Origin of the sequence: Vibrio sp., from assembly GCF_048266485.1 — a bacterium.
Lineage (GTDB): Bacteria > Pseudomonadota > Gammaproteobacteria > Enterobacterales > Vibrionaceae > Vibrio.
Genome location: NZ_JBLWZK010000010.1, coordinates 1 through 115,343, shown reverse-complemented (window position 1 = coordinate 115,343; position 115,343 = coordinate 1). Strand labels below are relative to the sequence as shown.

89 protein-coding genes and 1 pseudogene (1 of these 90 running past the window's edge) are annotated in these 115,343 nt (G+C 40.4%); 55 read left to right on the top strand and 35 right to left on the bottom strand.

Going from position 1 to position 115,343, the window contains the following annotated elements; all coding sequences use genetic code 11:
• From ACN0T8_RS12230 to ACN0T8_RS12220, 3 genes are all read left to right on the top strand, one after another.
• Positions 1–219: the end of a heparinase II/III domain-containing protein gene (locus ACN0T8_RS12230; RefSeq protein ID WP_417880900.1), read on the top strand. 1,980 nt of this gene lie to the left of the window's left edge; the window shows 219 of its 2,199 coding nt (coding positions 1,981–2,199); its start codon lies beyond the left edge, outside the window; the stop codon is at positions 217–219.
• Positions 220–265: 46 nt separating this feature from the next.
• Positions 266–2,410, top strand: a complete 2,145-nt coding sequence (locus ACN0T8_RS12225; protein WP_417880899.1) for a heparinase II/III domain-containing protein — start codon at positions 266–268, stop codon at positions 2,408–2,410.
• Between the two features lie 139 nt (positions 2,411–2,549).
• Positions 2,550–4,319 (top strand): sodium:solute symporter family transporter, encoded by a 1,770-nt coding sequence (locus ACN0T8_RS12220; protein WP_417880898.1) that lies wholly within the window; start codon positions 2,550–2,552, stop codon positions 4,317–4,319.
• A gap of 248 nt (positions 4,320–4,567) precedes the next feature.
• Here ACN0T8_RS12220 and ACN0T8_RS12215 read toward each other — a convergent pair whose 3' ends face one another.
• The gene (locus ACN0T8_RS12215) at positions 4,568–5,284 is read right to left on the bottom strand and encodes a FadR/GntR family transcriptional regulator (protein WP_417880897.1); all 717 of its coding nucleotides are present in this window, start codon (positions 5,282–5,284) and stop codon (positions 4,568–4,570) included.
• Positions 5,285–5,709: 425 nt separating this feature from the next.
• Between ACN0T8_RS12215 and ACN0T8_RS12210 the strand changes: the two genes are divergently transcribed.
• Positions 5,710–6,438, top strand: coding sequence for a FadR/GntR family transcriptional regulator (locus ACN0T8_RS12210; RefSeq protein WP_417880896.1), 729 nt, complete (start codon positions 5,710–5,712; stop codon positions 6,436–6,438).
• A gap of 150 nt (positions 6,439–6,588) precedes the next feature.
• A complete protein-coding gene (locus ACN0T8_RS12205) occupies positions 6,589–8,460 on the top strand; it encodes a DUF294 nucleotidyltransferase-like domain-containing protein (RefSeq protein WP_417880895.1) in 1,872 nt (623 codons plus the stop codon).
• A 392-nt stretch (positions 8,461–8,852) separates the two neighbouring features.
• Here ACN0T8_RS12205 and ACN0T8_RS12200 read toward each other — a convergent pair whose 3' ends face one another.
• Positions 8,853–9,572, bottom strand: a complete 720-nt coding sequence (locus tag ACN0T8_RS12200) for an oligogalacturonate-specific porin KdgM family protein (protein ID WP_417880894.1) — start codon at positions 9,570–9,572, stop codon at positions 8,853–8,855.
• 327 nt (positions 9,573–9,899) lie between these two features.
• Entirely contained in the window at positions 9,900–10,565 is a 666-nt protein-coding gene (locus tag ACN0T8_RS12195) for a hypothetical protein (RefSeq protein WP_417880893.1), read from the bottom strand.
• 457 nt (positions 10,566–11,022) lie between these two features.
• On the opposite strand from ACN0T8_RS12195, the gene ACN0T8_RS12190 reads away from it, so the two are divergent.
• From ACN0T8_RS12190 to ACN0T8_RS12175, 4 genes and pseudogenes are all read left to right on the top strand, one after another.
• A complete protein-coding gene (locus tag ACN0T8_RS12190) occupies positions 11,023–12,801 on the top strand; it encodes a sodium:solute symporter family transporter (protein WP_417880892.1) in 1,779 nt (592 codons plus the stop codon).
• Positions 12,802–13,089: 288 nt separating this feature from the next.
• Positions 13,090–13,845 (top strand): exonuclease domain-containing protein, encoded by a 756-nt coding sequence (locus ACN0T8_RS12185; protein ID WP_417880891.1) that lies wholly within the window; start codon positions 13,090–13,092, stop codon positions 13,843–13,845.
• A gap of 346 nt (positions 13,846–14,191) precedes the next feature.
• Positions 14,192–15,772, top strand: coding sequence for a polysaccharide lyase family 7 protein (locus tag ACN0T8_RS12180; RefSeq protein WP_417880890.1), 1,581 nt, complete (start codon positions 14,192–14,194; stop codon positions 15,770–15,772).
• Positions 15,773–16,079: 307 nt separating this feature from the next.
• Positions 16,080–16,483 (top strand): annotated as a pseudogene (locus ACN0T8_RS12175) (DUF1801 domain-containing protein).
• A 68-nt stretch (positions 16,484–16,551) separates the two neighbouring features.
• On the opposite strand, the gene ACN0T8_RS12170 reads toward ACN0T8_RS12175, so the two are convergent.
• Complete coding sequence (locus ACN0T8_RS12170) at positions 16,552–17,433, bottom strand: NAD(P)-dependent oxidoreductase (protein WP_417880889.1); 882 nt, start codon at positions 17,431–17,433, stop codon at positions 16,552–16,554.
• A 429-nt stretch (positions 17,434–17,862) separates the two neighbouring features.
• Between ACN0T8_RS12170 and ACN0T8_RS12165 the strand changes: the two genes are divergently transcribed.
• Positions 17,863–18,618, top strand: coding sequence for an SDR family NAD(P)-dependent oxidoreductase (locus tag ACN0T8_RS12165; protein WP_417880888.1), 756 nt, complete (start codon positions 17,863–17,865; stop codon positions 18,616–18,618).
• 229 nt (positions 18,619–18,847) lie between these two features.
• Here the strand turns inward: ACN0T8_RS12165 and kduD are convergent, their stop codons facing one another.
• A complete protein-coding gene (gene kduD / locus ACN0T8_RS12160) occupies positions 18,848–19,609 on the bottom strand; it encodes a 2-dehydro-3-deoxy-D-gluconate 5-dehydrogenase KduD (RefSeq protein ID WP_417880887.1) in 762 nt (253 codons plus the stop codon).
• A gap of 261 nt (positions 19,610–19,870) precedes the next feature.
• Here kduD and ACN0T8_RS12155 point away from each other — a divergent pair, with 261 nt between their 5' ends.
• Positions 19,871–20,536 (top strand): hypothetical protein, encoded by a 666-nt coding sequence (locus ACN0T8_RS12155; protein WP_417880886.1) that lies wholly within the window; start codon positions 19,871–19,873, stop codon positions 20,534–20,536.
• Between the two features lie 85 nt (positions 20,537–20,621).
• Here ACN0T8_RS12155 and ACN0T8_RS12150 read toward each other — a convergent pair whose 3' ends face one another.
• The 7 genes from ACN0T8_RS12150 to ACN0T8_RS12120 form a co-directional block, all read right to left on the bottom strand.
• A complete protein-coding gene (locus ACN0T8_RS12150; protein ID WP_417880885.1) occupies positions 20,622–22,556 on the bottom strand; it encodes an EAL domain-containing protein in 1,935 nt (644 codons plus the stop codon).
• A gap of 4 nt (positions 22,557–22,560) precedes the next feature.
• On the bottom strand, positions 22,561–23,271 hold the full coding sequence (locus ACN0T8_RS12145; protein ID WP_417880884.1) for a transglutaminase-like cysteine peptidase: 711 nt from the start codon (positions 23,269–23,271) through the stop codon (positions 22,561–22,563).
• A complete protein-coding gene (locus tag ACN0T8_RS12140) occupies positions 23,252–23,845 on the bottom strand; it encodes an OmpA family protein (protein WP_417880883.1) in 594 nt (197 codons plus the stop codon). The genes ACN0T8_RS12145 and ACN0T8_RS12140 overlap by 20 nt, the downstream gene beginning before the upstream one ends.
• Positions 23,846–23,854: 9 nt before the next feature.
• Positions 23,855–25,168, bottom strand: a complete 1,314-nt coding sequence (locus tag ACN0T8_RS12135) for a TolC family outer membrane protein (protein ID WP_417880882.1) — start codon at positions 25,166–25,168, stop codon at positions 23,855–23,857.
• A 222-nt stretch (positions 25,169–25,390) separates the two neighbouring features.
• Positions 25,391–27,703 carry a type I secretion system permease/ATPase gene (locus ACN0T8_RS12130; protein WP_417880909.1) on the bottom strand — a complete coding sequence of 771 codons (2,313 nt, stop codon included), beginning with the start codon at positions 27,701–27,703 and terminating at the stop codon, positions 25,391–25,393.
• An 8-nt stretch (positions 27,704–27,711) separates the two neighbouring features.
• Positions 27,712–29,652 (bottom strand): EAL domain-containing protein, encoded by a 1,941-nt coding sequence (locus ACN0T8_RS12125; RefSeq protein ID WP_417880881.1) that lies wholly within the window; start codon positions 29,650–29,652, stop codon positions 27,712–27,714.
• 103 nt (positions 29,653–29,755) lie between these two features.
• Positions 29,756–31,153 (bottom strand): HlyD family type I secretion periplasmic adaptor subunit, encoded by a 1,398-nt coding sequence (locus ACN0T8_RS12120; protein WP_417880880.1) that lies wholly within the window; start codon positions 31,151–31,153, stop codon positions 29,756–29,758.
• A gap of 467 nt (positions 31,154–31,620) precedes the next feature.
• On the opposite strand from ACN0T8_RS12120, the gene ACN0T8_RS12115 reads away from it, so the two are divergent.
• From ACN0T8_RS12115 to ACN0T8_RS12090, 6 genes are all read left to right on the top strand, one after another.
• Complete coding sequence (locus ACN0T8_RS12115) at positions 31,621–33,633, top strand: retention module-containing protein (RefSeq protein ID WP_417880879.1); 2,013 nt, start codon at positions 31,621–31,623, stop codon at positions 33,631–33,633.
• 60 nt (positions 33,634–33,693) lie between these two features.
• On the top strand, positions 33,694–33,993 hold the full coding sequence (locus tag ACN0T8_RS12110; protein WP_417880878.1) for a hypothetical protein: 300 nt from the start codon (positions 33,694–33,696) through the stop codon (positions 33,991–33,993).
• Between the two features lie 111 nt (positions 33,994–34,104).
• Positions 34,105–34,287, top strand: a complete 183-nt coding sequence (locus ACN0T8_RS12105; RefSeq protein WP_417880877.1) for a hypothetical protein — start codon at positions 34,105–34,107, stop codon at positions 34,285–34,287.
• 258 nt (positions 34,288–34,545) lie between these two features.
• Positions 34,546–34,722, top strand: coding sequence for a hypothetical protein (locus ACN0T8_RS12100; protein ID WP_417880876.1), 177 nt, complete (start codon positions 34,546–34,548; stop codon positions 34,720–34,722).
• Positions 34,723–35,364: 642 nt separating this feature from the next.
• Positions 35,365–45,069 (top strand): hypothetical protein, encoded by a 9,705-nt coding sequence (locus ACN0T8_RS12095; RefSeq protein WP_417880875.1) that lies wholly within the window; start codon positions 35,365–35,367, stop codon positions 45,067–45,069.
• A 287-nt stretch (positions 45,070–45,356) separates the two neighbouring features.
• A complete protein-coding gene (locus ACN0T8_RS12090) occupies positions 45,357–46,271 on the top strand; it encodes an aldo/keto reductase (RefSeq protein WP_417880874.1) in 915 nt (304 codons plus the stop codon).
• Positions 46,272–46,381: 110 nt separating this feature from the next.
• Here the strand turns inward: ACN0T8_RS12090 and ACN0T8_RS12085 are convergent, their stop codons facing one another.
• Entirely contained in the window at positions 46,382–47,362 is a 981-nt protein-coding gene (locus ACN0T8_RS12085) for a LysR family transcriptional regulator (RefSeq protein ID WP_417880873.1), read from the bottom strand.
• A 109-nt stretch (positions 47,363–47,471) separates the two neighbouring features.
• On the opposite strand from ACN0T8_RS12085, the gene ACN0T8_RS12080 reads away from it, so the two are divergent.
• The 6 genes from ACN0T8_RS12080 to ACN0T8_RS12055 all read left to right on the top strand — a co-directional run bounded on the left by ACN0T8_RS12080 (position 47,472) and on the right by ACN0T8_RS12055 (position 52,376).
• Positions 47,472–48,677, top strand: a complete 1,206-nt coding sequence (locus ACN0T8_RS12080) for a multidrug effflux MFS transporter (RefSeq protein WP_417880872.1) — start codon at positions 47,472–47,474, stop codon at positions 48,675–48,677.
• Positions 48,678–48,839: 162 nt separating this feature from the next.
• A complete protein-coding gene (locus ACN0T8_RS12075) occupies positions 48,840–49,829 on the top strand; it encodes a 2-hydroxyacid dehydrogenase (RefSeq protein ID WP_417880871.1) in 990 nt (329 codons plus the stop codon).
• A gap of 81 nt (positions 49,830–49,910) precedes the next feature.
• Positions 49,911–50,195 carry a DUF1294 domain-containing protein gene (locus ACN0T8_RS12070; protein WP_417880870.1) on the top strand — a complete coding sequence of 95 codons (285 nt, stop codon included), beginning with the start codon at positions 49,911–49,913 and terminating at the stop codon, positions 50,193–50,195.
• A gap of 24 nt (positions 50,196–50,219) precedes the next feature.
• Positions 50,220–50,396: a hypothetical protein gene (locus ACN0T8_RS12065; protein ID WP_417880869.1), complete on the top strand. Its 177-nt coding sequence runs from the start codon at positions 50,220–50,222 to the stop codon at positions 50,394–50,396.
• 34 nt (positions 50,397–50,430) lie between these two features.
• Complete coding sequence (locus ACN0T8_RS12060) at positions 50,431–50,850, top strand: GFA family protein (protein WP_417880868.1); 420 nt, start codon at positions 50,431–50,433, stop codon at positions 50,848–50,850.
• 110 nt (positions 50,851–50,960) lie between these two features.
• Positions 50,961–52,376: a class II fumarate hydratase gene (locus ACN0T8_RS12055; RefSeq protein WP_417880867.1), complete on the top strand. Its 1,416-nt coding sequence runs from the start codon at positions 50,961–50,963 to the stop codon at positions 52,374–52,376.
• Positions 52,377–52,488: 112 nt separating this feature from the next.
• On the opposite strand, the gene ACN0T8_RS12050 is transcribed toward ACN0T8_RS12055, so the two are convergent.
• Positions 52,489–53,520: an OmpA family protein gene (locus ACN0T8_RS12050; RefSeq protein WP_417880866.1), complete on the bottom strand. Its 1,032-nt coding sequence runs from the start codon at positions 53,518–53,520 to the stop codon at positions 52,489–52,491.
• 538 nt (positions 53,521–54,058) lie between these two features.
• Here ACN0T8_RS12050 and ACN0T8_RS12045 point away from each other — a divergent pair.
• Positions 54,059–54,979, top strand: a complete 921-nt coding sequence (locus ACN0T8_RS12045; RefSeq protein ID WP_417880865.1) for an ROK family protein — start codon at positions 54,059–54,061, stop codon at positions 54,977–54,979.
• Between the two features lie 252 nt (positions 54,980–55,231).
• Here the strand turns inward: ACN0T8_RS12045 and ACN0T8_RS12040 are convergent, their stop codons facing one another.
• Both ACN0T8_RS12040 and clcA read right to left on the bottom strand, forming a co-directional pair.
• The gene (locus ACN0T8_RS12040; RefSeq protein WP_417880864.1) at positions 55,232–56,452 is read right to left on the bottom strand and encodes an ammonium transporter; all 1,221 of its coding nucleotides are present in this window, start codon (positions 56,450–56,452) and stop codon (positions 55,232–55,234) included.
• A 280-nt stretch (positions 56,453–56,732) separates the two neighbouring features.
• Positions 56,733–58,160 carry a H(+)/Cl(-) exchange transporter ClcA gene (gene clcA, locus ACN0T8_RS12035; protein ID WP_417880863.1) on the bottom strand — a complete coding sequence of 476 codons (1,428 nt, stop codon included), beginning with the start codon at positions 58,158–58,160 and terminating at the stop codon, positions 56,733–56,735.
• A gap of 602 nt (positions 58,161–58,762) precedes the next feature.
• Here clcA and ACN0T8_RS12030 point away from each other — a divergent pair.
• On the top strand, positions 58,763–59,764 hold the full coding sequence (locus tag ACN0T8_RS12030; RefSeq protein ID WP_417880862.1) for a CobW family GTP-binding protein: 1,002 nt from the start codon (positions 58,763–58,765) through the stop codon (positions 59,762–59,764).
• 24 nt (positions 59,765–59,788) lie between these two features.
• Positions 59,789–60,172 (top strand): nitrous oxide-stimulated promoter family protein, encoded by a 384-nt coding sequence (locus ACN0T8_RS12025; protein ID WP_417880861.1) that lies wholly within the window; start codon positions 59,789–59,791, stop codon positions 60,170–60,172.
• Here ACN0T8_RS12025 and ylqF read toward each other — a convergent pair.
• A complete protein-coding gene (gene ylqF / locus ACN0T8_RS12020) occupies positions 60,169–61,113 on the bottom strand; it encodes a ribosome biogenesis GTPase YlqF (RefSeq protein ID WP_417880860.1) in 945 nt (314 codons plus the stop codon). The genes ACN0T8_RS12025 and ylqF overlap by 4 nt on opposite strands.
• A 196-nt stretch (positions 61,114–61,309) precedes the next feature.
• Positions 61,310–62,029, bottom strand: a complete 720-nt coding sequence (locus tag ACN0T8_RS12015) for a UTRA domain-containing protein (protein ID WP_417880908.1) — start codon at positions 62,027–62,029, stop codon at positions 61,310–61,312.
• A 201-nt stretch (positions 62,030–62,230) separates the two neighbouring features.
• Between ACN0T8_RS12015 and ACN0T8_RS12010 the strand changes: the two genes are divergently transcribed.
• Genes ACN0T8_RS12010 through ACN0T8_RS11985 form a run of 6 tightly spaced genes read left to right on the top strand, consistent with a single transcriptional unit; the run spans position 62,231 to position 67,524 of the window.
• A complete protein-coding gene (locus tag ACN0T8_RS12010) occupies positions 62,231–63,313 on the top strand; it encodes an ABC transporter substrate-binding protein (protein WP_417880859.1) in 1,083 nt (360 codons plus the stop codon).
• Positions 63,314–63,323: 10 nt separating this feature from the next.
• On the top strand, positions 63,324–64,130 hold the full coding sequence (locus tag ACN0T8_RS12005) for an alkaline phosphatase family protein (protein ID WP_417880907.1): 807 nt from the start codon (positions 63,324–63,326) through the stop codon (positions 64,128–64,130).
• Positions 64,127–65,035, top strand: a complete 909-nt coding sequence (locus tag ACN0T8_RS12000) for an ABC transporter permease (RefSeq protein ID WP_417880858.1) — start codon at positions 64,127–64,129, stop codon at positions 65,033–65,035. Before ACN0T8_RS12005 ends, ACN0T8_RS12000 begins: the two co-directional genes overlap by 4 nt.
• 2 nt (positions 65,036–65,037) lie before the next feature.
• On the top strand, positions 65,038–65,844 hold the full coding sequence (locus tag ACN0T8_RS11995; RefSeq protein WP_417880857.1) for an ABC transporter permease: 807 nt from the start codon (positions 65,038–65,040) through the stop codon (positions 65,842–65,844).
• The gene (locus ACN0T8_RS11990) at positions 65,841–66,860 is read left to right on the top strand and encodes an ABC transporter ATP-binding protein (RefSeq protein WP_417880856.1); all 1,020 of its coding nucleotides are present in this window, start codon (positions 65,841–65,843) and stop codon (positions 66,858–66,860) included. Before ACN0T8_RS11995 ends, ACN0T8_RS11990 begins: the two co-directional genes overlap by 4 nt.
• A gap of 1 nt (position 66,861) precedes the next feature.
• Complete coding sequence (locus ACN0T8_RS11985; RefSeq protein ID WP_417880855.1) at positions 66,862–67,524, top strand: HAD family hydrolase; 663 nt, start codon at positions 66,862–66,864, stop codon at positions 67,522–67,524.
• Positions 67,525–67,729: 205 nt separating this feature from the next.
• Here the strand turns inward: ACN0T8_RS11985 and ACN0T8_RS11980 are convergent, their stop codons facing one another.
• A complete protein-coding gene (locus ACN0T8_RS11980; RefSeq protein WP_417880854.1) occupies positions 67,730–68,161 on the bottom strand; it encodes a universal stress protein in 432 nt (143 codons plus the stop codon).
• Between the two features lie 96 nt (positions 68,162–68,257).
• A complete protein-coding gene (gene tal, locus ACN0T8_RS11975; protein WP_417880853.1) occupies positions 68,258–69,208 on the bottom strand; it encodes a transaldolase in 951 nt (316 codons plus the stop codon).
• A gap of 486 nt (positions 69,209–69,694) precedes the next feature.
• Here tal and ACN0T8_RS11970 point away from each other — a divergent pair, with 486 nt between their 5' ends.
• Positions 69,695–71,026: a glycoside hydrolase family 18 protein gene (locus ACN0T8_RS11970; protein WP_417880852.1), complete on the top strand. Its 1,332-nt coding sequence runs from the start codon at positions 69,695–69,697 to the stop codon at positions 71,024–71,026.
• Between the two features lie 287 nt (positions 71,027–71,313).
• Here ACN0T8_RS11970 and ACN0T8_RS11965 read toward each other — a convergent pair whose 3' ends face one another.
• Positions 71,314–72,630, bottom strand: a complete 1,317-nt coding sequence (locus ACN0T8_RS11965) for an alpha/beta fold hydrolase (RefSeq protein ID WP_417880906.1) — start codon at positions 72,628–72,630, stop codon at positions 71,314–71,316.
• Between the two features lie 180 nt (positions 72,631–72,810).
• Between ACN0T8_RS11965 and ACN0T8_RS11960 the strand changes: the two genes are divergently transcribed.
• The 4 genes from ACN0T8_RS11960 (at position 72,811) to aroG (ending at position 78,755) form a co-directional block, all read left to right on the top strand.
• Positions 72,811–73,827 (top strand): lipoate--protein ligase, encoded by a 1,017-nt coding sequence (locus ACN0T8_RS11960; RefSeq protein WP_417880851.1) that lies wholly within the window; start codon positions 72,811–72,813, stop codon positions 73,825–73,827.
• 344 nt (positions 73,828–74,171) lie between these two features.
• Positions 74,172–74,381, top strand: a complete 210-nt coding sequence (locus ACN0T8_RS11955) for a cold-shock protein (RefSeq protein ID WP_017025742.1) — start codon at positions 74,172–74,174, stop codon at positions 74,379–74,381.
• A gap of 963 nt (positions 74,382–75,344) precedes the next feature.
• A complete protein-coding gene (locus ACN0T8_RS11950; RefSeq protein ID WP_417880850.1) occupies positions 75,345–77,429 on the top strand; it encodes a DUF4962 domain-containing protein in 2,085 nt (694 codons plus the stop codon).
• 270 nt (positions 77,430–77,699) lie between these two features.
• Positions 77,700–78,755, top strand: a complete 1,056-nt coding sequence (gene aroG / locus ACN0T8_RS11945; RefSeq protein WP_417880849.1) for a 3-deoxy-7-phosphoheptulonate synthase AroG — start codon at positions 77,700–77,702, stop codon at positions 78,753–78,755.
• 138 nt (positions 78,756–78,893) lie between these two features.
• Here the strand turns inward: aroG and rlmF are convergent, their stop codons facing one another.
• From rlmF to rbsD, 7 genes are all read right to left on the bottom strand, one after another.
• Entirely contained in the window at positions 78,894–80,024 is a 1,131-nt protein-coding gene (rlmF, locus tag ACN0T8_RS11940) for a 23S rRNA (adenine(1618)-N(6))-methyltransferase RlmF (RefSeq protein WP_417880848.1), read from the bottom strand.
• Positions 80,025–80,138: 114 nt separating this feature from the next.
• Entirely contained in the window at positions 80,139–81,149 is a 1,011-nt protein-coding gene (locus tag ACN0T8_RS11935) for a substrate-binding domain-containing protein (RefSeq protein ID WP_417880847.1), read from the bottom strand.
• 46 nt (positions 81,150–81,195) lie between these two features.
• Positions 81,196–82,128: a ribokinase gene (rbsK, locus tag ACN0T8_RS11930; RefSeq protein WP_417880846.1), complete on the bottom strand. Its 933-nt coding sequence runs from the start codon at positions 82,126–82,128 to the stop codon at positions 81,196–81,198.
• A gap of 115 nt (positions 82,129–82,243) precedes the next feature.
• Entirely contained in the window at positions 82,244–83,128 is an 885-nt protein-coding gene (gene rbsB / locus ACN0T8_RS11925) for a ribose ABC transporter substrate-binding protein RbsB (protein WP_417880845.1), read from the bottom strand.
• Between the two features lie 73 nt (positions 83,129–83,201).
• Entirely contained in the window at positions 83,202–84,191 is a 990-nt protein-coding gene (gene rbsC / locus ACN0T8_RS11920; RefSeq protein WP_027695841.1) for a ribose ABC transporter permease, read from the bottom strand.
• On the bottom strand, positions 84,188–85,693 hold the full coding sequence (rbsA, locus tag ACN0T8_RS11915) for a ribose ABC transporter ATP-binding protein RbsA (protein ID WP_417880844.1): 1,506 nt from the start codon (positions 85,691–85,693) through the stop codon (positions 84,188–84,190). Before rbsA ends, rbsC begins: the two co-directional genes overlap by 4 nt.
• A 13-nt stretch (positions 85,694–85,706) precedes the next feature.
• Entirely contained in the window at positions 85,707–86,126 is a 420-nt protein-coding gene (gene rbsD, locus ACN0T8_RS11910) for a D-ribose pyranase (RefSeq protein WP_417880843.1), read from the bottom strand.
• 248 nt (positions 86,127–86,374) lie between these two features.
• Between rbsD and ACN0T8_RS11905 the strand changes: the two genes are divergently transcribed.
• Positions 86,375–86,878: an NUDIX domain-containing protein gene (locus ACN0T8_RS11905; RefSeq protein ID WP_417880842.1), complete on the top strand. Its 504-nt coding sequence runs from the start codon at positions 86,375–86,377 to the stop codon at positions 86,876–86,878.
• A gap of 133 nt (positions 86,879–87,011) precedes the next feature.
• On the opposite strand, the gene ACN0T8_RS11900 is transcribed toward ACN0T8_RS11905, so the two are convergent.
• The 4 genes from ACN0T8_RS11900 to tesA all read right to left on the bottom strand — a co-directional run bounded on the left by ACN0T8_RS11900 (position 87,012) and on the right by tesA (position 91,623).
• Entirely contained in the window at positions 87,012–87,518 is a 507-nt protein-coding gene (locus ACN0T8_RS11900) for a M48 family metallopeptidase (RefSeq protein ID WP_417880840.1), read from the bottom strand.
• An 82-nt stretch (positions 87,519–87,600) separates the two neighbouring features.
• A complete protein-coding gene (locus tag ACN0T8_RS11895) occupies positions 87,601–89,250 on the bottom strand; it encodes a P-loop domain-containing protein (RefSeq protein ID WP_417880839.1) in 1,650 nt (549 codons plus the stop codon).
• Between the two features lie 340 nt (positions 89,251–89,590).
• The gene (fabV, locus tag ACN0T8_RS11890) at positions 89,591–90,790 is read right to left on the bottom strand and encodes an enoyl-ACP reductase FabV (RefSeq protein WP_417880838.1); all 1,200 of its coding nucleotides are present in this window, start codon (positions 90,788–90,790) and stop codon (positions 89,591–89,593) included.
• Positions 90,791–91,014: 224 nt separating this feature from the next.
• Entirely contained in the window at positions 91,015–91,623 is a 609-nt protein-coding gene (gene tesA / locus ACN0T8_RS11885) for a multifunctional acyl-CoA thioesterase I/protease I/lysophospholipase L1 (RefSeq protein ID WP_417880837.1), read from the bottom strand.
• A 106-nt stretch (positions 91,624–91,729) separates the two neighbouring features.
• Between tesA and ACN0T8_RS11880 the strand changes: the two genes are divergently transcribed.
• From ACN0T8_RS11880 to ACN0T8_RS11870, 3 genes are all read left to right on the top strand, one after another.
• The gene (locus ACN0T8_RS11880) at positions 91,730–92,443 is read left to right on the top strand and encodes an ABC transporter ATP-binding protein (RefSeq protein WP_417880836.1); all 714 of its coding nucleotides are present in this window, start codon (positions 91,730–91,732) and stop codon (positions 92,441–92,443) included.
• Entirely contained in the window at positions 92,440–94,917 is a 2,478-nt protein-coding gene (locus tag ACN0T8_RS11875; RefSeq protein ID WP_417880835.1) for an ABC transporter permease, read from the top strand. Before ACN0T8_RS11880 ends, ACN0T8_RS11875 begins: the two co-directional genes overlap by 4 nt.
• Positions 94,918–95,389: 472 nt before the next feature.
• Positions 95,390–96,835: an FAD-dependent oxidoreductase gene (locus ACN0T8_RS11870; protein ID WP_417880834.1), complete on the top strand. Its 1,446-nt coding sequence runs from the start codon at positions 95,390–95,392 to the stop codon at positions 96,833–96,835.
• Between the two features lie 343 nt (positions 96,836–97,178).
• Here ACN0T8_RS11870 and ACN0T8_RS11865 read toward each other — a convergent pair whose 3' ends face one another.
• Positions 97,179–98,105, bottom strand: a complete 927-nt coding sequence (locus ACN0T8_RS11865) for an endonuclease/exonuclease/phosphatase family protein (RefSeq protein ID WP_417880833.1) — start codon at positions 98,103–98,105, stop codon at positions 97,179–97,181.
• Positions 98,106–98,374: 269 nt separating this feature from the next.
• Between ACN0T8_RS11865 and nrdD the strand changes: the two genes are divergently transcribed.
• From nrdD to mog, 14 genes are all read left to right on the top strand, one after another.
• Positions 98,375–100,513, top strand: a complete 2,139-nt coding sequence (nrdD, locus tag ACN0T8_RS11860) for an anaerobic ribonucleoside-triphosphate reductase (RefSeq protein ID WP_417880832.1) — start codon at positions 98,375–98,377, stop codon at positions 100,511–100,513.
• 23 nt (positions 100,514–100,536) lie between these two features.
• A complete protein-coding gene (nrdG, locus tag ACN0T8_RS11855) occupies positions 100,537–101,007 on the top strand; it encodes an anaerobic ribonucleoside-triphosphate reductase-activating protein (protein WP_417880831.1) in 471 nt (156 codons plus the stop codon).
• A 129-nt stretch (positions 101,008–101,136) separates the two neighbouring features.
• A complete protein-coding gene (locus tag ACN0T8_RS11850; protein WP_417880830.1) occupies positions 101,137–102,321 on the top strand; it encodes an aromatic amino acid transaminase in 1,185 nt (394 codons plus the stop codon).
• Between the two features lie 53 nt (positions 102,322–102,374).
• Positions 102,375–103,085 (top strand): ATP-dependent zinc protease, encoded by a 711-nt coding sequence (locus tag ACN0T8_RS11845; protein WP_417880829.1) that lies wholly within the window; start codon positions 102,375–102,377, stop codon positions 103,083–103,085.
• 133 nt (positions 103,086–103,218) lie between these two features.
• Positions 103,219–103,602: a VOC family protein gene (locus ACN0T8_RS11840; RefSeq protein WP_417880827.1), complete on the top strand. Its 384-nt coding sequence runs from the start codon at positions 103,219–103,221 to the stop codon at positions 103,600–103,602.
• 17 nt (positions 103,603–103,619) lie between these two features.
• The gene (locus ACN0T8_RS11835; RefSeq protein ID WP_417880826.1) at positions 103,620–105,104 is read left to right on the top strand and encodes a cobyric acid synthase; all 1,485 of its coding nucleotides are present in this window, start codon (positions 103,620–103,622) and stop codon (positions 105,102–105,104) included.
• 46 nt (positions 105,105–105,150) lie between these two features.
• The gene (gene modA, locus ACN0T8_RS11830) at positions 105,151–105,945 is read left to right on the top strand and encodes a molybdate ABC transporter substrate-binding protein (protein WP_417880825.1); all 795 of its coding nucleotides are present in this window, start codon (positions 105,151–105,153) and stop codon (positions 105,943–105,945) included.
• A 67-nt stretch (positions 105,946–106,012) separates the two neighbouring features.
• Complete coding sequence (modB, locus tag ACN0T8_RS11825) at positions 106,013–106,759, top strand: molybdate ABC transporter permease subunit (RefSeq protein ID WP_417880905.1); 747 nt, start codon at positions 106,013–106,015, stop codon at positions 106,757–106,759.
• Positions 106,756–107,898 (top strand): molybdenum ABC transporter ATP-binding protein ModC, encoded by a 1,143-nt coding sequence (gene modC, locus ACN0T8_RS11820; RefSeq protein WP_417880824.1) that lies wholly within the window; start codon positions 106,756–106,758, stop codon positions 107,896–107,898. Before modB ends, modC begins: the two co-directional genes overlap by 4 nt.
• A 130-nt stretch (positions 107,899–108,028) precedes the next feature.
• Positions 108,029–108,199 carry a hypothetical protein gene (locus ACN0T8_RS11815; RefSeq protein ID WP_417880823.1) on the top strand — a complete coding sequence of 57 codons (171 nt, stop codon included), beginning with the start codon at positions 108,029–108,031 and terminating at the stop codon, positions 108,197–108,199.
• Positions 108,192–109,094: an HAD-IIB family hydrolase gene (locus ACN0T8_RS11810; RefSeq protein ID WP_417880822.1), complete on the top strand. Its 903-nt coding sequence runs from the start codon at positions 108,192–108,194 to the stop codon at positions 109,092–109,094. Before ACN0T8_RS11815 ends, ACN0T8_RS11810 begins: the two co-directional genes overlap by 8 nt.
• 50 nt (positions 109,095–109,144) lie before the next feature.
• On the top strand, positions 109,145–110,368 hold the full coding sequence (locus ACN0T8_RS11805; RefSeq protein WP_417880821.1) for a glycosyl transferase: 1,224 nt from the start codon (positions 109,145–109,147) through the stop codon (positions 110,366–110,368).
• 2 nt (positions 110,369–110,370) lie between these two features.
• On the top strand, positions 110,371–112,128 hold the full coding sequence (locus ACN0T8_RS11800) for an alpha-amylase family glycosyl hydrolase (protein ID WP_417880820.1): 1,758 nt from the start codon (positions 110,371–110,373) through the stop codon (positions 112,126–112,128).
• A 140-nt stretch (positions 112,129–112,268) separates the two neighbouring features.
• On the top strand, positions 112,269–112,802 hold the full coding sequence (gene mog / locus ACN0T8_RS11795) for a molybdopterin adenylyltransferase (protein WP_237294244.1): 534 nt from the start codon (positions 112,269–112,271) through the stop codon (positions 112,800–112,802).
• A gap of 45 nt (positions 112,803–112,847) precedes the next feature.
• On the opposite strand, the gene ACN0T8_RS11790 is transcribed toward mog, so the two are convergent.
• Positions 112,848–113,801 carry an integron integrase gene (locus tag ACN0T8_RS11790; RefSeq protein ID WP_417880819.1) on the bottom strand — a complete coding sequence of 318 codons (954 nt, stop codon included), beginning with the start codon at positions 113,799–113,801 and terminating at the stop codon, positions 112,848–112,850.
• Between the two features lie 527 nt (positions 113,802–114,328).
• Positions 114,329–115,343, bottom strand: a 1,015-nt coding sequence (locus ACN0T8_RS11785; RefSeq protein WP_417880818.1) for an IS110 family transposase, incomplete at its 5' end; no start/stop codon positions are given.

Here is a 115,343-nt window from a genome sequence, read left to right as displayed (position 1 = left end):
GAACAATCGGTGAATGCGCGTGGTCAAGTTCAAGACGTACGTGTGATTGCCCACAACCAAGTTGGCTCTGTGGTTGAAATTCAAACGCAACAATCGGTGGTGACTTTTATGGTCAGCAATCAATTGGCTGCGACAGATACCACAGCGCACCAAGTTTCAGTCGATGACAAAACTTATCAATGGAATGGTTTCTATTCATTAGAAGTACAAGCGAAATAAGTACAAGCTAAGTCATCTATCTAGATTTAAGAAGTAGGAAAGAAGAATGAATTACCAACCACTATTAATGAATTTTGAAGAAGCGGCTGAACTAGCAAAAGAGTTAGGTAAAGATACTCTGCTAGGTAATGCACTGGCTCGCGATATTGCTCAAACCGATGCGTATATGGCAGATGTGGGTATTGAAGTTCCAGGGCACGGTGAAGGTGGTGGTTACGAGCATAACCGCCATAAGCAAAACTACATTCACATGGATCTTGCGGGTCGTTTATTCCTGATCACCGGTGAGAAAAAATACCGTGACTATATTGTTGAACTACTCACCGCGTACGCAACGGTATATCCAACACTAGAAAGCAATGTTAGCCGTGACAGTAATCCTCCGGGCAAATTGTTCCACCAAACATTGAATGAAAACATGTGGATGCTGTACTCATCATGTGCCTATAGCTGTGTTTACCACACACTTGAAGAGTCGCAAAAACGTCAGATTGAAGACGACTTGTTCAAACACATGATCCACATGTTTGTCGTGACTTACGGTCATGACTTCGACATCGTACACAACCACGGTCTATGGGCGGTTGCGGCAGTGGGTATCTGTGGTTACGCCATCAATGACCAAGAGTCTGTAGATAAAGCGTTATACGGTCTAAAAATGGACAAAGTAAGCGGTGGTTTCTTAGCTCAGCTTGATCAATTGTTCTCGCCAGATGGCTATTACATGGAAGGTCCTTATTACCACCGTTTCTCATTGCGTCCAATTTACTTGTTTGCCGAAGCGATTGAACGTCGTCAGCCAGAGTTGGGCATTTATGAATTTAACGATTCAGTGATCAAAACCACGTCATACGCCGTATTCAAAACCGCTTTCCCAGACGGAACGTTACCAGCGCTTAACGATTCCTCGAAAACCATCAGCATTAACGATGAAGGTGTGATCATGGCAACGTCTGTGTGTTATCACCGTTATGAGCAAACAGAAGTATTGCTAGGCATGGCCAACCACCAACAAAATGTGTGGGTACACAAAGCTGGTCTAACTTTATCTCAAGCTGTTGAAACAGCCGATGAAATTAAACCTTTCAGTTGGGGTAGCTTGTTTATGACAGATGGCCCACAAGGTGAAAAAGGCGGTGTGAGCATTCTTCGTCATCGTGATGCAAAAGATGATGACACCATGGCGCTGATTTGGTTTGGCCAACATGGCTCTGATCACCAATATCATTCCGCGTTAGATCATGGTCACTACGATGGTTTACACCTAAGTGTATTTAACCGTGGTAATGAAGTACTGCATGACTATGGTTTTGGTCGTTGGGTAAACGTGGAGCCTAAATTTGGCGGTCGTTATATCCCAGAAAATAAATCTTACTGTAAGCAAACGGTAGCCCATAACACAGTTGTCGTTGACCAAAAAACACAAAATAACTTCAATACGGCTTTAGCGGAATCTAAATTCGGTCAGAAGCACTTTTTCGTAACCGAAGATGAAAAATTCCAAGCTATGAGCGGCACCATTTCTGAGTACTACGACGGTGTGGATATGCAACGTAGCATATTACTGCCTGAGCTAGAAGAATTTGAAAAACCACTTGTGATTGATGTGTACCGTATTATTGCGGATGCAGAGCATGAATATGATCTGCCTTATCACCATAAAGGCCAAATTATTCGTACCGATTTTGATTACCAAACGGAAAGCAAGTTGCGCCCATTAGGTGGTTCAGATGGTTACCAGCATTTGTGGAATGTGGCTTCAGGTAAGGTAGAAGGCAGCTCATTAGTTAGTTGGTTACATGATTCTAGCTACTACAGCCTAGTCTCTAGCGCACCAGCAGGCAGCCAAGTGATCTTTGCTCGCACGGGTGCCAATGATCCTGATTTCAACTTACGTTCAGAGCCGACTTTGATTTTGCGTCAAAAAGCCAAAGATCATGTGTTTGCTTCAGTACTTGAAACCCACGGTTACTTTAATGAGTCAATTGAAGCCTCTGTAGGGGCTCGTGGATTAGTTGAAGCGGTGCAAGTCATTGGTCATAACGCGACAGGCACTATCGTGGAAATCAGTTTAACCACAGGTAAGAAGTACGTATTTGCGATTTCTAATAAACCGGATCCAGAAGGTGAGCACAAAGTCGAATTCAACGGCGTGCAATACCAATGGACGGGAGCAACGGCTCAGCTATAAGTTATATGACAAAGTATAAGTTGTTCTTAAGGGCTGCTGATCTCTAACCAACCTACTTAAGCCGGAATGTTTATATGCCTTGTTCTCTGGGTATAGGGTATTCCGGTTTTTTCTGTTTACTGTGAGGTATTTTTCGACAATGGATAGCTTAGATATTTCCATCATTGCTGGCTATTTTGTTTTTATTATCGTTGCGGCTTTTATATTTAAACGCTTTGCTAAAACCTCTTCAGGCTTTATTCGCGGTGGCGGTGCCATGATGTGGTGGATGGCAGGCGCGACCGCTTTTATGACGCAATTCTCTGCTTGGACATTCACTGGTGCGGCAGCCAAAGCGTATGAAGATGGCTTAGCCGTTTTGTTTTTATTTTGGGGTAATGCTTTAGGCTTTTTTGTGGCCGCCATGTACTTTGCTTCTCGCTATCGCAAACTACGTGTTGATACCGCAATGGAAGTGATACGTAAGCGTTTTGGTAAAACCTCGGAACAAGTTTTTACTTGGTTGCAATTTCCTTTAACCACTATTTCAGCTGCTATTTGGCTTAATGGCTTGGCAATCTTTGTTGCGGCGGTTTTTCACATTGATTTATATATCACCATTATTGGCGTAGGTATATTAGTGACTTTTATTGCCGTAAGTGGAGGCTCTTGGACGGTTTCTGCAACCAATGTTATTCAATTGGTTTTGTTAATGGCGATTACCTTAACCGTAGGTGCTTACGCATTAATTTATATTGGTGGTCCGGTTGAGTTAATTGAAAAATCAGAAATTCCATCTTTCATGGGAACCGATATCAACTACTGGCAGATCTTTGTGGTGTGGGTGGTGTTTATCATGGCCAAGCAAACTATGAGCACCAATAATGCGATGTCTTGTTATCGTTTTCTCGTTACCGTGAATGAAAAAGAAGCCAGAAAAGCAGCGTGGGTAGCAGGTTTAATGTTTGTTATTGGCCCAATCATGTGGTTTATCCCACCTTGGGTAACGGCAACTATGCATGTCGATCTGCAAACCTTTTATCCAAATCTAGGCACAAGTGCGAATAATGCCGCTTATTTATTCTTTATTCAAAACTACATGCCGCAAGGGGTACTTGGCTTAGTGCTCGCCGCGATGATTGCCGCAACAATTGCGCCAATGACAACAGCACTGAACCGGAATGCGGGGATTTTCGTGCGTAATGTGTATCAGTCGGTGATTAACCCAGAAGCGACTGAAACTCAGCAAATGCGTATGAGTAAGATCTCGACCTTATTTAATGGGGGAATTTCGATTGGTGCAGCTTTATTGTTTGCGTCGATAAAAGAATACAGTTTCTTTGATTTGATGATGCTATTTGGCGCGTTATTGCAAATGCCTTTGGTGATCCCATCCTTGTTGGCGTTAGTGTTTGTTAAAACGCCAGATTGGTCAGCGTGGGCAACCTTGATTGTTGGGCTGTTAGTGTCTTGCTTTATGCAGTTTGTGTTTGATGTGAATTGGCTATTACCGTTATTTGGTGCTGATGCCTTTACTCATCGTGAAAGTGTGGATTTAACGGTAGTGGCGATGCTGGTGGCACAAATAGTGATATCCGGTGGTTTCTTTGCTTTATCTTCAGTGTTCTATAAAGAACCTCAAGGTGTGCGTAAGCAAGAGTTAGAAATCTTTTATCATAACCTTGCCACACCAATTAGTGCGCAAGAAGAAGCCTTAGTTGATGGCAAGCAAGGCGCTTACTTAGGGCGTTTATCGCAAGTGTTAGGTGCGTTAATTATCTTAGTTGGTGCCATATTTGAAACTGGTTACGATATGCTGACTTTCATCGTGATAGGGGGCTTGATCTTGTGGGCAGGTAATCACTTGTATAAAAGCCGTTTGGCGATAAGACAAGTGACCGAAGAAATCATTATATCTAATGGACAATAAGCTTATACCATTTGAACTTGAAGCTGCAGCTTTGTTGGTGGTGTTCATTTACCTCAATCATTTAGGTAAATTAAGCTCATAGGACCTTATTAACTTGTCGCCTCACTGCAATTCCAATGACTTTGGGTATAGCTTTAACGTTCAGAAAAACTAGAGGATATAAAAACTAAAAGCTCATTTCATGTCAGTGTGAAATGAGCTTTTTTAATGGGGGCTTCAAATGGATGGTTACAACAGTAAAGAGTCGTCTACGCAGGGTTTAGCGACAGCAACTCATGGTTGTTTTTCAATAAGATATTAGAAGCCATTCTGGCGGCTGCTGGGTCTTTATCTATAATCGCTTGATAAACTGCACGATGCTCTTTAATACAAAAATGTCCTCGCACCGAAGTATGGTTAAAGAAACATTGATAAACCGTCGTTAACACATTACCAAAAGGAGTAAAGAAGTCGTTTGAAGTTGATTGGAAAATCAAAGAATGAAAATTCAGATCTGCCAACGTCCAAGCATCGGCATCTTGATTTTTACTCGCTTTTTCCATTGCATTGAAGTGAGTAGTTAAGCGCTGGCGTTGTTCTGTAGTAGCAAACTCAGCACTAAATGCACAAGCTGCTGGTTCAATCGACTTACGTAACCCTAAGAATTGTTTTAAAAAATGCTGAGGATCTTCACTGTCTTTGAGCCATTCCAGTAATTGACGGTCTAAAAATTGCCAGTACTTACGTGGTTGGATAAAGGTACCTACTTTAGGTTTAGAGCTAATTAAACCTTTAGACGCTAATAACTTGATGGATTCTCTTAAAGCGGTGCGACTGACACCAAATCGTTGGCATAAATCTAATTCATTAGGCAGCTTTGACCCGACAGGTAGTTGGCCACAGATTATTTGGCTAGCAATTTGTTGAGCGATATAGACATTAAGCCGATAGGTCATAGGGGTGAAACTGAAACTTTCTTCGGTCATTAGGTCTCTCTCAAAATGGAAAAAAGCCAGTAAAGCACTGGCTATAAAGCGAATTCCAACGTGTCAAATTACTCGAGTGATAAAAACTATCACCACTTTAAAAGTAATAGACAAATAAAGTAGGCATCTTGAGAACAACGCTAAGAACGTATAACTAAATGAAAGCGAGTATTTAGTAACTCAAGAATATTAATAATACAATATTACCAATTTTCGTCAAATTATGAGGTGTAGATTGGCTTATTATTGACGAATAATGTGAACTCGATCTAAACTGACGGAAGGACAATATTTTGAAAGTAGGGGGGCTATCTATAAATAAGTGACGCATATCACCTAAACCTTGTTTTTAAATACTGGAGCAAGGGCGTTATAGTGATACAATGTCCATAAATAAGACAAGAATCTATATAAGAAGAATGATGATGACAAATGAATTTAATTCAATTTCAGGCTCCAAGCGTAGCTTGCATGTGCAAGTTGCACGTGAAATCGCACGCGGCATTTTATCTGGTAAATTACCGCAAGGCTCAATTATTCCTGGTGAAATGGCTTTGTGTGAGCAGTTTGGCGTAAGCCGCACCGCACTTCGTGAAGCGGTAAAGCTACTTACTTCAAAATGTTTATTAGAGTCTCGCCCGAAGATTGGCACTCGTGTCGTTGCACGTGCGAATTGGAATTTTCTTGATCCTCAATTAATTGAGTGGATGGATGGTCTTATCGATAATGATACTTTCTTTCATCAATTCTTAGGTTTGCGTCGTGCGATTGAGCCAGAAGCTTGTGCACTTGCTGCGCAAAATGCCACTGTGGAACAACGCATTGAGTTATCAGAAACCTTCCAAAGAATGTGCGATGTTGCAGCTAAAGCAGAAGAAGAGTTTTTTGATCAAGCTGAATGGACAGCAGTCGATATGCATTTCCATAACTTGATTTTTAATTCAACTGGTAATGATTTCTACTTACCATTTGGTAATATTTTGATGACAATGTACAAAAACTTCATTGTACACTCATCACAAAAAGGTGGGTTATGTTTGCAAGAACACCGTGATATTTACGAAGCCATTATGGCGGGTAATGCAGATAAAGCCAGAGCATCTTCTGCAAACCACTTGCAAGAATCTAAGCATCGTTTACCAGAGTTAAACTAAGTAATTCGTGTTTTATTGATACTCAAAGTTATATCATTTAAGCAGTGGAAGTTGATTCCACTGCTTTTTTTATAGGTTTATATCTAAGTTACTTGAGTATATAATCTAATAGCAATTAAATATTATAATAATATTAAATAGAGGGTATCTATGAATGACTCACTTCTTGCCAATATAGAGCAATATATATCGACTATAGAACCTTTTAATAATTTATTGAAAGAGGATATTCAAGAGCTTGCGAGCATTGTTCAAATTACTTATATCAGTTGTGGTGAAGTCATTGATCCATGTGGCGATCTATCGGAAAAATACCTCTATATTGTGCGAACTGGCGCAATGGAACAAAGAAAACTCGATGGTCAATTACGCTCCCGTTTAGGGCGAGACGATATCTTTGGTTTTACCTTCCTTGGCGAGACTACCAGTGAAGATAATCGCTATACCGCAGCCGCAATAGAAAACTCATTACTTTATTTAATTCCTCATTCAGCACTATTGCGTTTATTTGAACGCAAGCCTGAATACGCAGAATACTTTGCTTCTCAAGCTGATGTTCGTTTGACTACAGCTCATGATGTAGTGTGGTCGAACAAAGATAAAGGCTTGTTTATTAAACGCGTAAGAGATGTGGCAAGCGGCGTGATTGCTGTAGTTAACGCCAACATGTCGATAAAAGATGTGGCCCATGAAATGCGAATCGTAAAGCGTTGTTCGTGTGCGGTTGTGTATGAAAATGCCAGCATTGTTGGTTTGATCACCGACCGTGATATGACTAAGCGTGTAATCGCATTAGAAGCACCATTGCAAGATCCAATTAAAACCGTGATGACACCAGACCCTTATGTGATAAGCCCTGATGCGCTTATCCTTGAAGCCGCTTCTATGATGATGGAATACAATATACGTAATATTCCAGTAGTGAAAGATGGTCAGGCGGTAGGTTTATTGACCACGACCCATTTGGTACAAAATCACCGAATGCAAGCTATCTTCTTGATTGAAAAAATTAAGTACACCAATAGTGTATCTGAGTTGTCCCAATTAACTTCAGAACGTCAAGCCATATTTGAAGCTTTGGTTGAAGGGAAGGTATCGTCTGAGATCATCGGTAAAGTGATGTCGATGATTATGGATGCTTATACCCGTCGCTTAATTCAGATTGCGTTAGATAAACTGGGCGAACCGCCTTGTGATTTTAACTGGATTAGCGCTGGCTCACATGCCCGTAATGAATTGAATATTACTTCTGATCAAGATACAGCGTTAATTTTGTCTGATGATGCGACCGACAGTGATAAAATCTACTTTAGACATTTAGGTGCTTATGTATCAAATGGCTTAGATCGCTGTGGTTATCCACTATGTACTGGTAAATATATGGCAGCCACGCCGAAGTGGTGCCAACCATTATCAGTATGGAAAGAATATTACAAAAAGTGGGTAAATAATCCTGAATATGAATGTTTACTCAATATCAGTGTGTTTTTAGAAATTCGTTCTATTTATGGTAATGGCGAATTAACTAAAACGCTCCGCGATGAAATGCATAAGAATATTAAACAAAACAATAGCTTCTTGCCGGCATTGGTTCGTGATGCCGTTAATACCAATCCACCTCTAGGGATTTTTAATAGTTTTGTGTTAGAAAAAAATGGTGAACAAACTAAAGTATTGAATATTAAAAAGTATGCAATTAATTTAATTATCGATTTGGCGCGTATTTATGGGTTAGCAGTTGAGTGTGATTCATCTAATACTGAGCGTCGTTTTTCTGCCGCCAAAGAAGCAGGAATTTTAAGTGAAGATGCTTATAAGAACATTATCGGCTCATACCACTTTATTGCTCAATTTCGATATAATCATCAATTACAACAACTAAAAAATGGCGTGACACCAGATAGTTACATTGACCCGAATAACTTTGGTAGCTTTGAACGCCAGCACTTAAAAGATGCTTTTAGAATTATTGCTGACTTGCAAGATGCCGCAAAATTGCGCTTTGGATCGGTAGGGTATTAAATAAGAATAGTGAACCTCAGTTGCAGAAAAGAATGCTTTCTAACTATCGGTAGTGAAGTTATTAAATTGAGAATTAATATGAGGCATTAAAAAGGACGCTGAGGAGCGTCCTTTTTGGTGTAAATAATTTATATTATTAGAATAAATCAGAACTGATGTTATCAAAGTAACCTGGGATGGTGTATGTAATGTATTTTTGTGGTGTTCTAGATTAAATATTTATTGGTGAATTTATAAGCGAGGTTAAGATTGAGCTTTATATTATTAATAATCTAATTATTTAAGTTTTGTATGATTAATTTTGACTTTAAACGATAAACTTACCATATCATTAGATAATAAAAAGTCAGACTATATGCCTGACTTTAATTATTGTATAACTTCTTAAATGATTAGAAGCTATAAGTAAGACCTACACGACTACGTAATTGACGACCACCTTCTTTACTGCCTTCACTTACGTTACCGAACTCAACATAAGGGCGCCAGTTGCTTTCGTTTTTGTAACCGATTTTTAGGTTGTAATCGTAGTTCCAAGTTTTGTTATTGTATAAAATCCAGTTATCACCTTCATGTGCTTTCTCATAGTTCGCTTCAAAGCCAAGCTGGATCATGTTGTTCCACGTATAATCTAGGTTTGCAGTTACTTTACTTTTTTGCCATGTCTCACCATTTTCCTTAGATGAAGTATAATCGCGGAACTCATGACGGTAACGCAGTTTAGTGGTAATCCCTGAATCAAACTCATAACCAATACGTAGTTGTGGTTTATAGGTTACACGCTCATCACCCATGGTAATTGGCATACCAGGTTGTACATAGAATTTGTCTGTTACATAGTGTTTGAATTCGTAAACAACTTCTGAATCACCGCGCTCTAAATCATCAAAGCCATAGGTCCCATCTCTACCTGCAAACTTCATTTCAACGCTGTAGTAATGTTTACCTAAGTCTGTTGAAGTGCTGCCGCCGATTTTAATACGGTTATTGTTTGATTCAGTCTCATGCTTGTACTCATGACGAATATCAACAGAAGCAGCATTTACATTCACTGCTGTTGTAGCAAGTAGAGCGGCAGTAGTAGCAAGTAAAACTTTATTTAATTTGAACATATCCAACGTCCTGTGTAGTTATGGTTTCTAATGGGTAACTGTGAAATGAGTCAGCAAAGTGATCGTAAAATGAACCACATTCTCATTTTCTTACTTGTATTATTAGAATTAAATAATACAAATAAAATATAAATAAGTTATGGGCTGGTGTATGTGAAATAGATCGACTTATTTTATATCGTTCATATTTTTAAGGTGATTAGATCGAAAAGTGTGATCTAAATAAATTAATTAATGGTTTTCTTTTGATGAAAATAAGGCTCTACAATTCAACTTCTAGTTCTAGCACCTTTATTTTATAAGCTTTTAGAGAAAATTGTTCGATAGTCATTTTATGAAATGATTATTTTTTGTGATTTTGAATTCATCTACACGAACTTCTGTTTGTTTACCAATATCACCATTTTTATCAATTTGGCTTGGATCCGTGATTGACATATATAAGAAGACTTGTGCATTTGTATTACTACCGGAATTGAAATCTAGAGTCGTTAACTTAAATCCACTTTTAACTGCGCCCGATGGGTTTTGTGAGACATCACGAGCGTGAAGGGTTTTGGATGCAATGACTTTTCCGGAGATATCTTTTAAGCCAACATCTAATTCGCTAAGAGAGTTGTTGCCTTTTTTATCGTAGTAGTAGAAAGATAAAGTGTAATCTGTATTAGGTTGCAACCCTGAAATATCTTGGGTTAAACCAGGCTTAGCAGAGAAATCATCATTTGCACTCATAAACCGTATACGAGCTGAGCCTTCATCATCAAAGGCGGTATCTTTTGAGCTACCGACATCACCAAGGCCTGCATTTTTGTCTGCGTGTTTTATCCAAATATCACTACTACCACTATTCGCTCTAAAGTCTGTTAGTTGGCCATCTTGAATGAGGTCGCCTGTTTGAGCGGCGGTTGTTGTACTTGGTGTCGCGTCACCAGAAGTGATTGTACAACCCATTAATAATGAGCTAACTACTAAACTTAATACTATCCTTTTCATATTAATACTCCGCCATTAAGTTGGTAATAATGTAACTTATTATTGTATGACTTAATGTGAGGACGTAGAAATTTTTATTATTCAATAATGTCCTTGGTTATCCAATTTTAAAAAGTGTGCTCTCGATCATTTTAAAGTATTTGCATAAAATTTAATCGTTAATTTTATGAGTTGATATTTTTCTTGTTTCACAAATTTTTTGTTTAATGACTAAGCTTTCATAAGGTTATAAGTAATGCGGGTAAGGACTAACTTTTATATTGAAGGTATTTTTAATTATGCTGGTGAGATATCTGTCTGTTTGTAGGTAATGATTTTATTGACTTAGATCACTTGTCATACAAAATCGTAGGGTTGAAAGTCGATGAAGGTCACGCAATGGCAATATTGTACTACAAATGAGTTTTTTGTTCGTTATATTGTTTTCGAAATCAAAATTACAAAAAAGGATATCACGATGGAACTTGATTTAAATACTGCCATTGTCGGAATCTACTTCCTCTTCTTAATCGCAATTGGATGGATGTTCCGCACATTTACTAGTAACACCAGTGACTACTTCCGTGGGGGTGGTAACATGCTCTGGTGGATGGTTGGTGCTACTGCATTTATGACACAATTTAGTGCATGGACTTTTACAGGGGCCGCAGGTAAAGCTTATAACGATGGTTTTGCAGTCGCAATTATCTTTATTGCTAACGCATTTGGCTATTTAATGAACTACGTATATTTCGCTCCGAAATTCCGTCAATTACGTGTTATTACCGTAATTGAGGCCATTCGTATGCGTTTTGGTCGTGGCAATGAGCAAGTGTTTACTTGGTCAAGCATGCCTAACAGTGTTATCTCGGCAGGTATTTGGTTGAATGGTCTAGCGATTATTGCTTCTGGTATCTTTGGTTTTGATATGAATACTACAATCATCCTAACGGGTCTGGTAGTACTTATCATGTCAGTAACGGGTGGTTCATGGGCGGTTATCGCATCTGACTTCATGCAAATGGTTATTATCATGGCAGTAACGGTTACTGCTGCGGTTGTAGCAATGATTCAAGGTGGCGGTATAACTAACATAGTAAACAATTTCCCAACAGAATCATTTATGACTGGTGGTGATCTTAATTATGTAAGTATCTTCGGTATCTGGGCATTCTTCATCTTCGTGAAGCAGTTCAGCATTACCAACAACATGCTTAATTCTTATCGTTACTTAGCAGCAAAAGATTCTAAAAACGCACGTAAAGCAGCACTTCTAGCTTGTATCTTGATGACCATTGGCCCAATCATTTGGTTCATGCCGAGCTGGTTCATTGCAGGTCAGGGTGTGGATTTATCAGCACATTATCCAGAAGCGGGTAGTAAAGCAGCTGACTTTGCTTACCTATACTTCGTGCAAGAATACATGCCTATCGGTATGGTTGGCCTACTGATTGCTGCCATGTTTGCTGCAACTATGTCTTCTATGGACTCAGGCTTAAACCGTAACTCCGGTATCTTTGTTAAGAACTTCTACCAAGCGGTACTCCGCCAAAATGCAACTGAAAAAGAATTGGTATTTGTTTCTAAACTAACGTCTACTTTCTTCGGCCTAGCGATTATCATGGTTGCCTTGTTCATCAACTCACTGAAAGGTCTGAGCTTGTTTGATACAATGATGTACGTTGGTGCGTTAATTGGCTTCCCAATGACTATTCCTGCATTCCTTGGTTTCTTCATCCGTAAGACTCCAGATTGGGCTGGTTGGGGTACGCTAGTTGTCGGTGGCTTTGTGTCTTACTACGTAGGTTTCGTTATCACTGCAGAGCACGTTTCAGCATGGTTTGGCTTAGAAGAACTGACTAAGCGTGAATGGTCTGACTTGAAAGTTGCGATTGGTCTAGTTGCTCACATTGTCTTCACTGGTGGTTTCTTCATGTTATCAACACTGTTCTATAAGAAGCTTGCTCCACACCGTGAAAAAGATGTTGACTTATTCTTTACTAACCTTGCTACACCGCTAGTAAACGAAAGTACAGAACAACAAAATTTAGATAACAAACAACGTCGCATGCTTGGTACACTAATTAGTGTTGCAGGTATCGGTGTAATGGCAATGTTTGTTATTCCAAACCCACTATGGGGACGCTTCGTATTTGTTTTGTGTGGTGCGATTGTATTAGCAGTTGGTCTATTACTTGTGAAAGCAGTAGATAACAAAGTAGAAGATGCTCAAATTGAAGCAAAATCTAAATCGTAAGTTGCTGCTCTAAGCGATAAAGAAAGTTATATGAGTATATAACAATTAAAAGCCAGCGAATTGACTCGCTGGTTTTTGTTCGTTTAATGAAGATGAATACTTTTATACCAATTACACTAATTAGATGATCAGAAATTTCGTAGGAAAAAGGCTTGAGAACAAGGCAGAAATTTTCGATAAGTAGTGATTCTACAATCAAATTTTTTAACCAAGTTATCGAGCTTTTTAACAAGCAAGGATGAGCAGATAAATAGTACGATTGGTATTATAATTCGATAAGGTAAATAGATGTTTGAGCATATTAAGTCGCAGTTATTTGGTCATCCTCTGACTAAAATTGAAGATGCCCGCAAACGTATTTCTATTAATGACCAATGGCCAGATGGCTTACGACAATTACTTTCTTATCCTGTTCCCAAATTGGGTACACCTGTAGATTCTTTACACTTTTTAGCTTTAGATTTTGAAACCACAGGGCTTAACCCACTGAAGTGTTCGATTCTTAGTATTGGTACAGTTCCAATGGTTAAGTCGAAAATTGATGTGGAAATGGCAAAGCATGTTTACCTTACCGGTTCGGAGGGGATTAATTCAGAAAGTGCTATTATTAATCATATCGTGCCTGAAATGCTTGAAAATGGACATGAACTTGACCAAACCATGGACAAGCTGTTCGAAATGATGCGTGGTAAAGTAGTGTTGGTGCATGGCGCAGTGGTAGAAAAGCAATTTATTGATCACTATGTACAACAAAAATTTGGTATTGACCAATTACCTATCGTGTGGGTAGATACTTTAAAAATCGAGAAATGTTTAACTTACATTCAGCACCCTGAAACTTGTAGTTATCAGTTAACCGATGTTCGATTAAAACACAACCTACCAGCATATCCTGCTCATAATGCTTTAATTGATTCGATATCTTGTGCTGAGCTTTTTTTGGCTCAAATGGTGAATATTTTTGGTAATCAAGAGTACGAAATTAAAATTGAAGATATTTTCAATAAGCAAACTGCACCAGTATCCAAAAATGTCTTTGGTTAATCTTATGACCACTGTTATACATCAATATCACGAATAAATAGTGAGGAAATCATTTTCTTTATCATAATCTTAATAGTCGGTTTATTGGCTGAATTTGTGCTTTGTCACATCCTTTTTCTTCTCTAAAAAGTCATCTATTTTCTTTGATTTTCAATTTTAAGATCTAATCCAACATTTTGAGTTTAAATCTATTGCAATAGCTGATCTTGCTCTCGTTTTTATATTTACGATCTTATTTGTATTATAAGAATATGAAATAATTAATTTGTTTATTTGATTAATATAATAAATAAAATTATTAACTAATAAATCTTTGATTTTTATCTCATTTTATAAGGACGTAGAAATGAAAAATTTGTTTATAAAAAGCTTGCTGGCTTCATCTGTGGTATTAGCGATGGGCTGTTCATCGAATGGTTCCGATGCTCAAAAAACCGCGGAAATGGCAGCAAAACAAGAGGGACCTCGTGTTGCTATTTTGACTCCAACCGCTATTGATGCAAGCAGCCATGATGGTAATAGTCCAGACCGTCTATTTGACCAAGATATTACAACTCGTTGGTCTGCAAATGGGGATGGTGAATGGGCGATGTTTGATTATGGCTCTATTCATGAATTTGATGCCGTGCGTGTGGCTTTCAGTAAGGGTAATAAACGAGTAAGTAAATTTGATGTTCTTGTGAGTGTTGATGGTAAAACTTGGACACCCGTTCTGAAAGATCAAGAGAGCTCAGGTCGTGTAATTGGTTTAGAGCGTTTTGATTTTGAACCAGTAAAGGCACGCTATGTGAAATATGTTGGCCATGGAAACAGCAGTAATGACTGGAACAGTGTGACTGAATTTGCAGCACTTAATTGTTCAATAAACTCTTGCCCAACTTCAGAAGTAATTACTGATGATGTGGTAAAAGCTGAACAAGCAATGATCGCTCAAATGGCGGCAAAAGCAGCGGCACAGAAAGAAGCGCGTAAAGACTTACGTAAAGGTAATTTCGGTGCACCAGCGATTTACCCATGTGATACTAGTGTTAAATGTGACACAAGAAGAGCACTATCTCCGGTAACGGGTTTGCCAGCAACGCCAAAAGCGGGTAATAAGCCAAGCGAAAACTTTGATCTAACCGAATGGTACTTATCTCAACCATTTGACCACGATGGTAACGGCCGTCCTGATGATGTTTCTGAATGGAACTTGGCAAATGGTTATGAACACCCAGATGTATTCTATACAGCTGCTGACGGTGGTTTAGTATTTAAATCATTCATTAAAGGTGTTCGTACTTCGAAAAACACTAAGTACGCTCGTACTGAAATGCGTGAAATGCTACGTAAAGGTGACGAATCGATTTCAAGTAAAGGTGTAAATAAAAACAACTGGGTATTTAGTTCTGCACCAGTTGAAGATCAAAAAGCAGCTGGCGGTGTTGATGGTGTTCTTGAAGCAACATTAAAAATTGACCACACGACCACGACAGGTGAAGCAGGCCAAGTAGGTCGTTTCATTATTGGTCAGATCCATGACCAAGATGATGAACCAATCCGCTTGTACTACCGTAAACTGCCAAACCAAAATACAGGTACAGTTTATTTTGCTCACGAAAATACTCTAAAAGGCACAGATGCGTTTTATGACCTTGTTGGTGGTATGACGGGCGAAATCGGCGATGATGGTATTGCTTTAGGTGAGAAATTTACTTATCGCATTGAAGTTAAAGGTAATACTCTAACAGTTACAGTTAAGCGTGATGGTAAAGAAGACGTGCAACAAGTCGTTGATATGAGTGAAAGCGGTTATGATGTGGGTGGCAAGTATATGTACTTTAAAGCTGGCGTATATAACCAAAATATCACGGGTGACTTAAATGATTATGTTCAAGCGACATTCTATAAACTAGAAAAATCACATGGTAAATACACAGGTAAGTAATTTTGTTACTAGCTGATTAATACCTCTTAAAATTCAATGGCACTGTTCAATTATGTTCAGTGCCTTTTTTACGTCTATATCCTTCGTACTTGAAGCTGCAGCTTTGTTGACGGCGCTCATTCACCCCAATCATTTAGACAAGCTAAACTCATGGGGCTTCATTCACTTGTCGCCTCACTGCAACTCCAATTACTTTGGGTATATACTATTCGCGATAATAAGGCTTAATAAAAAGTGTGAATGAAAATAGTGATTTAAACTCAAGGGAACCTGCATCTTGAGCAACTAGGTTATATAGGGAGATCAAATGAACAAATTAAACAAAGAACGTTTTGATGAATATCCTGAAAGTGCTCGAATTCGATTAGAAGCGTTGGAAGCCTGATCTTTAAAGTGGCTTATGATCTAGAGTTAGGCGAAGTGGAGGAGTCGCTGAAATGGGGCGAACCAAGCTATTGTAGCAAGATGGGAACACCGATAAGAATGGACTGGAAACTGAAATCACCCAATCATTATTATCTTTTCTTTCATTGCCAAACTAAGTTAATAGATACCTTCCGAGAGTTGTATGGTGAAGAATTAGAGTTTCAGGGGAACCGAGCTATCGTGTTGTCGTTATCAAAACCATTGCCTGAAGCCGCTATTCAACATTGCTTAGCGCTGGCATTGACTTATCAACAACGTAAGCATCGACCTTTGCTTGGTGCATAAAAAAGCTGCAATATAATCGCTTATATTGCAGCTTAAATGTGTTATCAAGTTATTGCGTTATGAATTGATTACTTTTTCAAACCCATGAAATAATCAAAGATAACGGGTACATCGTTTTGACCAAGCCCAGCATCAACTGCTGCTTGTAGACTTGTAGAAGTACCTTGAGCGATTAGAGACTCTGTACCTAACTCTTCACATAGTGCAAGGAAGTAACCAAGGTCTTTGTTTGCGTTTGCAACAGAGAAACCTAGTTTTTCTTCACCGTCTACTGCGTAGAACTTACAAAATTGCATGAACGGAGAGTTAGAAGGACCAGCAGACATGATGTCGAATAATTGCTGGCCGTCAACGCCTGCTCGTTTTGCAACTGCGAATGCTTGAGACATGGTTGCAACGGTAGTCATACCCATGAAATTGTTTACAAGCTTAGTTACGTGACCAGAACCTAGCGCACCTAGGTGGAATACGTTTTCGCCTTGGTCATCAAGAACGGGTTTAACTTTGTTGAACGTTTCCATGTCGCCAGCTGCCATGATGTTTAGTAGACCATCTTTAGCGTGAGCTGGAGTACGACCAAGAGGAGCATCGATCATACCTGCGCCTTTGGCCGCAAGATCAGCACCAATCTTCTTAGTAGACGCGGGGATAGAAGTACCGAAGTCGATTAGTGTTTTGCCTTCAGACATACCCGCTAGGATACCTGCTTCACCGTATACTACTTTCTCTACAACTTCAGACGTTGTTAGGCAAAGCATTACGATGTCACTTTTTTCAGCAAGTTCTTTACCAGATGATGCTTCTGCTGCGTTACCACGAGCTAAAACAGATGCAACAGCGTCTTTATTAAGATCCATTACATTTACTTGGTAGCCACGAGTTTGTAGGTTTTCTACCATGTTGCCGCCCATAAGGCCTAGGCCGATAAAACCAATAACAGGTTTAGTCATCATATCTCTCCAATTGTATTATTATATAGCTAAGTAGGATGATTCTATAGGTATGGATTTGGTTTAGCAATCAAATGAAGAAGGATAAAGTTGCTTTCTGTGACTTAAGCAACATAGATCACGAAATTGACACTAATAATAGAGTGGATTCGCTCAGCATTTCTTTTTTACCATGAGGAAAAATTATGCACTGTGACCAAAGCTTACCAGTGTTAGATTTCAATATAATGATGCCTAAATAACATTTTAAAGCAGGAGATGTGTCTTTTTAGTCAACCGGATACTTGGCTGAGATCTCATTTTTGAGCTTTCCATGATAAATAAAATTGAAAACCTCAGTATTTGTCATACAATAAGATTAGATGTTTTGGTGATGAATCTTGTTCATCAAGCAAAATTTATAAATGGATGATTAAAGAGAGAATGACTATGTCTAAAAAAATTGCTTTTATTTCTGGCGCAACTGGCGGTATTGGTTTTCAAGTTGCAAAACGTCTTGGTACTGATGGCTACACGGTTGTCCTTAACGGTATCGAAGATGACAAAGGCGCTGAGCGAGTAGCAGAATTAAAAGAACTAGGCATTGAAGCTGAATATTATGGTTTTGATGTAACTGATGATAAAGCGGTTACTGAAAACATCACTGCAATTGGTGAAAAATACGGTAAGCTTGATGTTGTCGTTAACAATGCGGGAGGCCTAGGTGGTCGTAGCCCAATGGAAGACATGACAACGGACTTCTACCGTTTTGTTATGGCGCTTAACCTTGATAGTGCATTCTTTGTTTCTCGTGCTGCGATCCCATATCTGAAGAAAGCGGAAGGCGGTTCAATCATTAATTTCGCTTCAAATGCAGGTTGGAATGCCGGTGGCCCTGGTGCTGGTATTTATGGTGTATCTAAAGGAGCAGTGCATACCTTAACTCGAGCATTGGCTAAAGAGCTTGCTCCTGCTGGCATCCGTGTAAATGCTGTTTCTCCAGGTACAATTGATACACCATTCCACGCTCAAATTAAAGCAACTAAGCCAGAAGTTTTCGCTTCTTGGAAAGACAGCATTATGCTTGGTCGATTAGGTCAACCAGAAGAAGTGGCATCAGTGATTGCATTCTTAGTAAGCGAAGATGCATCATTCATCACTGCTGAAACGATTCAAATCGGTGGCGGACAAGCGTTAGGTATTTAATCCGATTTTAGAAACCAGATAAACAAAACACTGCCAAAATAATGAAATACCCCCCAATAGATATACAATTATGGGGGTATTTATGCCTAAACACAACAGAAAATTAAAGCATTGTAAATAACGATGTGTTGAGGGTGAATCCTCAAGAGATTTTAGAAAGAGGCCTTCCGAACTTGTGGTTACTTACACTCAACTGGGTAACCTTCACCACGTGATACCGTGAATGCTATTAACGTGCTAACCAGCCGCCATCAACAGCAACCGTATGGCCATTGATGTAATTTGCAGCATCAGATGCTAAGAATATACAAGGGCCAACTACATCTTCTGGCTTGCCCCAACGGTTCGCGGGAATACGTTCAAGAATCGCAGTATTGCGCTCTTCATCGTCACGTAGCGCAGCAGTATTGTTAGTGGCCATGTAACCTGGGGCAATCGCGTTTACATTGATGTTGTATTTTGCCCATTCATTTGCCATTGCACGCGTAACTCCCATAAGTGCACTTTTGGAAGCAGTATAAGAAGGCACCCGAATTCCACCTTGGAAAGATAGCATAGAAGCGATGTTGATGATCTTGCCACCATTACCTTGAGTGATAAATTGCTTAGCCACCGCTTGAGAGATAAAGAAGACCGTTTTAGAGTTGATGTTCATCACGTCATCCCAGTTTTGTTCTGAGAACTCGATAGCATCTTCACGGCGAATGATTCCCGCGTTGTTAACTAAAATGTCAATTTTACCGAATTTAGCCAATGCCTTCTCGATGATAGTAGGAATATCATCGAGAGATAATAAGTTTGCTCGGACATCAAGAAAGTGACAACCTTTTGCTTTCATTAGCTCTATGGTTTCTTCTGGTGCAGTTCGATTAACACCCACTACGTTACAACCTGCTTGTGCTAGGCCTAATGCCATACTTTGACCAAGACCTGTGTTGCAGCCAGTCACAATGGCTACTTTACCTTCTAAATTAAATGCATTAAGAATCATAGCTATTTCCTTTGGTGCTTATTGTGGGTAGTTATTTAATACAGTGTAGTGGTGCTATTGAGCTTTACTGTAAATATAACGAATAAAAACTGACTTGTTTATGATTTATTTAAATGATAACAAATCTCTAATAATAGGAGATATTTCTTATAAATTTCGTTAAAATGGTAAGAATTATGACTAATGAATTTTAGTTAACTATAATTTGGCTTAAATGACTGGTTTGTTAACAATTTCATCGCGTGTGAAAGGGAATATAATATGAGAAAAATTTACTTAGCTTTAGCTATTGCAGGGGCGCTTGCTGGATGCTCTTCTAACTCGGATAAAGCACCTGTAAATACTACGCCGGTACCCGCTATGGGAAAAGTTGCTGATGGTGCATTTACTCGTTTTGCTTTAAATAACAACAGCAGCGGTGCTTGGTTGGTACATGCTACACCAGAGTTAGGTTTAGGTGCGGTTGAGGCAACGAATATTACTGCTTCTGGTGATCCGGGTTCTCTTCGTTTGTTTTACCCTTCAATCAATGAAAGCTCAATACTACAAGCGGGACCTGGTGTAAGCCAAATTATTCCAAATATTGAACCAGATACTGATTACCTTTTGACGGTTTATTATCGTGATGAAAAAGGCAATGAGTCACCAAACTTGCTTGAGTTGGGTGTGAAAGATATGGGTGTGGGTTCTCTAGCTGGCAACATCATAAGAACAAAGACATTTACCAATGATGATATTGGTTCTGATGGCGATGATACAAATGGTTTCCGTAAAGTGGAATTAGCCTTTAATTCAGGCAGTAACACAACATTGGAAGTTTATGCAATAACCCATCTTAACAGTATTGAAAATATCGACATGAATGGTGATATAGCCCTTCAAACAGAGGTCTTTATTGATGATGTTGTGTTAAAGGCTGATGATTAGTCGAGCTTAATATCTAAAGCCCTAATCAATATAATCTAGCACTAGAAACCCCCTGATATTTTCTGTCAGGGGGTTTTCTGTTTATTTATGGTCCGCTTAATTCTAGCTTATCGGTTATGAACCCTTGGAAATAGTTAATATCAAGCTCAACTAATTGTTCAATTTGCTTTAAATCCTCTACATGAGTTGCAATCATACCAATCCCTAAGTTACTGGCGATACGAGTCATGGAAGCTAGAACATCATATTTAGCTGGATCTTCCAACTGGTTAGTATATGCAAAATCCAATTTGACATAAGTTGGTTGAACTTGATGTAGGTAATCGATAGAGTTGAAACTATGACCAAAGTTATCAATACCAAACCTAAACGAATGTTGGAGCAGTAATTGAGTAATGACTTTAGTTTCTTCAAGATGTTTAGTGAAGCATACTTCATGAAGCTCAAATATTAGCATCTCACTGAGTTGGGGGTTGGCTTTTAACATTTGAGTTAAGAAGACAACAAATTGACTATTATGAAGGCTATCTTTACTTATATTAACTGCAATCGGTGACTTGCTTGGGTTAGAAGCCAATTGATTACTTACAAGCGTTAATACATGATTATCGAATTGGTAGGCTATATCAGTACCTTCTAGCGTAGTAATAAAATGATTGGCTGTGTAGATAATATTATCCACTTCAATATAAGCAAAGGCCTCATAGTGTAGAATTTGTTGTTCTTTATTAATCGCCGGTTGAAGTCGAATTTTGACTTGTTGATTTTCAATACTTTGTTTAACAAAGTTCTGCCATTCAATTTTACCCTTAGTGAATTCTGGCAAAATTGCATTCTTATTAAATAAAAATGCTTTTATGCCGCTTTGTTGACGCGCTTGAGTTAGGGCATTATCAAGTTGAGTGAAAACCGTTCTCATATCTGTTTGCTCATGTAAGATCATCATCCCAATATATGCTGAGTTATCTTCAATTAACTTGTGAGCTTGCCATTCATTCACGAGATTGAGTGCTGTCTCTGAAACTTGGTTTAAATAATCATAATGGCAATGAGGAACCAGCAAAATAAACTCAGAGCGACTAAAACGAGAAAAAGTACTTCTTCCATCAACTAAAGAACTTAATTTTTGAGCAAGTTCTTTAACCATGCTATCGGCTTTATCAAATTCTTTATTTTCATACGCATCTTCAATTATATCAACTTTCATTAACCATAGACCACAATGATCATGGGTGTTAGAAGTTAACCATGGTTCAAGCTGAGTGATGAAATATTCACGATTACTTAGCTCAGAAACAGGATCCTGGTAAGCGCGCATACGTAAGCGCCTTACTTCATCTGCAGACTGTAAGTAATGAGATTCAATCTGTTTGCTCATGTAATTAATTGCTTGTATTACATCAGAGAGTTCACGAGTATTGACTTGAGGAATAGGGTCACCAAACTTATTTAAACTAATTTCATTCGCACGCTTTTGTATGTTTTTTAATGGCTTGAACATGACTCGAAGTATGATGATCATCGAGATTGCAGCAAATATTGAATTAATAATAAATGCAGTGAGTAAGCGTAGAGTCAGCGACCACAGTTGGTCATAACTTGTTGCCGTATTATTGGTGACGGTTAAGGTGGCTGCTTGCATCCAGCCATCCATTAATACGCGAGATTCGGTTAGTTCTTCAAAAGGCGCGATTTTTTGAAACCATTCTGGTGAGTCAGATTGTTGATTAAGAGCCTTGCGTTGAATTTGAGTATTGTTGTTATTTATTTTGAGAGTAATAGAGCCGTAGAAGCCGCTATCAAAAGAGGCATTTATGACAGATTCTAAACCCACTTTATCTTTTTGATGAATGAATGGTGTTAGCGCAATATTCAATGCGCTGATCATGTTTGTCATCTCAATTTTTTGCTGAATTTTCAGGTAAGTATGGCTAGAGTGGAGTAGTAGGCCAAAAACTGATGTCGTTAATATCAAGAAGATTATCGATAACCAAATTTGGAATTTATTATATAGACTCATAGCATCATTGATCCAAGTTTATAATAGGGTGATGAGTGTCATGTTGACTTCGCTTACGCAATTTTTGCCACATACTTAAATTGGAAATATTACCAGCCGGTATTGATTGGCTTCCGGCAGCGCCTCCCTTTGTGATCCATAAGTTAGTGGCGTTAAAACTATAGACAGGAACGAGATCGCTTCTTTGACTGGCCGGTTTTATCTCGCTATCAATATTATCTAAAATTAAAGGCATTGAACTTGGCGTTTCATAATAGGCCAAGACCATATGAAATTGATTTAATGTCAGTGATTTTACATAGATTAATCGTAATTTTTCGTCATCTACCCCTAGTTCTCGCAGGGTATAATATTTGGCAATACTAAAATCTTCACAGTCTCCACCGCCAGCATTAAGAAACTGTATTGGTGTTGCCCAATAATCATCTTCACCCCATAATTTTATATCATCAATAAACACTAATTGATTAAAAAAGTTATTCACTTCAGATAATTGTAGAGAGGGGGAGTGACTCTGTAAGTGATGAGTGAGCTCTAGCCATGCTTTTATTCGTAAGCCAGCACGTTGTCCAAAGTGTTCATGACTGAAGGTGATGATTTGTTGTTCAATAGCAGTGAGAGCCGAAGCTCTCACTGACATGATTAACAAAATTAAGAAAAGACAGGCGGTAAGCGAAAAAGAGAGAAAAGGTTTCTTAATCTTTACGTTGATCATAGATAGTCCAGCTTTCTACTACGCTGCTATCCATCCCTACCACTGAAGCAGTAACACGACGACTTAATGTCATAGTTTCTTCTCTTGATGTTGCTTGAATTGGATCACTGTCACCGTAACCTATAGTTTGTATGCGTTTAGGGCTGACACCTGCTGCAACCAAGGCTTTATAGACATTCGCTGCACGCTGTATAGATAGGTATTTATTGTGTTCTGCTGGGCCTACTGGGCTAGCATAACCATTAAGAACAATATGAGTTTTTGGATATTTATCTAAGAAGTTACTTATATTCTTAATCTGATTATCATAAGCTGCGGGAATCACGGTTGAATCATTAGCAAATAAAATATGTAGTTTATTTTCTTCTTCTGAATGTACAACAGTAGGACATCCATTGTTATCAATCATAGCGTTTTTACGAGTATTAACACATAAATCACGTGCGTTAATCACACCGTCATTATCCGAATCGCTCAAATCTTTTGAATGAAAGGCGATTGGCGGTGGATCGGATTCTAGGTTTGAACATGCACCCAATAGTAAAACCAATAAAGAAAGAGTTAATGCTTTCATAATATTTCCTTATTTAGACGAACGAGCCCATTCATCAGGGATGGCAACACGTAACTCATTCAGAAGCAGACCTGTTGAATTCAATAGGCGATAATCAGCAATAATACCAGAATAGTGTGCGCTTAAATAAGCTTTACGAGATTCAAATAACTCATTTTCGGTGTTTAATAGGTCCAATAAGGTTCGTTTACCGATTTTGTATTGCTTCTCATAAGCGATGATGGTTTTTGCCGCAGAATCTACGTGTTGTTGAAGAAACTTTTCTTGTGATTCCGCCAGTTCTTTAGCACTCCATGATAAACGGGTGCTTTCTTCTAATAAGCGGTAGGCGTTATCTCGAATATTTTTCGCTTTGCTGATTTGGCTGGCAGCTGAACGACTGTCTGCTGCGTCACTACCACCGTTGTACAGGTTGTAGTTCATTTTAAGCATTACTTTAAGCTCATCAGTATCCCCATCAGATGCGTCAATTTCATCACCATATTTCTGTGAGCCTTCGACAGTAAATGTCGGTAACATAGTGCCTTTGGTTTGTTCGTATTGATATTGAGCGGCTTGCACATCATGGTAAGCCAAATACATAGTTGGGTTATTGGCTTTGGCTTTCTCAAGCGCATCATTTAGCGACTTAGCGATGTAAGTATCATCAACTTTAGGTTTTCTTAAATCTTGAGGGTAAGAGCCAACTATTCTTACAAATGCTGTAATTTTGTCGTTAAGGTTACTTTGAGCTGAAAGTAAGTTGGTATTGGCTTGTGCAACACGTCCCTCAACCTGAACGAGATCTGCCGTTGAGCTTAAACCTGAATCTGTACGTTTTTTGATATCACGATAGATACGCATGTGAACATCATGGTTTGCTTGAGATAGGGTAACCACCTCTTGGGCTTGAATGACATCAATATAAGCTTCAGTAGTGGATAATGCCATATCTTGGGCATCAGCGAGTAATTGATAGCGTTGAGATTCAGCTTCTGCTTTTGTTCTTTTTATATCGTTATAAGTGCTTGAGCCATCCCAGATTAACTGACGAATACTGATTTGAGCGTAGCGAGGGTTGTATTCGCCTTGAGAGCCTGCACTGTTGTCATAATCTTCATAGCCGACACCAGCTTCAAGATCGACCGATGGTAAATATTTACCAGTTGAGGCTCGGCTGGTTTCTTTTTGGCTGATAAATTCATTGTAGGTTGATTGAATATTTGGGTTTGTTGCTAATGCATTGGCAATCGCTTGTTCAAGAGATTGCGCGTATGTTGGCAGAGCGATTAATTGGCAACCAAGGAAAATGGCTAATTTATTTATCTTTGGAGTTTTTATCATCATCATCCTCTTAACATGCTAGATAGTTAAGCGTTAAGGAAAGGGTATATAAAGCCGAAAACGGACAAAAATTTAGATTTGCACGATATTACAGGGTATTTAGAAAAAATAATATACCCTTTAACTGATAAACGCTGTTAAATATACAAATTTAAACGCATGATTTTGTTTAAATCATATCAGTCTAGACAAAATCATGCGAATAAATTAGTTGTATGTTTGTTAAATCGGCCTTGTTTGAATGGTAGATTTCTTCTTATTGGTTGTCGTTGTTTGTTTGGTCGCCGTAGTTGATGTTGGTCTAGAAACAGTACTAGTTGCTGCTTGCGCCTGATCTTCGCTTGGTTTTGGCTCGGAAGCAGAAGGTGCAGCATCACTTGTTTTGGCCTCTAGTGTTGGTGATTTTTTAGCAACAGTCGGTGCTGATTTCTGTGACTTTCCAGAGCGAAGTGCTTGTAATACTTTATCTCTAGGGCCGTCGGCAATGATTTGGCCTTGTTCCATGACTATTAAACGATCGACTAAGTCTAACATGCCAGTTTTATGCGTAATTAAGATTAGAGTTTCACTTTTATTAAAGTTACGCAATTGGCGCTTGATGAACATCTCCGTACGGTTATCCATACTACTGGTTGGTTCATCCATGATCATTACTGGTGGTTTACCTAATAGTGCACGTGCAATGGCAATCGCTTGACGTTGACCACCAGATAAAGCGGCACCACCTTCGCCAATTTGTTTTTCTAAACCAGCGCTGTCCTTTTGTGTAAAGCTTGTTACGCCAGCGCGTTCAGCGGCAAGAATGATATCTTTATCACTGGCAAGAGGGCGTCCAAGTGCAATGTTGTCACGAATGCTACCGTAAAACAGAGTAATATCTTGCGGTACACAACCTAAATTACGGCGTATATCGATCTGATGTAACTGCTTAATATCTGTATCATCAATTAAAACGGTACCTGAGGTTGGTTGGTATAATCCCATCAAGATACGCTCTAACGTCGTTTTACCTGAACCAATACGACCGATAATACCAATGCGCTCACCTGGATTAATTGTCAGGTTAATATTTCTTAACGAAGGCGAGGTTGCATTCGGGTAGGTGAAGTTCACATTATCAAATTGGATCTTACCTTTGATAATAGGACGGTGGATATAACGCTTGCCCGGTTCTTGCTCAGTTGGCATTTGCATTAAGTTGTCGATAATACCCATCGCAGATTTGGCTTGGTTATAGCGAGTTGATAGCATCGCTACTTGTATCATCGGGCTAACTGCACGTCCACTTAGCATGGTAGCTGCAATTAAACCACCCATGGTTAGGTCGCCATTTCCTATTAAGTAAACACCGACAACGATCATTGCTACGTTCAAAAATTGTTGAACAAACCCCGCTGTATTTTGCAGTGAATCTGTAAGACGACGAGACTTTAAGCTCCAGTTTGCCATGTGGGCAACGGCTTCTTCCCAACGATATTGATACTGACTTTCAGCACCAAACATTTTTAATGTTTCAAGACCAGATAAGCTCTCAATAAGATTTGAGTTTTTTTGTGAAGCTAAGCGAGAACCTTCTTCAATAGTGCGTCTTAATGGCTTTTGTACAATAAAACTGTAACTGATCAGAATGATCACACCAATTAAAGGAACTATAGCTAATGGGCCTGCAATGAATGCAATTACGAGCATAAATAACAGAGCAAATGGCAAATCAATTAGAGTGGTAATACTAGCAGAGGTAAAGAAATCTCTGATTGATTCAAATTCTTGCATGTGTCTTGCAAAAGCACCAACGGAAGGGGGCTTAGATTCTAGACGAGTTCCCATTACATGACTAAAGATTTTTGAAGAAATCAAAATATCCGATTTCTTTCCCGCCACATCTAAGAAATAGCTACGCATCATTTTTAAAATAAAATCAAAAATGAAGATGATAAAAACACCAACAGCTAGTACCCAAAGTGAGTCATAGGCCAGGTTAGGAACAATTTTGTCATATACTAAGCGTGAAAATAATGGGGCACTTATGGCAAAGATATTAATTAAGATCGAGGCAATGAATACGTCGCGGTAAATTTTACGTGATTGCCACAGCGTGCTCCAGAACCAATGACCATCGTTGTTTTTCAGAACTTCAGGGGACCTTTCATCGTAACGGAAGCTCTTTTTAACCAAAAATAGTTGGCCTGTGTATTGTTTATTAAGTTCTTCTAAACGAACCCATTCTTGAGTGTTGTCATCATTTTGCGACAAGATTACTTCAGCTTCGTTCTTCTCGTAATCGACAGACAAGATAACGCATGCGTCACCATTTTTAAGCAATGCAACTACCGGTAAAAGTAGTGGTGGTAAATCATTAAGTGGCAACTCTTCAAGCTTAGCATTTAAGCCCGCGGTTGCTGCAGCGCGGGGGAATAAATGTACAGTTAGTAAACCATCTTTGAGTGGTAAGCCTGCAACGAGCGCGTCAGGTGAATTGGCTTGGCCGTAATAACGACTGATATAATCGAGCGAATTTAATAGCGGATCTTTTATGGTATTCATTATGCCTGACCTTCAGTAACATTATTAATTTGCTCAGTAACAAAACCTTGGAAACCACCAAGTTCGAGTTCGATCAGTTTGTTTTTCTGTTCTATTGTTTCTACACGAGAAGCAATAGTGGTGATTGATAAGTTGGCGGCAGTACGTGCAATGGAGAAAACAACATCTGCTTTTTCGTTATCATCTATTTGAGTAGTGTAGGCAAAATCCAATTTGACATAAGCAGGGCGGTAGGCATTGAGATAGTCAATCGAACCAAAGTTATGACCAAAGTTATCGATACCAAAACTGTATTTATGTGAAGTAATGATGTTACACAGTAGTTTGGTGTTATCTGGCTGCTTAATAAAGCAAATTTCAGGAATCTCAAACAATATGCGGTTGGCATATTCAGGATTGCTTTCCATTTTTTGGCTTAACCAGCGCATAAAGCCAGTATCATTAACACTGCTTTGAGTTAAGTTAACTGCAATTGGATATTTCGGATCGTACATATCGACTTGTTCAAATACTGCGTCGATGATGTACATATCAAAGTCTTGGCCTTTATCTAGGCTTTCAAGGGCATTCAAAAAGCTACCTGCTGAATAGCGAGTGTCGTCTTTTTGTATAGCAGCAAATACTTCTTGGTGGAGCATTTGATTATTGCTGTCGATAGCTTTCTGGTAGTTGAAAATAAATTCTTTATTAGCAATGGCTTCATCTACGATGGCTTTCCATTGTTGTTTACCAAAGTTTGGTTGGCTTTCATCACTGTCTGCAAGAACCAAGATCATTGGTTCTTCGCGATTAGCACGAGCTTGTACTAAGCCGTTATCAGCGCGAGCAAGGAGATCTGAAATACTGTCGTCAGTTTGCTTCATAATTAAAGCAACAGCAGCTTGAAGTGGGGCAATATCAAGTGGATCGTTTTGTAATTCGGCGACACGGTTAAGCATAGCGCGACCCAACTCAAGCATATCTTCATCTGATATGTTTGGAGCTAATAGCATAAACTCAGAATTGTTTAAACGAGCAATATTGAACTCATCTGAAGAAATTTCCATTAATGATGCAGCAAAGCTACGAGTCAGTTCATCACCTTGGATATATCCTTCTTTTTCATACACGTCATCAAGTTGATCGACCTTGAGAAGGGCAATACCACCTGTTGACCCGCTTTCAATCCAAGATTTAAGTTGAGTCATCATGTATTTGCGATTAGCCAATCCTGATACTGGATCTTGGTACGCACGAACACGTAGTTTGTTTGCTTCTTCTGATTGTTGTTCAAAGTGTGTACGCAGTTGCTTGGTTATTTGATTAAATGCTGAAACGACATCATTTAATTCTCGGTATTTAGAGGTTTCCAATACTTCATCAAATTTATTGTTAGCAAGATTTTGAGCGCTAACTTGGATAATCTGTAACGGTACTAAAATTCGACGGAATACTATCGATAATCCTACAATCAGAATCACGCCACAAAATGTTAGAGCAAAAAGAATAGATTTAGTGTTATTCCACAGCTTTTCATAAACAAAGGTAGGGCGATTGATTACTTTTAGATTGGCTAATGGTTGCCAGTTAGAGCTGATTTGTACCGTTTTCTGGATAGGTTTAATATTCGATAATGTCATAAACCAACTAGGTATAGAATCTTTGGGTTCTTTGAAATTGAGCTTAATGGCTTCACTCGATGTAATTGATATCAGAGTTGCCGATTGATAGTTATGATTATCAAATATTTTCTTGATAATAGTTTGAGCTTCTTCTAAGTCGTCACCTTGTAGATAAGGTGAAAGAGCAAAAGTGGCAGCATTTAATGTGTCATCGAAGCGAACCGTTTGTTGTTCGATTAAGTCGTTACGCGTGTGATGGAATTCAAGGGCAAATAAAACTACGGATATAGTGATAAAAATCCCCATACTCCAAGTTAATAGCTGTTTGTACAATGTCATATCATTTCTCATTAAATAATTATGGTAATAGACCAAGAGAGATAAACTGATTTTTTCGACTGAAAACCAACTTGCAGAAATCGTTATAATGACTTAATGATGCTTATTGTTCTCTTAGTGCAGAATTGGTGGCTTTGAGAACCGGTTTTAATAGGTAGCCCATTACGGTGCGTTTGCCGGTAATAATATCGGCCGAGGCTGTCATACCAGGAATAATTGGTAAGGATGCTCCGTCTTTATTGGTTAAAGCACTTTCATTGGTTCGAATTTTAACCTGGTAGAAGCTATTACCTTCGTCATCTTGAATCGTGTCTGCACTGATTGTTTCAACCGTACCTTCAAGGCCACCGTAGGTAGAGAAGTTGTAGGCGGTAAATTTAATTAATGCTGGTAATCCAGGGTGTAAGAAACCGATATCTTGAGGGGCAATTTTCGCTTCAATGAGTAAGGTATCTTCTGTTGGTACAATCTCGATTAAATCCATACCAGGCTGGATAACTCCACCGATAGTATTGATATAAATTTTTTGAATAGTGCCGGTAACAGGTGAGGTAACGACGGTGCGGTTTACTTTATCTTGTAATCCAACTTGAGATTCACTTTGGCTAGATAATTGTGCACTGACCTTATTTAATTCGTTTTGATTATCACTACGATACTTTAGAGCAATGTCTAAGTATTTTAATATCGCTTCATGGACTGCAGATTCAGCAACCGGGATCTGCATTTTGGTTGAAGTCAAATCACGACGAGTATCAATCAACTGACGACGTAATTTTAACAATTCAATTTCGGGGACCACGCCATCTTTTGCTAATGGCTCTGTTATATTAAATTCGTGACTTGCCACATTATAACTACTTTGTAGGCTTCTATAACGTGAGCGGTTTTCATCTAGTTCACGTTGTTTTTGTGTGACCTGTTGTCTTGCAACTGACAATTGATTCTCAAGGTTAGACACGTTACCTTGATATTCACTTAACTGACGAGTAACCAATATTGGGTGCTTTTTTGCAAAATCTTCATCGAACATAGGAAGAATTGACTCATCTACAATAACGCTATCTTCCCAATTACTGGTTTGCTTCGCTTTTTTCGTATCAATTTTTACGGCAGAAATTTGTGCTTTTAGACGAAATTGGTCGGCTTGCATATTGGCAATATCAGAAGCTTTGCCTTGAAAGTCAGAGCGCGCTTGTGTGTCATCAATTAAAAGTAGACGTTGGCCTTTTTTAACCGGTTGGCCTTCACGAACAAGCACTTGTTTAACAATACCACCCTCAAGGTTTTGTATCACTTGCATCTGAGTGGATGGAATAACTTTAGCCGTTCCTGTCGTTACTTTATCAAGCTTAGTCAGAGATGCCCAAACGATCGCGATAATAAAAAAAGCCACGATTGTCCAGAGCATGATTTTGGTCGTATAAGTGGTGCTTAGCATTAATGCTGATGACTTATCATCGACGAAGTCTAGTTGTTCGGTGGTGAGTTTTTTTTTCATAGAATTACCAAGAGCAAGCGAAGCTTATTACCCAATAGATAGTGTTGTGTTAGTCATGCGTTAGTGATGAACTATTTTATCATCAACTTTGTAAGAATAATCACTGCGATAAATGATGACATCTTTTAGTTTATATTATATAGAAATAATGTTTTAAGTCACTTATATTCACAGTTGCGAATATATTAATGATTATAGACTGTTATGTCCTACATTACCTACATGATGTTTGGATTGGTTAAAACAGTGAATAAATTGAATGAAACGATTGTTAGTGGTATAATTACAATCGTTTTATTTCTATCTAGCAGAACTATTGTTTAACCTCTATTGTGATATAAATATAGAGGTGTTCTTACTTTTGCTTAAGCTTGTTTATTGCTGCTTTAAGATTAAATTCCTATAAATATAAGATTGGCTTATCCTGGTTTTTTAAGGAAACAATCAACTAACAGATTGAGTTATCTATGGAAAATAATATCCCTTCTTCAAATGTCACCAATGTTAACGTTGAAAGTGGTTCAGTTTTTGTCATTAAAGCTGGTCAGGGAGCTGTGTTGGTTACAGGAAATTATCAGTTGAAGTCTGATGAGGTTTTATTGGTGACTCCAGAGGCAAACGTAACTGTCTCTGGACAAGGACAACAAGTACACATCCATAATACTCAATCGACCGTATCTATTGTACCAAATGCAACTGGGCCTGTGGCGACTACATTGGGACCACAAGTTCAAATTAACGCTGAAAATGCACAAAATGCGAATTTTACTGAATCGGATATTGCGAATATCCAACGCTCGGTAATGAACCTGCAAGATCCTAGTCAAGATATTATGAACCCTGTAAATTCGGATGAACAAGGTTCTCAATCAAATCAAACTGATGATATTGCCGCTATTCAGCAAAGTATTTTGGCAGGACAAGATCCAACTCAAGAAGCAGAAGCACCAGCAGCAGGTGAGGGCGCGGGCGACACCGCTAATAACTCTTTTGTATCGATTGACTACAATTATGACGCTGTTTTAACTCACGCGGGATACGATACTAAAGGTTTTGAACGTGAATACCGTGATGAAGAAGATGAACGAGGCGTTCTTATTGCTGACGGTGGTGAAAACCTTGCCGTTGAAGTTACAGAAGGTGATTTAGACAGTGGTGATGGTTACCCAACTGAAAGTATAGCTTCGGTTGTAGTTGAAAAAGGTACCTATGCTCTTGATCCAAATTCGTTTTATATCCCGGAAGAAAGCGTAGATTCTTTACTTGGTGAATTAAATTCTGAGATCACATCAGGTGGTGAACCTGTTGTATTTACTTACGATGCGGAAACCAATACTTTCACGGGTATGCAAGATGGTGAACCAGTCGTTTCATTTGATGTTGATTTCGTTGCCCTACCCAACGGTGATGTAACCGTTTCTATTACCACAACGGTTAATCAACCTATCGATCATATTTCAGGTGACACCACAGGTATAGTGAGTAATCAAGGGGATGATATTCATATTGAGTTCCCAGTATCGGGGATGGATATCAATGGTAATGAAATCAAAGAACCGATTAATATCGAAATTGATGTTAATGATGGTGCCAATGAACAATTTGGTACCGACTCAGGCACCACGATCAATGAAACTGATGACCGTGATTTAATTGTAGATGGCCAAGTACCATTGGATCTTGGTAGTGATGAAATTGCCACTATTACGTTTGATCCAAACCAACCCTCATTAGAAGGGTTAACGAGCAATGGTGAACCTACAGAATATACCGTTGATGGTAATGTAGTAATTGTAACAGATATTAATGGCGAACCAGTTTTAACTGTTGAGGTTCAGACCGATGGATCTTATACCGTTCAAGCCACTGGTCCACTTGACCAGGATGCAGACGATATAATAAATCTAAATTTAGGTATTACTGCAACAGATGATGATGGTGATACTGCTAACGGTACAATTGTTATCAATATTGAAGATGGTGAGAATGCTGCTGATGTTAGTGACGTTGTCACAATAGCTGAGGGCGATCTGGAAAACCCAGCAGCAGGTAACGCATATCCTGTACATGGCACGAGTAGCGTTACCATTACTGCAATAGATGATAACTTAAATCCTTCTACATTACGTTTAAGTGAAGAAGGCAAAGCCCAGCTAGTTTCTGGAATGGGTAAAATTACGATCCATAATGGTCAGCCAATTGAATTTACCATGACCACCGATGAAAATGGTGTGGTAACCATTTCTGCAGTCGATGGTGATGGAAATCCAGTTTTCGATATCACCATGACGCCAACCATGTCTGAAAATGGTGATGTGACGGTTGTCACCGATGTCAATCAATATCAACCGCTTGATGAAAAAGAGGGTACTGGAGATACAACCGGTCTTATCACCAATAATGGTGACACTATTTCGGTTGACCTACCGCTAGAATTGATGACACCGATGGTGACACGTCAAGTGTCGACATCACGGTGAACTTTAAAGAGAGAAGATCCAAGTTTTGGTGACAATACCGAGATTGCTGAAATCACAGAAATGACGGTGAACAAAAAGGCCAATGGCAGCATTGAATTTGACCAGGGCAGTGATTACGTTGATCAAATTGTCTTTGACTCCAAATCAACCGTCCTCAATGGTATCACCAGTAATGGTGAAGCGACTCACATTGATACTGTGGCACTGCAAACGATCCACACGTTAACCTTGTTGGATATTGATAATAACCCTGTGATGAGCGTGTTCGATGCGGATGGTAATTACACGGTGACGCAATCCCAACCTATCGAGATGACAGTGACATCACCAACATTGGTTGGAATGTTTCGGTACGGATGACGATGGTGATACCGCGAATGGTACCATCACACGTGATTAATGACGGCGCGAATGCTGGGGATGTAAGCGATACGATTGAGGTCATCGAGCGATGTTGATACTGGTGCCGTGATGCGGATGGAACCCTGTCCAGACATACCTGCAGAAGGCCATGGCTCAATCACGATCGCATCACAAGTGATAACTTGGTTGCAGGCTCACTGTTTGCCGGAAGCGGGTGCCGCTCTACAAAATGAGATGTCAGGTCACCATCAACGGTGGCGATCCAGTCGAGTTCAGCATGACGACCGATGACAATGGTGTGATCACCATCACCAGGTGGATGGCGAGGGCAACCCAGTTCTGACATCACCATGACGCCAACCATGTCTGAAATGCGATGTGACGGTTGTTACAGACGTCAAGCAATACCAACCATTAGATGAAAGTAATGATAATGGCGCGACAGACGGTCTTATCAATAACAATGGTGACACCTTCGGTTGACCTGCCGCTAGAAATTGATGACACTGATGGTGACGTCAAGTGTCGACATCACGGTGAACTTTAAAGATGGTGAAGATCTTTTGTGACAATACTGAGATTGCTGAAATCACAGAAAATGACGGTGAACAAACGGCTAATGGCAGCATTGAATTTGACCAGGGCAGTGATTACGTTGATCAATTGTCTTTGACCCAAATCACCGTCTCTCAATGGCATCACCAGTACGGTGAGCGACCACATTGATACTGCGGCACTGGCAAACGATCCAAGCACGTTAACCTTGTTGATATTGATAATAACCCTGTGATGAGCGTGACTATCGATGCGGATGGTAATTACACGGTGACGCAATACCCAACCGATTGATCAAGTGACATAGCGACATCACCAACATTGCGTTGAATGTTTTGGTACGGATAGACGATGGTGATACCTGGCAAGTAAATGGTACCATCAATATCGTGACTAATGACGGCGCGAACGTTGCGGATGGAGCGATACGGTTGAGGTCATCGAAGGTGATGTTGATACCGAGGCCGTGGATGCGGATGGCAAACCCCAGTCCAAACATACCCTGTAGAAGGCCGCTGGCTCAATCACGATCGTATCGCTGAGCGATAACTTGCCGTCGCAGAGCTCACCGCGTTTTAAGCGAAGTGGGTAGAAGCCGCTCTACAAATGAGATGTCAGAAGTCACCATCAACGGTGGGCGATCCAGTTGAGTTCAGCACGATGACCTGACATGACAATGGTGTGATCACCATCACCGCGTGGATGGCGAGGGCAACCCAGCCTTTGACATCACCATGACCCCGACCATGTCTGAAAATGGTGATGTGACGGTTGTCACCGATGTCAATCAATACCAACCGCTTTGATGAATAAATGAGGGTACTGGACGATAACCGGTCTTATCAATCCAATAATGGTGACACTATTTCGGTTGACTTACCGCCAGAAATTGATGACACCGATGGTGATACTTCAAATGTTGATATCACGGTGAATTTTGTTGATGGTGAAGATCCAAGTTTTGGTGACAATACCGAGATTGCTGAGATCACTGAAAATGACGGTGAACAAACGGCCAATGGCAGCATTGAATTTGACCAGGGCAGTGATTACGTTGACCAAATTGTCTTTGACCCAAATCAACCGTCTCTCACTGGCATCACCAGTAATGGTGAAGCGACCAGCTACAGTGTTGATGACAACACATTAAGTCTAGTGGATGCCGATGGCAATCCCGTGATGGATGTAACCATTGACGCGCAAGGCAACTACACGGTTACGCAATACCAACCAATCGATCAAGATGACAGCGAGATCACCAAAATCGCCCTAAATGTCTCGGGTACGGATGACGATGGTGATACCGCGAACGGTACCATCAATATCGTGATTAATGACGGCGCGAATGCTGAAGATGTAAGCGATGAAGTTACCATTGAAGAAGGTGATCTTGAAAACCCAGCTTCAGGTAATGAATACCCAGTGCATGGTGAGTCTTCTAAGTTAATTCCAACGCCAAGTGATGATCTTGACCCAAGTACTTTACAGCTTACTGATGAGGCAAAAGCCACGTTGTTTGGTGATGGTACCGATCAAAATCCGGGTGAATTATCCGAAATTACCTCAGGCGGCCAGCCCGTTGATTTTGTTTCTGTCGAAAATCCGGATGGCAGCTTTAGCATCGTGGGGACGGTTGATGATGTAGAGGCCATCACGATAAGTTTTGAAGTGGTACAAGGTGAGGATGGCGAGTTCTACATCAACACCACTGTCGACCAAGCTTTACCATTGGATGATATCAATAAAGATGGCGATACCTCTGGTTATATCACCAATGATGGTGATGTGATTTCGATTGATCTTCCATTGGAAATCTCCGACACCGATGGTGATACTTCTAATATCGACATCACCGTTAACCTAAAAGATGGCCAAGACCCGTCCTTTAGTGATGACAGTGAAGCCGTTGTTATTACCGAAACAGATTTTGACAATGTTGACCCTGAGACCGGAGAAGTAACTCAAACGCCAGGTGAATCGACAGGTAAAATCCCAAGCTTTGATATGGGCTCAGATGAAATAGCATCGATGACCTTTGATGACCCTCAAGGTGATGATTCAGGCTTAGGTAATATTACTTACGATGGCGGCAAAGAAACCGACTATGAAGTGGATGGTAATACCATTACCGTCACCGGTGAAAATGATGAACCCATTCTAAGTATTACCGTTGATACAGATGGTTATTACACCGTTACGCAATATGAACCTATCGATCAAGATGCAGGGGATGTTGACCTTAATCTTAGCGTCACTGCAGTGGATGATGATGGTGATAGCGCTTCGGGCAGCTTTAACATTGTGATTGTCGATCCAGAGGGAGTCGATGTTACTGATGAGGTCAATATTACCGAAGGTGATCAAGAGAACTGGGATGAAGGAAATGCTTATCCAGTATCAGGTAGTAGCTCAGTCGTCATTGATTCCTCTAGTGATGATCTACGCCCTGAGACCTTACATATTGATCCAGAAGTGTCTACAGCTTTGGAAGCTGAACTTGATGGTTTAACCAGCAATGGTCAACCGATTGACTTTGAAATCACTACAAATTCAGATGGCACAATTACGATAACAGGTACTTCGGATGGCTCGGATGTCTTAACGATGACGATGACTCCAACCGTTGATGCAGACGGTAATGCCACCATTACCACCGATGTTGTTCAAAATGGTCCAATTGATCATGAAAATGGCAATGGTGATAGTGATGGTTATCTGACCAACAATGGTGACACCATCAGTATTGATGTGCCATTAGTGATTGATGATGCAGACGGCACACCAAATAATGTTGATATCACGGTTAACATTGAAGATGGCCAAGATCCTTCGTTTGGTAAGGACACAGGTGCAACACTAGAAGAAGGTGCTGATGGAACCGATTCAGCATCGGGAGACATTAATGTTGATACCGGCAGTGATGACGTTGTCGATGTACGATTTGGTGCCGACCAATCACAATTAGATGACCTGACTAGTAACGGTCAAGATACATCAGTTGTAATCAGTGATGATGGTCATACATTAACCATTTTTGATGTAGATAATAGTAAGGTTATGGAAGTGACTATCGATCAAAATGGTCATTATAAAGTAGAGCAATTCCAGCCGATCGATCAAATTAATGAAAATAATGATACTTCAGATATTCCTATCAATGTTGAAGTCGAAGATGCTGACGGAGATGTAGGCAAAGGCACGATCACCATTCATGATGCCGATGGCGATAACGCACAAGGTGGCGGTGACATTGATGCTGGAATGATCGAAGGTGACCTCACTCCAGATTCCGATTCAGGTGATTTAGAAGGTTATCCGAAAACCGCACAGAGTGGTTCAACTCTCGTTGATGCTGGGTCTGATGACTTAGATCCAAACACGGTACAAGTAGATCCAACTGTAATGGATGACTTGATTACAGAGCTTAACACTGAAATTACTACAGAAGGTGGCGGTTCAGTTGAGTTCTCTTTTGATCCTGAAACCAACACATTAACCGGTGTGGATGCTAGTGGTAACCCTGTATTAGATTTCCATCTGATTGCAACACCGACTGAAAATGGTGGTGTTGATATTAGTGTTGATATGACGCAATACCAACCAATCGATCATGTAGATGGTACTGGTGATACAAGCGGGTATGTCCATAATGATGGTGACAATATCACTATCAACATCCCAATCCAAATACAAGATACTGACGGCGATTACATGGATGAGTCCATTGATTTCAACGGCACCATAACGGATGGTAAAGATCTTGAAATCGATAGTGCTGACAGCATCAGTGTTAACGAATCTGATATTGATAAAGGTGGGGATAATCACGCGGGTTCAACACCAAATAAAGACGGCGAGTCAGCAACCGGCACGATTACTATTGATTCAGGTAGTGATGAAGTGAATCACTATGAAATTGATGTTAATGCTTTTAATGAGAAAAACTCAGATAGCGAAGGTAATAGCAACATAACTTCGGGTGGCACCGACGTTATTTTAGTTGATAACGGTGATGGCACATATTCAGGTGTGCTGGTCGATGATAGCGGTAACCCAACGGACGATGATGTCTTCAAAATCAGTTTTGATAACACTAATGGTAGTTATACCTTTGAAGTGACTGGCGCGATTGATCAACCACTTGATAATGGCAATGGTGGTCAATCGACCAATATCGTCATTCCTATCCATGGCGTTGATGATGATGGTGATAGTAGTAATACCATTGATGTCAACGTTACTGTTAATGATGATGTACCAACTGCGCAAGATGTGTCTGGTGAAGCGATTGAAGAAGGTTCAGGCCTACAAGATTTAGGTAATATTATTGCTAATGAAGGGGCCGATGGTGCCACTGTGACCGGAATCAAAGACAGTAATGGTAATGTTATCGATCTAAAAAGTGGCGATTATGACACCGTTTATATCGACTCAGATGGAAACATTTCAGGTACAGGTAATGCTACCGAGGCTTATTATGCCATTCCTGTAACGGATGGCGGTGAAAGCATTGGTACCTTATATGTATCAGAAAATGGTGATGTTAAGTTCGAGCCTGTCGATAATTTAGATCATGATGGTAAAGATTACAGTGGTGATTTTGAATTTGTGATCACCGATGGTGATGGCGATACAGATACTGCTGAAGTGACGGTGAATGTCACAGATGAAGGGCCAACTATGCAAGTTTCTGGTGGTTCAGGCCAGGAAGAGGATGGCCGCCATACCACAGATTCAACGGACAATATTGATGACAACACCCGTGAAGGTATTGAAATCAACATGGTTATTAATGTTGGTGATAACGATGAAGGTGAACATCTTGGCGATATCATCATTACACCACAAGACGAAGCCCATGGTGTATTTGAATTTAATGGTGAACCTATCACCCCCAATGATGATGGGTCGATAACTATTCCAAGTGATGCATTCACATTAGTGTATAACGGCGATGGTACTTTCAGTTATGAGTTGGAAGGTATTACTTTTGTGCCAGATGAAGACTTCTCAACGGTGGATGGCTACCTTACTTTTGATGTGAATGGTTCGGTTATTGATGATACTGGTGAGACTCCAATTGACGGTGACTTCAAAATCACGGTTGAAGGTATTGCCGATACACCAACATGGAATATGGATAACACTGAGCTGCATTATGAAACCGGTGAAGACAGTGACAATGTAAAACTGAATATAGATCTTGATCTGAATGATAATGATGGATCAGAAACCCTAGAGTACCACCTTGAAATAAAAGAAGGTGAAGGGGACATTTATGTTGATGGAGTAAAAATAGAGCCGGATGAAAATGGTGTATATACCATTTCAGCTGATGATATCGATAAAGTAGAAGTTGACCCTGCGGATAACTGGTCAGGTGAAATACAAATCGATGCTTGGGGAACCAGTACCGAAAGTGGTGATACGGTTGATGGCAAAGAAACTGCCGATTCTGATCACCAAACGATTATCATCGATGTGACTCCAAAGGCTGATGAAGTCAGATTAAGTACGAATAACAATATCAAAGTTGATGAAGATACGGCTATTCAGTTGTCGGATGTGGTTACAAAAGCGCATGTTTCTGTCGATGACGATGGTTCAGAAAGTTATTTTGTTCGTATTTCAGGTTTGCCAGAAGGCGCAACAGTATGGGGCGTAGATGATACAGGGAACTCTGTAAAATTAGAGCCAAATAAAGATGGTTTCTATGTGATTTCTTTCGATGATATTGATGATACTCACATCATGCCACCGCCACAAAGTAATGACGATTTTACTTTTACTGTAGATGGAATGTCGGTTGATAATGCCGATCTGAGTGATACGGATCTGAATGATGAAGATACTTGGGCTGGCCAAGATAGTAATAAAATCAATGTTGATGTGCACGGTATTGCTGATGAACTTACTATTGAACCAAATGGTGATTGGAAAGTTTCTGACGATGGTAAAACGATCTTAACCACAGTGGATGAAGATGGTGCAGCCTCGATAGATTTCAGCTTTATTTCTGGTGAATATACAAATTCCGATGGACATGGAGCAGTCTCTGAAGAGACCGATTCATCTGAAAAAATCACTTTCACAACATTACAAGAGCTGCCAGAAGGCGTGTATTTTAGCGATGCAGAAGGTAACCCGTTAGAGCCTACATTAGTTTCAACCAATCCAAACTTATACCAATTTGATGTTGATTCATTGAACGGTATTCAAATTCACACTAATAGCAATAGCGCGGATGATATTGATATTCCTGTACGTATTGTGGTGACAGAAGATGACGGTGATTCGAAAGAATATGAATATAATATCCATATTAATGTTGATCCTGTCGTTGATGGCGTTGGTAAAGATGAGAACGGTGTACTAGAGGATTACAACACTATATCAACAGGCTATGAAGATGAGTTAGTCAAACTTAATTGGGATCCTACTGCGCAGTTTGTCGATAATGACGGCAGCGAAAAAGTAGTTGGATTAACCATTAATGGGTTTGAGAATTATCCTGATGGTTATGCAATCGTTATTGGTGATGAAGTGATCACCCCTGATGACAATGGTTCAATTACCTTAACACCAGAACAATTAGCAGAAGCCCAAGAAAGCGGCTTGTATCTTAGCATGCCAGAAGATGCAGATAGTGATATAAATTTAACCACGGATATCACTATTCGAGATTCAGATACTGAAAGTCCAGATGATAACTATGATGAAACCACAATCCATGGAAATTTAGATGTGGATGTCACCTCGGTTGTCGAAGAAGACGGTGATGGTGTGAATGATGGTGGTAAGTTGATTTTTAATGATGCTATCGGTAATGCGATTGCAGATACCGATGGTGACGGAATTCAAGATATAGATGAAGACCAAGATCCTAATGATGAATGGTCAAATGAAATTCATTTATCAGTTAACGGTATAGTTAATGGTAGCTCAGGTGGTAACAGCTTAGATTGGGTCAATGATGATGATTCAAGTGATGAAGTAATCAATAAAGTGATCATTACTTTTCCTGAGGACTTGCCCGATGGTTTTCAAGTTGAAGGTGCGGTAAATAATGGTAACGGTTCATTTACGATTACTGAAGATCAACTCGATGATATTGTGATTACAGCACCTCGTGGGTTTGATGGTGAGGTGACTATACAAGTCAGTGTTACTATACAAGATCAGGGTGATGATCCTAATTCGGAAAGTGAGGTAGTAATCAAAGAAACGGATGTTACCCTCCACTTTACTGATGACAATGATGATGGTGGTACTTATATTCCATCTGCTGCAGGTGATATTGATGGTACAACTCAACAAGTTGATGCTTCTGAAGATCAAGCAGGTGGCGTTAATATAGGTGATTTAATTTCAGATGGCTTGGTGATTAGCACTGATGATACTGATGGTGATGGTGTTCCTGATCTGGATAATGATACCACTTCGATCATTATTAATGCCGCTGATTTGCCTGACGGTGCCACGATTAGTGGTATGGAGTATAACGAGCAAACGGGTGAGTATATCATTAATACAACCCCGAATGATGATGGTTCAATAACATTACCACCAGATGTGATTCTAAACTTACCACCTGATTATGCAGGTGATATCGATATTCCCGTGAAAGTTGTTGAAACTGATAACGATAGTGGCCTGTCTAATGAAGGCTCAATGAATATCACGGTTAATGTTAACCCTGTTGCAGATGTTCCAAAAGTTACTATCACAGGTAGTGGTGATGAAGATAGTCGGATTGAATTAGATTTAAGTACGGTTATTGGTGACCAAAATAACGGTGATATAAATAATGGCGGCAATGAAGAAATCACAAATGTGACAATTAAATTGATTGATTCATCACAAGGTGAATTTGTCGATGCGGATGGTAATGTGATTCAACCTGATGAGAATGGTGAAATTCATGTTAACTCGGGTGATCCAATTTACTTCCAACCTGCTCCAGATTTCAGTGGTACTGTTGATGTTACTGTGACAACGGAAGTGACTGATACGGCAACGGTTGATGGTGAAGAAGTAAGTAATAGTGGTTCGTTTGAGCAGAATCTGAGCTTTGATGTCAACGCCGTAAATGATGATATTGAAATTAATGGTGAAATCGCTACCAGTGATAATCCTGTTCAAGTGACAGGTGATGAAGGAACATCGATTTCATTTAGTGATTTTAACGGTAATGTGACTGATATAGATGGCTCGGAAGAGATTATTTCTGTCAGTATTACCGGCGTGCCAGATGGCTTCGTCATTGAAGGCGCGAATAATATGGGGGGGGGTGTTTGGTCTATCCCTGATGTGATTAGTGATGATGGCCAAGGTTTTGATTTATCAGATTTGAGTATTCTGCCACCAAATGATTTTAGTGGTGATATTGATCTGACACTTAAAGTCTACACAACAGATGATAATGGTGACCCTGTTGAGAAAGACGTACCTGTGAATATCCATGTTGATGCAAAAGCAGATGCGGTGAATACCGATGTGGATGTTTCGGTTTCTGGTGATGAAGATGCGGCGAACGGCATAACAATCAATATCAATGCACATGTCGTAGATGATGAAAATAGCGTAACAGATCCTGCAAGTAATGTGCACGAAGATGCACCAGAGCAAGTTCAAGTGACCATTTCTAATGTGCCATACGGTGCGATTTTTAAATTCCCAGAAGGTTCAAATGGTGAAATTATTACAAACCCAGATGGTACGGTAACGATCATTTCAGATGGTTCGAATCTGGATAGCATCATCTTTTACCCACCAGAAAATGGTAACTCTGACAACATGACTGTGGCTGGCGAAGATTGGGACGGAACTCTTGATCTTGCTATCCAAGGTAATGATAACGGTGATACCTCTGGTCCTGTCGAAAACGTTACGGTTGATGTTGATGTGAAGGCAGAAAATGATGCAGCGGTGAACACAGTTCCTGACTCCGTTCCAGCGTCTGATGATGGTGTCACTACGATCACAGGTATACAAATTAGTGATGTGGACGCCTCGGAAGGTAAAGGTGACTTTACGGTTGAGTTACATGCGGCAAATGGCAGCTTATCTTTACCAGAAGGTACGGACACATCAGGTCTGACTATTACTGAAAGTGGTGATGGTACATACACTATCAAAGGTTCATTAGATGATATCAATGCCGTACTTGATGACGGTATTCTCTATGCACCAGATGATGGTTACAGTGGCGATGACACTATTACCATGACGACGACAGATAATGGTGATGCTAATGGTAAGAATCAAGAGACTACAGAAAGCACGATCATTATTACTGATGTTGTAAGTGCTGAATCAGGTGAATCTAATGAGCAAGCTTCTAGCTATAACGCAATTTATACACCAACAGAGCCAGCTCAGAACTTACGTAGTCATTTAGCATCAGCAACATCACAAGTTAGTGCAACGTCGATGATACCTTTAACAACGTTACTCTTAAGTGCTGCTGTTGCTGCAAACGAAGGAGATTCGTTGCAACTAAACCAACTAGGTGGTGCTCAGATTGTGGATGCAGATAACCAGCCTTTGGGTACGGTTTCTGAAGATGGCTCTGTGACATTAACACCAGACCAGGTTGCAGAGGCTTATGTATACCAACAAGCTGAATCAATCACGACTGAATTTACAGTAGTGACTAAATCTGCGGATAACCGTGTTGTGGGTGAGCATAATGTTTCAACCACAAGCTTTAATACCACAGGGGTAGATTCACAACGCGATGTTGCCGGCCAAAATGATTCATCGACTTCGGCTAACAATGCTGAGAATGTACAAGCCGCAGCAGTGGGTGATGCTGAACATGCTGTAGAAGATCAAAATGTGGCAGATTTATTAGCTGAAAATCCTGAAATGGCTGAACAATTACCCGAGAATGCTGAACCGCTATCGGATGATTTAGCGAATCAAGATTTACCATCAACGGTTGACCCGTCTGTTCAGGTAGATGATACGGATGAGTTAGCAAGCAATGAGGATAGTGCAAATTCTTACGAGCAATCTCAGCAGGATGATGAGCTTGATAGCGATCAAGATGACTTGTATTTAAATGAAGACGTGAATGACAGCTCACTATACGCGGATGATGTAAATCAAGATGACGGATTCTTCGATGAAGATGACAGCTTCGATTGGGATCACATCGCTGCTAACGGTTTAGATGGTGAGCTAAATGGTGATGCTTCTGGTATGGAAATAGCTGACGATGTAATGATGTATAGCAATGTAGATTTCGATGTATCAGATTTGCTTGATCAAGACGATCAGGATGGCAATCTTGATATGGATAAATTACTAGGTGATGCCGCACCATCATCGGCAGCCGATATTGGTAAGTCGGAAGAAGCATCAGCAGATGATTTAGCCTCTACCCAGCATCTTGACCAACCGGATGTATCTGGAATGGGAATGGACTTATCAGGGCTTGATGACACTAGCTCAGCAGGTCATATTATTAATGACTTGTTTGATCCAAACTCAATCAAACCAACCGATGGCTAATGTCATTTTAAGTTTGCAGTAATACAGATAGCCTCACCGAAATAATTGGTGAGGCTATTTTTTATGCGCAGGAGCAAGAAACGGTTTCATACATTCACCGTATTAGCGGAAAAACGCTACTAAGATCAAAGATTCTATAGCTTGCATTACCGTGATATTAGTTTTTAAATTATCCATTGTACCTAGATGAAAAACACCATAGGATTGATAAGAATCGAGAGTAATCATAAGCCTTCATCGAATTCAAAATATCTTCATCAGAGGTTACACAACAGGGAGTCAACCAAATGGTTGCAGTGAAAAAACAACAAATCGCACCTCAAGGGCCTGAATTTTCAGAACTAGTACAGGGTTATTGGCGCTTGGGTGATTGGGGAATGACACCACAACAACGTTTAACGTTTTTAAAGCAACACGTTGAACTCGGTGTAACGACAGTTGATCATGCGGATATTTATGGTTACTACGGATGTGAGCAATTATTTGGTGAAGGATTAGCACTAGATAAAAGTATGCGTGATCAAATTGAGATCGTCACTAAATGCGATATTAAACTGTGCGGCGATAAAAATCCCGATTGGAAAGTGAATCACTACAACACCAGCAAGAATCACATTGTTGAATCAGTTAATAATTCATTAGCGCGCTTACAAGTTGAAAATATTGATGTGCTATTGATTCACCGCCCAGATGCATTAATGGATGCAGATGAAGTAGCGGAGACATTTTCTGAGCTAAAACAAGCCGGTAAAGTGAAGCACTTTGGTGTGTCTAACTTTACGCCTCGTCAATTTGAGTTGTTGCAATCTCGCTTAGATGCGCCGCTAGTGACCAATCAAGTTGAAATTAACCCATTAAATTTTGATGTGGTTGATGATGGTACTCTAGATTTGCTTCAACAATTACGTGTTAAGCCAATGGCTTGGTCTTGCCTTGCTGGTGGCGCTATTTTTAATGGTTTAAAAGAGCAACATATTCGCGTACGTGATGAACTAGAAGCGATTCGTGAAGAAGTCGGCGCACAAAGTATTGATCAAGTGATTTATGCTTGGGTTCGTCGTTTGCCATCTAAGCCCATGCCAATCATTGGTTCTGGTAAAATTGAGCGAGTTCAGACTGCGATTGATGCGCTAAGCATTGAATTAACCCGTGAGCAATGGTTTAGAGTGTGGATTGCGTCGAAAGGTCACGGTGTGCCATAAACCACTACACTGCGTACGTATAGTAATAGTACTTAGTTAATAAGGAGCTCACTTCACTTGAGCTCCTTTTTACATTTGTTTTGGTGTTGAATTCGGGGCAATCCGTTGTTTTATGATAATGAAGTCGGTTGGTACGGCAGTCCGGCCTGTTGAATAGATTGGCATATCGTCTCACGTATCCATTGATGACCTTTATCTTGATTGTTTCTTTCATGCCACAGCAATACATAAGCCATTGGCATAAATTCAAAGGGTAGCGGTAATTGAGTCAACGGATAAAGCTTTAGCGCGTGGCTAGCGAAACTTGAGGGTAGGGTGAAGATCAAATCGGTATGAGCACATACGCTCGCTGCGCCATAAAAATCCGGCACAGTAGTATTAATTTTACGATGATGACCTAACTCTGCGAGGTAGTAATCTAACGCCCACCATTCTTTACCTTCGCAACGAACCTGCACATGTGATAACGCTAAATAGTGCTCTAATGTCCAATCAGTCTCTTTAATTGTTTTTAATACGGGATGATCATTTCGTATCAAGCAAACTTGTTGATCCTTAAATAAGGTTTGGTGCTCAATGCCTTCGGGTAGCTTGCCGACGCTAAATTCTGATTGAGGATGCAAATCCCGCCCAGCGATTCCAAAATCGATTTGCCCGTGTTGTAAGTCGTTAAACGATTGGCCAGTCCATAGATAAGAATCAAGTTGAATATCAGGTGCTTGGTTAAGTAATGAGCCAATAAAAGAGGGAATCAAGGTTTCGTAGGCGCTTTCTACCATAGAAAAACTAAACTTACGGTGACTCGTCTCAGGGGTAAACGTGGGTGGTTGAGTGATTTGGTATAAGTCTTGGAGTACGCTCGGCAAAATTTTGGCTAATGCGAGGGCATGAGCGGTGGGTTTTAAGCCATGAGAAGTACGCTGAAAGAGAGGATCTTCTAGTGTATCGCGTAGACGGTTTAAGCTTTTACTTAATGCCGACTGACTTAAGTTCAAACGACTTGCAGCACGCGTAACACTTTGTTCTTCAATCAGAACTTGTAAAATCACAAGTAAGTTAAGATCGATTCTGGCTAGCTTATCTAAATTCACTGTTATTCCTTTATGGAAATTGTCTTTAGCTATTATACCATTTCTATTCATAACATCTAAGCGCTACACTAGCGGCCTTATCTGATGTGCCAATTTTTACGAGAATTCGATGCAACGCAATTTATTACCAATGTTAATGGCGATGGTGTTACTTAGCCCATTAGCTATCGATATTTATTTACCGTCTCTCCCGACGATGGCGGCGGAATTTTCTGTTTCCAATAGTGAAGTTCAATCCACTTTAATTCTATTTTTGTTCGCAATGGGGTTAGGCCAGATTGTGATTGGCCCGCTTGCTGACCGTTTTGGTCGCCGACCAGTTGCGCTGTTTGGTGTTATTTTATACGGGTTGAGTAGTGTTCTAGCCGCCGTAGCACAAGAGTTTGAGCTGTTACAAATTGCCCGAGTGCTACAAGGATTAGCGGCTTGCTCGACGTCAATTGTCGTATTCAGCGCGGTTCGAGATTGCTACAGCGTAAAAGAAAGCGCCAAAATATACAGCTACCTTAATGGCGCTATTTGCGTGATCCCAGCATTAGCACCAACCCTAGGTGGGGTATTAGCGCTACATTTTGGTTGGCGTTCAACGTTTGTATTTATGACCTGTTATGCCATTTTGATTTTATGCATGGTGGCGTTCCGCTTCCCTGAAACTCGTCCATCTCATACGGTAAGTGATGGTGCGTTATACCGTTGGGCTCGTTATAAACCTGTTCTAATGGATCGACATTTTCTCTTTTATGCTATTTGTTGTATGACAGGTATGGGGTCGATTTTAACTTACGTGTCTTACTCGCCAGTGTGGCTGATTGGTCACTTAGGAATGTCTGAATTGGCATTTAGTGGTTTGTTTGGTGTCAATGCACTGATTAATATTGGTGCTTGTTTTGGCGCACCTTGGGTGATTAAAAAGCTTGGTAATCGCCCAACGGTTATCTTTGCGCTATCACTATTTATTATTTCGGCAGTTTTACAATTTGTTGTTCAGCAATGGGGACTTGTTTCACCACTGGCGGCTGCCGCTGGATTCATGTTACCAATGGCATTGCTATGTATTGGTTTTGCTTTATTGCTTGGTCCGGCAACCAGCATGGCATTATCTGGCTTTGGTGAACGTGCTGGAACTGCGGCGGCTATGCTTGGTTTTATTCAAATGAGTGGCGCGTCATTATTGGCGGGCTTGATTCAACAAACCTCGTTAACGGCTCCTTATGCAGTGATTTGTGTAATGGGTGGCAGCGCTATTGTCTTACTTAGCGTGATGTCGATGAAAAGAATGAATGCATGGCATGTCGAACGACTGGCTCACGATTGATGTGTCATGCTTCTCTTTATGAATAATAGATAAAAGCCAGCCTAGTGCTGGTTTTTTATTATTAGAATTTTGTATGTTTGGCTTTCAATTATTTGTGCGCAAGGGCTTAAGAGGCGTAGTATTAAGCTCAGATTGATAAACTTTTAAATTAGAGGTGTACGGATGAAAATCTCAATGTTCAGCACAAAATCTTATGATGAAAGATCGTTTCTTCAAGCGAATGAAAATTATGGTTATGAGTGCCATTTTTATAACTTTCAACTTGATCTAAAAACGGCATCGATTGCTGAAGATTCTCAAGTCGTTTGTGCGTTTGTGAATGATGATTTAAGTCGTCCAGTGTTAGAGAAGCTGGCAAATCAAGGCACTAAACTGATTGCAATGCGCTGTGCGGGTTTTGACCGCATTGATTTGGAAGCAGCAAAAGAATTGGGATTACAAGTGGTGAGAGTACCCGCTTATTCACCAGAGGCCATTGCAGAGCATGCAGTAGGCATGATGATGTGCTTAAATCGTCGTTTTCATAAGGCATATCAGCGTACCCGTGATGCTAATTTTTCTTTGGAAGGTCTAACGGGATTTAACTTTTATGGTAAAACAGCAGGCGTTATTGGTACGGGTAAAATCGGTTTAGCCACTATGCGTATTTTAAAAGGGTTAGGTATGAATGTTTTATGCTATGACCCATACCCTAATGATGCTGCAAATGAAATTGGTGCAACTTACACATCGCTTGACGATATTTATCAGCAATCAGATGTGATCACTCTGCATTGCCCTTTAACACCAGAAAATCGCCAGCTCTTAAATGCCGAATCATTTAGTAAAATGAAAGATAAAGTGATGATAATCAACACCAGTCGAGGTGGTTTACTGGATTCACAAGATGCCATTGAAGCGCTAAAAGTGGGAAAAATTGGCGCATTGGGACTTGATGTATATGACAATGAAAAAGAATTGTTCTTTCAAGATAAATCGAACGATATTATTACTGATGATATTTTCCGTCGTTTATCTGCTTGTCATAATGTTCTATTCACCGGGCATCAGGCATTTCTAACGAATGAAGCATTAGCCAATATTGCTGATACAACATTAAGTAATATTAAGCTGTTCTCGCAAAGCAAACCTTCTGGTAATGAAGTGATCTAAAGTCAAACTATAGTAGTTAGTAATGGGGTGGAGTATTATTCGTAAATCAATTTTACGCCACCCTTAAAAGAGTACGATTTAATGATTTCCCTGCAAGCTGGATTAATTTACTGCTTAATCTTGAGTTTTGTCACTTTTGCTATTTATTGGAAAGACAAACGAGCGTCAATCAAAGGCAATTGGCGTACCCCTGAAAAAATGTTACACATACTTGCTATTTTAGGTGGATGGCCGGGTGCGTTGTTAGCTCAGCGCCTCTTTCGCCATAAAACCAGTAAGTTTCGTTTTCAGTTTGTATTTTGGCTACTAGTTGTCCTTAATTGTATTGGTACAGTCTTGATCCAAAACCCTGATTTTTATATGTAACGTGAATCAACAAGGATTACTACCATGAACTCTGATTATCCTCTCGTTTCTGCAACTTGGCTCTTTGATCATTTTTCTGATGATAATGTCGTTGTTCTTGATGCGACTACTCAACATGCCGTAGTCGGTGAAGCCTCAAAAATGCTTCGCCAATCTCCTTGCCTAAAGGTTTGGAGGATAGATCTGAATTCTGCAATTTGAAGTCACTTGGGTATAAATAATAAGGAATCGAGTTATGACAGATGTCAATTATCCAGTAAAAGGGCGATGCCAGTGTGGCAGTGTGAACTTCACTTTGAAAGCGGCACCTAAAGTGGTAATAGCCTGTCACTGTAAAGAATGCCAAAAATTATCAACTAGTGCGTTTAGTATCACTTGTGTTGTCGATGCAAAGGATATTGCTATTCAAGGTGAATTAAAGCAAACCAGTCGTACTGCAGACAGCGGTAATGACAACATCGGCCATTTCTGTTCAGGCTGCGGCAATCGTATTTATCAATTAAACCCTGCTGCGCCAGATATGATTAAATTTAAGGCGGCGGCTAGTTTAGATGATACTCGAATGATTGTGCCGACGATGCATGTATGGACAAGCGAAAAGCAAGATTGGGTTGTGATCCCCGATGATGTTCAGCAATTTGAAAAACAACGTTAATCGATAACTGGTGAGCGTTAAATTACCTTTCCTTATCACAATGATAACTTGCATATCGACTGAATAGGTTCGACACTGAAGCCATTCCATCACAACTTAAGGATGATGTTATGGCTTCTGTTCCCTCCAATACTTTTTACCGTACCGAACATGACAGCATGGGAGAGGTAAAAGTCCCCAAAGATGCTTTATATCAAGCTCAAACTCAACGAGCCGTCGATAATTTTTCAATCAGTTCTTTGATGATGCCGCCTCGTTTTATTCAATCTGTTGCCATGATTAAACAAGCCGCCGCTAAAGCGAATGAAGAACTGGGTTTACTCGATAGTTCTATGTCTAAAGCGATTCAGGCTAGTTGTCAGGCTATTATTGATGGTGAGTACCTAGACCAATTTCCGATCGATGTTTTTCAGACTGGTTCTGGTACCAGCACCAACATGAATCTTAATGAAGTGATCGCGACCTTATCAAATCAAATTCTTGAAGAAGAAACGGGGCAAGCACAGCGTGTTGGTCCGAACGATCATGTCAATATGGGGCAAAGCAGTAATGATGTCATTCCTTCGGCGATTCAGCTTAGTGCATTAATAGCGATTGAAGATGAACTGATTCCTGCCATGGAGCATTTAAGCCAAGTGGTGGAGGAAAAAGCGTCGGCATTGTCTCATATTGTCAAAACCGGTCGTACTCACTTAATGGATGCGATGCCAATAACCATGGGGCAGGAGTTATCAGGCTGGAAAGTCCAGATCGATAAAGCTCGCTGCCGCATGGAACAGCTGTTGCCAGATTTAAAGCAATTGGCGCAGGGCGGAACTGCAGTGGGTACCGGCATTAATGCACCTCAAGAATTTGCTCAATTATTTACGCAGCATCTGAGTTCAATAACGGGAAAGTCCATTCAGCCAAGTGACAATTATTTCTACAATTTAAGTAGTCAAGACTCAAGCGTAGCTGTATCTGGTGAATTAAAAGCTTATGCCGTAGCCTTAATGAAAATATCTAATGATCTACGTTGGATGAATTCAGGGCCACTGGCGGGAATCGGTGAAATAGAACTGCCAGCTTTACAACCGGGTTCATCGATTATGCCGGGAAAAGTAAACCCTGTTATCCCCGAAGCCGTAGCCATGGCAGCAGCCCAAGTGATGGGGAATGACACAACCATTTCGGTTGCGGGGCAAAGTGGTAATTTTCAGTTAAACGTGATGTTGCCAGTGATTGCTTTTAATCTATTACAAAGTATTGAACTACTTGTGAATAGTTCACGTAGCCTTGCCGATAAAGTGATAAAAGATTGTGTAGTCAGAGAAGATAATTTGGATTTGGCTCTCGCTAAGAACCCTATTTTAGTCACTGCATTAAACCCTATTATTGGCTATGAAAAAGCTGCGCAAATCGCTAAAAAAGCGTATAAAGAAAAGCGTGCAATCATTGATGTAGCCGAACAAGAAACCGAGTTGTCGCGTGAAGAGCTTGAGAAGTATCTTAATCCAAGTCATTTAACCAAAGGCGGACTAGCTTAAGTCCCTTGACTTGATATTGCAGCAAAGAATAATAAATGTATTTTACTCTCGAGAAAAAAAGAAAGAAGCCACAATCATGTGGCTTCTTTTATGAGATTATTTATATCACAGGTTACTTGTAAAAAACTTCAACACGGCGGTTATTTTCACGACCTTCTTTAGTACTATTATCTGCGATTGGGTTTTCTTCACCTTTACCGATAGTAGTAATACGTGATTTATCAATATCTTGAGACTCTAGATAGTTAGAAGCCGATTGCGCACGTTTCTCTGATAGTTTTTGGTTGTATTTAGCACTACCTGTTGAGTCGGTATAACCAATTACATCTACACGAGTTTCAGGGCTATCTTTTAGATAAGTAGCTACTTGATCAAGAGAGGTTTTTGCCTCGGGTGTTAACTCTGTTGAGTCATGTGCAAATGCACCTTTTGAAAGTGTAACTGTTGGAAGTGGATCTTTTTCCGGAGCTGGTTCTACGATTGGCTCTGGCTCTTGAGTCGCGACTACTGCCGCAGTTGTTGCCGCTGCAGCAATTGGTGCGGCACTATCTGAACTACCAAAATAGTAACTTAGACCAAGAGATACGTAGTTAACATCAGTTCTACCCGTTGTGCTACGTTCACCTACGTTATCAAACCATTGATATTCAGTACGTACACGCCAGTTATGGCTTAGTTGATATTCGACACCAGCACCTAACATTAGCGACCAGTTTTCATCACTATCATTATAAGCACCTGTTTTTTGATCAACATAGTTATATGAAGTACCTACTTTACCAAATAGATTCCATGCACTAGTAAGGTTCCAATCTAATTTAGCCCCTAATTCACCATTCTGAATCTGAGTTTTATTAACCTCGCTACCAGCAATATGCTCTTTTGAATTACCAAGGTAGTTATAACCACCTTCTAGTGAGAACCATTCGTTAAATTGGTAACCACCGTAGGCACTACCAGCCCAAGCATCATCATCACAATCACCATTATTCTGACAAAAATCGAAGTTAGACCAACCAGTCTTAGCACCAAGGTAAAACTCTCCGGCATTTTCTGCCGCGGCATTGACTTGTGGCGACATAAGAAGAGAAAGAGAAACGATAGACGCGAGAGAAGGGTAAAGAGACATTTGTTTAATATTCATATTGGCACCAACTATAAAGTTATTTTGTCCATACAATCGATCCACAACTTTAGTAAGAAATGTGGACCATGATTTTGTTAGCGAGTTATTGAAAACTATAAAGTTATCAATATCTGCCTATACAATACTGTTGTAAGAATAGTTTATCAATCGATTAATGTGAAACTTTTGTCAATATTAGGTGTCTATAAAAAATTTGTTGAATGACGTTAGACATAGGCACGCCCTTAAAAAGCATTAGATTTTGTCTGTATTGCTTTTTTAAAAATAATTATTTTTCAAGTGGTTATGTTTTGTTTGTGCATATTGTTTTGATAAGAATGCATTTTGATCCCAATAACATACTTTATCAGTGCTTACTTTTCTAAATGTTGCCATTTTGTGTTGGAAATAAAAAACAATTATTGTGATCCGGATCACTTAATTTTTAGTGCGCTCTATCGCATAAATAAAGAATTTAATGGTTTCTAATAAATGAATAGAGTGTAGATTTAAGAAAGACAAAGTAGAAGTGACTTGAGTATATAAGGAAAATGAAATGCTTAGTTTAGGTCTGGATATTGGTGGAACAAAAATTGAAGCGGTCGTGCTATCGGAAGATGGCCAAACTATTTATCAACAGAGAATCGCGACGCCAACCTGTAGTTACTCTGAATTCTTATCAACAGTCACCGGTTTTATTCAAACTATCCAACAAACATTACAACAGCCTATGACCATTGGTATCGGCCTACCTGGTGCGATAAGCCCTGATAGCCAAACCATAAAAAACTGTAATTGCTTAATATTGAATGGTCAGCATTTGGATAAAGATATTGCTGATATAATTAAGCAACCCGTATTTATCGCAAATGATGCCGATTGTTTTACATTATCGGAAGCTCAAGATGGCGCAGGCTCTGGGCATCCCACAGTCTTTGGCGTCATTATTGGTACGGGGTGTGGTGGTGGTGTTGTTGTCAATGGTCAGTTACTTTCTGGGCCCAATGCGATTGCCGGAGAGTGGGGACATAATACCTTGCCACAATATCATCGAGATAATGATGGACTCGCACAGCAATGTTACTGCGGAAAAATTAACTGCATTGAACGCTTTATTTCAGGCTCAGGTTTTTCTGAACGCTACAATCAACAACATGGCACAGACTACAACTCTGCAGAAATCATGGATTTAAAACGTGCTGGCAATACGAATGCTGAGCAACATTATTTATCGTTTATTAATATGTGTGCCCGTAGTTTGGCATCGGTCATAAATGTACTTGATCCACATGTGATTGTGCTTGGTGGCGGTTTGTCGAATGTAGAAGAAATTTACCAAGATATAAACGATGCAATTGGATCTTATGTTTTTTCGGATGTGTGTAACACTAAAATTTTAAAAGCGAAGTACGGTGATTCAAGCGGCGTGAGAGGGGCATGTTGGCTGCCTAAAATGCATCAAGTTAATAACAATTAATATTCTATATAAGTACTTTTCAAACCAAGCTGAAGCGGCCTATCTCTTATAAAAATAAGAGGTTTGGATGAAGCTCCCGAAGGGCAAGTTAAAACAAGCTTTATGTGGCGTTAAATTGAACAGAGATAGAATGACTATGATCATCTTTAATTTGTCTTGCCTAAAGCTTATTTTATTCTTGCTGAAACTCGCACCTTGAAGTTACTTGGGTATATGCAATTGCTAAAATAGTCCTAGTGAAGTTAATCAATATTAATCTTCATTGGTTGAGCTGATTTTGTGAATAGATAAATCAGCACCGTTATATTCTTCTTCTTGGCTCAAGCGTAAGCCTGATACTTTGTGAATCGAACCATAGACTAGAACTGAACCTAATACGGCAATAGTAATACCTAGTAATGTACCGAGAACTTGAACGGTTAAACTCACACCGCCCATTCCACCGAGTGCCGTTTGTCCAAAGATACCGGCAGCAATACCGCCCCATGCTCCACACACGCCATGCAGCGGCCAAACACCTAATACGTCATCGATTTTGGTTTTGTTTTGCATAAAGGTAAATAGCCATACAAAAATTGTAGCAGCCACAACACCCGTTGCTAATGCGCCGATGGGATGCATTAAATCTGAACCAGCACAAACCGCGACTAAGCCCGCCAGTGGACCATTATGAATAAAGCCTGGATCATTTTTACCCATCACCATTGCCGCTAATATTCCGCCCGCCATCGCCATTAAAGAGTTAATTGCTACTAACCCACTAATACCATTAATAGTTTGTGCCGACATAACATTAAAGCCGAACCAGCCAACACATAGTATCCATGCGCCTAGTGCAAGAAATGGGATATTAGATGGCGCAAAGTTAGTATGTTTACCGGCGCGGATCCGTCCGTTTCGCATGCCAAGGAAGATCACGGCGATTAGTGCAATCCAGCCTCCGACACTGTGTACAACCACTGAGCCTGCAAAATCGTGAAACCCAGTACCAAAGGTGGTTTCAAACCATGCTTGTAGACCAAAATTACCATTCCAGACCATGCCTTCAAATAATGGATACACTAAGCCAACGATAAAGAATGTACCGGTCAACACAGGGTAGAAGCGAGCTCGTTCGGCGATACCGCCAGAGACAATTGCCGGAATTGCTGCTGCAAAGGTCAATAAGAAAAAGAATTTAACCAGTTCGTAGCCATTACCTGCTGAAAGGGTCGGAGCATCAACGAAAAAAGAGTGGCCGTAAGCAACCCAGTAACCAAAAAAGAAATAAGCAATGGTGGATACACCGAAATCGGAAAGTATTTTGACTAACGCGTTAACTTGGTTCTTATGCCTTACAGTACCCACTTCAAGAAAGGCAAATCCTGAATGCATAAGAAAGACCATGATAGCACCGAGTAATAAGAATAAAGTATCAGAGCTTTGGGTCAGTGCTTGTACTGTGCCATATACTTGAGTGGTGGATTCATCCATGTTTACGTATCTCCTAAAAATGAACGTATTTAACTTATAGTGTTAGCGATGCACAACGGTGAAAAAATCAGCACTATTTTGATGCAATTGCTGTTTCATTAAGCAAAAATTATGCCATTATTAAAAGTAAAGTTAGTTAAGGGAAGCTTGGTTTTATTGGTTAAAAAGTAATAACAATAACAAAATTAAACGCACCAATATTGATCTTTACGATCAATGTTGGTGCGATTGCTTTGTGGTGAGAGGAGTAAAATGGTGCAGAATTATGATAACGTTTTGTTTATGCGTTGGTAGTTGATTCGATCTTTTCTTCAGTATGTTTCGGAAGATCACCTTGTTGAAGCTTAGCCTTTTTCAAGGTTCTATGAAGTAATTGTGTATAGATCGGTTGTCCACCAAGTAGCTGAGCCATTATGGTTGCACCGAGTGTTGTGATGATTAAAGGTAAAATTAGATGGTAGTTATTAGTCATTTCTATTACCAATAAAATACCTGTAATAGGGGCTCGTACGGTTGCCGCAAAAAGTGCTCCCATTCCGGCGATAGCAAACATACCTGGGTCGATGTTTAAGCTTGGATCGAAATAAAGCGCAAATTGCCCAAAGAAAGTACCAAATAAAGTACCAAGAGCAAGCATGGGAGCGAAAATTCCCCCTGGCGCTCCAGAGCCAAAACAGATTAAGGTAGTTGCAACACGGGCAAAAAATAAAATGAGTAGTAAGTTGATGCTGTAATCGCCAGTGGTTGCTCCAGGAATAAGTTGAATACCACCACCAGTTAATTCAGGAAGGTAAAGTAATAGTAGCCCAAATGTTCCGCCGATGATTGTGCCAGTGATTAAGTAACGTTTTCTATCATTACGGTGAATCAGTACAAACATATCTTGTGACCACGTCACCAATCGGTTGAAGGTGACCCCAAAAATACCGAAGATTAACCCTAAGACGAGAAATAGCCACAACGTATTGAGATCGGGTGCAATATACTGCGGCATAATGATAACTGCCGCTTGCCCTCTAATCGAACGGAAAACGATAGTCGATATCACCGAAGAAATAATAACCGCTTTAATTGAGAGCAGGTTGTAGCGGAAGTGTGGGCGCATTTCTTCAACCACAAACATGATACCAGCCAGTGGTGCATTAAATGCCGCTGCCAAACCACCTGCCGCACCACAAGCGAGTAGAGAGTGGCGTCCATCTGGATCTTTTAAGCGAAAAATATCAGAAACCATACGACCAATATTACCACCCATTTGAACAGTAGGACCTTCTCGGCCCAACACCATACCAGAGCCTAAGGCCCCAAGCCCGCCAAAGAATTTAACCGGAAGCACTCTCCACCAACGTACAGGACGAATATCATCCATTGCGCCTTCAATTTCAGGGATCCCAGAACCTGCAGCTTCAGGCGCAAATCGACTGACAAGGTAATAACCGATAAATGCTAATCCAGCACTGACCAAGATGGCTGAAAGCCATAAAGGCAGCAGAGAATTCATTTCTTGCTTTAGCCAATCGGTACGAGTTTCAGAGATCCAATGAACGCCAATTTCAAAGAAAGAGCCAACTAAACCTGCTAACAGTCCCACAATCACAGAAAGTAATAAGATAGATATTGGTGTCTTATCTCTAGTTAGAATAACGCCAACAAATTTTTTAGATTTGTATTGTGATAGAGAGTTTCGAAATGATTTTGAGTTAGCCATTAGGTTTGATTTTTCCGCCATTGCTGAAAAAAGGTCTAGTATCTGTTTAGATGAAGAATAGATACATTGAAAAATAAAGTGCCATATCATTATAAGATGCAATCACAGTATTACATCAAATTGTTACTAAAAGTTATTTTACTCAGATCATTAAAAGTGTACATATCGAAAAATAATAATATTTTTATTCGCTTACGAGAGAGTGTCTTAAGGCTCTATAGAAGATGTTATTTAGTCACTTGTCATCTGGTGTTTTTGTGCCATTCTTATAATTAGATAGAAGAGAGTGACATTTCACCACGGAGGAAATCATCTTCTATCGACGTAGCCAGTTACAAAGGCGATGTATTTAGATAATGGCACAACAATATGGATGTAAAAATTAAGTATCAATTGAAATCCTCGAATATGATCATAGCGTAATAACACTATATGATTCGCATACTCACGATTGAGTCTCGAGGGGAGAAGCGCACTCAAATGGGTGCGCTTTTTGCGTTTATGTGACTAAATATTTATTGTAGCTGAAGTTATCTGTTGTGGTTATCTACTGCATCATTAAAATGAGTTGGCTATTAACACACGGTTCAGTGGAGCATAACATGATACAAAGAGTGCCAACCAACATCATTACAGGTTTTTTAGGCGCAGGGAAAACCACCACCATTTTGCATTTACTCAAAAATAAGCCAAAAGATGAAAATTGGGCGGTTTTAGTTAATGAATTTGGAGAAGTTGGTGTTGATGGTGCGTTGATGACAGATCAAGGTGCGATGATTAAAGAAATCCCTGGTGGATGTATGTGTTGTACTGCGGGCGTTCCTATGTCAGTAGGGATTAATGCACTCCTACGAACAAAACCGGATCGCTTGCTCATTGAGCCAACTGGTCTAGGTCATCCCAAAGAAGTGATTGCTAAGTTACTATCTGAACAATTTATGCCTTACGTTGATTTAAAAGCTACGATAGCATTAGTTGATCCAAGGCATTTGTCATTTGGTAAATATACCGAAAATCAAAATTTTAATGATCAGCTCGACTCCGCTCAAATTATCATGGCCAACAAAGTTGATCTAGTTGCGGAAAGTGATTTAGCGCAATTAGCAATTTGGTTTGAATCATTTAAGAAAAAGCATAGTGCTAACACTGAACAATTGCATTTGGTTACCGCTATCCAAGGAGAATTAGATCTTTCTCTACTCGATATAGAAAGAATAGTCAGTTACCAAGGTGAACCGGTAAATGGACACCATCATCACCATGATGCTCTGGACCTTCAGTTCGGTTTAAAACCTGGTGAAAAATTTGTTCGCAAAGAAAATAAAGGGCAAGGTTATCACAGTTGTGGTTGGTTATTTGGCGCTGAATTTACGTTTAATTTTGATCAACTTTTTTCAATGCTATCTGCACTCACAGCTGAACGAGTCAAAGCAGTAATGAATACCGACCAAGGTTGTTACGCCTTTAATGTTTCGAATAGTGTGGTGTCTGTAAATCAAGTCAGTTTGGATGGTTTTGAATCTCGCATTGAAGTGATTGATAGTCAATTAATGCCGTGGCAACAACTAGAAGATGTATTGCTTTCTATTGCTGAAGAAAAGTAAGAAATACCGGTGTAGGTTGGAACGATGCAAGATGATATTTTACAAGGTGCATTACGCACTGAAATGAAAACTGTGACGGCAATGGTGGAGATCTATTGTCGCGCGCACCATCATGCTGACGGCTCGCTATGCCAGCAATGCAACGATTTGGTGGATTATGCTCGAATGCGCTTAGATCGTTGTCCGTATGGCGAGAGCAAGCCAACATGCAATAAGTGCCCAATACACTGCTATAAACCGGAGCAAAAAGAGCAAATGCGTTTAGTGATGCGTTACTCTGGCCCGAGAATGTTACTACCGCATCCACTCTTGGCGATTCGACATTTATATAAAGAAAGAAAAAAGGCGGTAGGAAAACCTGCCGCCAATCAATCAAACCGCTCTAAGAGACTACAAAAGCAAGATTAACGTTTGTTACGCAGGTAGCGTTTACGACGTTCTTCTTTTTTCTTAATTTGCATTTCTTTTTTACGCTCAGCTTCAATCTCAACTTGAATTAATTCTTCCGTGATCATTTCCGGCAGCTCAAGAGTGATTTTGCCGAGTGTGCCATTACGAAGTTCATGTAGCAGAATTTCAGAGGCTTTATGTAGATCAATTCGTCCACCGGCACGCAAAGCACCACGCTTACGACCAATTGCTTCCATTAATTCAATTTCAGTTTCTGGCAATTCATCAATGTTGTAGCGTTCTTTAAGTAGTTCAGGGTATTGCTTAGCTAAATACTCAACCGTATAAAAAGCCACTTCATCGTATTCCATTGCCGTATCTTTAACCGCGCCGGTAGCCGCTAGACGAAAACCACTATGCGGGTTCTCTACTTTAGGCCACAAAATCCCCGGAGTGTCTGAAAGCACCATACCATTTTGTAAGTTAATGCGTTGCTGACGACGTGTTACCGCCGGTTGGTTACCAGTTTGTGCGATCATTCTACCGGCTAAGGTATTGATGATTGTCGACTTACCGACATTTGGAATGCCCATAATCATAGTGCGAATATCTTTACCAATCGCTTCACGGTTTGGTGCCAGCTTGCGACACAACTCCATGATCTTAAATACTTCTTGTGGGTTTTCTGTGGTAATTGCCATGGCTTTTACGCCTTGTTCTTTCTCAAAATGATCAATCCACATTTGAGTCAGTTCCGGATCAGATAAATCGCGCTTATTCAGTACTTTAACGCAAGGCTTATCACCACGCAGTTGCGAAATCAGAGGGTTTTCACTCGAGAATGGAATGCGCGCATCCAGCACTTCAATAATGACATCAATTTTAGGAATGACCTCTTCGATCTCTTTACGAGCTTTATGCATATGACCTGGAAACCACTGAATTGCGTTGTTAACCATTTGAATTTATTTACCTTGTGTTTTAAGTTTTGCGCCTCAAGCCCTTTTGGGGTACTTCTTGGAGTATTAAAAATAAAAGTGAAACCACCAAAAGTGAGTGCAAATAACGAAATGCATTTTAATGGCGCAGAGTATAGCAGGTATGGATATGGGAGAGAAATTAAGTAATAACCATGGTTACCACATTAAGTGACTCCTAACCAATCTTTATCCGTACTGCATCTGGTCGCCAATATTCAAACTCACAATCGATCAACTCGCCATCTTGCTTATAATTGGTTCGTTGAATTTTGAGTACAGGCTGGCCTTCCGCTAGGTTCAACGCATTTGCCACATGGTAAGGAGCTGCAGTGGGGATCACTTCAAATTGAGAATGAGAAGTCTGGTAGCCGTACTTGTTTTGATATAACAGTGTTAGCGATGAAGTCAGGCACTCTTCTAAAATCCCTTCAAATAACTTTTCTTTTAAGATGTTTTCAACGAACAAAACGGCACGTCCATCAATTAAACGCAAGCGCTCAATAATGATTATGGGCTCTGGTTGCTTTAAGGCTAATGCTTGTGCGTAATCAGCATGGGCAAGCTCTTTACGAACCTTTATCAAGTGAGTTTTCGCGGTTCGATTTTGTTCATTGACCATTTGATGAAAGTGACAACGGGAGAGAGGGTTATAGGTTAATCGTTCTGGTGAAACGTACCAACCACGACGCTTTTCTCGGTAAATAACCCCTTCAGTTTCTAGTGCAATCAGCGCATCTTTGATTGTAATGCGCGTAGTGTCAAACAAGGTACTCAGCTCCCTTTCTGATGGGATTTTTTGTCCTTGTTGTAACTGTCCAGAGTGAATTTTATTTTTTAGTTCCGATTTAATTTTGCTGAGCTGAGTTGTAAATAGGGGAGCATTGTTCACTTGTATTCTTGACCTAGTCCATGAGTAATTCCCATTAAATTTAATCATCAAAGGTAACAGAAATATGACAAGTTTCGGTGAGGTATCTTGAAATGATTCCGTCATATAAAGTCATTAAAACTGTCAAAAAAGTGGCATGGAACCGTCATTTTTCGTCCCTAGGATAGCTAGTGAACTCACTGACCTAGTCCAGAAGGATGGAAAAACATGAAAACCTTAACAAGTCGTTCAATTCAATTTCCGATAAAGCATGTTGTGACTGCATTGATAGCGGTAGGTGTCTCTTCATCAGTATTTGCAAAGGAAAGCGATATCGATTCATTAGTGACTGCAGCAAAAAAAGAAGGTGCGGTATATAGCGTTGGAATGCCCGATACTTGGGCAAACTGGAAAGACACTTGGCAAGATTTGAACGAAAAGTACGGTCTAAAACACCAAGATACCGATATGAGCTCAGCGCAAGAAATTGCTAAGTTTGAAGCGGAAAAGAAAAATGCCACGGCGGATATTGGTGATGTCGGATTTGCTTTTGCGCGCGTTGCGGTGAAAAAAGGAGTAACTCAACCGTATAAACCGACTACTTGGGATGAGATCCCAGATTGGGCAAAGGATAAAGACGGTCATTGGGCACTTGCTTATACCGGTACGATTTCTTTTATCTCGAATAATAACCTTGTGAAAAATGCACCAAAAACATGGGCTGACCTACTAAAGGGTAACTATAAAGTGACGGTAGGCGATGTGGGGGTAGCGGCGCAAGCTAACAATGCGGTATTGGCGGCAGCATTTGCGAATGGTGGTGATGAAGCGAACTTAAAACCGGCATTGAAGTTCTTTGGTGAACTGGCGAAACAAGGTCGACTTTCTTATACCGACCCAAGCATTGCAAACCTTGAGAAAGGGGAAGTCGAAGTAGCGATTTTATGGGATTTCAATGCATTAAACTATCGTGACAAAATCGACCGTGAGCGCTTCACCGTCAATATTCCACAAGATGGCTCTATCATTTCTGGTTACACTACTTTAATCAACAAATACGCGAAAAACCCAAACGCAGCCAAACTTGCTCGTGAATATATCTTTAGTGATCAAGGGCAAATCAACTTAGCGGAAGGGTATGCGCGTCCTATCCGCACCAACATTACTTTACCTAAATCGGTACAAGATAAGCTACTGCCTAATGAGCAATATAAAAATGTTCATCCAGTGACTGACTTTGCCGCATGGGAAAAATCAGCACGTAAACTGCCGCGTCAATGGCAAGAAAGCGTTTTGATTAACCAGAAGTAGGGCTATGAGTATGAACAATAAGGTTATCCTTGTTGTTTTAGATGGACTGAATAACCAGGTAGCCCGTGATTGTATGGGCTACTTAAATGGTCTACTAGAGCAACAGCGCGCGACGTTTTATACCGTACAAAGTGAGCTACCTTCCATGTCTCGCCCGTTGTATGAATGTATTTTAACTGGGGTTCGTCCGGTCGACAGTGGCATTGTCAGCAATCAAATTGTACGACGTTCACATCATGAATCGATATTTAGCCTAGCAACCTCGCAAGGAAAAACCACCGCGGCTGCTGCCTATCATTGGGTGAGCGAGCTGTATAACCGTGCGCCATATGAGGCAGTGCGTGACCGATTTACCCACAATAAGGCTCTTAATATTCAGCATGGTTGTTTTTATCACTGGGATAGTTATCCAGACGAAGCTTTGTTTTTGGATGCCGAACATTTAAGACAAACGCATCAGCCTGATTTTTTGTTGATCCATCCGATGAATATTGACGATACCGGTCATAAGTTTGGTTTAGATTCTCGTCAATATCGAAACGCTGCTCGTCATGCCGATATTATTTTGTCGCACTATATCGATACTTGGTTACAAGAGGGCTATCAACTGATCATCACCAGTGATCACGGTATGAATAATGATCTATCCCATGGCGGTATTTTGCTAGAAGAAAGAGAAGTGCCATTTGTGGTGATTGGCGATGGGTTTTCTCATCAAGACTGCAAGATTAAACAAACAGATATTTGTGGCAACGTATGTCAATTATTGGGCATTCAACACCAAAAAGATGTGACTCAAGGATTATTAGCCGTATGAATTCTCCTATCTCATGTTCCGCTACTTCGACACAACAAAAGGCGACAAAGCAGCCTGTTTGTCTTTGGTTGAAGAAGAGCAAACCTGTCATTTGGCTTGTGCCTTTCGCTGTGGTGTTTTACCTATTTCAACTCGCGCCTATGTTGTGGGTGTTGGTCAATAGCTTTATTTATGATGAAGTGTTTGGTTTGGATAATTACTTAGAAGTGCTGGATTCTGCATTTATGATGCAAGCGTTCGGCAATAGCTTATGGCTGTCGATTTGGTCCAGCTTTATTGGGCTGGCGATTGCCACTTTATTGGTGTCGTCACTGCGAAAAGTCAGTGGCAGATTGCGCGATGCAGTGGTTGCTTTTACCAATATGAGCAGTAATTTTTCCGGTGTTCCGTTGTCATTTGCGTTCATTATTATATTAGGCACTAATGGCGCGGTGACTTTGTTGCTCAAACAATATGACCTTCTGGGAGATTTTGATCTTTATGGACAATGGGGTCTATTGGCGATTTATATCTACTTTCAAATCCCACTCGCGGTGTTGCTGCTTTATCCAGCGTTCGATGCGTTAAGCGATGATTGGCAATCGGCCGCTTCTTTGCTTGGCGCTAATACCTTTCAATACTGGTGTCGCGTGGCGCTTCCTGTGTTATCTCCGGCATTGCTCGGTACTTTTATTATTCTAGTGGCTAATGCGATGGGAGCTTATGCCAGCGTCTATGCATTAACTTCCGGTAACTACAACTTGATCACGATTCGTATTGCGAGTTTGGTGTCTGGCGATCTCTTCCTTGAGCCGAACTTAGCCGCCGCCATTTCCGTTATTTTGATGGGTATTTTAGCTTTCATCACAGTAATTAATCAGTGGCTTATTTCAAAAAGTTACGCAGCGAAAAAGGGAAGTAAATAGTCATGAAAGAACTGAATACTCGATTTCATAAAACGATGCTATTCCATCAAACCGTAGTGTTTAGCATTGTTAGCGTCATGATGATCCCGATTGTCGCCACATTAGTGTATTCCATCTCATCACGTTGGGGGGCGACCATTTTACCGGATGGTTTCACCTTAGATTGGTATGTGCAATTACTGACCGACCCGCGTTTTGTGCAAGCTTTTGGACGTTCGTTATTTATTTGTATCGCGGCGCTGTTACTCAGTGTAGTGTTGATTTTACCGGCAATTTTTGTGGTGTTTTACTACTTTCCAAAGCTGGATAAGGTCATGAATATTATGATCTTGTTACCATTCGCCGTACCGCCAGTGGTGTCATCGGTGGGGTTGTTGCAATTGTATGCAGACAGCGATTGGTCGTTAGTGGGGACGCCGTGGATTCTAGTTGGAACCTACTTCACTATCGCGGTGCCATTTATGTATCGCGCTATTGCGAACAGTTTTGAATCGATCAATCTGCACGATTTGATGGATGCCGCGCATTTGTTAGGCGCGAGTACCAGCAAAGCGTTTTTACTGATCATCTTACCGAATTTGAAGAAAGGCTTAATGGCATCGTTGTTTTTGTCTTTCTCGTTCTTATTAGGTGAGTTTGTTTTTGCCAATATCCTGGTCGGAACACGTTATGAGACGCTACAAATTTATCTCTTCAACATGCGACAAACCAGTGGTCACTTTACTTCTGCACTGGTTATCACTTATTTCATCTTTATCTTTGTATTGACTTGGTTGGCAAGTCGTTTCAGCCGCGGAGTAACAGCATGAGTTATGTCACTGCAAAACAATTAACCAAATCATTTGGCGATAATACTGTTTTTGAGAATGTGGATTTTAACATTGAACAAGGCGAATTTATTACGCTTTTAGGGCCAAGTGGCTGTGGTAAATCAACTTTATTGCGTAGCCTTGCAGGATTAAACCCGGTCGATCAAGGTGAGATTTGGGTCAATGATGAAAACATTACGCATCAATCACCACAAGAGCGTGGCATTGGCATGGTGTTTCAGTCGTATGCTTTGTTTCCGAATATGACCGTTGAGGGCAACATTGCTTTTGGGCTGAAAATGAAAAAAGTGGCTTCCGGTGAGGTCGCTAAACTGGTGAGCCAAGTGATTGAGTTAGTGGATTTAAAAGGCAAAGAGAAACAGTATCCACATCAATTATCAGGTGGTCAGCGTCAACGTGTGGCATTAGCGCGTGCTTTGGTCGTAAAACCGAGAATTTTATTGTTGGATGAGCCGTTATCGGCATTGGATGCCAAAATTCGTAAGCATTTACGCCAACAAATCCGCGACATTCAAAAAGAGATGAATCTGACTACGATTTTTGTTACTCACGATCAGGAAGAGGCGATGATCATGTCTGACCGCATCTTCTTGATGAACCAGGGTGAGATAATACAAGCAGGTTCGCCAGAAGCGATTTATACCCAACCTGCCAATGAGTTTGTAGCCGGTTTTATGGGGCACTATAACCTGATTGATGGCCGTTGTGCTAAAGCCTTGTTAGACCTTGATACGACAAGCAAAGTGGCGATCCGTCCAGAGTCGATTTATGTCAAAGAAGAAGGGCGTCAGTATGCGCAACATATCTCATCGCCACGACAAGGGGTGATTAAAAGCCACCAATTATTAGGCAATATTATTCGTTATCAAGTAGCGGTGGATGAGTGTGAGTTAACGGTCGATTTATTAAACCGTTCATCTGAGCGCTTGATGCCAGAAGGGAGTTCTCTTGAGCTACTTTTTAATCTCAATGAAATTCAACCTGTGGGTGCTTAATATGACACAACCTTTGTATGTCTTTGATATGGATGAGACGTTAATTGATGCTGATTGTGCAATGTTATGGAATGCTTTTTTAGTGCGTAAAGGCATCATCATTGACGCGAATTTTCTTGAGCAAGATAAACGCTTAATGAGTCTGTATGCACAAGGGAAAATGGATATGCAAGATTATCTTGAGTTCTCGATTGCTCCTTTAGCGAGCGTGCCAGTTGAAGAGGTTAATCAACTGGTGGAAGAATGTGTGGTGGAAGAAATATTAGCTAAGCAGTTTGATCAATCGAAAGGCTTGATTGAGCAGCTTAAACAACAACAAGCTCAGATGGTGATTATTTCTGCTAGCGTGTCGTTTTTAGTGAGTGTCGTTGGACGTCACCTTGGAGTTTCCCATGCTTTAGGCATTGATTTGGTAACCAAGCAAGGTTGCTATACGCCAGAGATTTCTGGTATTCCAAGCTATCGTGAAGGCAAAGTATTACGCTTGAAAGAATGGATTAAGCGCCAACCAGAAGGCTTTTCCGAAATCCATTTCTACACCGATTCAATCAATGACTTACCTTTGTGTGAGTTTGCCGATTATGCGTATTTAGTGAATCCATGCCCAGCTTTAAAAGCTCATTCTGATCAAGAAAACTGGCAAGTGTTGGAATGGAGAGTTTGAGAGTGGCTCGTATGATAATAGATCGCGTGATAGGTCGGTAGTCGCTTATTGCACCTTACTGTTAGCATGGCAGGGCGGCGTAACAAGCAAAGTACTTTACCTTATATATTACAAATAGTGCTTGGATTAATAACAATTTTATTCACTAAGGAATAAAAACTGTCATATCACTTGTAAGGTTAATTTGTATGAAGGTTTTGGACTATTACTCAAAGCAATGCATTTGCAAAATATCGCAATGCAGATCGGCGGATAAATCTTTTTCAATACCGCCAAAGAAGTGTGTGAGCTTGTTTTTATGACCGACGATGACAAGCTTTGCTTCAACTTCTTCAATTAAATCTTCTAAGTGTTTGATGACTTCCCCCGCAGCAAAATGAATATTCTTTACAGGATAAGGGCTTGATTGACTCAACTCATGCAATTGTTGAATGCGATCCAGTTCTTTTCCGGGATGAAAGTTGAATAACCCTTCATCTCGATATAGGTAGTGAGTATTAAAAATGCCTTTTTCGACATAAGCAAGGTGAAGTTCTGCTTGGTTTTGCATCGCAATGGTCGCGGCTTTAATAACAAGCTGTTTGGCATGTATGTCATTAGGATTAATGGCGACCAAAATAGTAGGGTATAGATACATAGGAACTCCGATAAACAAAAATGGTCAGCAACTAACTGACCATTTTAACAAGGTAAAGCCTAGTTCAACAACTCCTAGAGCTTGATAATTGTAGGCTTAAAGTTTCGCTTTAATCATGGCTTCTAGTTTGCCTTGATCGACAGCAAAGGCGCGGATGCCTTCAGCCAGTTTTTCTACCGCCATAGGATCTTGGTTGTGTTCCCACAAGAACTCAGCATGCGTCATTTTTTCTGGTTGAGTTTGAATGCTTTGCGCCGATTTTAGTTTTTGCACCACTTCACCTTGGCTGTCTTCCAGCTCTTGCAACAACTGAGGACTGATGGTTAAGCGATCACAACCTGCAAGCTCTAAAATTTCACCAGTATTGCGGAAGCTTGCGCCCATGACTACCGTTTCGTAACCATGTTCTTTGTAGTAGTTGTAGATATTGGTAACAGATTTAACACCAGGATCTTCACTTGCTTCAAAATCACGACCTTCTTTCGCTTTGTGCCAGTCCATAATACGGCCAACAAACGGCGAGATTAAGTAAACGCCTGCTTCTGCACAGGCGCGAGCTTGAGCAAAAGAGAAAAGTAGGGTGAGGTTACAGTTGATGCCTTCACTTTCTAAAACTTCCGCTGCGCGAATGCCTTCCCAAGTCGAAGCCAGTTTGATCAAAATACGGTCGTTAGTAATACCAGCATCGTTGTACATTTTGATTAACTGGCGAGCCTTTTTCACACTGCCTTCAGTGTCATATGAAAGACGAGCGTCTACTTCGGTTGAAATGCGACCCGGAATCACTTTTAAGATCTCTTGACCAATCGTTACCGCTAACATGTCACAAGTATCTTGCACTTGTTGGTCTGCATCGTCGCTTTGTGCTTTGGCATAAGCGATAGATTGATCAATCAGGCGTGAATAGTCTTCAATTTGCGCAGCTTTTAAAATCAATGATGGGTTAGTGGTGGCATCTTGAGGTTGGTATTTCGCGATGGCATCAATATCACCAGTGTCTGCAACAACGGTAGTGAGTGCGCGAAGTTGTTCTAATTTACTACTCATGTATAACCCTATCTAATAATTGAAATGAAATAACAGAAGAAAAATAACTCAGCTAAGTGATATTAAGGTAGCAAGCTAAAGTCTGTAAGGTTTAATTAGGTACTCATAATTGAAATATAACGAACTCAAGTCAAACCAAGTGAGTGAAAAAAGATGCCTAGATCTCACTTTATTTTAAGGAAACGATTGCTAATTTTAGATCTTATCTATTTTTAAAATTGCTTCTTTTTAGCCAAACGGTTGCATTTAATGCCTTATGAATTTTGCGTGTTAATTTGAAAAAGTATGCAACACACATGATGAAATACATTATTTTTCCTCAAAAAATAACCACAGGTCATAAATTGAACTTTTGGGTTTTACGAACTTCATAATTAAGATTAAGTTTACGCAATAGCATGATGAATTGAGAGAGCATAATCATATGCTTAGTGTGCATTTAGACTGCGTGTACTTTGATTGGTCGTGATTTATTGGGAGATAGAAATGAAAAGATTAATATTACCAACGTTGGTAAGTTCTATTTTGTGTGTAAGTTTCAGTGCTACAACTGTGTTTGCGGCGGAAAAGTCGGTGAACACACCCATCGTTGCTGGTTATTTTGCTGATTGGTTTTATAAAAGCGATATCAATCCATATTCTGTACACGATATTCCTGCGGACAAATTGACACATATTATTTATGCATTTCTATCCATGTGTGGGCCACATACTGGTGCAGGCGAAGCCGTTCAAGCTCAGGTTGCCCAGCAATGTGAAGGAAAAGATCCTTATACCGCCATTATTGTCGATAAAGAGGCGGCGCTTGAGCATGATTTCGGGGCTGTATCTGTTGATGTGGATTACAAAGGTCATTTTTCTCAATTAGCACAGTTAAAAGCTAATCACCCAAATTTGAAAATTCTACCATCCTTTGGCGGTTGGACAATGTCTGAACCTTTCCATGAGATGGCTAAGGATAAAAAAGCCATAGATCAATTTGCACGTACAGCCGTAGAGCTTATTGCTCAATATGATTTTTTTGATGGTATTGATTTAGATTGGGAATACCCAGGAGGCGGTGGCTTAACAACTTCTCCATGGAATCCTGACACAAAATTAACCGATGAACAAAAAGCATTGGAAAAAGAAGCCTTTACTTATTTAGTAAAAACTATTCGAGCAGATCTCGATGCGTTAGAAGAGAAAACAAAACGTGAGTATGAATTATCTATGGCGGTTGGGGTTGGTCCTAAAACAACCCAAATAGATTTTCAGAATGCAGAGCAATACCTAACTAATATGTTTGCTATGACCTACGACTTTTTAGGTGGCTGGGGTCAACAAACGGGCCATTTAACTAATCTACATGCAACGGAGCGTAGTTGGTGGGGAATGGGCGCTGATGTGTTTATTAAGCAAATGATCGCTCAAGGTATCCCCCCAGAAAAATTGGTTATTGGCGCGACATTCTTTGGCCGTGGTTGGGAAGGTACGAAAGACTTTGATGGTAAGTTACCTAGCTCAACATTAACTTCAGAGAAAGGGGCAACGTTTGGTACAACGGAGCCTGGCTTCTTCATGTATTGGGATCTGATGAAGAACTACACCAGCAAACAGGGCTACGTACAAGGCTATGATAAAGTGGCCCAAGCGCCATATTTATGGAACCCTGAAAAACAAGTGTTCATTAGCTACGATAATCCTGAATCTATTAAAGCTAAAGCTGCATGGGCCAAAGCTAATAATTTGGCAGGAATATTTTCATGGGATTTATCAGGAGATACGAAAGATCATGCTTTAGTTAATGCGATGGCTGATGGTATGAATAAAGAGTAGCAAAACAGATAGCGCCACTTAGAAGAGATAATCAGGTGGCGCTAATTTTATTTATTCAGTTGCATTAATCGCACTAGGTTCATGTAATAGAACCCAATCGGCGGGTTGGCTTGAGTATAAAGGATTCAAGTTACGTTGAAGAACGAGAAATATTGCAGATGTTGATAAGATTCGCTTCTTAATATTGTGACACTGTCACTGTTGGTTTTACAGTGTAAATAGGTCGATAACATAAAAACGCCGATGTGATTGATACATCGGCGTTGTTCTCTTGCATATTGAAAATATTAGCTAATTTGGTTTAGCATCTCATCAAGTCGATTAAAGATGGTTTCACCGTCGACACCAATACCATTGTGTTCATATTCATTGGTCATCCAAGCGCGACTGTTCGGTATATTTGTTAGGGTTTCACGTGAATAATCGAACTCAACATACATATCTTCAACATAAACCGCGCAAGCAATGGGGACGGTATTCTTTTTTAACTGTTCTACGTCGTAAAGAGCAGACCAATCTTGCTTTTCAGCGAGTTTGTTTGCCGCCTCTTTTAATGGTTTTAAGCATTGCATTTGTTCAAACATCCACGGGTACACCATTTCTCCTGTAAATAAGAAAGGATTTCCAGTTTGGTAGTTGAACTCAGGGTAGGTTTGTCGAACACGGTGCGCCGACCAAGCCGATGCTGTTTGCTCTGAATCATTCTTAGCAAAAGGCTGACAATAAATCGATTCATGCAAAATGGCATAGATAGGATTAGTTTGGTAAGCCTGCTCCGCCAGCATGGCATTCAAAAACGCGTAGCTTAATGTTTCTTTGCCATCTACGGTGACAAAAGCGCTTTCAAGCAGGTAGTACATAGGTAGCGCTGCATTGCCACGACCTAGGTTAATACCGATCATTTGAAATTGTTCTACGGTAAATAGCTGGCCGTTAGGTAAATAGGTTTGGTGATTGAGCAAGTAGTCTGCAATGCGTTGACACAAGGTTTGCGCCTGTGGAAATTGGCGGAAGAAAGTGTCATTTTTTTGTTTTACCCGTAGGTAAGTTGCTTGGTAAACCTCATCGGCATGGCGAGTTAAAGAAGGAACGCCACCAGTGATATAAGATTTTAATAAACTATTAGGATAACGCGATAGATAGGTTAATGAACAAAAGCCACCAAAGCTTTGACCAAGTATAGCCCACTTTTCCACATTGAAATGTTTACGTATGGCTTCGGCATCTTTGACAATGCTGTCTGCTCTGAAATGGCAGAGATAGTCTGCTTGTTCATCACTACTCATGCCTTCAAGTGTTTGGTGAGTAATTGGTGAACTTAACCCTGTACCTCGTTGATCGAGTAACAATACGCGATATTGCTGGAGCGCTGCTTTTAACCAGCCCGATTGTCCATTTGCTCTAGGGGAAGGAAAGCCTGGGCCACCTTGGAAATAAACCAGCCATGGTAAATCTTGCGTTTGTTTCCCTAGACTGACTAACTCGCGAGCATAAACGGTAATGGTCTGGCTTTGCTTATCATCATGCTTAAGCGGAACTTGAAATTGGTGTGGTTGGTAAAGTATTCCATTATCAACAAATGATGAAGCAAGCTCATGAGAAATGGGCACTAGAATTCTCCTTAATTCAACAAACTACTTTTTATTGATGGAGCTTACCACCAAGCGTGAAATGAGTTAATGGAAAGCTGCTGGAAAAGCAAAATTTTACATCTTGGTTAAGGACAGATGCTTTTCATTCAGGTTAATATCTGGTTATCAATGCATTAACTACTGAGAGTTTTTATGTCATCACTTCGTTTGCTGTTTTCTACTTCAACCAATCCTCTATTTAACTTAGCGGTAGAAGATACCATTTTCCGTTCGATGAGTGCAGACCAAAAGGTGTTGTTTCTGTGGCGTAACGACAATACGGTGGTGATTGGTCGAGCGCAGAATCCTTGGAAAGAGTGTAATACTCAGCGTATGGAAAGAGATAGTATTACTCTCGCTCGTCGACAAAGCGGTGGTGGAGCGGTATTCCATGATCTTGGCAACAGCAACTTTACTTTCATGGCAGGCAAGCCGGGATACGATAAAACCGTGTCTACGCAAATTGTATTAGATGCATTGAAAGCATTAGGTATAGAAGGCAAAGCCACAGGGCGTAATGATCTTGTAGTGGAAACAGAAGAAGGAGAGCGTAAGTTCTCTGGCTCAGCTTATCGAGAAACAATGGACCGTGGCTTTCACCATGGCACGATTCTATTAAATGCGGACATGAGTCGTTTAGCGGACTATCTCAACCCAGATCCGAAAAAGCTACAAGCGAAAGGCATTACCTCGGTACGATCTCGCGTAATTAATCTCAATCAGTTAGATGATACTTTAACCCACGACAGTTTATGTGAAGCGATCAAACAGGCGTTCTTTGACTATTATGGCGAAACAGTCGAGCCAGAGTTTATCTCCGAAGAGGCGATGCCGGATTTACCAAACTTTGAAGCGACCTTTACTAAGCAACAAGATTGGCATTGGAACTTTGGTAACACGCCTGAGTTTAGCCACCACATTGACGAACGTTTCAAATGGGGTGGTGTGGAGCTACATTTTAACGTCAAGAAAGCGCACATCGAAGAAGTACAAGTGTTTACCGATAGCCTAGATCCTGCACCGCTTGAAGCATTGCAAGAGGCTTTGACCGGGCAGCTTTATAATGCTGAAGGGATAATGACCGCTTTAAATGAGGTTGCAATTCGATACCCACAGAATGCTGAAGAGTTAGCTCAAGTAAAGGAATGGTTGTTAGTTCAATTAGCTTAAGCAAAACAAGGCAAAGGGTAGGCTGAATTTTTGAGATAATTTTTACTAACTCAGCCTGCTAAATATGTGACGAAAAACCCAAACAAGATTTATTTTCAATAATATGTACGAAAAAGGTGTACATCTCTCTCAAACCCTGTACTATTTACCTCGCTCTGTTGATAAGAGTGATTAATGAAACAATTTAGTAAAAGTAGAATCCTCAAATACAGCTTCGTTTTTGTCTTTGTTCTTAGATTTTCCCTTCGCTTAATAAACCATTAAATCGTTCAACGCAGCACCCGTCGCATTTGGCGACATCATTTATGAACTGCATTTATTGCACACAAGATAAGGGACATAATATGTCTAAAACAACTGGTATCGTTAAATGGTTTAACGAAGAGAAAGGTTTCGGCTTCATTACTCAAGACAACGGTGGCGCTGACGTATTCGTACACTTCCGTGCGATCGCTTCTGAAGGTTTCAAAACTCTTGCAGAAGGCCAAAAAGTGTCTTTTGAAGTAGAGCAAGGCCAAAAAGGTCTTCAGGCTGCGAACGTTGTTCCTGCTTAATAATTGATTTTTTAGTGTAGAGTTTATCTCTAACACTGGAAGATATAATAAACGCTGGCTTTATTAGTCAGCGTTTGTTTTTATAAGAAGTAACACAAAAATAAAAAACCAGACTAAGCACACTGCTTAACAAGCTGGTAAAGGCAAGCCCAAATAACCCATTTATAAACTTCATTGTTTGAAGTGTGAAAAATTAATACTCGACCCTCTGCTTTAGCATCAAGTCCCGTTGTAATTCTGTTCACCGTACTTTCGATAAAAGAAAGTGTCTTCGAAGAGTCGTTATATCGATATTCCCTAAAAGCGAAACTCGAACTCAGCGTCAAAATAAATAGGTTAATACCGGCTTATATGCTCATTTTTGAGTATTCGATTAGCATCACAGTTTTTGTCTAAATAATTGAGTAATTTCAGTGATGTATATCCCCAAGAAATCTAAAGATGAGAATGTTACATCTGAAGGTGACTTGGGATAAATAAGAAGGAAAATAACTATGATTCGTTCAAACGGTAGAAAACGTTTTTGGTTTCAAAACCAACGTGATCAATCTCAGTCTCAAATGAAAGATAAATAAGTTCTCTCAAAGAATTAACAATGATAACGCTGACTCAATAGTCAGCGTTTTGTGTTTTTACTTATCAATAATAAGATTAATTTTATTAATACCAATCGTACTAATTATTTGTTCATCCTTGTTTGTTAAAAAGCTCGATAACTTCGTTGAAAATTTTGGTTGTAGAATAACTACTTATTGAAAATTTTTACCTTGGTCTCAAGCTTTTTTCCTACGCAATTTCTGATCATTTAATGAGTGTGACTGGTATGATTTTGTGACAGAGCTAAGCACTTTTAACAAAAGCTTGTTTAGATTATTTTACTCACCTTCTCTTTTTGTAATACAATAAGATTAATTTAGTAGTTCAGATAAACTTAATCTTAAAATTTATATAAAGAGAGTGACTATGACAGACCAAAAATCTCTTGATGCGATCAGGAAAATCAAACTAGAAAACGACACATCAGCGGGTAACTTAGTTGATTTACTTCCTATTGAAGTCCAAAAGCGTGACTTTGATTTATCATTTTTAGATAACTTGAGTGCTGAGCGTCCACGTCTTTTAGTACAATCAAAAAATCTTGCTGAATTTAAAGCGAAAGTAAAAGCTGACGACTCATACTGCATGTTCAATGATTTTTATAATAATTCTACAGTTAAGTTCTTAGATGTAGAACCTTATGAAGAGCCACAAGCTTACCCTGAAGAAACGGTAGGTAAAGCATCACTATGGCGTCCTTATTGGCGTCAAATGTATGTCGATTGCCAAATGGCGATGAATGCAACTCGTAACCTTGCTATTGCAGGTATTGTGAAAGATGACGGAGATCTGATTGCCAAAGCAAAAGCTTGGACACTTAAGTTATCGACGTACGATCCAGATGGCGTAACCTCTCGTGGTTACAATGATGAAGCCGCTTTCCGTGTTATCGCGGCAATGGCTTGGGGTTATGACTGGCTACATGCATACTTTACCGATGAAGAACGTCAACAAGTTCAAGAAGCACTCGTTGTTCGTCTTGATGAGATCATGCACCACCTTAAAGTAACCGTTGATCTACTTAACAATCCATTGAACAGCCACGGTGTTCGTTCGATTTCTTCTGCGATTATTCCAACGTGTATTGCTTTATATCACGATCATCCTAAAGCGGGCGAGTACATTGCTTATGCTCTTGAGTACTATGCGGTTCACTATCCGCCATGGGGCGGTGAAGATGGCGGTTGGGCGGAAGGTCCTGACTACTGGAATACCCAAACAGCATTCCTAGGTGAAGCATTCGATCTATTGAAAGCTTACTGTGGCGTAGATATGTTTAATAAGACTTTCTACGAAAATACAGGTGATTTCCCACTGTATTGCATGCCAGTACACTCTAAACGTGCAAGCTTTTGTGACCAATCTTCTATTGGTGATTTCCCTGGTTTAAAATTGGCCTATAACATCAAGCATTATGCGGGTGTAAACCAAAAACCTGAGTATGTTTGGTACTACAACCAGCTTAAAGGTCGCGATACTGAAGCGCATACAAAATTCTACAACTTCGGTTGGTGGGATTTTGGTTATGATGATCTTCGTTTCAATATTCTTTGGGATGCACCAGAAGAAAAAGCACCGTCTAATGAGCCATTATTGAAAGTCTTTCCAATTACCGGTTGGGCAGCGTTCCATAACAAGATGACTGAGCGTGATAACCATATTCATATGGTATTCAAATGTTCTCCGTTTGGTTCAATCAGCCACTCACATGGCGACCAAAATGCCTTTACTCTGCATGCGTTCGGGGAAACTTTAGCATCAATTACAGGTTATTATGGTGGTTTTGGCGTTGATATGCACACCAAATGGCGTCGTCAGACATTCTCTAAAAACCTTCCACTGTTTGGTGGTAAAGGTCAATATGGCGAAAACAAAAATACTGGTTATGAAGCGCACCAAGATCGTTACTGTATTGAAGCGGGCGGTAACATTACCGATTACGATACAGAGTCTGATGTTAAGTTCGTGGAAGGTGATGCCACCGCATCTTATAAGTATTTTGTTCCTGAAATTGAATCTTATAAGCGCAAGATCTGGTTTGTGAAAGGTAAAGTATTTGTGATGCAAGACAAAGCAACGCTTTCTGAAGAGAAAGACATGACTTGGTTAATGCACACTACATTCACAAACGAAGTGGCAGATAAGAACTTCACTATCCGTGGCGAAATCGCGCATCTTGATGTGAATTTTATCAATGAAAGCGCTGATAACATTCTTTCTGTGAAAAATGTAGAAGGCTTCGGTGACGTTGACCCAACTGAATATGAAGATTTAGAAATTCACCGTCATGTTGAGGTAGAGTTTAAATCAGCAAAAGAGCACAATATTTTGACTCTTCTTGTTCCAAATAAGAATGAAGGTAAGCAAGTAGAAGTCTCGTATAAACTCAATGGTAATGCTTTAGAACTTACCGTTGATGGCGAAACGGTTGTCATTACGCTGCAAAAATAATCACCAAAGATCAACAGGCCCTATTAACTGAAAACCACCGATATCAAAATCAGATACGGTGGTTTTTTATTTGGCTAGAACAATTTGAACCTCAGTGGCTTCAAAAATGTATAAAATATGTCTTATATGGAAATTAATGATTGAAGTTCTGTTTTTGTAGGGATAAGTTAATTAGAAGGAACAGAAATTAACATATTTTAAGCATTAGAGAATTCGAACTGTTTATCGAATCAAAGCTTGAGATACACACAAAACAAGGACAATGTCGTTATGCAAAAAGTAGATGATGTAAGAATTAAACAAGTTAAAGAACTTTTACCGCCAATCGCTGTTTTAGAAAAGTTTCCTGCCACTGAAACTTCTAGTGATACGACATTTGAATCTCGCCAAAGTATTCACAATATTCTTGAAGATAAAGATGATCGCTTGTTAGTTGTTATTGGCCCATGTTCTATTCATGATACCGATGCGGCTCTTGAATATGCTAAACGACTAAAAGTATTACGTGATGAGTTAAAAGGTGACCTTGAGGTGGTAATGCGGGTCTACTTTGAAAAGCCACGCACAACTGTAGGTTGGAAAGGACTTATAAACGACCCATACTTAAATGATAGCTATCAAATCAATGATGGTGTTCGTATGGGACGTAAGCTGCTTCTTGATTTAACTGATAGCGGCGTGCCAACGGCGAGTGAGTTTTTAGACATGATCACACCTCAATATGTTGGTGATTTAATCAGTTGGGGCGCAATTGGTGCCCGTACAACCGAATCACAAGTTCACCGTGAGCTTGCATCTGGGTTATCTTGTCCTGTTGGTTTTAAAAATGGCACCGATGGCAACATTAAAATTGCAACAGACGCTTGTAGTTCTGCTGGTGCATCTCACCATTTCTTATCGGTCACTAAATACGGGCACTCTGCGATTGTCGAAACTGCAGGTAACCCAGATTGCCACATAATTTTACGTGGTGGTAAAGAACCAAACTATAGTGCTGAACATGTTGCTGCTGTGAAATCAGAATTAGCAGGAAAGGGACTACGCCAAAAAGTGATGATTGATTTCAGTCATGCAAACAGTTCTAAGCAATTTCAACGTCAAATGGTTGTTGCTGAAGATGTTGCCGCTCAAATCGCGAGTGGTGAAGATGCTATCTTTGGTGTAATGATCGAAAGCCACTTAAACGAAGGTCGCCAGGATTTGGTTGATGGCAAAGTTGAAAACTATGGTCAGAGTATTACCGATGCGTGTATTGGTTGGGATGATACAGAAACAGTATTGCGCCAACTTGCAAAAGCGGTAGCGGATCGTCGTAAAGCGAAATAATCCGAATAAGAAATACGATTAAATAGAATGCTCAGTGAATTTGCTGAGCATTTTTATGTGTGAAGTTATTGATTATATACCCAAATTAATTGGAGTTGCAGTTAACAAAGTTTCAACTTCAAGTACAAAGGAGATAGCTTAATTAAAAAATGACTTCTGCTCTAAATTCGTCAAAAAGCTCCATGCGACAAAACGGCTGATTTTTTGGCCTTGTGCCATTTCAACGACGCGAATATTGGTTGCGCCTAATTTCTTTAACTGTTGCTGTAGTAACGGCACATTTTCTTTCTTGGAGACTAGGCTAGTAAACCAACATACCTGCTTGGCAAAATCTTTACTTTCGATGGCCATTTGTTTCAAGAAAGCAATCTCACCACCTTCGTAACACAACTCACTTTCAGTTCCTGCAAAGTTTAAAACCGGTTGGTTATTTTTTGATAGCGGCACCGTTTTGCCTTTATTGAGGTTATTTATTTTACGTAAATTGCCTTCACGTGCTTTTTCTAATGACTCATGAAAGGGAGGATTACACATTGTCAAAATGAAATCGTCGTTCGGTTTGATGATGCCGTAAAAAATGCTGCTTGGTTTAGATTGTTGACGAACTTTCACTTTATTCGTCAGTCTCTTATTCGCCTGAATTAATAACTGTGCAGTTTTGACTGAAATCGGATCAATATCGCTAGCAACAAAATTCCAGTCATATAAGCTTGAGCCTAAAATAGGGTAGATGCAGTTTGCACCTGTGCCGATATCAAGGACCGTATGTTTATGATTGGCTGAACCAGCATTTGGATCTCGCTCATCATTTTCGACGATAAGCACATCAGTTTTCTCTTTTGTTGCGCTTAATAGGTCGGCGAGATAATGAATGTAATCCGCTCTTCCCGGAATTGGCGGGCATAGATAACCCGGTGGGATTTGCCAAAATTCTAGACCATAATATGCTTTTAACAGTCCTTCGTTGAGTGCTAACACCGCTTTAGGATCGCTAAAGCTAATCGAACGTTCACCGCGAGGATTTAGGATCACGAATTCTGTTAGTGCAGGATTTGCACTTTCTAATTTATCAAAATCATAACGACCATGATGCAGATTACGTGGATGCAATCCGATAGGTTTTTTTTGTATCAATGACTTTGAACGGTATGATGCGGTCTTATTATTGGCTTGGGGTTTATTAGATTTTGGCTTTTGAGTACTGGACTTATTACTTCTATTAGTTGTTTGCGAATGACGATTATTTTTATTGTAAGGTCCAGTGGCCATGAGGGCTCCAAGAAATAGGTAGAATGAAAAACGGCGTGAATAATAACTCACTTCGGTATCATACCCAAGTAACTTCCCAGCTAATATGTTCGGATACTGCTTGATGTATATCTGCTATTTTATTGGGTATTTGGTTACGGAATGACGTTCTATTAATGTTGGCTCTAATTGAATCACTTGTTGAGGGGCATTTGGAGTTTCAAGGCGTGAGAGTAAGGTATCGACCGCGGCTTTGCCTAGTTGATATTTTGGCTGATGGATGGTGGTTAAAGAGGGAGTGATGTACTTAGTTAATTGGATATCATCATAACCAATAATGGAAAGATCTTGAGGGATCTTTACACCATCGTGGTTTGCAGCATTAATTAAACCTAGTGCCATCATGTCATTACAGATGAATAATGCGCTCGGTAAAGATCCATTGAGTTTCAGAGTTTGATAAGCATCATAGCCACCGTCACATTCAAAGTTGCCTGGCACAATCCAATTTTTATTTAAAGTTAGATTATGATCTTGTAAAGCTTGTTTAAAACCATCAAAACGTAATGATGCTTGACTACGATGTAGTGGACCAGTGATACAGCCTATGTCGGTATGACCATGATCGATTAAATACTGAGTTGCCAAGTACCCACCTTTGAAAGAGTTATCTTGAATTTTATCACTTGCATATTTCATTGGGCCCCAATCCATAACGACGACAGGCAGTTCCGGATAGCGTTCAAAAATTTCAATTTCTTCTCCCTCAAGGGTAGAGCACATTAACATTAAACCATCGACACGCTTTTGTAACAGAGTGTCGATAGAGGCTTTCATGCGTTCGCTGTCACCTTCAGTGTTACAAAGTATCAGGTTATAACCTTTTTCATAACAACGTCTTTCAACGCCCTTAAGTACTTCCCCAAAGAAAGGGTTGGTTGAGGTAGTCACTAACATCCCAACGGTTTTAGTACACTTCATCTTTAAACTACGAGCTAATGCTGATGGCGCGTAGTTAAGATCTTTTGCTGCTTGTTTTACGCGTTTTTCAATATCTTCGCTAACAAATCGTGTCTTATTCAAAACATGGCTAACAGTGGACGTCGACACTTGAGCAAGTCGAGCTATGTCTTTCATTGTTGCCATGTGATGATTCCCTATTGATTGAAAGTAAATAAATTTAAATGCTAAATTAACATGCTTGCAGTGCTAAAAAATCATTCGTTTCTTGCCGTGTCGGGATGGAGGTTTGTGCTCCAAATCGAGTCACTGCAAGGGCTGCGGCAGCATGTGCAAATTGAATCGCAGGTATTGTTGCCATTCCTTCAAGTAGCGCAGTGACAAAAGCACCATTAAAGGTATCGCCGGCGGCGGTAGTATCCAGCGCTTTTACTTTAAAGCCTTGAATAATTTTACCTTTTCGGTTTTCACTTAACCATACACCTTTAGCACCTAGAGTAATAATTACGGTTGAGATACCTTTCTCATGAAGATTATTTGCTGCTTCTTGTGCTGAATTATCATCAGTGATAGTAATACCGGTTAAGACTTCTGCTTCAGTTTCATTTGGGGTAATAATATCAATGCTATTTAGGATAGAGTCCGGCAATGCTTTCGCTGGAGCTGGATTTAAAACGACTTTGATACCAGAATTAGAACTTGATTTAGCCAATTTGATAGCCGACTCAATACCATTTAAAGGGGTTTCAAGTTGCAGAAGTAAATAATCACAGTGCTGGATAGGATCTTTGAAAATAGACACTCGATCTTGGTCTAAAGCATTATTGGCTTCAGGTGAAAGGCAAATACTATTTTCGCCTTCATCTGAGACTTGGATTAACGCTACGCCGGTAGGTGTCGATGGAATGGTAGATATATAGTCAGTATTGATTCCATCTTGCGCAAAACTTTGAATGATATTTTGCCCAAAGGAATCACTTCCTACACAAGCTATAAACCCAATATCTGCACCTAAACGTGCGGCGGCTACCGCTTGATTCGCTCCTTTTCCACCAGAAATAACTTGGTAATTACGTCCCATTAGAGTTTCACCTGGGCGAGGGAAAGAGGGAACTTGAAGTACATGATCGGCATTAACACTACCTAAAACGATCAGCTTGTTCATATATCATCCTTATGGCGATAACGTTTAAATACGAATTGATATGACCTAGATACGTCATAGCAATGAGCATTAAAAATGAGGAAAGTGAGGGCGGTTCAGCCCTCACATTAAGTGATTATTTAGTAATCACTTTAAGTGGAACCGGAATATTTTTTTCTACCGACTCACCTTTTAGAACTTTGTCTGCAGTGGCAACACCCAACTCACCAATTAGAGAGGGTTGTTGTGCAATTGTTGCACCTAACATGCCTCGTTTAACTGCAGCAATACCATCATCGGTACCATCAAAGCCAACAATTAAAATATCTTTTCCTGACGCTTGTACCGCACGTAGAGCGCCAAGTGCCATTTCATCATTTTGCGCGAATACCGCTTGGGTATCACCATTAGCCGCAAGTAGGTTTTCCATTACATTCAAACCTTTGCTTCGGTCAAAATCAGCCGGCTGGCTTGCAAGAAGGTCTAGTTGTGAATTTTGGACGGCATTCATGAAACCTTTGCCACGTTCACGAGCAGCGGAAGTACCAGCTATGCCTTCAAGTTGAATAACTTTGGCTTTTTCACCGACTTTTTCAATAATGAATTTACCTGCCATTTCACCACCAGCAACGTTATCAGAAGCAATATGACTGACAACGTCACCACGGCTTGCGCCACGATCGAGTGTTAATACTGGAATATTTGCACGGTTCGCAATTCGAATCGCGTTAGATACAGCATCAGAATCGGTTGGGTTAATGAGTATTGCTTTTACACCTCTAACTGAAAGGTCTTCGACATTAGATAGTTCTTTACTTGGATCATTTTGAGAATCTAAAACAATTAGATCGTAACCGAGTTCTTTTGCTTTGGCTTCGGCTCCATCTTTCATACTCACGAAGAATGGATTGTTTAGTGTTGATACCACAATAGCCATTGTATCTTGAGCGTGCGCGGCAACCGACATCGTACTGGTTAACATGGCAGCGGAAAGCAAAGTAGTTAGTTTTTTAAGTTTCATGTTGTTATTCCTTTATAGTAGGGGAGCTTATTGTTAGCTCTTAGTGTCGGTAATGACGTTTATTATCAATCAATTATTTATTTTTATTATCAACTAGTACGGCCAATAAAATAACCACTGCTTTAGCAATCATTTGGTAATAAGAAGAGACATCAAGCAGGTTTAACGCGTTATTTAAGAAACCGATAATCAATGCGCCAATTAAAGTGCCCATAATGCGGCCACGACCACCCATTAAGCTGGTACCACCTACGACAACGGCAGCAATCGCATCGAGTTCATATCCCATGCCAGCGGTTGGCTGAGCAGAAGATAAGCGTGATGTGACGATCAAACCCGCAAGAGCAGAAAGTAAGCCACAAATCGCGTAGACACCAATTTTTACTCGGTCGACATTAATACCAGATAAGCGAGTTGCCGATTCGTTGCCACCTAATGCGTAAACGTAGCGACCAAAACGAGTGTGGTTTAAGACATACCAAGCTGCAGCAAAAACAAATACCATGATCCAGACAGGAACAGGAATACCTAGTGTGTAACCAGTACCAAACCAAGCAAAGTTGTCTGCGACATCCGTAAAGCCAGTTGAAATTGGGCGACCATCGGTATAAACCATGGTGACACCGCGCAAAAGCGTCATCGTGACTAAGGTTGCAATAAAGGCTTGAACTTTACCCTTAGCGATAATGACACCACTGATACCACCTAAAATAGCACCTGCTAATAGGGCAGTTGGAACCGCAATTAATACGGGGACTTCCATTGCAATTAAACTGGCGGCAAAAGCACCACATAAAGCCAGAACAGAACCGACACTTAAATCGATACCAGCCGTTAAAATAACCAAAGTCATACCCACTGCAATAATGGCGCTAACGGAGGTTTGGCGCAGAATATTGAGTATGTTGTCGACGGTGAAAAAGTTAGGGTTTAAAAAGGAAACCACCACGATTAAAAAGATTAAGGCAATGAGCGATTTTTGCTCAATCAACCATTCTTTGCTCAATAACGGTTTTTTTGGTTGTTCTGGTGTATTCGGTTTATTGATAGTGTTGCTGCTCATGCGACGTCCTTACTGATGTTTTTACCGACTGCACAAGCCAGTAGTAATTCTTGGTTAGCTTGTTTGGCGTCAAATTCGCCACTGATTTTGCCTTCATGCATAACTAAAATCCGGTCACTCATGCCAAGCACTTCCGGCATTTCTGAAGAAACAAGAATGATGCTCATCCCTTCAGCTTTAAATTTATTAATTAATTGGTAGATCTCTTTTTTGGCACCAACATCGACGCCCCGAGTAGGCTCATCCAAAATTAACACATTAGGTCGAGTCATTAATCCTTTGGCAATCGCTACTTTTTGTTGGTTACCACCGGATAGGTTTCCGATGATTTGTTCTCGGCTTGGGGTTTTTATATTGAAAAGATCAATAAAGTCATCCACTGCCATGACTTCACTTTTATGCTGAATTTGAACTCCAGAGCTAAAGTGTTGTAGGGCGGATAGTGTCATGTTGTCTTTGACAGAAAGCCCTAGTACTAAGCCATCACCTTTACGATCCTCTGAAATATAAGCGATACCACAAGCAAGTCCTTCTTGAGGTGAGGTAGGGTGAATTTTGTTGCCCTCTAATAAAATGTCTCCAGAGTGATAAGGTAGGGCACCGTAGAGCATTTTCATGAGCTCAGTACGACCTGCGCCCATTAAGCCAGAAACGCCTAATATTTCACCTCGTTTGAGATCGAAGCTAATGTTATCAATACCTTTGCCTGTTAATCCTTTGACGGAGAGACGAGTTTCATCAGATTGCACAGCAATACGTGGGTACTGCTCTTCAAGTTTTCGGCCAACCATCATTTCAATCAGTGAATCCTCATCGGTATCTTTTACTTCGCATTCCCCGATAAATTTTCCGTCTCGTAATACGGTAATATCATCACAAATTTCAAAAATCTCTTTTAAACGGTGTGAAATATAGACGATGCCACAGCCTTGAGCGCGTAGCTCATTAATCACTTTAAATAGAAATTCCGTTTCTTTGTCTGTCAATGCATCGGTTGGCTCATCCATGATGATAACTTTTGATTCAAACGATAGGGCTTTGGCGATTTCAACCATTTGCTGTTCACCTAAGCTTAGATCGCCCAATAAGGTTTTTGGGCTACGTTTTACGTTTAATCGTGCAAGAAGCTCTGCCGCTTTTTCATACATTTGGCTCCATAAAATACGACCAAACGCATTGGTCATCTCACGGCCAAGGAAAATATTTTCAGCAATGCTGATCTCAGGTATTAGATTCAACTCTTGGTGAATAATGCTAATTCCGGCTTGTTGTGAATCTCTTGGTCCTTTGAAGGAGACGGGGTGATCTTGATAATGAATACTGCCGTTATCTAAAGAATAGATACCTGTTAACACTTTCATCAGCGTCGATTTACCGGCTCCATTTTCTCCCATTAAAGCCATTACGCGTCCTGGATAAACGTTAAGGCTAGCTTTGTCGAGCGCCTTTACACCAGGGAACGCCTTTTCTATTTGCTTGAGTTCTAAAATAGCTTTTGTCATATTCATAACTCGCTTAAAAAGTGACACCAGATAAAAAGATTACATTTGCATAAGGCGTACACTCACCCGTACGAACGATTGCTTTACTTTGTTGAGTCCTCGATTTAAAAGCTTCATGGCTGATGTAAGTAATGCTGATTTCTTTACCTGTTATTTGTTGCTCTTCTTCAATTCGTGCAAGTAGGGCGTTGTGGTGTTCAGGACTGAATTGTTTAAATTCTTCTGCCAAAATGACCCCTTCAATTTGTGATTCTTTTAAAAATACATCAACAGTTTGAGCAAAAGTTGGGATACCAAGTGTCAGTGCTAAATCAATACGACGAGTTGTGTTTGGGATAGGTAACCCAGCATCGCAGATGGTAATTTCATCGGTATGCCCTAATGTGGCAGTCAGATGTGAAAGTTCAGAATTGATAAGGGCACTTTTTTTCATATTGATACACCTAGTTTGGTTTATATTCGACATCAGCGAAACGTTTCGATAAAGAATAGTGATTGTTTTAAATAATGCATTCTATAGGTCAATATTTTGTGAAATAGATCATCGAAACGTTTCGATGGCTTTGTGCGGAATTGATCACTGTCACAGTTAGCTTGAGTGAAGACTATAAAAATATACCAGCTAATGAGTATTCGATATCTTAATAGTCGCTTATGAAGTTTATGACTAGAGGCACCAAGATGAAGAAGAGCACTCACGCACCAAAACACCGTATTCGTGCTGCAGGTATCATTATTAAAGATGAGCATGTTCTATTGATTAAAGTAAAAGATTTCACTGGTGAATATTGGATCCCGCCAGGTGGTGGTTTAGAAGCCTGTGACATGCACACCAAAGATTGTGTTAAACGGGAATGTTTGGAAGAAGTAGGGCTTGAAGTACAGGTTGGCGAGTTGTTGTGTGTTCGAGAGTTTTTAGAAACCACGGCAAATCGCTATAACGCGGAATTCTTTTATCATATAGAACAATTTGAAGGGCAACCACATACTGATAACCTAGCCGGTTTAAATGATGAAGCATTTATTCAATCGGTGGATTGGGTATCTGTTAAAGATTTAGCGACTATTCGTACATTTCCAACCGATTTAATTTCGGTGCTTGAACTGGTATCAGAAAAAGTTGTGAGTATTCATCTTGGAAGTTATATTCAAGGAAAACATGAAACTCAAAACCAATTGAAATGATCACAGCGACCAACTCATGCTTTTAGCAGCATTGAACTACAAAAGAAATGTAATGCCCATTTCACTGATCTATTAGATGGTAAGCTTGATCTGAGTAAGGTAATAAAAGAAAACCATTATGTATTAAACTCTTTTATTGGCTAACCAATTCTTTATAAGTCAAAAACAATCTCGCGTCGAATTCTAGCTGGTGGTAATCCGGCTCCATGTGACAGCAAAGGGCATAAAAGGCTTTGTTGTGCTCTTTCTCTTTAATGTGTGCCAATTCATGAACCACTAACATTCTCAGCAATGGCTCTGGTGCGTCTTTGAAAATAGAGGCAATCCGAATTTCATTTTTCGCTTTTAATTTCCCCCCATGATTACGAGACACAAAGGTGTGTAAACCTAGAGCATGGTTGACAACATGGATTTTAGGATCGTAAATCACTTTGGAAAGGGGCGATGACTTTTTCAAATAACGATTTTTTATCGCCATAGTGTAGTCGTATAACGCCTTCTCGGTTTTCAGGTTGTGCATTTGTGGATATTTGCTTTCAACCCATTTGGCGAGTTTGCCTTGCTCAATCAGTGTTTTTACCTGAGATAACACCGTATCAGGGTAGCCTTGCAAATACTTGAGATTGGTTACAGACGTCATATTGAATTACTTTGAATGTGATGGGGTATGGTGAGTGATATAAGGCTACCTAGAAAGATATCTAGATAGCCTTATATCTTAATTAAGCTTTAAATTGCGCTTTACGTAAACGGTTTAAAACGGCCATTACATCTAAAGTTCTTGGTTTGGCTAAGTCACCATTTTTCGGCATGGATTTATACCAATCTTGATTAAGTGTGTTATCAAAGATCTTCGATGGATCTTGGCTCCAACCCGGCTGTTGAGACAACTGGAACCATAACCAACCAATCGCATTAAGTTCGCTGGTCGATTCAATTTGCTCAAGTGCAGAAACATCAATATGCTCTTTACCAAAACGCAAAGTATGGGTGCCTTTACCTTGAATGCGAAATTTTCCTTCCGCTAAGATTTTAGTCAAACAAGTATTATTAAAGGCGCGAGCAGGGTGCTGAATAAGTTCACTTTCTGATTCGAGTTGTCGCTGGCTCGGATGCTGTTTAACCACTTCTTTCGCCTTAACCGTTACATCCAATGCTTGGTAGTCATGCATTTGAATCACGGTATCGGCAACATCAAAGTAATCGCCTGAGCCGCCCATCACGATAATTGAAGAAACGCCTTGCTCATCACGTAATTGACCAATTCGATCCACTAATGGAGTGATCGGCTCATCACCTTTACTGACTAATGCTTGCATACGCTCATCACGTATCATGAAGTTAGTCGCCGAGGTATCCTCATCAATTAACAGCGTAGTGGCTCCTGCTTCAAGAGATTCTTGTAACCAGGCAGCTTGAGAAGTAGAGCCTGAAGCATCTTGAGTGGAAAAATCAGTCGTGTCTTTACCCATAGGCAAATGGTTGATGTAGTTTGATAAATTCAAATGGTGAACACTACGGCCATCTTCTGCGCGAATTTTCATTGCTTGTGGGTCAGTGACAATGTATTCGCGACCATCTGTTGGAATATGATCGTAGATAGAACGTTCAATCGCTGTCAGTAGGGTAGATTTACCGTGGAAACCGCCACCGACAATGAGTGTGATGCCTTTTGGAATCCCTAAACCGCGAATGTTGCCTTTATGAGGAGTATTTAGTTCAATGGCTAAAGATTCAGGCGCCGAAAAGGTCACTGCTTCTTTCATTGGTAGATCGCAATCTCCAGATACGCGAGGAAGCACGCTACCATCTGCAACAAATGCGACAAGGTTGTTTTCAGCTAGTTGCTTGCGTAGGGCAACTTGATCTTCGACTACTTCACAATGGCGCTTCAACGCATCCATATCAATTTCACGGGCAATCGTCGCACGACGGATAAATTTAGGCAGGTGGAAGGTTAAAATGTTAATCGCTTTCTTACCGAGGATTTGACGACCATCGGCAGGTAGATTGACACGGAAACGTAGCTCAATACCTTCTTGGTCAAACACTACGGCAGTGTGATCAAGCACGCTTTGGCCATTAAAGGCAATGTCTACTGAGGCTTCAGGCTGTGCAAGCTGTGAAAAGTAGCGAGCAATATAGTCACGTGCGGCGCGTTGGTAGTCTTCAGATTGTTCTAATAACCATTGTAAATCCGTTAGAGACCAAGCTCGGCGAGCACGTAAGCGAGAGGCGGTAGCATGTGGATCACCTTGAACGGTATCGATAAAAAGATCGAAATCAGTGAAATCATACTGACCTTTGATTTGTTGGTAAGCACGGTAGTTTTGCTTTTCGATATTTTTTAGTTTGAAGATCAAAGTATCCATAAGGTTCCGGTATCGCTTTTGATAAGAATAAAACTAGTGCGGATTATATACTAATTGAGAGATATGGAGTGAGCTATATATAAAAAAGCCTCCTTTGCACCATGACGAAGTATGTAGTGCGGCAAAGGAGGCGTTGAGCAATAACTCCCCTTACAGAGTATACCCATCGTACTTTAAGCCGCAGCTTTGTTGACAGCATTCATTCGCCCCAATCATTTAGGCAAGCTAAACTCATGGGGTCTCATTCACTTGTCGCCTCATTGCAACTTCAATTACTTCGGGTATATATCAGCTCAGAAATAACTTTAAACTTAAATTACTTGGGTCTATTGCATACCAATTAAGGCTGTAATGCGGTTAATGCTTCTAGGTCGATATCTTGTTGGTAATCAACACCTTTAATATCAAAACCATTGAGTTGCATAAACTCTTGTTTATAGCCTTGATAATCACCAATTTCTTTAAAGTTAGTGGCGTTCATTCGACTCATTAACTCAGCCACACGTTGTTGTATGCTTGGTTTCATTTCCCAATCATCCATACGGATCAAACGCTCCGCATCAACAGGTATTTTCTCTTGGTTATAAAGCTTATCGGTAAACAGACGTTGCATTTGTTCAATACCAGTTTCGTGGCTACCGTCTTCTTTCATTGCCTTATATAGTGCGATGATATAAGGCGTGAAAGTTGGAATAAACACGCTTGCTTTAGTGACGAGTGCTTTACATACCGTGGCATGAGCAGAACCGTTGAAGTTCGCGAGTTTAAGGTTTAACGAGTGACTTGCTTGATGTAAATCTACCTTAGCCCAACCTAGTGTACCGTCACGGTAAATAGGGTAGTTAGCCTCTGAACCAATGTATGAAAAGGCAATAGTTTTACAGCCATCAGCAATCGATTCTGTATTGATAAGTGTATCAACCCACGATTCCCAGTCAGAGCCGCCCATTACTTTAATGGTCGATTCGATTTCTTGCTCAGTAGCCGGTTCAATGGTGGTTTCCGTCCATTCATCATTTTCAAGTAACACTGTTGCACCAGTGACGCTGTCACCAATTGGTTTAATGCTTGATACCCAATTTTCACCGGTTACTGGATTTGGACGAATGCCAGTCGCTAAACTGTAAATAATTAGGTCTACTTCGCCTTCAAAGTAAGTCTCTATTGCTTCAATCACTTGTTCACGAGTTTCTTTTGCAAATGCATCACCAACAATATTGACGGCAATACGACCTGCTTTTTCGGCTTCTTGCTTAAAAAACACATTGTTATACCAACCGGCTGTGCCAACACCTTTTTCAGAAGGGCCACGCTCAAATGAAACGCCGATGGTGTCAGCATCACTACCGCCAAAAGCGAGAGCAATACGAGCCGCTAAACCAAAACCGGATGATGCGCCTAAGATGAGAACACGTTTAGGGCCTGCGTTAATTTGTGTTGCAGTTTTAGCGAATTTAATTTGTTGCTGGATGGATGCTTCACACCCGTAAGGATGGGCACTGCGGGCAACTACGCCCTTAATGATAGGTTCAATGACCATACGTTATCCTATGAATCTTATTAGTGACGAATAAACATTAGAATAAAGGCATCAACAAAGTGAAATATTGAGCTGACAGGGTATAAAGGTGAATTTTTAAGATTAAATAAGAAAAAATTGTTTCAGATCATGAATGCTTGGCTATAAAAACAGCAAAGCCAACCTGTATTTTAGCTGACTTTTTGTTAATTATTCACGAAGGAGAAGAATATTGGGAATTATATTCACAAAATAGATTGGAGTTGAGACGCCATAAACTGGGCGATCCAAGGTTGAGCATCGGCTTTAGGATGTAGCCCATCCTCCATCATCCATTCCGGTTTGATGATGACATTTTCCAGAAAAAACGGCAGTAACGGAATGTCTTGCTGCTTGGCTACTTCAGGGTATAAATTAGCAAAAGCTTGAGTGTAACGTTTACCATAATTCGGCGGCACCATAATTTGCATAAGTGCAACTTGGCTTCCAGCTTGTTTAGTTTGATCGATCAATTGGTTCAAATTTCTTTGTATGGTCGCTGGTGGAAAACCTCGTAGACCATCGTTAGCACCAAGCTCTATCAGTACCCAATCAGGTTGGTGTTGTTTTAATAAAGAAGGAAGGCGTTGCAGGCCATTTCCAGTAGTATCTCCTGAAATACTGCCGTTTATTACTTCTGCTTCAATGCCTTTTTGTTGTAATTCTTTAGGTAGTAGTGATGGCCAACTTTGTTCAATCGGCATTTGATATCCAGCACTTAAACTATCGCCTAAGATTAAAATAGTGGTTTTTACCGCAGCCTGTGTGACGGAAGAAAAGCACAGCACTAATAGTAAGGATAACAATCTCATCATGTCTCAATCACCTATAAAAAATGCACCTATAAAAAATGCACCTATAAAAGATCCATCTATAACAAAAGCAGCAGAGAGCGAAAGCGTAGACTCGAATGCAGATCAAATGTCGTCTACGACCACATCACCTGAATTTGATGATTCGAACAAGATAGTCATCCAAGCCCAATCTTTGTCTAAATCAGTCTCTACTGAGAAAGAACATTTAACCATATTAAAACAGGTTAACCTAGCCATTCGTGCAGGGGAAAGTGTTGCGATTGTCGGAACCTCGGGAGCAGGTAAATCTACTTTGATGACCTTACTCGCTGGGCTAGATATACCAACTCAAGGCGAAGTGAGCTTGCTTGGTAAACCTTTATCGACACTTGATGATGAGCAACGTGCCGCGTTGCGTAGTGATTCTATTGGTTTTGTATTCCAAAGTTTTCTTCTTATTCCAACCTTAACCGCACTAGAAAACGTCACCTTACCTTGTTTGTTAAAAGGTGAAAAAGAAGACATTGAACGAGCAACTCAATTACTGACAGAAGTTGGCTTAAAAGATCGATTAGCTCATACCCCAAGTCAGCTTTCCGGTGGTGAGCAACAGCGCGTGGCATTGGCTCGCGCTTTTATGATCAAGCCAAGTATTTTATTTGCTGATGAACCGACAGGAAACTTAGATCAAGTGACGGCTGCGAAAATAATCGAGCAACTTTTTGAGCTCAATAAAGCGCACAAAACAACGTTGGTTTTAGTGACTCACGATAATGATTTAGCCAAACGTTGTGATAGAACTTTTTACATGCAAGCCGGTGAGTTGGAGGAAAGGGAATGAATCAAGCGTCGAAACCATTGCCTAACCGAGAATTGCTAAGGTGGAGTTGGCGTGAAATCAAGCAAGGCCAGCTTTGGCCAATTGCGATTGCGCTGACCTTAATTATTGCTTGTGTGTTTGGTTTAGCCGCATTGGCTGATCGTATGGATCAGGTGATTGAAACCCAAGGCAAGAACGCACTCACGGCTGATACGGTATTTCGCTCATCAAATCCTTTACCAGAAAGCTTATTAGCACAAACTGCTCAGCAGCAAGTTGAAACGGCGACACTGACACGTTTTGCTACCATGGCATTTAGCGATAACAGCATGCAATTGGTGACAGTCAAAGCGGTAGATAGCCAATATCCTTTACGCGGTGAAATGGTGCTATCAAGCCAATCCACACAAAGTAATTCTACACAAAGCCAATCAGCGCAAAGCTCACATGTTCAAGCCAATCAATTGTGGCTTGAGCCTAGAGTCATGCAGCAGCTACAAGTTAAAGTGGGTGACAGTGTCACTATAGGCGATGCGGATTTTGAAGTGACAGGTGAAGTTTTGCAAGAACCGGGGCTTGCTTTTAATCCATTTCAGCAAATGCCGAGCGTGTATATTCACCAATCGGATGTAGCAAAAACCGGTGCCGTTCAACTAGGCAGTCGAGTAAGTTTTCGTCTGTTTATTAACGGTGATGCTCAGCAAATTTCTCAAATTAAACAATCGATTGAGTTAACCCCGAGTGATCGCTGGGTAGATGAAAATTCACAAAGCCGTACTTCAGAAGTATTTAATAAAACCAAGCAGTACTTGTCGTTAACGGTCGCGATTGTAGTTGTAATGGCGGCGATAACACTCGTCTTAACTTGTCAGCATTATGTATCGAGCCGACGTCAAACTATCGCCATGCTAAAAAGCCTAGGAGCGCAACGTCCTTGGCTAATTCGTTGGTTAAGCCTACAAATTGGTAGCTTGTTTGCCATTGGCATCGTTTTAGGTTCACTGATTGGCGTGTTACTTGAAATGGTATTGCGTATTCCGTTAACCGACGTTTTGCCGGATCCTTTACCTAGTTATGGTTTGACGCCGTTTTTGTTATCAGTTGGAACGTGCTTAGCGATTGGTATTCCCGCGTTAGGCATTCCTTTGATTGGATTGCTTAATACTTCTGCTGCGTCAGTCATGCAGCCTAGCCAAGGTAATATTCCTCAAAAAGCATGGTTGTTGATCTTATTGCCATTTGGTTTGTTGATGTCGGTTTACGGTGGCAACATGCTGGTTTGGATAGTGTTAGTCAGTATTCTAGTGCTATTTGTGATCCTTGGCGTAATCAGCCTATTTATGGTTAAAGGTTTACAGCGTCTACCTGCATCACCAGCATTGAAATTAGCGTTAAGCCGCATTAACCGTTCTTCGATTGCTAGTGGCATTCAGTTTGGCGCATTGGCTTTATCATTAATGCTGATTGCGATTATTTGGCTAGTACGTAGCGATTTATTAAGTGATTGGCAGCAAACGTTACCTCAAGATGCGCCGAATGTGTTTGCGCTCAATATTGCCTCATATGAAAAAGATCAATACCTACAAGAAATTGATACTCAAGAACTAAACCGTTCAGAAGCTTACCCAATTATTCGCGGTCGTTTAAGTGAGATAAATGGTGTTGAAGCGAAAGCGTATGCCGAAGGTGAAGACAAAAGTGACTCGCTACGTCGTGAATTGAATTTCACATGGGCGGAAACCTTGCCAGAGCGTAACGATTTATTAGAAGGTGAATGGGGCGAGTCTGGTACTGTTTCTGTGGAATCTGATGTGGCTAATGATCTTGGCTTAAAAATTGGTGATTCCTTAACTTTTGTGATCAGCAGTCAAACCGTTACCGCTAAAGTGAATACCATTCGTAACGTTCATTGGCGAGAAATGAAGCCGAACTTCTACTTCATTTTCTCTCCAGATGTACTTAAAGATATTCCTGGTACTTGGCTCGTAAGTTTTAAAGCGCCAGAAGGCAACAAAGCTCAAACCGATGCTTTCTTAAATAAAATGGCACGTGATTTCCCAACCGTGAGTTTAATGGACATTCGAACCATGGCTGGAAAAATCCAAGTTCTGCTGACGCAAATCGTATGGTCGATAACGGTATTGGCTGGCTTGGCGGTGATTGCCGGTTTACTGTTGATATTCACATTACTTCGTCTGAGCTTGTCACAACGACAAGATGAAATTCGTTTATACCGAACACTAGGAGCGAGCAAAAAACGCATTAATAGAACTGTATGGTATGAATACGGCATTATGGCTTTGATTGCAGGCTTGGTAGCAAGTTTCGGCGCAGAGTCTAGCGTGGCGAGCTTGATGAAGTGGGGCTTTGAGCTAGACCCTACTTGGCATTTTGCTTTGTGGTTAACACTTCCTTTGCTCGCATTTTTAACTTTGGCATTGGTGCTACAGACATTGATTAAGCAATTACTTATACCTGCTAACCAAGCATGTTAATAAACGTACTATGAATAAAAAATGCAGTTATCCACAAAAACGGTGGATAAATATTGGGATAACTCCATTATGAAAAATAACCAATTTGCTTGTAAGCCTCGACAGGGGTTGCTTAGCGGATTTTGGTTATTCACAACATCGATTTTTGGCGAAAGTGAATAGAAACGGTCAAGTAATTTTTTATATTTTTTTGCGCAGAAAATTAGCAGAATTAGAACCAAACTGATGTAGGAAAAATCACTCAGAAATTCACCGAATGGTAGGTAGGTTTAAAATTTAATTCGAAATATCCGACTAAAGTGATAGGGTATTAATAGAGCCTGTTTACCTTTGGTGATTAAATTTTGTTCGAGATAAAAGGGTTTTAGGCAAGGCAAACAGGCCCTAACCGAAACTCAACTCAAATATATTCAGTTCTTTCGCCGACTTAGTTTGGCATAAAGGCGTTTGTTGTAGGAATAATTGATTAGCTATGGATTCTCCACATATTGGAATTATTGGTGGTGGTATTGCAGGGGCTACTGCCGCGCTGCACTTTTCTGACCTTGGACTTCAAGTATCTATTTTTGAACAAGGACCAAGCCTTGTCGATGGTCCACCTATTTGTCACTTACATGCTGGTGGTAACTTGTATCGTGAGATCTCTCAGCAACAATGTGTACAACTTCTCAAAGAGTCGATTGAAACGGTTAAGTTGTATCAACATACGATGAATGTTCGTCCAACCGTTATCGCGGTTCCTACCCAAGATCAAGGCGAACCAGAAGAATTACTTCCTCGCTTGCAAGTGATCAAACAGGCTTATCAATCACTGGTTGAACAAGACAGTAGCAATCAAGTACTGGGCGATCCGCAGCACTACTATAAATTGTATTCACAGTCAGAATTACAAGCGCTAGCTCAATGTAACGTGCCAGAAGTCGATTCCCTTACCGAACAAAGCCTAGATGAATGGATGATCCCATTTGCGAAAAGTGTTGATCTTAACACCTTAAAATTCCCTGTAGTGTTAGTGCAAGAATATGGGCTTAGTGTGTTTCGTTTATCGGCCACCGTGAACCTTGCATTAAACCAACTACCAAACTGTCAAATTTTCACCAGTACTCAAGTGACCGGCGTTGAGTCGCAAGGTAAGCAATGGAATATCAATTACAAATCCAATAATAAAAGCTCAATGGAAGCTGCTGAATCTATTACGGTAGATTACTTGATTAATGCGTCTGGCTATCAAACTGGCGTGGTGGATGATTGGGTTAAAGCGCCACGTTCACGCTTAGTGGAATTTAAAGCCGCTTATGTGACCCATTGGCCAGAAGGTAGTGCACTATGGCCTGAAGTGATTTTTCATGGTGAACGAGGTACACCGCAGGGCATGGCACAGTTAACGCCGTATCCAGATGGTTATTTCCAATTACATGGCATGACGGAAGATATCACGTTGTTTGAAGATGGGGTGGCGCATTCTACCGATGAAAGCTCTCAGCCTAAATTACCGGAATATCTTGTTAATAAGATCATTCATGGTTGGAGTGAAGAACAGCAAATCATTCGAACCAATAGAGCAATAAAACATATGGCGCAATTTATCCCTAGTTTCGCCAGTGCTACTTTAGGTGGTAAACCGTTATTTGGTGCACAACAAATCCCTGGAACCGATATTACGTTACGCGCAGCCAGTGTTTCTTTTGTTGGTGATAACTATGCTCGTATGGAAATCGTCAAGGCTTCGTCAGCACTCGAGGCGGCACAACAAATCGAACAGCAAATGCGTGAATGTGGGTTGTATGATGAACGTCATCTCACCAAACAAAACATTTCCTCACAACTCACCATTGAGCAAGTTATAGATAAAGCCTGTACATTAGCTGCACAAAGAAGCTATCCGGCGGCGTTAGCTAAAGTGGGTGGGGTTAAATAGCGCTAATCTATGATTCTTGAGAAAGCTAAGCGACATCGAGGATCTATATTCAGCGTGTTGTGAGTAGATCCTCGCTCTCGCTTAGGCTCGGCAGGGATGACGGAATAAGGTAACTCGGCAAGGGTGATGGAATGCTGTAACTTGACTGTGATGATGAAATAATACGGCTCAGTAGAAATAACAGCTTATTTGAATATTTCGTGCAAAACCCAAAACCCAAATCGAGTCACAAGAAACGAAGTGCTCTAGACTCGAAAAGCGTAGACAACGAAAGGCAAAGGCATTGTCATCCTGAATAGTGAGACACGAACGTAGTTCAGGATCTCCTACCGGGAAATGAAACTCACTGCATTTCCAGCTTACTCACCACCGGGCAATGATCACTTAAACGATAATTCAAGGCTTCTTGTTTCGTAAACACTGCCTGCTGTGTATCTTGCGTATGGTTTGCTTGGCTAACAATAATGTGGTCAATCAAACTAGGATAACGATACAACTTACTTGGATTACGGTTTGATTTCACTTGGCATATTGCAGGTGTTGTTTTCGTTGCCAGTTTCGCTTGGTTATTCAATCCATTGGTTAATAACTGCCACATCCAATCGCCTTTATAAGCTAGGTTGTGGTTAAAATCGCCCATCACAATGAAACTTTCCTGATTGCTTACTCGAGTTGCTAACCATTGATTAAGTTGGTTTGCTTGCTCAGATAGTTGTCGGCATGAGCGTGAATGCTTTTTCTTAGTAGGGCAACCACTTTTTAAATGTACCGACAATAAATGCACATCAGCTTGATTAGCTTGTTTTAATACAATGTAGGTGGCAAAGCGTAGTTTGGAATAGGGAAGTAGTGAAATATCGTTTGGATCGATAATCGTTGCTTGGTTTTTTGCGAGCCATTTTTTAGCCACCGCAATGCCAGTGTATTGGTTGAGATCATCAAACTGTAGGTTGGCATATTGCGGTTTGGCGCGATCGGATAAATAAACTTGATATTCACCCCCAACCAATTTTTGAATGGCCTTGATGGAGTCTACTTCTTGAAAGGCAAGAATATCTGGCGAGAGTTGTCGAAATTTGTCACTGAGTACAGCAAAATCTTGCGAGTCTCTTTTACTTTTTTTGATTGAAGAACTTGGGTTGGTAGTGAACCATTCTATATTCCATGTTGCGATATTAAGAGTGTTGTTTTTTAATGAGGTCGCTGAAATAGGTGGAGAGACGAGGCTCAAAAGGCAAAGATAAGCAAACCATTTCCATTGTATTTTCATTTCTAGATCGTCTCTTACAAGTTGATAATAACTGTTGTACGGCAGGCCTAAAATTTAACATAGCAAAGCAAATAGGTACGTTTATTACACAGATTATTTTTTATTTTGTGAGCAAAAAGACTTGCAAAAAATATCTTTAATACTCCTCTAAGATTATTTGATTAAGATCAAGATCGAGTGGTCGATAAAATCGATAATGGCACAACATATTGTGTTTTCAATGTAGTTTTTGTCTATATAGTGCGAATTTTTTAGGAGGCAAGGTTAGGATGAGTCAGTTAATTGTTATAAAAAGGGATGGCTCACAAGCCTTGTTTCAGCAAGATAGAATCGTCGCTGCAGTACTGAGTGCGGCAGATAAAACTGACGCTCAATTAAAGGAATATGCAGAGCAATTAGCGGGCTGTGTAGAGCAGCGTTTAACTGAGGCTCAAGCTGATTTTCCTGATGGAATTCATATTCAAGATATCCAAACTATGGTGGAAAACTATTTGATGCAAGGTGAATACAAATCACTCGCGCGTCATTATATTGAGTATCGTCATGACAGAGATATTGCTCGTGAAAAAACCAGTTCATTGAATAAAGAAATTGAAGGACTCATTGAGCAGAACAACACAGACTTGCTCAATGAGAATGCCAATAAAGATGGAAAAGTCATTCCAACTCAGCGTGATTTACTTGCTGGTATAGTGGCTAAACATTATGCGAAGCAACATATTTTGCCACGTGATATCGTCCATGCTCACGAATCTGGTGACATTCATTATCACGATCTAGATTACGCACCATTTTTCCCAATGTTTAACTGCATGTTGATTGATCTAGAAGGTATGTTAACGGCTGGTTTTAAAATGGGGAATGCGGAGATTGATACTCCGAAATCAATTTTGACTGCCACAGCGGTTACCGCACAAATTATCGCGCAAGTTGCTAGCCACATTTATGGCGGCACCACGATTAACCGTATCGATGAGATCCTTGAACCTTATGTGCTCGCTAGTTATCAAAAGCAGTTAAAGTTAGCACAAGAATGGGATATTCCTAATCCACAAGAATTTGCTCTTACTCAAACTGAAAAAGAATGTTATGACGCATTCCAGTCTTTGGAATATGAAGTGAATACTCTGCATACCGCAAACGGACAAACGCCCTTTGTGACCTTTGGTTTTGGTTTGGGACAGTCGTGGGCGAGTAAACTGATTCAGCAATCAATTTTGCGTAACCGTATTGCTGGCCTTGGTAAAAATCGTAAAACAGCGGTGTTCCCGAAATTGGTATTTGCCATTCGTGATGGTTTGAACCATAAACCAAGCGATCCAAACTACGATATTAAACAGCTAGCACTTGAGTGTGCGACTAAGCGTATGTACCCAGATATTCTTAACTACGACAAAGTAGTGGAAGCGACGGGTTCATTTAAAACGCCAATGGGTTGTCGTAGTTTCTTAAATACATATGAAGAAAATGGCAAGTTGATCCACGATGGTCGTAATAACCTTGGTGTTGTTAGCTTGAACTTGCCACGTGTTGCAATTGAAGCACAAGGTGATGAAACGCGTTTTTATGAAATATTGAAAACTAAACTGAAATTAGCTCGACGTGCATTAGACACTCGTATTCATCGTTTAGAAAATGTTAAAGCACGTGTTGCCCCAATCCTTTACATGGAAGGGGCATGTGGTGTGCGTTTAAATGCGGACGACAATATCGCTGAAATTTTTAAAAATGGTCGTGCATCAATTTCATTGGGTTATATCGGTGTACATGAAACGGTTGCTGCATTATTTGGTACCGAAAACCATGTTTACGATGATGAGAAGCTACGCCTAAAAGCCCTTAAGATCATCGATTTTATGAAGCAACATGTTGAATCATGGACAAACGAAACAGGCTACGCATTTAGCATATATGGAACGCCAAGTGAAAACTTATGTAATCGTTTCTGTCGCTTAGATGCCAAACAATTTGGTGTTATTGAAGGCGTAACTGATAAAGGTTATTACACCAACAGTTTTCACCTAGATGTACAGAAGAAGGCAACACCTTACGATAAAATCGATTTTGAGATGCCATATCCTGACATTTCAAGTGGTGGTTTTATTTGTTACGGCGAGTTCCCTAATATGCAGCATAACATTGAAGCGTTAGAGAATGTTTGGGATTACAGCTATAGCCGCGTGCCTTACTATGGCACCAATACTCCAATCGATGAGTGTTATGAATGTGGTTATACTGGTGAATTTGAATGCACTAGTAAAGGCTTTACTTGTCCTAAATGTGGCAATCACGATTCAAGCAAAGTGTCAGTAACACGTCGCGTATGTGGTTATTTAGGTAGCCCAGATGCAAGACCGTTTAATGACGGTAAGCAGGAAGAAGTGAAGCGCCGTGTTAAACATCTTTGATGACATGCAGTGATAAGTTAACAATGAATATTTCTCAATATTACCCAGTTGATGTGATTAATGGTCCAGGGACACGTTGTACCTTGTTTGTGTCTGGTTGCGTTCATCAATGCAAAGGGTGCTATAACCAAAGTACTTGGTCGTTAAACTCTGGAGTGCCGTTTACCCAAGAAAATGAAGATGCGATTATTCGTGACTTGCAAGATACTCGAATATTTCGCAGAGGATTGTCGTTATCTGGTGGCGATCCTCTGCATCCACAGAATTTATCGGCGGTATTAACGCTCGTTAAGCGAGTGAAGCTTGAATGCCCTGAGAAAGATATTTGGATGTGGACAGGGTATACCTTGGCAGATTTAACAGAGTCACAAAAAGAAGTCGTGAACTATGTTGATGTACTAGTGGATGGTAAGTTTGAAAAAGAACTGGCTGATCCTAGCTTGCCGTGGCGAGGCAGTAGTAATCAGGTTGTGCATTATTTGACGGAAAAATAAGCAATTATTAATATTTAAGTGATACCACGTTTAGAATATCGACGAGAACTTTAAAATCTCGTCGATTTTTTTTTGTACGGGTGGTAATTTAAATTTTTAATTAACAGATTAACACAGGATTGTGTATTCATGCTTTCTCATCTAACCGCTCCGCAGCAAGATCCTATATTGTCATTATCTGTGGCATACCGTAACGATCCTCGTCCAGAAAAAGTCGACCTAGGTATTGGTGTTTATAAAAATAACCAAGGACAAACCCCAATTATGGCGGCTATCAAACAAGCTCAAACTCAACAAGCTCAAGAACAAACGACCAAAGCATATGTTGGCTTAGCTGGTTGTGAAGAATTCAATCAATGTATGATTGATCTACTGCTTAAGAATACTTCGGCTTATTCTCGTGTTTCAGCAGTTCAAACTCCAGGTGCGAGTGGTGCATTAAGAATGCTGGGCGATTTATTGAAAATTGCAGAGCCAGAAACCACGGTATGGATCAGTAACCCAAGTTATGTTAATCACCGTCCGGTTATGGAAGCGGCGGGTTTGAAAGTGCGCTTCTATCATTATTTCAACCCGGAAACGCGTCAGGTTGATTCAGCTAAAATGCTTGAAGAACTAGCTCAAGCGGGCCCTAAAGATGTGGTTCTACTTCATGGTTGTTGTCATAACCCAACGGGTGCAGACATCAGCACTGATGATTGGAAAGCAATTACAGAATTGTCCCAGAAAAATGGTTTTACGCCGTTTGTGGATATTGCCTATCAAGGTTTTGGTGACGGTTTAGAGCAAGACATTGTTGGCTTACAACACATGGCTAATAATGTAGAAGAAATGTTGATTAGCACATCTTGTTCGAAAAACTTTGGTTTATATCGTGAACGAACTGGCGCAGCGATTGTTATTGGTAAAAACTTGCAAGAAGCTAATAATGCAAAAGGTAAACTTCTGACGCTAGCCCGTTCTACTTATACCATGCCACCAGATCATGGTGCAGCCTTAGTGAAAACTGTATTGCAAAGTGAGCACTTAACGCAACAATGGAAAGCTGAATTAGTTGAAATGCAACAACGTTTAGTTGGTTTAAGGCAAGCGCTGTGTCAAGAATTGCTGAATACACATAAAAATGACGAATTTGAGTTTATAAAGTCACACAAAGGTATGTTCACTGTGCTAGGCTTTTCGCCGGAAAAAATGACGCAATTACGTGAAGAGTATGGAATTTATGGTGTCGGTGATGGCCGTATTAATATTGCTGGTTTGCAAGAAAAAGACATACAATATGTAGCAAATGCGATAAATACGTTGGCTCGCTAAGGGCGGTTGAGCTTTGGTGGTTAAATTTCGTTCAAGATAAAGGGTTATTGAACATGAAAAAATGGGATTTTTTTCTTCCCGCGTTAATGTCTATTGCTATGGTTGGTTGTTCTATAACGCCTGAACAACCAGTAGAGAAATCAGAGACTAGCAAAGCTGAAACGACTCAAACGGAGAAGGTGATAACGACTAAGCCAGTAGAAAAACCAAAGCCAGATTTTTCGCCAGTAGAAAAACGCCCAAGTGTGAAACCTAAGCCAATACCGAAGGATAAACCACAGCAACCGAAAGCACCGGTAACGGTTTCTGTCGGTGAAAAAAGCGCAGATGGTAAATTAATCTTGGGTCAAAAAGAGTGGGTTCACGTTGAAGGTTTAGGTATCAATGTGGTTGCACGTGTCGATACTGGTGCAACAACGTCTTCAGTAAGTGCTATTGATATCGTTGCTTTTGAACGTGATGGAAAAAAATGGGTGAAGTTCAAACTTGCTCATGACGGTAAAGAATCAAAAGAATTAGAGTTACCTGTGATATCAACAAAATCTATTCGTCAATCGAGTTCAGATGAAACGTTTGAACGTTATGTGGTTGAAGGTTGGATCAAGGTTGGTGACCTAAAAGTGAAAACGCCATTTACGCTAGCGGATCGTACTCACATGGATTTCGGTCTGTTACTTGGGCGCAGCTTCTTCCGTGACGTTGCGATTGTCGATGTTAGTCGTGAGTTTGTTCAACCCAAAGTGTCATTAGACGCGAGCAAGTAATCACTGTATTGCATGATGGGTTGTAATGATGAATTTTAAAGCCTCCAAACTTTGGAGGCTTTTTTCTATTAGTGTTATTTATACCCAAGTGACTTCTGCGTCTTGATGTTACTTGGATATATAAGGAAATGAAATGTTTAATCAAATTGATCATGTTGCGATTATCTGCTCTGATTATGAAAAATCGAAACACTTCTATATGGATATTTTGAAATTTAAAGTGGTGAATGAAACTTATCGTGAAGCGCGTAATTCTTATAAGTTGGATCTGCAAGTTTCTCCTACAACTCAAATAGAACTGTTTTCTTTTCCTAGTCCACCAGAACGTGTCGATCGTCCTGAAGCCTGTGGCTTGCGCCATTTAGCTTTTGCCGTGGATGATATCGAGCAATGTATAGCCTACCTTGAATCTCAAAGTGTGTTGTGTGAACCCATTCGAATGGATGAACTAACCGGTAAACAATTTACCTTCTTTAAAGATCCAGATGGTTTGCCTCTCGAACTTTATCAATCTTAATCATTGGCGAATAGACTATGTTAAAACCAATTCAAGCGTTAATGGTGCAAGGCACAACTTCCGATGCAGGAAAAAGTATGCTGGTGGCGGGGTTATGTCGTGTGTTAATGCGTAAAGGGATTTCGGTTGCGCCATTTAAATCACAGAATATGGCACTCAATAGCGCGGTCACCAAAGATGGTGGTGAGATTGGTCGAGCGCAAGCATTGCAAGCTTTTGCCTGTGGCGTTGAGCCTAGTGTTCACATGAACCCAATTCTATTAAAACCGAATACCGATATGAAAGCGCAGATTGTCGTACAAGGTAAAGCCCTGCCGACAGAAGCCACTTTGGGTAATATTTCTTATAAAAACTACACCATGCCTTATGTGTTGGATTCTTTCTCTCAACTTAATCAGAAATTTGATTGTGTGTTAATTGAAGGTGCGGGTAGTCCTGCTGAAATTAACCTGCGAGAAAATGATATCGCTAATATGGGGTTTGCAGAAGAAGCCGATGTGCCGGTGATCATTGTGGCGGATATTGATCGTGGTGGGGTATTTGCGCATTTATATGGCACGCTTGCTTTATTATCTCAATCGGAACAAGACCGAGTGATTGGCTTTGTTATCAATCGTTTTCGTGGCGATATTGAGCTATTAAATCCCGGATTAGACTGGCTTGAACAAAAAACAGGTAAGCCAGTGATTGGCGTATTGCCGTATTTGCATGGTTTAGAGTTGGATGCCGAAGACGCGGTTGATAGTCAACAAACCAAAAATGAGCAAACCAAACTCACTGTATTTGTGCCGGTTTTACCTCGTATGAGTAACCACACTGATTTCGATATGTTTAAATATCACCCGGAGATTGATTTTCAATTTCGATATCAAGGACAAAGCCTGACAGGGGCTGATTTGGTTGTTTTACCGGGTAGTAAATCTGTACGTGCTGATTTGGCCTTTCTGCAGCAGCAAGGTTGGCATAAAGATATTGAAAAGCACTTACGCTATGGCGGCAAATTGATTGGTATTTGTGGTGGCTATCAAATGTTGGGTAAAACCATCGCTGATCCTGATGGTATTGAAGGACAGGCTGGGATTGCTGATGGATTAGGCTATTTAGAGTTAATAACAGAACTAAAACCGCAAAAATTATTAACTCAAGTAACTGGCACACTATCTTTAATTACAGGAAAAGTGGTCAGCTTCATTGGGTATGAAATACATGCAGGTGAGACACTTGTTGATTTACAACAACCTATATCAATAAATACGGACTCACATGACAAAAAATATGAGGGGGCCTTATCGGATGATGGTATGATCTTTGGTACATATTGCCACGGTATCTTTGACTCTCCACAAGCCTTCGAACATATACTTGAATGGGCTGGGGTGAGTGATTTGCAACAAAGTAATAGCCGTGAGCAACAGCAAATCAAATCGCTGGATCGTTTAGCCGATTGCATCGAGCAAGATTTAAATCTAGCCTTACTTTGGCCAGAACTATTTTCTAGATAAAGTGATGTTGATATTTTAGGCCATAAACACCAACGTAGAGACTGCTATGAAAAAATTATTCACTAAAAAGCCATTAATTAAAAAGTTAGGACTTTACACGTTAGGCTTATCTGCTTTGTGCTCCTCACTTCAAGCGTTTGCAACTGACATTAACGTTTATGCAGCATCATCAATGACAGATGTCATGAAAGAATTAGGGCAAAAGTATCAAGCTGAAACTGGTGATACTTTAGTGCCAGTATTTGCTGGTTCGTCTACCTTGGCACGTCAAATTGAACAAGGGGCTCCGGCAGATGTGTTTATTTCAGCAAACCCGAAATGGATGACTTATCTTGTAGATAAAGGGATGACGACCAAAGATCAGGTTATGGATCTGGTAGGCAATAGCCTAGTTTTGATTGGTTCTGATGAGGTGAACAATGTACTTATCGATGCTGGCACATTTAAAGAATTACCTAAATTATTGGGTGAGAATCGTTTAGCGGTAGGTGAGCCCCAAAGCGTTCCTGCTGGCATGTATGCGAAAGAAAGCCTTGAAAGTATGGGGTTGTGGTCGGAACTATCTTCTAAAACAGCACCAAGCAGTAATGTTCGTTTAACCATGTCACTGGTAGAGCGTGGTGAAGCACCATTTGGTGTGGTTTATAAAACCGATGCTTTGATGAGTAAAAAAGTTTCGATTATTCAAACTTTCCCAGACAGTACCCATTCGCCGATAATTTACCCAGCGGTCGCGTTGAATGACAAAGCGACGAGCCAAGCTTTCTTCAATTTTTTGAAAAGCCAGCAAGCGAGCGATACCTTTATCAAATACGGGTTTACACCGCTTGTGGCTCACTAAGTCCTAACTTAATAAGTTCTCTAGCAGTAAACTAACCACTTCAGAATCATTAAAAGGATAACCAGTGATCTTGTCTGATTACGAAATTAGCGCCTTATTACTTAGCTTAAAAGTTTCCTCAATCGCAGTCCTTTGGTTACTGCCGGTTGGGGTTTTCTTTTCTTGGCTGCTTGTGACTAAAGAGTTTTGGGGTAAAAAGCTACTAGACAGTTTAATCCATCTTCCTTTAGTGCTTCCTCCGGTGGTGATTGGCTATATGCTCCTCTTAACTATGGGGAGAAAGGGCGTTGTTGGTGAATGGTTGTTCGATACTTTTGGTTTAGTGTTTAGCTTTAATTGGAAAGGTGCAGCATTAGCGTCGGCAGTTGTGGCTTTACCCTTAATGGTACGCTCGATTCGATTAAGCCTTATGAATGTCGATCCCAAGCTAGAGCAAGCGGCGAGAACGCTTGGCGCATCACCATTTCGAGTCTTTATGACAATCACCTTGCCGTTGGTATTACCTGGCGTGATCACTGGTGCCATGCTGTCATTTGCCCGTAGCCTAGGGGAGTTTGGTGCGACGATTAGTTTTGTGGCAAACATTCCCAATCAAACGCAAACTCTGCCATTGGCAATGTATAACTTCATCCAAACGCCCGGTGCGGAATTTGAAGCCGCGCGCCTTTGTGTGATGTCGATAGTCATTGCACTGTTATCTTTGCTTTGTTCTGAATGGTTAACACAGAAAACACAGAAAAGACTCGGCGTTTCTAACGCTTCCAAGACTAGCGTTTTCAAGAGCAGTGCTTCCAAGAATGGAGGCCAAGCATGATTGATTTAAATTTTAAGCAACGTTTCACGGATTTTGATTTAGATATTCAAGCTCAGATACCGAGTTCAGGAATCACTGCGATTTTTGGCCGTTCAGGCGCAGGAAAAACCAGTATCATTAATGCCGTGAGTGGTTTAAAAAATCCAGATTCTGGCTCGATAAGTATCAATCAACGAGTGCTGTTTGACTCCCAACAAGGTATTAATCTTGCGGTTGAAAAGCGAGATATAGGTTATGTATTTCAAGAGTCTCGATTATTCCCACACTATAAAGTGAAAGGTAACTTACTCTATGGTGTGAAAAATAAAGCTTTATTCAGTAAAAACCAGTTTATTGGTAATAACGAGTTACCGGGTAACTTTAATCAAGTGGTTGATCTACTAGGATTATCTGAATTATTAGATCGTTATCCGGCCGATTTGTCTGGTGGTGAGAAACAACGCTGTGCGATCGCGAGGGCCTTGTTGTCAGAGCCAAAAGTATTGCTGATGGATGAACCATTAGCGTCTTTAGATCTGCCGAGAAAAAAAGAAGTCATGCCGTTTTTAGAATCGTTAGCGCAAAAGATTCAAATTCCAATTTTGTATGTTACCCATAGTTTAGACGAAATTCTTCACCTAGCGGATTACATGCTATTAATGGATTCAGGACGAGTAGCAGGCTCTGGTGATATTGAGACAATGTGGGCATCAAGTGCCTTCAAACCTTGGCATGATGAAGCGGATTTAAGCACGATATTTAAAGGTGTTATCAAGCAACGTCACCAACGTTACGCGCTGACCTATGTAGAAATTGCGCCGAGTTGCGGTGTTTGGATGTCTGCTATTGATGCCAATATCGATGAATCCGTTAGAATTCGTATTCATGCCAGCGACGTATCGTTAACCTTATCCGAATCGACAGACACATCGATTCGAAATATTTTGCCTGCAAAAGTCGTAGAACTCGCGCCAGTGACGGATCCTGCGCAGCCGGTTTCAGTGTGTTTAGCGATAGGTGAAGGTGAGGTAGAGCATTACCTTTGGGCCAATATCACTGCTTGGGCCTATGAAGATTTACAGCTTGAGATTGGGCAGAAGGTATTTGCACAAATCAAGGGCGTGAAAATGACCAACAAAGATATGGCAATTCGAAAATAAACATCACTGCAAAAAACTTAATGGCCTGAATGGAAACGTTCAGGCCATTTTTGTATCTGGAAAGCTAAAAGCCCAGTGGCACGCTTCTTGAATTACTTTTATTAAGTGTTTAACACAAGGAGCAGTAACTATGTGGTTATCATTATATTTTCCATCATTGAATGCGACAATGGACGAACATAAGGTCATTTATAGTGCAAGCCCTTATGGTATGCCGCTTGTTGTGCACCATGTTGATGCAACTAGTCAGGCCGGGGCTAAAGCTGACTCACTAGTAAAGTCAGAGATCTTTAATGCTTAAACTCGGACAGCAACCAATCATCTTTAGCGATTTAGACGGCACTTTACTTGATCATAATGATTACAGTACTGATGCCGTTGAGCCGGTACTCAAAAAGTTAGCGCTTCTTAATGTCGATGTTATTCCAACCACCAGTAAAACCTTTGCTGAACTGCAATTCATCATGCCTCAGTTAGGTTTAAATACACCTTTCATTGTTGAGAATGGCGCGGCTGTGTTTATTCCTAAACCCAAACTTGAAACTAAATATAAGAATAAAACAAACACAGCATTAATGAATCAGCCAGAAGGTACAGAATCGATTCAAGATTATTGGTACAAATCCTTTACCCAACCACGTAGTCATTGGCAAACCTCTATTGATCAAGCTAAACGCCAATTTGAAGGATGTTTTAGTTTGATGACCGAGATGTCAGCAACACAAGTCGCGGAACTCACTGGCTTAACCGAGGAAGAAGCACAACGTGCATTGCAACGTGACTATAGCGAACCGGTTAGCTGGCATGGCAGCGTTGAACAAGAACAGAGCTTTATCGAGTTTATGCAGCAGTGTAGTGCAACGGTACTAAAAGGTGGCCGCTTTCTACACATCGGTGGCTGCGCTCAAAAGGGCATCGCAATGGAGTGGCTTATGAATGTTTATCAGAGAGATCTTTTACAGCAAGGAGATCTTTTACAAAAAGCAGAACAACAGAAAGATTGGTTCAGTATCGCGCTAGGAGACAGCGGTAATGATATCAGCATGCTCGAGTTAGCGGATATCGCCGTTCGTATTCGTTCAGAGCATCATGATTTTCCGATTCTTTCTCGTGAACAAGGCGTCATCGATAGTGACAATTATGGCCCAACGGGCTGGGCAGAGTGTGTGAATCACATCTTAGATTTGAAGCAGTAATTATTAATAAATAAATAGACTTTAATTTCGCATGGAATGCAGGAGGCATCATGGCTGACTTTTATCAAAACGGTATCGTGACAACATTACACAACTTGTCTGAACGGCCAGTGGAGGAATTGGAAGCAGAGTTAATGTCGTTTGCTGACCAGCGTTCCATGGGGTTAATTTTACCTTCTTTATTCTCGGAACTAGAAGGCGAAGCACTGCCTAAAATTGTCGAAGAATTAAAGAGTGTGCCTTACTTATCTCAAATTGTCATTGGCCTAGATAGAGCCGATGAAGCGCAATATAAACATGCTTTATCTTTCTTTAAAGATTTACCTCAACATCATCGGGTTTTGTGGAATGATGGCCCTCGTTTGCAAGCCCTCGATAAAGAATTAGCAGCGTTAGGTTTAGCCCCTAAAGAACTCGGAAAAGGCCGAAATGTCTGGTATTGCATGGGTTATGTACTGGCCACTGGTAAAGCTGAATCGGTTGCTTTACATGACTGTGACATTGTCACTTATGAGCGTGATTTATTGGCGCGTTTGATCTATCCAGTTGCTAATCCGCGTTTTAATTATGAATTCTGTAAAGGCTACTACGCACGAGTCGCCAATGGCAAAATGAATGGCCGAGTGGCACGTTTATTGGTCACGCCATTATTAAAAGCACTTAAAAGAGTAACCGATCAAAATGGCTATCTTGATTATATGGATAGCTTCAAATATTCATTAGCTGGCGAGTTTTCATTCCGTCGTGATGTGTTGAGTGATATTCGTATTCCAAGCGATTGGGGATTAGAAATCGGTGTGCTGTCAGAAATGCATCGTAACTATGCCAGCAATCGCCTATGCCAAGTAGATATCGCTAAAACCTATGATCATAAACACCAAGATTTGTCTTTAGATTGCACTGATGGTGGGCTATCTAAAATGTCGATTGATATTACCAAATCTCTGTTTCGTAAATTGGCGACTCAAGGGGAAACCTTTAATACGGAAGGCTTTCGTTCACTTAAAGCTACTTACTACCGCATTGCGCTTGATTTTGTTGAAGCCTACCACAACGATGCCTTAATGAATGGTTTAACGCTGGATGTTCACCTAGAAGAGAAAGCGGTCGAAATGTTTGCCCAAAATATTATGACAGCAGGACAAAGCTTCCTCGATAACCCGATGGAAACACCATTTATTCCAAGTTGGAACCGCGTGGTCAGTGCCATGCCTGATGTGATGGAACGATTAAAAGAGGCGGTAGAATTAGATCAACAAGAATTCGGGGGCTAAGTATGACGTCATCAAATTTATTAGTGGATAAAATTTGTCACCATTTGGATGTGATCTACCAAGGTATTGAATTATCAATTGAGCATAAAGAATTAGCTAATCAACTCATCAGTACGATGCGTTTATCGCCCAATTTAGAGACTTCTATGCCGATGTCAGTGTCGCAATCTCTGTGGACAGAGAAAGATACCATCATGATCACCTACGGCGATAGCTTGCTGCAAAGCGGTGAAACGCCTCTGAAAACCTTAAAATCCTTTCTCAATCAATATTGTCAGCCGCATATCAATGGCGTACATATTCTGCCTTTTTTCCCGTATAGCTCAGATGATGGCTTCTCAGTGATTGATTATTCGAGTGTTAATGAAGGGTTAGGTGACTGGCCAGATATTGAAGCGATTTCCAGTGAGTTTAATTTGATGTCGGATCTGGTGATCAACCACTGTTCAGCAAGGAGTGCATGGTTTCAAAACTTCATTAAGAGCGAAGGTGTAGGGCATGATTACTTCTATACCGCTGCGCCAGATATTGATACCCAACAAGTAGTGCGGCCTAGAACCTCTGATTTACTCAAAGAAGTCGAAACCGCGCAGGGCACTCAATATGTTTGGTGTACCTTTAGTCACGATCAGGTCGATTTTGATTTCCGTAATCCAGAGGTATTAAAAGCCTTTGTCGAGATCATTCGCCAGTATATTGATCATGGTATTCGTACCTTTAGGCTCGATGCGGTAGCGTTTCTATGGAAAGAACTCGGCACCAGTTGTATCAATCTCGATCAAACCCATGAAGTGATTCGTCTATTACGTAGTTTGATTGAACAAGCCTGCCCGCAAGCCATCATCATTACCGAAACCAACATCCCCAACCATGAAAACCTGACTTATTTTGGCAATGCCAATGAAGCGCACGCTATTTATAACTTCTCGCTGCCGCCGCTGCTGGTGAATACTTTAATTACTGGTAATGGTGATCATCTTAAACGTTGGATGATGGGAATGCCTCCGGCGCAACAGGGTACGACTTACTTTAACTTTATCGCTTCACACGATGGCATTGGTTTGCGGCCAGCGGAAGGTTTACTCCAAGAAAACGAAATCAATGTATTGGTGAATACCATGCAATCGTTCGGTGGCTTGGTGTCATGGCGCGCGACGGAAAATGGTGACCGTAAGCCCTATGAAATCAATATCGCCTTATTTGATGCTTTACAGGGTACGCAAGCAGGGCCAGATAAGTATGGTATCGACCGCTTCATTTGTGCGCATGCAATTATGTTAGCGATGGAAGGCATTCCGGGGATTTATATTCACAGTTTGCTTGGTACGGGCAATGATTACGATAAAGTTGAAAACACCAATCAAAATCGCTCGATTAACCGTCATCGTTGGGAGTTTTCACAACTGCAAGATTTGTTGTCCCAACCACATTCTCAACATCATCAGGTATTAAAACGTTTGATGCATTTAATCGAGCTGCGAACTGGGCAATCCGCTTTCCATCCCAATGCAGTGCAATTTACGCTGCACCTAGGTGGACAGCTATTTGGTTTTTGGCGTCAAAGCATGGATAGGCGACAAAGCATTTTCTGTGTCAGTAATATCAGCCTTGAAGAACAGACCTTAAATCTAGCCGATATGAATCTGATCCAAACCGATCATTGGAAAGATCTGATTAGCGATACTGAACTGACTGGCTCAACGGAAAGCATCCAATTAAAGCCGTATCAAACCGTCTGGATCACGAATAGGTTCAACTGACAGTAAAAAGCTCGAATAAAATAGAGTTTCAAAGCAATAGGCTATGTTCATTTCTACCTTGAAACGGTATCTTAGCGGGGTTAAAAATTTTGAAATACCTCGCTTATGGTCGAGGTAAAACTTTGGTAGAGGAACAAGCAATGAGCAAAGCAAAAATCGGTATTGTGACGGTAAGTGATCGTGCTAGCCAAGGTGTGTATGAAGATTTATCTGGCCAAGCCATCATTGATACGCTCAACGAGTACTTAACATCAGAGTGGGAACCGGTTTATCAAATCATCCCAGATGAACAAGACCAAATCGAAGCCATGCTTGCAAAAATGGTGGATGAAGATGGCTGTAGTCTAGTAGTGACCACTGGCGGTACTGGCCCGGCAAAGCGCGATGTGACGCCAGAAGCCACAGAAGCGGTGTGTGATCGAATGATGCCAGGTTTCGGTGAGTTGATGCGCGCCGAATCATTAAAGTTTGTTCCAACGGCGATTTTGTCTCGTCAAACGGCGGGCTTACGTGGTAGCAGCCTGATTGTAAACTTACCGGGTAAGCCTAAATCAATCCGCGAATGTTTGGACGCCGTCTTCCCAGCCATTCCTTACTGCATCGACTTAATGGAAGGCCCATTCCTAGAGTGTGATGAAAGCGTGATTAAGCCGTTTAGACCGAAAGCGAAGTAACACCACATAATAAAATTAGCCTTTGGATTAATAGTGGAAAATCGATTAATCCAAAGGGCTTTTAGTAAAACCAAACTTGCTACCTATCACATGCGTATATAGCTCTGTTGTTCTGACATCGCTATGGCCCAATAATTCTTGTATCGTTCTGATCTCTGAACCAGACTGTAAAAAAAGCTGCGTAGCAAATGAATGACGAAAAGTATGAGCGGTCACACGTTTAAGTACGCCACTCTTTTTTACCGCACCTCTTAATTGCTTCCTAAACGCACTTTCATGTAAATGATGTCGACAAGTGTATCCATCAAGAGGGTGCACTTGTCGTTGAGTTGACGGAAATAAGTATTGCCAATAAGGATCTTTTGCAGCATTGCCGTATTTTTTTATTAAACTACTTGGTAAAGAAGTTAAGCCAAATCCTGCTTCACAATCCCTCTTGTGCAAATCTAAACAGACTTTAATTTGATTTTTTAATTGGGTTATTAACACTGCCGGCAATAGCGTATATCTATCTTTTGCTCCCTTACCACGGAAGATATAAATGGTTTGATTTTCAAAATTAAGATCTTTTATCCGTAAACCGAGCGCTTCATTAATTCTGAGTCCGCAACCGTATAAAAGGGCGCATAGTAACCAATATTGTCCATTCAAGTTATCTAAAATCAGATTAACTTCTTCGTGGGTTAATACTGTTGGCATACGTTTTGGCTTTTTGGTAAATGAATACCTTAAGTCTTGAATCTCAACTTTTAGAATGTGTCGATACATAAAAATGATGGCGCATAATGCTTGGTTTTGTGTGGCACTGGATACTTTCCTCTCGTTTGCTAAGTAAGAAAGAAACGTTTCAATGTGAGAATTCGACATGTCTTTTGGGTGTTTCATATTGTGATAACGAATGAATTGCCGTATCCAAAAAAGATAGGATTTTTCTGTTTTTAAGCTGTAATGACGTACTCTAATTTCTTGGCGAATAGACTCAATAAATGGTGAAGGCATAAACAATCTCTTAACTGTGTTTATATACAGTTATAATGGTCTTTTGACTAAACTGCCATCAAAATGGAGAAAGCGAGAACTAAAAAGAGCTATTTAGTATTGTAATTTTAATCTAACTCACTGATTCAAAATTAAAGTATGTAATAATCTCAAGTTTGGGATTGTCACAATTGGCTCGCTAAACCCAGTTCTCGCTTTCTACATTGCATAAAATTAGCTAAATGCTTTTAAAAATCCATCATTAGAGTATCTTATGATGACAAATGAATTGATTAGCAGTGAACGTGTTGAAATAACCTGTGGGTTTATCCGAGTTTCTTGCTAATACACTTATGTAGACTCCCTCATGTCAACACCCCATTATTTGATACTTGCGAACTTATGTACGAGTTCAATCTTAAATGATCGACTCAATGATAATTGCGCGTATCGGAGCCACATCTGTTAGGCGAGGTTTTAACCTCTCAGTGTATTACTGGCTTACCGAATGAGTTATGCAAAGTAATGAAGTGTTTAACCTTTTCGCCCTATAGTGCTACTGAGCAATAGTTTGTGTTGTTTTGTAGCATTGAAAATGCAGTCCTGACTGTTTTATTAGCGAGAGCAACAGCGGCACATTTTTTCCCTCGTCGTTCTATTAATTTTTTAAGCCACAGCTCTTTCTCTGTTTTTGCTGGTCGCTTATCAATGCTATTTACAAAAGTAAATGCTCCAGTGATTAATTGGCTTCTCAATGCACTATTTCTAACCTTTTTACCGATTGAGCCAAGCTTGATTTTCCCACCAGAAGAATGTTGAACGGGGGTTAAACCAATACATGCTGAGACATTTCGGCCTGATTTAAAGGCTCGCTCACCTTCACATTCAATAGTCATATACAGATTTACAGCATTAATTAATCCTACCCCTTCAAGTTGAGTTAACTTGTTGCACTCAGGAAGGCTTTTAGTCAGTTTTTTTAAACTTTCGTCATAAGAAGATACGAGCTCATTTATTGCAACGTAAAACTCCCAAGCTTGTGCTAATGCATGGCGAAAAATATCAGAAAATCCATTTTCAGCATCTTCTAGCGCAGTATAAACGGCATTTTTTAATCCACCATGACCTTTAGAGCAGCGTAAATTAAATTCTAGTAATAAGGATTTCAGTTGATTTTTTAGAGCGGTTTTTTGTTTTACCGCGAGCTCTCTCATTCTAAGAATGGATTGTAATTGCTGCTGTTGAAGCGTTTTTCCGCCAATAAAGTTAATACTAGGTAACAGGCTGGATTGAATAATGGCCAGTGCATCATTTTTATCGGTTTTTTGATGCTGACGTATTCTAGAAACTAATTGAGGGCTTATTAGTCGAGCTTCATGACCAAACTGTGATACAAGGCGCTTCCAGTAATTAGATGTCGCACAGGCTTCAAATATCACGATAGTAGGTGTTTGATTGGCAATCCAAGATGTGAATGCTTGCGGCGTCATTTCATTGTTTGAAAGCACTTTATTGTTTGTGTACACACAAACTTGAAACACATCTTTTGCTAAATCAACACCA

What these genes read in the sequence shown, in the direction of transcription:
- ACN0T8_RS12150 (WP_417880885.1), bottom strand. Translation starts at nt 22,556, where the DNA reads ATGAGTCTATATAATAAATTCCAAATTTGGTTATCGATAATCTTCTTG.
- mog (WP_237294244.1), top strand. Translation starts at nt 112,269, where the DNA reads ATGAGCAAAGCAAAAATCGGTATTGTGACGGTAAGTGATCGTGCTAGC.
- ACN0T8_RS12165 (WP_417880888.1), top strand. Translation starts at nt 17,863, where the DNA reads ATGTCTAAAAAAATTGCTTTTATTTCTGGCGCAACTGGCGGTATTGGT.
- ACN0T8_RS11985 (WP_417880855.1), top strand. Translation starts at nt 66,862, where the DNA reads ATGACACAACCTTTGTATGTCTTTGATATGGATGAGACGTTAATTGAT.
- ACN0T8_RS11950 (WP_417880850.1), top strand. Translation starts at nt 75,345, where the DNA reads ATGACAGACCAAAAATCTCTTGATGCGATCAGGAAAATCAAACTAGAA.
- ACN0T8_RS11935 (WP_417880847.1), bottom strand. Translation starts at nt 81,149, where the DNA reads ATGGCAACAATGAAAGACATAGCTCGACTTGCTCAAGTGTCGACGTCC.
- aroG (WP_417880849.1), top strand. Translation starts at nt 77,700, where the DNA reads ATGCAAAAAGTAGATGATGTAAGAATTAAACAAGTTAAAGAACTTTTA.
- ACN0T8_RS11970 (WP_417880852.1), top strand. Translation starts at nt 69,695, where the DNA reads ATGAAAAGATTAATATTACCAACGTTGGTAAGTTCTATTTTGTGTGTA.
- ACN0T8_RS12190 (WP_417880892.1), top strand. Translation starts at nt 11,023, where the DNA reads ATGGAACTTGATTTAAATACTGCCATTGTCGGAATCTACTTCCTCTTC.
- rbsA (WP_417880844.1), bottom strand. Translation starts at nt 85,693, where the DNA reads ATGACAAAAGCTATTTTAGAACTCAAGCAAATAGAAAAGGCGTTCCCT.
- ACN0T8_RS12210 (WP_417880896.1), top strand. Translation starts at nt 5,710, where the DNA reads ATGACAAATGAATTTAATTCAATTTCAGGCTCCAAGCGTAGCTTGCAT.
- ACN0T8_RS11980 (WP_417880854.1), bottom strand. Translation starts at nt 68,161, where the DNA reads ATGTATCTATACCCTACTATTTTGGTCGCCATTAATCCTAATGACATA.
- fabV (WP_417880838.1), bottom strand. Translation starts at nt 90,790, where the DNA reads ATGGTCATTGAACCTATCATTAAGGGCGTAGTTGCCCGCAGTGCCCAT.
- ACN0T8_RS11810 (WP_417880822.1), top strand. Translation starts at nt 108,192, where the DNA reads ATGCTTAAACTCGGACAGCAACCAATCATCTTTAGCGATTTAGACGGC.
- rbsK (WP_417880846.1), bottom strand. Translation starts at nt 82,128, where the DNA reads ATGAACAAGCTGATCGTTTTAGGTAGTGTTAATGCCGATCATGTACTT.
- ACN0T8_RS11895 (WP_417880839.1), bottom strand. Translation starts at nt 89,250, where the DNA reads ATGGATACTTTGATCTTCAAACTAAAAAATATCGAAAAGCAAAACTAC.
- ACN0T8_RS12010 (WP_417880859.1), top strand. Translation starts at nt 62,231, where the DNA reads ATGAAAACCTTAACAAGTCGTTCAATTCAATTTCCGATAAAGCATGTT.
- rlmF (WP_417880848.1), bottom strand. Translation starts at nt 80,024, where the DNA reads ATGGCCACTGGACCTTACAATAAAAATAATCGTCATTCGCAAACAACT.
- ACN0T8_RS12110 (WP_417880878.1), top strand. Translation starts at nt 33,694, where the DNA reads ATGACGGTGAACAAAAAGGCCAATGGCAGCATTGAATTTGACCAGGGC.
- ACN0T8_RS12000 (WP_417880858.1), top strand. Translation starts at nt 64,127, where the DNA reads ATGAATTCTCCTATCTCATGTTCCGCTACTTCGACACAACAAAAGGCG.
- ACN0T8_RS12095 (WP_417880875.1), top strand. Translation starts at nt 35,365, where the DNA reads ATGAGGGTACTGGACGATAACCGGTCTTATCAATCCAATAATGGTGAC.
- tesA (WP_417880837.1), bottom strand. Translation starts at nt 91,623, where the DNA reads ATGATGAGATTGTTATCCTTACTATTAGTGCTGTGCTTTTCTTCCGTC.
- ACN0T8_RS12045 (WP_417880865.1), top strand. Translation starts at nt 54,059, where the DNA reads ATGCTTAGTTTAGGTCTGGATATTGGTGGAACAAAAATTGAAGCGGTC.
- ACN0T8_RS11790 (WP_417880819.1), bottom strand. Translation starts at nt 113,801, where the DNA reads ATGCCTTCACCATTTATTGAGTCTATTCGCCAAGAAATTAGAGTACGT.
- ACN0T8_RS12030 (WP_417880862.1), top strand. Translation starts at nt 58,763, where the DNA reads ATGATACAAAGAGTGCCAACCAACATCATTACAGGTTTTTTAGGCGCA.
- ACN0T8_RS12080 (WP_417880872.1), top strand. Translation starts at nt 47,472, where the DNA reads ATGCAACGCAATTTATTACCAATGTTAATGGCGATGGTGTTACTTAGC.
- ACN0T8_RS11960 (WP_417880851.1), top strand. Translation starts at nt 72,811, where the DNA reads ATGTCATCACTTCGTTTGCTGTTTTCTACTTCAACCAATCCTCTATTT.
- ACN0T8_RS11800 (WP_417880820.1), top strand. Translation starts at nt 110,371, where the DNA reads ATGACGTCATCAAATTTATTAGTGGATAAAATTTGTCACCATTTGGAT.
- ACN0T8_RS12225 (WP_417880899.1), top strand. Translation starts at nt 266, where the DNA reads ATGAATTACCAACCACTATTAATGAATTTTGAAGAAGCGGCTGAACTA.
- modC (WP_417880824.1), top strand. Translation starts at nt 106,756, where the DNA reads ATGATTGATTTAAATTTTAAGCAACGTTTCACGGATTTTGATTTAGAT.
- ACN0T8_RS11845 (WP_417880829.1), top strand. Translation starts at nt 102,375, where the DNA reads ATGAAAAAATGGGATTTTTTTCTTCCCGCGTTAATGTCTATTGCTATG.
- ACN0T8_RS12055 (WP_417880867.1), top strand. Translation starts at nt 50,961, where the DNA reads ATGGCTTCTGTTCCCTCCAATACTTTTTACCGTACCGAACATGACAGC.
- ACN0T8_RS11835 (WP_417880826.1), top strand. Translation starts at nt 103,620, where the DNA reads ATGTTAAAACCAATTCAAGCGTTAATGGTGCAAGGCACAACTTCCGAT.
- ACN0T8_RS12105 (WP_417880877.1), top strand. Translation starts at nt 34,105, where the DNA reads ATGCGGATGGAACCCTGTCCAGACATACCTGCAGAAGGCCATGGCTCA.
- ACN0T8_RS11995 (WP_417880857.1), top strand. Translation starts at nt 65,038, where the DNA reads ATGAAAGAACTGAATACTCGATTTCATAAAACGATGCTATTCCATCAA.
- ACN0T8_RS12215 (WP_417880897.1), bottom strand. Translation starts at nt 5,284, where the DNA reads ATGACCGAAGAAAGTTTCAGTTTCACCCCTATGACCTATCGGCTTAAT.
- rbsC (WP_027695841.1), bottom strand. Translation starts at nt 84,191, where the DNA reads ATGAGCAGCAACACTATCAATAAACCGAATACACCAGAACAACCAAAA.
- ACN0T8_RS12040 (WP_417880864.1), bottom strand. Translation starts at nt 56,452, where the DNA reads ATGGATGAATCCACCACTCAAGTATATGGCACAGTACAAGCACTGACC.
- ACN0T8_RS12170 (WP_417880889.1), bottom strand. Translation starts at nt 17,433, where the DNA reads ATGACTAAACCTGTTATTGGTTTTATCGGCCTAGGCCTTATGGGCGGC.
- ACN0T8_RS12025 (WP_417880861.1), top strand. Translation starts at nt 59,789, where the DNA reads ATGCAAGATGATATTTTACAAGGTGCATTACGCACTGAAATGAAAACT.
- tal (WP_417880853.1), bottom strand. Translation starts at nt 69,208, where the DNA reads ATGAGTAGTAAATTAGAACAACTTCGCGCACTCACTACCGTTGTTGCA.
- ACN0T8_RS12075 (WP_417880871.1), top strand. Translation starts at nt 48,840, where the DNA reads ATGAAAATCTCAATGTTCAGCACAAAATCTTATGATGAAAGATCGTTT.
- ACN0T8_RS11905 (WP_417880842.1), top strand. Translation starts at nt 86,375, where the DNA reads ATGAAGAAGAGCACTCACGCACCAAAACACCGTATTCGTGCTGCAGGT.
- ACN0T8_RS12135 (WP_417880882.1), bottom strand. Translation starts at nt 25,168, where the DNA reads ATGATAAAAACTCCAAAGATAAATAAATTAGCCATTTTCCTTGGTTGC.
- ACN0T8_RS12050 (WP_417880866.1), bottom strand. Translation starts at nt 53,520, where the DNA reads ATGAATATTAAACAAATGTCTCTTTACCCTTCTCTCGCGTCTATCGTT.
- nrdD (WP_417880832.1), top strand. Translation starts at nt 98,375, where the DNA reads ATGAGTCAGTTAATTGTTATAAAAAGGGATGGCTCACAAGCCTTGTTT.
- ACN0T8_RS11870 (WP_417880834.1), top strand. Translation starts at nt 95,390, where the DNA reads ATGGATTCTCCACATATTGGAATTATTGGTGGTGGTATTGCAGGGGCT.
- ACN0T8_RS12185 (WP_417880891.1), top strand. Translation starts at nt 13,090, where the DNA reads ATGTTTGAGCATATTAAGTCGCAGTTATTTGGTCATCCTCTGACTAAA.
- ACN0T8_RS12065 (WP_417880869.1), top strand. Translation starts at nt 50,220, where the DNA reads ATGAACTCTGATTATCCTCTCGTTTCTGCAACTTGGCTCTTTGATCAT.
- ACN0T8_RS12200 (WP_417880894.1), bottom strand. Translation starts at nt 9,572, where the DNA reads ATGTTCAAATTAAATAAAGTTTTACTTGCTACTACTGCCGCTCTACTT.
- ACN0T8_RS12220 (WP_417880898.1), top strand. Translation starts at nt 2,550, where the DNA reads ATGGATAGCTTAGATATTTCCATCATTGCTGGCTATTTTGTTTTTATT.
- ACN0T8_RS11875 (WP_417880835.1), top strand. Translation starts at nt 92,440, where the DNA reads ATGAATCAAGCGTCGAAACCATTGCCTAACCGAGAATTGCTAAGGTGG.
- ACN0T8_RS11865 (WP_417880833.1), bottom strand. Translation starts at nt 98,105, where the DNA reads ATGAAAATACAATGGAAATGGTTTGCTTATCTTTGCCTTTTGAGCCTC.
- ACN0T8_RS11990 (WP_417880856.1), top strand. Translation starts at nt 65,841, where the DNA reads ATGAGTTATGTCACTGCAAAACAATTAACCAAATCATTTGGCGATAAT.
- ACN0T8_RS11815 (WP_417880823.1), top strand. Translation starts at nt 108,029, where the DNA reads ATGTGGTTATCATTATATTTTCCATCATTGAATGCGACAATGGACGAA.
- ACN0T8_RS12060 (WP_417880868.1), top strand. Translation starts at nt 50,431, where the DNA reads ATGACAGATGTCAATTATCCAGTAAAAGGGCGATGCCAGTGTGGCAGT.
- clcA (WP_417880863.1), bottom strand. Translation starts at nt 58,160, where the DNA reads ATGGCTAACTCAAAATCATTTCGAAACTCTCTATCACAATACAAATCT.
- modA (WP_417880825.1), top strand. Translation starts at nt 105,151, where the DNA reads ATGAAAAAATTATTCACTAAAAAGCCATTAATTAAAAAGTTAGGACTT.
- ACN0T8_RS12005 (WP_417880907.1), top strand. Translation starts at nt 63,324, where the DNA reads ATGAACAATAAGGTTATCCTTGTTGTTTTAGATGGACTGAATAACCAG.
- ACN0T8_RS12125 (WP_417880881.1), bottom strand. Translation starts at nt 29,652, where the DNA reads ATGACATTGTACAAACAGCTATTAACTTGGAGTATGGGGATTTTTATC.
- ACN0T8_RS11850 (WP_417880830.1), top strand. Translation starts at nt 101,137, where the DNA reads ATGCTTTCTCATCTAACCGCTCCGCAGCAAGATCCTATATTGTCATTA.
- rbsB (WP_417880845.1), bottom strand. Translation starts at nt 83,128, where the DNA reads ATGAAACTTAAAAAACTAACTACTTTGCTTTCCGCTGCCATGTTAACC.
- ACN0T8_RS12115 (WP_417880879.1), top strand. Translation starts at nt 31,621, where the DNA reads ATGGAAAATAATATCCCTTCTTCAAATGTCACCAATGTTAACGTTGAA.
- ACN0T8_RS11900 (WP_417880840.1), bottom strand. Translation starts at nt 87,518, where the DNA reads ATGACGTCTGTAACCAATCTCAAGTATTTGCAAGGCTACCCTGATACG.
- rbsD (WP_417880843.1), bottom strand. Translation starts at nt 86,126, where the DNA reads ATGAAAAAAAGTGCCCTTATCAATTCTGAACTTTCACATCTGACTGCC.
- ACN0T8_RS12090 (WP_417880874.1), top strand. Translation starts at nt 45,357, where the DNA reads ATGGTTGCAGTGAAAAAACAACAAATCGCACCTCAAGGGCCTGAATTT.
- ACN0T8_RS12070 (WP_417880870.1), top strand. Translation starts at nt 49,911, where the DNA reads ATGATTTCCCTGCAAGCTGGATTAATTTACTGCTTAATCTTGAGTTTT.
- ylqF (WP_417880860.1), bottom strand. Translation starts at nt 61,113, where the DNA reads ATGGTTAACAACGCAATTCAGTGGTTTCCAGGTCATATGCATAAAGCT.
- ACN0T8_RS12140 (WP_417880883.1), bottom strand. Translation starts at nt 23,845, where the DNA reads ATGAAAGCATTAACTCTTTCTTTATTGGTTTTACTATTGGGTGCATGT.
- ACN0T8_RS11955 (WP_017025742.1), top strand. Translation starts at nt 74,172, where the DNA reads ATGTCTAAAACAACTGGTATCGTTAAATGGTTTAACGAAGAGAAAGGT.
- ACN0T8_RS11840 (WP_417880827.1), top strand. Translation starts at nt 103,219, where the DNA reads ATGTTTAATCAAATTGATCATGTTGCGATTATCTGCTCTGATTATGAA.
- ACN0T8_RS12155 (WP_417880886.1), top strand. Translation starts at nt 19,871, where the DNA reads ATGAGAAAAATTTACTTAGCTTTAGCTATTGCAGGGGCGCTTGCTGGA.
- ACN0T8_RS11880 (WP_417880836.1), top strand. Translation starts at nt 91,730, where the DNA reads ATGTCGTCTACGACCACATCACCTGAATTTGATGATTCGAACAAGATA.
- ACN0T8_RS12120 (WP_417880880.1), bottom strand. Translation starts at nt 31,153, where the DNA reads ATGAAAAAAAAACTCACCACCGAACAACTAGACTTCGTCGATGATAAG.
- kduD (WP_417880887.1), bottom strand. Translation starts at nt 19,609, where the DNA reads ATGATTCTTAATGCATTTAATTTAGAAGGTAAAGTAGCCATTGTGACT.
- ACN0T8_RS12205 (WP_417880895.1), top strand. Translation starts at nt 6,589, where the DNA reads ATGAATGACTCACTTCTTGCCAATATAGAGCAATATATATCGACTATA.
- ACN0T8_RS12195 (WP_417880893.1), bottom strand. Translation starts at nt 10,565, where the DNA reads ATGAAAAGGATAGTATTAAGTTTAGTAGTTAGCTCATTATTAATGGGT.
- ACN0T8_RS12180 (WP_417880890.1), top strand. Translation starts at nt 14,192, where the DNA reads ATGAAAAATTTGTTTATAAAAAGCTTGCTGGCTTCATCTGTGGTATTA.
- ACN0T8_RS12100 (WP_417880876.1), top strand. Translation starts at nt 34,546, where the DNA reads ATGGTGAAGATCTTTTGTGACAATACTGAGATTGCTGAAATCACAGAA.
- nrdG (WP_417880831.1), top strand. Translation starts at nt 100,537, where the DNA reads ATGAATATTTCTCAATATTACCCAGTTGATGTGATTAATGGTCCAGGG.
- ACN0T8_RS11805 (WP_417880821.1), top strand. Translation starts at nt 109,145, where the DNA reads ATGGCTGACTTTTATCAAAACGGTATCGTGACAACATTACACAACTTG.
- ACN0T8_RS12145 (WP_417880884.1), bottom strand. Translation starts at nt 23,271, where the DNA reads ATGATCAACGTAAAGATTAAGAAACCTTTTCTCTCTTTTTCGCTTACC.